The organism is Sinomonas sp. RB5 (assembly GCF_054063535.1).
In genome coordinates this window covers 54,927-167,378 of record NZ_JBSSGJ010000009.1, presented here as the reverse complement: position 1 = coordinate 167,378, position 112,452 = coordinate 54,927, and the positions used below count along the sequence as shown (strand labels likewise).

Below are 112,452 nucleotides of genomic sequence, written 5' to 3'. Positions count from 1 at the left end.
CATGGGATAGCTCCTTCGGCAGTATATTTCTAGTCTGGAGACTAGAAATATACTCCAGGCTGGACTTCGTGGCAGACTCGGTCCCATGGCGGAAGCAGTCTTGGGCCGGCGCGAGCGGCAGCGTCTGAGGATGCGGGCCCGGCTGCTGGAAGCGGCCCTGTCGCTGTTCGAGGCGCAGGGCTTCGAGTCAACAACGATCGACCAGATCGCCGAGCGCGCGGACGTCGCCCGCCAGACCGTGCTGAACCACTACCCGGCCAAGCGGGACTTCGTCCTCGCCTGGGGAGAACGGCGCAGGCAGGAGGCGGCGGCCGCCGACGTCCTGGGCGCCGGCTCGATGCGCGAGCGGCTGCACCGCCTCTACGACGTGCTGGCCGAGGTCAACGAGCGTGAACGCCAGCTGACCCGGATGCTGCGCGGGCAGATGGTCGTCCCCCAGCCCATCCCGCCAGCGCTCACTGCCGCGCTTGACGACGGCGCGGCCACCGGGGAGCTCCTCAAGGGGATCTCGGCCCAGGATGTTGCCGAGATCCTCGCCGCGGTCTACTTCGACACGCAGAACCGATGGCTCCTCGAAGAGCCCGCCGGCTTCGACCTGAAAGCGGCCCTCAGCCGCAAGCTCGACCTCATCCTCGGACAGCTCACCAGCACCTGACCCGGGAACGCACAGCAGACACCGGCGGCCTTTCGGCAAAGGTCGGGGCCGTCGCATGCCGGGGGTCCCCTCAGCTTCCAGGGTCGATGCGGTCCTAGATGTGGAGATTGTGCAGGAGGCTGAGCTTGGTCCGGGCGTGGGCCTGCATGCGGTGGAGGTTCCCATCTGGTCTACGGCGCCTGGGCCCCGGCGACATCCCGCGTTGGGACGAAGCGTAGGGTGAACCAGGTGGGTGAGCGGCGGTGGCCTTTGCGGATCGGCTGGATCGGTCTGGGAGTCGTGAGCCTCGGCATCATGGGCTTCGGCGTAGTGATCGCCATCGCGCCGATGGGCGCCGACGAGTTGCTCTACCGCGCTGACGGAGTCGCCTCGATCGGACTGGGCCTGCTCGGCGGCCTCCTCGCGGTGATCCCGTACGCCGGCGCGAGCGCTGGGCATGGATCGCGCTCTGGTTCTACCCCGTTTTCTGGACCATCCATCTGGTCTTCGAACTGCCGCCGGGCAAGGACCACATCCACCAGGTCGTCTTCATTGCCCTCTCACTGCTTGAGCTGCTCCTGCCTGTGCGGGCATTCTTCCCACGAGGCCGAACTGTCGTCCGCTGAAGGATCCTCTTGCGAGCAGTGCCCGGCAAGCGGTGCGTACCCTGCCCCCGCCAGCCCTTTGCCGCTGATTGCGCTCGCTGCCATGATGAGGCCGGCGAAGGCATAGAAGTGCAGGCAGCCGAAGACGAGCCCGCTGACGAAGACCTGGAGGACTCGGCTGCGGCCGGCCGCGGCCAAGCGGTCCATCAGGACGCCGGAAGAGGGCCTCCTCGAAGACCCCAGCAACCACAGCGGCGAGGACCGCGAGGAGCTTCAGAGGGGAGATGAGGCCGACGGCGGCCTCCACCCTCGGATTCCCCCGACGGTGATGACGATGTAGCCGGCGGCGATGAGCACAGCCCCGACGAACGCCCATACCGGGGCGACTCCCGCCAGGACCAGCCCCACACGGGCCTCTGTGCCTACCCTCAGGACGAACGCGGCCGCCAGGGTCGCTGCCCCGAGGACCACGAGCGCCCGCGCGAGACGCCGGGCCGTGGCCGAGGGCCACCAGCGCCGCCGACCGACCGCCTCGCTGAGGCGCTGGCCGCGGATCTGCCACGCTCCGCGCGCGTTGTTGGGCTCGTGACGGGTGGTCGGATGAGGTCAGCGGGTGGCGGCGGGCTCGGGCTGCGGCGGCTCCTCCGTGCCGTGTCCAGCCGAGGCTGTGCCCAGCCGAGACGATGTGAAGAGGCGCCTCTCAGGTCGAGCCCCGGCTTGAGCGCCTGCCCTAATTAGCGGCGGATCCCTAGGACAAGGGTCCTTGTTCGGCGACCAGGCCGCTGTCGAGCAGGTTGAGCAGGAACCGGCACGGCCAGGGCTTCCCGCACCGCCTGCATGGGTCGCCGATGAAGGGGCCACTGGGGCCGTGCGCGTGGACGGCCGGTTCCCAGGTATCGACGGTGAAACGCTGCCTGGTCGTTCCGTGGGTCTTGGCGCGGGCGATCTGGCGGAGGATGTCCTCGTACACCGGCATGGCACGTTCGTGGTGGGTTTCGGCGCCCATGGGATCCCCCTCGAGGCTTCCGTCCGAGTGACAGCGGCTCTTCCGCACCGTCGCCGGCGGGCACTGGCCCGCCAGTGCGGTCGTTGCCCGATTCCGCGACTGCCAAACGTGCCGCGGGAGACGGTGCTCGAGCAGCCCGCGGGCCGATTCGCCCGTGGACCCAGGCATTCCTCGCGCCGGCGGTTCGACCCAAACCGTGATGACATTCTCTCGATAATCATTTGACTAGCTTGTCGCGCAGTGGGTAGGACGGTATTGGATCCGCTGGCTCTGGCGGAGGGTGGCGGGGTCGCGGGAGTTTCGTTCATGGGGGGCTTCCGCGGACCCGCCCCACGGGATCAATCCATGCCTACCGCGTCCGTGGCAACGATCGTCCTCCTCCGGGCTTGCGACCGGACGAGGACGCCGGGGGTCTTACGCGCCTTCGAGCGCGGCCGGCGACTGCCGCCGCGCTGTCGGTTCTCAGATCGAGCCGGTCATCACGTACCGATAGGGAGGCGCCGCCTTCTCCGAGTTGAGCCGCTCTATGGCGAGATCGCCCTTGCTCCCATCCGGGTACGCCCTCACCCACTGGGCAGTCCTCCCGTCGCGGTCCTTGGCCACGGCGTCCCAGCCTGCCGCCCGGGCCCGTCGGTCGAGGTCCGCGTACACGTCCGAGGCAGGTGCCGTGGAGGTGAAGTCGACCTCGTAGCTGGCTCCGAAGGTTCCGCCGGATCCGAAGACGACCGGGTCGTTGTGCGCAGGGGTCTTCTGCTCGCCGGTCTTGGTCGAGCCGGGAGGGAGCGAGGCGAAGACCGGGTCGCTGAGCAGGTTCGCCAGCGGGTGCGCGTCTGTGCTGCTCGGATCGGGCCGCTTGGACCTGAGCGTCATGTTCTGCCCCGGAGGGTCGGTCCTGGCCGGCTGCGTGCTCTGGCCGGAGCCGCATCCCGCGAGGACGACGCACCCCACCACGAGGGCAGAGACAGCCCTCAACGCGCGGATCCCGTCGACAAGCATCATGATGAGTCCCCCCTGCATTCCGACCAGCGCTGATCGGCACTTCCAGACGGAAGTGTAGGTGCCCGGGGCCAGCGTGTTGAGAGGCGCCGAAGGAGGCGATCGGCAGGGGTCGCGGCTGCTAGGGCAACTGGTCGGCGAGGTCTTCGATGGCCCAGGCTGGTTTGGCGCTCATCGCCCTTTCTTCCCCGACGTCGGCCGGGGAGGACAGCTTCGAGGACCTTCGCTGCCCCCATGGAACCGATACCGAGCCCTCGGTAGGTAGTCGGCGGTGCACGCCGCCGGCCCGTTGCGTACAGGCACCGTAGCCGGCCCGCCGCCGTCCGCGTACCCGTGTCCGCCGGCGCCCAGTAACGCACCAGTAACGCCCCGCGAATATCGGGTAAGGGCTACTGGTGAATCACTCCGATTGCGCAGCTTAGAGTCAAGCAACGGTCTCGAAAGTCAAGAAACGGCATCGCTCCGAGCATTTCCATTCGGACATTCCGTCCATGCCCGGAGGGCCGTTGGTCCGCGCTCTAATGATCTGGGGGATCCATGGCCTCGTTCTTCGACGACATTCTCACTGGCGTCGGAATTCTCCTTTTCGCCGCCGTTTCGTTCATCGGCTGGCGGATGATCTCGTATTGGAGGAGCTTCCTGCTCCACTGGAAGAAGTACCGGCGGCTCGAGTCCGTCACCACGGAGAATCTCCGTTCCGTGGCCGTGCCCTTCGTGAAGATCCAGATCACCACCCGAGGTGCTGCCGGCAGCTTCGAGGTCATCGAGCGGGGCATCGGCAACGTGATCGCGCTCGCGGACGAGGCCCCCGAGTTCTATGGGCGGTTCCTCTCCGTGGAGGTCGTCACCGAATCCGGGCCGCAGGGGGAGCGGCTCCTGCAGGCCTTCGCCCACGCCCCCGTGGAGGTCCACGTCCTCGTGGTCCCCGCCAGCTACTGCACGCCCGCGGGGACCCAGCTGAAGGCCCGCGGGCTGCACTACGCGGTCGAGCAGCGGCGCTCCGGGTGGAACAGGAAGTCGGGCAAAACCTTCGTGGTCCATTACGACGAGGAGAGCGTGATGGCCCCGTCCGAACTGCGCAAGCTGATCGGATGCCTGGCCGAAACCGAGCGCAGGATTCTCGAAGGCCCGATCTTCTATCCGCTCGATTACCTGCAGGCGTCCGCCCTGTGCCGGTCCATGGAGGCCAATCGGCCCATTGGGTGCTACGAATGCCGTCACGTGATGGAGGCGGGAACTCCATTCCACCTCCACGGATCGAATCTGGTGATCGAGGAATCCCTCGAGAATGAAATCGGCTGGGATATCGGATGCCTGGACGGCGAGCCGTTCATCGCCGAGGACTACGTGTTCGGCATGAAGGCATTCACCCGGTACGGAGGGGACATCTTCGGGTGGCACGGCTGCGTCATGCTGGAGCAACCGCCCTTTTCAGTACGCAGTGCCTTCAAGCAGCGGTACCGCTGGGTCTTCGGAGTGCTGCAGGGCCTCGCGGACCTCAAGCGCAGCAGCCGGTTCGGGGCGCTCTCCGCGACGACGAGATTCGCCCTGCTCTGGGGCACGCGCTACCGGATCGCCTCCTTTGCCATGGGATGCGTGGTCTCGGTCCTGTCCTTCGCTGTCCTTCCGGCCTTCCTCACGAAGACGGTCGCCTCGATTTACCTCAATCAGGCCGCGCCCCTGCCCGGGCCGGCCAGCGCGTGGCTCTCCCTGGTCGGGATGATGTGGATCGGCTCGGTCTTCGTCGGAGCGTGGCACAACCTCGCCGATTCCGGCCTGGACGGGTCCACCCGGAAGACCGAGATCGCCAGGGCCGTGGTGGCTGCTCCGATCGCGGGACTGATCGAGAGCTCCGCGGCGCTGTGGGCCGTGCTGGCCTGGGCCCGCGGGACACGGCGCGTCAGCTGGGTCCCCACCCCCAAAACCCTCGAGGCGGATGCCGCCCAGACCAGGAAAGGCTAGGCCATGAGCGCAACGACCCTCGTCGATGACAGGACCGCACCAGAGGGGCACGCCTCCACCCTCGCGGCGGACGGCACCGCCCCCCGGACGGGGGCCGTGCCCCGTGCGGAGGAGCCGGCGCCCGCCGTCGCCCGAGTCCGGTTCGCTGCCCTGACGGGCCGCCTCCTGATGGTCCTCGGGGCGCTGGCGGTCGTGACGGCGTACGTCCTCCTGCCGCTGGCGGCCGCCCTCCGCGCCGGCGCCGTCCTGGGCGGCATGGCGCTGGTCCTCGCCGCGGTCATCGTCGTGGAGGCCGCACTGGCGGTCGCCCTCATCGTCCTGAAGACCCAAGCGAGGCACTAGCATGCCGCCGAGCCTGCCCGTCCGCCTCAAGCTGGCGATGGCAGCGCTCGCACTGGCCGCCGGGATCATCGCGACGGTGGCCCACGGGCAGAGCGCCCCCGCGCCGCCGCAGAGCAGCCCCCAGACCTACTTCGGCGTCCAGCTGGACAGCGCGCGCGACACGGTGGGGGGCTACGCCGCCCGGCTGGGCCAGGCGCCCGCCCTCTACGGGTTCTACATCGACTTCCCCCTCCAGCCCGCAGACAAGGCGTCCATCGACGCCCAGGCGCACGAGCTCGCCCAGCGCCGCTCGTCGCTCATGCTGACGCTCGAACCGCGGGGAGGGCTCGGTGCGGTGACGCCAGCGGCGCTGGCAGAGCTCACCCGGTCGCTCCAGGCGTGGAACGGCCTCGGGGTGCCCGTCCTCGTCCGGTTCGGGCAGGAGATGAACGGCTCCTGGTACCCGTGGGGGCAGAGGCCGGCGGAGTACATCGAGAAGTTCCGGCAGGTTGCGGCCGCCGTCCACGGCTCCGCGGGCTCCGGGACGATCTGGGCCCCCAACGAGGGCGGCGGCTACCCCTTCGAGGGAGGAGCGTACGAGGCGAAACCCGGGACCGCAGACTTCACAGCCCTGGACACCGACAAGGACGGGCGCCTCACCCAGGAGGACGACCCGTACAGCCCCTACTGGCCCGGGGACGACGCCGTGGACTGGGTGGGCCTCTCCGTCTACCACTTCGGCACCGCCTACCCGTGGGGCAAGAACACGGTGCCCGAGCCGGGCAAGCTCATCGGGAAGATCACCGGCACCTATCGGAGCGCCTCTGTGGACGAAACCGCGGTGCCAGACTTCTACAGCCTCTACGCGGACGGGCACAGCAAGCCCTTCGCCATCTGCGAGACGGGCGCCTTCTACAACCTTTCACATCCCGACGGCGCCTCGGCCCTGAGCATCAAGAAGGCCTGGTGGGACCAGCTCTTCGAGCCGCAGCTGCGGGCGCGGTTCCCCCGGCTGAGGCTGGCCGTCTGGTTCGAGTGGATCAAGCAGGAGAACCAGCCCGGCAATCCGACGGTGGACTGGGCGGCCACCGAGGACGGCGCCACCGGCCAGGCCTTCCGCAGCGCTCTGCCGAGCAGCTTCGGGATGGCACCCGTGCCGTCAGCACCGGAGGCCGCCTTCGCCCGACCGGGCCCGTAGGCGCCAGCCCGCAGCGGGTTATGGGGTCAGCGGGCGCTCCAGCCGCCGTCGGCCACGAGGGAGGTGCCGGTCATCGACGCGGCCATGGGGCTGCAGAGGAAGGCGGCCATCTCGGCAATCTCCTCGGGCTCCACGAGCCGCTTGAGCGCCGCGGAGGCGAGCATCACGCCGCTGAGGACCTCGTCCTCGGAGATGTCATGGGCCGCGGCCTGCGCCTCGATCTGCTTGTCGACCAGCGGCGTGCGGACGTAGCCGGGGTTGACGCAGTTGGAGGTGACACCGTGGGCGGCCGCTTCGAGCGCCACGACCTTGGAGAGGCCCTCGAGGCCGTGCTTGGCCGCAACGTAGGCACTCTTGAACTCCGAGGCCCGCAGCCCGTGGACCGAGGAGATGTTGATGATCCGGCCCCAGCCGCGCTCGTACATGCCCGGCAGCGCGGCCTTGATTATGCGGAACGGCGCCTCGAGCATGATCCGCAGGATGAGCGAGAACTTCTCCTCGGGGAACTCGGCGATGGGGGCGACGTGCTGGATGCCGGCGCAGTTGACCACCACGTCCGCGTCCAGGTCGACGCGCCCGAGCGCGTCCAGGTCGGAGAGATCGACGACGTGGCTCGAGCCGCCGGTGATCCCGGTGACCTCCTCGAGCGCGGGGGCGGAGATGTCCAGGGCCTTCACGTGGGCCCCGGCGCGGGCCAGGCGCAGCGCGATGGCGCGGCCGATCCCGCTGCCGGCCCCGGTGACCAGGGCTGTGCGGCCGGCCAGGTCGAGGCGGACGACGTCCGAGAAGGGGGCGGGGGTCTGTGCGGTCATGCGGGGGTCCTCGTTCTGGGTGGTGTTCACGGGCTGGGAGGTGGTCACGGGCCGGGAAGCGGTCACGCGGCCAGGTAGTCGTGCACGAGCTCGGCGCGCGGCAGGGTGAGGTCGGTCAGGATGTGGCTCGCGGAGACGATCTCCCGCACCGGCAGGTCGGCGAGCGGCGCCATGGCGTGGGCGAAGAGCTCGAGCCGCGCCGGCCCCGTCCAGGCCCCGCGGATGGTGAGGTCCTCGATCTGGGTCTGCACGAGCTCGGCGATGCGGGGCGTGCCGTCGTAGCCGGGCATGAGCTTGAGCATCAGGGTCGGGACGGCGATCTCGGCCCCGGCCTCCTCGGGGTCCATGGGCGCGTGCTTGAAGCCCATCGTGGCCGTGGCCACGCGCAGGCTGCCGTAGTCGAGGGTTCCCACGAGCGTGTCCGAGTCGGTGAACAGGCGGGGCCTGCCGAGCTTCTTCGGGTAGGCGCTGCCCTCGCGGCCGAGGGAGATCGCCGGGCCGTTGTCGAGGTACATGCTGTGGATGTAGTCCACGTCCCGGCCCTCGTGCCGCACCCGCAGGACCTGTCCCGACTCGGTGTAGTCGCCGAGCCCCGAGCTGTCCGGCATGCGGATCACCTCGAAGCGGACCAGCGGGTCCGCGACCTCGAGCGGCTCGGGCACGATCGCCCGAAGGGCCTCCGGGTCCGTGCGATAGGTGATGTTCAGGTACTCCCGGCTGACGAACCGGTAGGGGCCCTGGGGATAGGCCGGGCCGCCCAGGGGAGTGGTGGTGGAGCGGAGCACATCGTTGCTGAGCACGGAGGCATACGGCTTTCCGGCGTGCGTCCTCTGCGGATCCGGGGCGGCCCGCACGCCGTGATGCCCTCCGGTCCAATGCCGGATCGACGCTAGGCTTCCCAGACCTCGGAGTGAAATGCCGTTCCCGTCCGATTCATACAATAAGTGCATGGATCCTGGCCTGCGCGACCTGAGACTCTTCATGGCCCTGGCCGAGGAGGGGCACTTCACGCGGGCCGCCGCCCTCGAGGGTGTCAGCCAGCCGTCGCTCACCCGCGCCGTCGCCCGGATCGAGCGCTCCCTCGGGGCGCGCCTCGTGGACCGGACCACCCGCAGCGTGGCGCTCACGACGGCGGGGGACCGGCTCCGCGGCGAGCTCGCCGCGGTCCTGCCGCGCCTCGATGCGGCGCTGCGGGCGGTGAAGGAGGCGGACGTCCTCCGGCTCGGGTTCACCTGGCTGCTGCCCAGCGAGCTCGCCCGGCACCTGATCGACGGGCTCGCCGCGGCGACGGGAGCGCAGGTGCAGCTCGTGCGCCGGGACGACCGGTGGGGCGGGGTCGCGGACGGCAGCACGGACGCGGCGATCGTGTACGGCGGGACCGGGACGCTCCCGTCGCTGCGCACCGTGGAGCTGGCTACGGAGGCCCGCGTGGTCGCCGTCGCCCGCGAGCACCCCCTCGCCCGGCGGCGCCGGCTGCGGTGGGCGGAACTGCCCGCCTACCCGCTCGTGGTCAATGCCGTCAGCGGCACCGTGGGGCCGGAGATGTGGCCCGCCGGCCAGCGGCCCGAGGTGGCGGTCAGCAGCCGCAACTACGACGAGTGGATCGAGATGGTCGCGGCCGGGCGCGGCATCGGTGTCCTGCCCGCCACGGCACGCCAGCACCCCCACCCGGACGTGCGGTACATCGCCGTGGCGGACTCGCCGGAGGTCTCCCTCGAGCTCGTCCTGCCGGCCCACGGCGCGCACCCGCTCGCGCAGGCCCTCGAACGGTACGTGCGCGAGGCCGAGGACCTGGGCGGCCCGCGGGGCTGAGCCGTTCCGGAGCCGGCCGTGCACGACGGCGGCGGGTCAGTCCGCGGGGCAGCCCGCCTCGATGAGGCGCCAGGCCAGGTCGAGGGCGCGGCCGCCGTAGGCCGCGCCGTCGAGGACGGCGGCCGTGGCGTAGGCGCCGTTGAGGACGATCAGCAGATCGTCGGCGAGCCGGTCGGGCTCGGACGCCCCCGCCTCGGCTGCGAGGGAGCGGAACCAGTCCCGCACCTGCTGCTTGTGCGCCACCGCCGTCAGGTGCGCCGGGTGGCCGCCGTCGGGGAACTCGGTGTTGGTGTTCAGCATGGGGCAGCCGCGGTACCCGGCCCCCGCGGTGTCCTCGGCGAGGACCTCGAAGACCGCGAGCAGCTTGTGCCGCGGATCGGGGTGCTCGCTCGCCGCCTGTTCCATGCGCTCGAACCAGGCGTCGGCGCGGCCCTCCACGTAGGCGGTGGCGAGGGCGTCCTTCGTGGGGAACTGGCGGTAGACCGTGGCGTTGCCGACCCCGCACTCCTTCACCACCGCGTCCATCCCGACTGCCCGGATGCCCTGCCGGTAGAACAGGCGCGTGGCCACGTCGAGGATGTTGCGCCGGTTCTCCTCGGCCGTCCTGCGAGCCATCCGGGCCCACCTCGCTTTCATCTCGTCCCGCGATTCCGGCTTCCAGTTTGACAGACGGAACGATCCGTCACAATCTTGGAACGGAACGATCCGTCACATCCACGCCGAACACCTTGGAGGCTGCCATGAGCGCCCAGAACCTTGCCGGCCAGCACGTCGTCGTCATCGGCGGCACCTCGGGGATCGGCCGCGCCGTCGTCGAGCATTCCCTCGCCGCCGGCGCCCGCGTCACCGCCGCCGCCCGCACCACGGAGGGCGTGGGCCTGCCCGCCAGCGCCGCGCTCGAGGGCGTCGACCTGACCTCGGGCAGCTCGGTCGAGTCCCTCTTCGGCCGGATCGGCGCGTTCGACCACCTCGTCCTCTCGGCCGGCCCCGGCGCGATGGGCACCGTCCGCGACCTGCCCGCCGAGGCCGCCCGGCCCTACATGGACACCAAGTTCTGGGGCTACTACGAGGCCGTGCGGGCCGCCGCCGGCCGGATCGCCCCGGAAGGCTCGATCACGCTGGTCGGGGGAGCGGCGAGCCGCAAGCACGCCCCCGGCCGGCCCATGATGGCGGCCATCAACGCGGCCCTCGAGGCGTTCGGCAAGGCCAACGCCGTGGACCTCGCCCCCATCCGGGTCAACGTCATCGCCCCCGGACTGGTCGACACCCCCGCCTACGCCGGGATGCCCGCGGACATGCGCCAGGGCATGCTCGACGGCTACGCCGCCAGCGTCCCCGCGGGGCGCGCCGGCCTCCCCGAGGACGTGGCCGCGGCGGCCCTGTTCCTCATGGCCAACACGTTCGTGACCGGCGCGGTCCTTGACGTCGACGGCGGCGCGCAGGTCAGCTAGAAGCCCCCACCTTCCACAGCCCAGAAACCTCCTCCGAAGGGACACCTCATGGACATCGCAGTCCTCGGCACCGGCATCGTGGGGCGCACGCTCGCCGCGCGCTTCGCCGAGCTCGGACACACCGTCACGATCGGCACGCGCGACCCGAAGGACACGCTCGCCCGCACCGGCGAGGGCGAGTTCGGCGACTGGGCGGCGCGGAACCGCGCCGTGGGCGTCGCCACGTTCGCCGACGCCGCCGCTGCCGCCCGCCTGGTGGTCAACGCCAGCAACGGGGCGGCCTCCCTCGACGTCCTCGAGCTCGCCGGGGCGCACCAGCTCGCGGGCAAGGTCCTCATGGACGTCGCCAACCCCCTGGACTTCAGCCACGGCATGCCGCCCACCCTGTTCGTCAAGGACACCGACTCGCTCGGCGAGCAGATCCAGCGCGCCTACCCCGCGGCCCACGTGGTGAAGACCCTCAACACCGTCAACGCCTCGCTCATGGCCCACCCCGAGCAGCTCCCCGAGCCGGGCACCGTGTTCGTCGCCGGGAACGACGCCGGGGCGAAGGCCGCCGTGGCCGGCCTCCTGGCCGAGCTGGGCCACCGCGACGTGATCGACCTCGGCGACATCACCGCCGCCCGCGGCACCGAGATGATGCTCCCGGTCTGGCTCCGGCTCTGGGGCGCCCTGGGCGGCCCGGCCTTCAACTTCAAGATCGTCCGCTGAGCGTGGGAGGGGCAGAAGGGACGAGGCGCGGCGCCGCGGTCCCCTCGGTGTCAGCCCAGGACCGCGACCTCCACCGTGGCCAGGACGACTGAGGGGTCCGCGAAGAGCTCGATCTCGGTGTCCGACCCGTGGGGGAAGACGAGGTCCGTGATGGTGGCCAGGCCGCCCTGGATGAAGACCTCGAGGGAGCAGGCGTCGATGTAGACCTCGAGGTCCATCCGCTCGCCAGCCTCGAGCGGAGCGCGTTCGATGGAGGGGAAGTCCTGGTGGAAGTCCACCCGCCCCGAACCGCGGCGATCGAGCCGGATCTCACCCGCCGCAGGGTCCACGGTCAGTCGCGCGCCCTCAGCGCCGGGGCCTCCGATCCGCAGTCCGAACGATCCGGCCGCTGGGGCGGTGGCGCTGATGCTCACGCGGTGGACCTTCCCGTGGGCGGGCGTTGCGAGGGCGGCGCGTCGGCCCGATCCGGCGGCGCCGAGGACCTCCGTGGCATCGGTGGTCTGGGCTGCTGGCGGGACGATGGGGGTCTGGATGAGGCGGGGATGCCCATTGACCGTCCGCACCGTGATCTCCCGGGGAAGCGACATGGCGCTCCGCCAGACGCCTGTGGGCGTCGCGGCCGCATAGTCCCAGTTGTTCATCCAGCCCATCATGACGCGGCGGTGCGGGAGGCCGCCGAAGGAGACAGCCGCGTAGTAGTCGCGGCCCCAGTCGAGCCAGGAGCCCCGCAGTGACGGCTCGCGGGGAGGCGCCGTGGAGGGCTGCGTGGACTGTTCAGTGAAGCGCACGCCGTCGAAAGACCCAAGGAAGTACCGGGTGCCGGAGCCGCCGGCCACCCCGCCGGGATTGACGCTGACGATGAGCGCCCACACGGTGCGCTCGGGGTCGCCGTCAAGGGGCAGTTCGAACAGGTCGGGACATTCCCAGACGCTCTCAGGAGGTCCGTCTGCTGCGAAGTCGCTGAGGTACTCCCAGTGGATGAGGTCGGCCGACTTGTACAGGAGCACGCGCTGCTCTGCGGCCTCGACGGCGGCCATGACCCAGTAGGCCCCGGCAGGACCCTCGTACCAGAAGACTTTGGGGTCGCGGAAGTCTGAGGAGCCGCGGTCCAGCACCGGGTTGCCGGCGTACTTGGTCCAGGTCCGTCCTTCGTCGAGGCTGTAGGCGAGGGACTGGGCCTGGATGCCGGGGCGGGACGACTCCTTGCCGTAGGCGCTGGTGTAGACGGCGACCATGGGTGCTGCAGAGCCATCGCCGAATCCCGAGGTGTTGCGTTCGTCCACCACAGCGCTTCCGGAGAAGATGGCTTCTTCGTCGTCGCAGGGGATCGCCACGGGCTGCTCGGCCCAGGTGTGCAGGTCGGTGGAGGTTGCGTGGCCCCAGGACATGTTGCCCCAGTCCGCACCGAAGGGATTGTGCTGGTAGAAGAGGTGGTACACGCCGCGGTGGAAGATGAGGCCGTTCGGATCGTTCATCCAATTCCTGGCCGGCGTGTAGTGCAGACGCGGACGGTAGCGGTCGCGCGTGGGCGCGGAGGCGATCGAAGTCATGATGGGTCAGTTCTGTAGCAGGGTGTGCGACGGGGACACGGATCCGGCGGCCATCTCGGCGAGGAGCGGTGGCTCGGCACCGGTGCGGGAGACCGTGATGGCGGCTGCACGGGCGGCGAAGGCTCCGGCCGAGGCGAGCGCGGCGTCGCTGAGCGTGTCGAGGAGCGGGCGCCCCGGGCCGAGCAGGGCGAAGAGGAGGGCCGCCATGAAGCTGTCGCCCGCGCCTACGGTGTCCGCGACCGTGGCAGGCACCGCGGCGGCGTCGGCCGTTCCCCGCGGTGACGCCAGCAGCGAACCGGCGGCGCCGGCGGTGAGCGCGACCACCCGTGGCCCGAGCGCGGCGATGGTGCCCAGCGCCTCGCGGGCCGGGAGCCCCGGGTACAGGAAACCGGCGTCATCGTCGCTGAGCTTGACGATGTCGGCGAGGGCCGCAAGCCGCTCGAAGCGCTCCTGGGCCTCGCGCTGATCGCCGACGAGGCCGGGACGGATGTTGGGATCGAAGCTCACCGTCGCTCCGGCGGGCAGTGCCCTGACGATCTCCTCGACCCTTTGGGCGCCTGGTGCGAGGAACGCCGCCACCGACCCGATGTGGACATGGTCGGCGACGGGAAGCCGGATCTCCGCGGGGAGCGCCCAGGCGAGGTCGAACGCGTAGCGGGCGGCGCCGTCGTCCGCGATGTACGCCGAGGCAGTCGAGGTGGCGGGGGCCGACCAGGACTCGGCCAGGACTGCCACTCCGGCCCCGGCGAGGTGGTCCGCGACGGCCTGCCCACGCCGATCCGTGCCCAGCGCCGTCAGAAACGATGTCCGGACCCCGAGCCGTGCGAGGCCGAGGGCGACGTTCGCCGGCGAACCGCCGGGGTGCTCCTCGGTGCCCGACGGCGCGTGGATGATGTCGACGAGGCTCTCTCCGATGACAAGGACGTTCATCCCTTGACCCCGCTGGCGGCAATGCTGTTCACGAAGGCGCGCTGGAAGGCCACGAACAGCGCCACCACCGGGAGCGTGATGATCGAGGTGTACGCCATGACCTGGCCCCAGGAGACGTTGAGCTGGAAGAAGTACTGCACCCCGATCATCACGGGGCGGAGCTCCTCACTCTGCACCACCATGAGGGGCCACAGGTACGAGTTCCACGCCGGGAGGAACGTCAGGATGGCCACCGTGGCGATCGCCGGCCCGGAGAGCGGCATGACCACCCGGCGGTAGATCGTGAACCAGCCTGCGCCGTCCATGCGGGCCGCCTCGTCGAGTTCCTTCGGGATGGACTCGAAGTACTGGTGGAAGAGGTAGATGGAGAAGGCGTTGGCGACGAAGGGGAGGATCTGCACGCGGTAGGTGTCGAGCCAGCCGGTGGTGAGGGTGAGGTTGAATCCGTCGAGCTGGAGCCAGGGGAGCTGGTTGACCCACCACACGAGCGGCAGGGCGAGGGTTTCGAAGGGCACGATGAGCGTGGCGATGATGAGGGTGAGGATGATCGCCCTTCCGCGGACCCGCATGCGGGACAGCGCGAACGCGGCCATCGAGTTGATGAGCACCCCGAGCACCACCGTCACCACGGAGATGCCTATCGAGTTGACCAGGAAGCGCGCGGCGGGGACCCGGTCGAAGACTGCCGAGTAGTTGTCGAGCGAAAGGTGGCCCACTGGCAGGAACGCCGCGATCGAGGACAGGTCGCCGAAGATCTGCTGGTCGGGTTTGAGCGAGGACACGAACATGAACAGCAGCGGGAAGCTGAAGACGATGCCGAGGGCGATGCGGACGAGCCACCCGCCGAGGCCTGTTCCGGGTCGCAGTCCGCGGGTTGCGGGCTTGCGGAGGCGGAGTGGGGCCAGCGCGGAGCGGGCAGGGGGCTGGACGGTGGCCATGGTCAGGACTTCTCTCGGGTGAGGTAGCGCTGGACGCCGGAGACGAGGAGCACCAGGACGAAGAAGACGAGCGAGATCGCCGAGGCGTAGGACGTCTCCTGCTGCTGGAACCCGGTCTGGACGGCCTGGTAGACGATCGTGCTCGTCGATTCCAGGGGCCCGCCCTGGGTCATGACGTTGACCTGCGTGAAGAGGCTGAGCGCTTGGATCGTGATGGTGATGAGGATCAGGTTCCGGGTGGGGCGCAGGCTGGGCCAGGTGATGTACCGGAACCGCTGCCACCCGCCCACGCCGTCGATCGCCGCGGCCTCGTAGAGGTCCGCCGGGATGGTCTGCAGGCCTGAGAGCCAGATGATCATATGGAAGCCGGCGGCCTGCCAGACCGACATCAGGATGATGGCGGGCATGGCCGTGGCGGTGTTGTTGAGCCAGTCCGGGCCGTGGACCAGCCCGAAGGTGGCCCTGTCGATGATCTCGTTCAGCAGGCCGTCCTGGCGGTAGATGAAGAGCCACAGGAGCGAGACGACGACCATCGAGGTCACCACGGGCAGGAAGTACAGGGTGCGGAAGAAGTTGACGCCGCGCACCTTCACATTGACCAGGAGCGCCATCGCGAGGGCAAGGCCGGACTGCACCGGCACGACGACGACCGCGAAGTAGGCGACGTTGGCCAGCGAGTGCCAGAACGTCTCGTCCTGGAAGAGGCGCACGAAGTTGTCCAGGCCCACGAACGATGGCGCGTACGGGGCCAGGAGCCGCGCGTTCGTGAAGGCGAGCCCGAAGGCGAGCAGCGCCGGGACGAAGACGAAGACGATCAGGAGGAGGACGGCGGGCCCCAGCATGGCCCACCCGACGCGCTCCTCCCGGCGGCGGCTGCGGCCAATGCTGCGGGAGCGGGCCCTGGCGTCCTGGACCTGTCCAGGCGGGGAAGGCTTGCGGGATCCGGACCGGTGAGGGACGCGGTCGAGAAGGTGGTTGGCAGTCATGGGAGTTCCAGTCGTGACGAGTTGCGAGCAGGGAGGCCCAGGGGGGGCCGCCGTGGGCGGCGCCCCCTGGTGGTCAGCTCTTGTAGCCGTTGTTGGACTTGATGTTGTCGTTGATGTCCTTGGTGGCCTTGTCCAGCGCGGACTTGGGGTCACCGCCGGAGAGGATGTCCTGGACGGTCTTGCCGAACTCAGTCGCGATGTACGGGTAGGCCGGCGTCTCGGGGCGCATCACGGCGTAGCTCTTGGAGAACTGGCGGAAGATGCTGTCTTCCCCGCCTGGCGCGTACGCCGGATCGAGCGCCGAGGCTTCCTCGGTCGCGGGGATGGTCCCGGTGGCCTGGGCGACCTTGGCGATGTTCTCGGGCTTGAGCATGAAGGACAGGAAGTCCATCGCGGCCTGCGAGTTCTGGCAGCCAGTCGTGACGCCCCACTGCCAGGAACCGCCGCCCACCTTCGGGCCCGTGCCGAGATCCGGCGGCGGGAGCACCACAAGGTCCTTCCCGAGGGCCTTGCGCGCCTGGTCGGCAGCCCACGAGCCGGTATAGAGGATCGCGCTCTTGCCGTTGAGGAAGTCCTTCGTCGGGTCCTGGCCGCTCTTCTGTGCCATGTAGCCGCTGCTGACGAGGCCGTGGAACCACTGGGCCCACGCGACTGCCTTGTCGCCATTCAGGGCGCCATCCGCGCTCTGGTAGTCGGTGCGGTTGACGAGGTCTCCGCCGAACGACTGAAGGAACGGCGAGTAGGCGTAGGGGAGCCACTCGCCGGTGCCTCCCGTGCCGAGGTCGAGCGGGTGGTCCCACTTGCCGAGCTTCTTCAGCGAGGCGAGTGCCGCGCTGAACTCGTCCTTGGTCCAGGGCTTGTCCGTCGTCGGGACACGCACTCCGGCAGCCTTGAGGTCCGAGGCGCGGGCGAGCATCGCCAGCGAGACATCGTAGAGGCCCACCGAGTAGGTCTGCCCGCTCCACTTGCCGACGGTCGATGGCAGGTTCTTGGACAGGTCGGCGCTCAGGTTGAGCGGCTGCAGGTACTTCGACCAGGCCCAGTTGGGGACGTTGGGCTCGTCGATGTCCAGAAGGCAGGGCAGCTTGTGGGCGGCGGCGGCAGCCGTCACCGAGTTGTTGTACGAGTCCTGGGGAAATGCCTGGACCTTGATCTGGACCTTGCTCTGGCTCTTGTTGAACGCGTCGACGATCGACTGGTCGGCCGCGAGCTCGGCAGCATTGCCCGCGTTGTGGGTCCAGAGGGTGAGCGTGCCGTTGGCTCCATCGCCAGAGCCGGTGGTGCTCTTGCCGCACGCGGCCAGGCTTCCGCCGATCGCGGCCGCCGCTACACTGGCAGCGAGGAGCCGCCTGAGCGCTGTCTTCATGCGCTTTTTCCTTTTCGATTCCGTGGATGGATGGGAAGGGGAGGGATGGTTCCGACCGGGGTGCGGCTGTTGCAGCAGCCGCACCCCGACTGGGTGAACCGGCTGGGACCTAGGAAGAGGCCTCGGGGCCGGGCGAGCTCGAGTTGGGCGGGGCCACCGACCCTCGCCGGACAATCGGACATTCGAAGTCGAGATGGACCGGTTCGCCGGCCTCCTCGGGATGCTCGATCTCGTCCAGGAGACGGGTGACGGCCCAGCGTCCCATCTCGTAGTGCGGAAGGGCTACGGAGGTCAGGCCCGGCCACAGCCCGTCGGCGATGATCTCGAAGTTGTCGATGCTCACCACCGAGAGGTCCTCTGGGATCCGCAGTCCCAGCCGGGCTGCGACCTCGTAGGCGCCGAAGGCCTGCCGGTCGTGGAAGCAGAACAGCGCTGTGGGCGGTTCAGCAAGCCCGAGAAGCTTCTCGGCACCGGCCCGGCCGCCGGGCACCTCGGGGGCCTGGCGCGTCACGAGATCCGGGTCGAACCCGATCCCCGCGGCGGCGAGCGCCGCGCGGTACCCTTCGAGGCGCCCGAATGCCGCCGGGATGTCGTCGCTGTTGTTGATGAAGCCGATCCGCCGGTGGCCGGCATCGATCAGCTCCTGGACGGCGGTGCGGGCCGCGCCGACTTCGTCGGGCACGACCGAGGAGAGCGTGCCCTCGGGGTCGAAGGCATCCAGCAGCACCGCCGGAATCCCCGCCACGGCGGCGGGAACACTGGCCTCCTGGTGGTACATCTTCGCGATGACGATTCCGTCCACCTGATGCTGGAGCAGGGTGTTGACCTGCTTCTCCTCCAGCTCCGGGTTCCGGCCGCTGTCGACGAGCATGAGAAGCCATCCCCGCTCGTAGGCGGCGTCCTGGGCGCCCAGAACCAGTTCCCCTGCGAAGGGTGTGCTCGCGATCTCGTCACTGACGAAGCCCAGCAGCTGGGACCGCTGGTTGCGCAGGGCGACGGCGATCCGGTTCGGCGCATAGCCCAGGCGTGCCGCAACCTGCTGGACGTGCTCGCGGGTTTCGGGGTTCACACGGGACTGGTGCGTCTCGCTGAGCGCGTGCGAGACGGTCGTGACGGACACGCCAGCTGCCCTCGACACGTCGCGGATTCCGACCTTGGCCATCGCTTCCACCTCGCTTCCAAAACGTTTTGTATGTTGTGCATCACAGTCTGGGGCAAACCGTTTTGCATTGTCAAGAGGGATGTCGGGGCGGCAATTACATCATGAACTTGCATCCTAATTCTGGGTAAGGTTAGGTTTACCTTGCTCGGGGTGCCCGGGCGTCCGATCCCGACCCGCCGAGGTGACCCTTGCCTGCAGCTGCGCCGCCCAGCACGATGTCCGACGCCGTCGCCGCCTACCACGCTTACGTCGCCGCGCGCCTGAAGGAGCTGCGCGCGCAGGCCACGGCGCTGCGGGCCCAGATTGCGAACGCGGACCTCGGCGCCGCCAGGGCGACCTGGCTCGAGGCCCAGCAGACGTGGCAGCGGGTGGGCGCCGCCTACGGCAGCTTCGGCGACCTCGGCAACGCCATCGCCCCCAGGTCGCGAGGACTCCAGGGAGGCGCGGCGAGCCCTCAGTTCAAGGGGCTGCGGCGCATCGAATACGGCCTCTGGCACGGCCAGGGCCCCGGCGAGCTCGTGCCCGTCGTGGCGACGCTGCTGGCCGACCTCGATGCCCTCGAGGCCCACCTTCCGGAGACCGCCGTGGACCCGGCGGACATGCCGCTGCGGCTCCACGAGATCCTCGAGGACTCGGTGCGGGACCACCTTTCGGGCCTCGGGGACCAAGGCTCCGGCATGGCACTGGCCCTGACCCGAGCCGACGTCGAGGCCACCCAGGAGGTCCTCGCCACCCTCCGTGGCCTCCTCGAGCGCCTCAGGGCCGGGTACCCCGCGACCCTCGACCAGCAGCTGGTCTCCCTGGGCGCCGCGATCGACGCCACCAAGTCCGGCGGCGCCTGGACCCCCTACAGCCAGGTCCCGCTGGCGCAGCGGCAGCGGGTCAACGGCGCGATCGGCCACGCCCTCGAGTCGCTCGCCCTGGCCCCAGCGCTGTTCTCGACCGACGACTGACCCGGCATCGACGACCGAGCCGGCCACCCGCCGTCGGCCGTCCCCGCCCCTAGCGAAAGAATCACCGTGGACCTCCAACGCCGCACCTTCCTCGTCGGAGCCGGGGGAGCGGCCGCAGCCGGGATGCTCGCCTCCTGCGCCGCCCCCACAGCCGCCGCGCAGGTGCCCTCCGACACCGTGGACTTCCACGGCGACCACCAGGCCGGGATCTACCGGCCCGCCGCGCAGCAGCAGGCCTCCTGCTTCGCCGCGTTCCGCGTACTCGCTGCCGACCGGGCCGAGCTCACGGCGCTCCTGCAGCGGCTCACCGTCAAAGCGCGCCTCCTGGGCGGCGGCCACAAGGCGGCCGATACGCTCCCCGCGGTCGAGCAGACCGGCGTCGACGGGGCCCCGCCGGTCAACTCCGGTGTCATGGGGGAGGACGTCCCCGCGGCGAACTTCACCCTCACGCTCGGGCTCGCCAGCAGCCTCTTCGACAACCCGGCCTACGGGCTCGCGTCCAAGAAGCCCCGGGGCCTGACCGAGATGAAGGTCTTCCCCAACGACGCCATCGACGAGGCGTGGACCGGAGGCGACCTGATCCTCCAGCTGTGCGCCGACTCGGCGGACATGGTCCACTACGCGCTGCGGGACATCATGAAGGCCACCCGCGGGCAGCTGCAGCTGCAGTGGAAGGTCAACGGCTTCCACAGCGCGCCCCGGCCCGCCGGGGCGCCGCGCAACCTCTTCGGCTACAAGGACGGGATCGTCAACCCCGCCGAGGCCGAGCAGCTCGTCTGGGTCCGCGGCGGCACCGGGCAGCCCGCCTGGGCCGAGGGCGGCACGTTCATGGTGGTCAGGATCATCCGCATGCTCGTGGAGTTCTGGGACCGCGTGGGCCTGGGCGAACAGGACGGCATGATCGGCCGGCACCGCGCTTCGGGCGCACCCCTGGGCCAGCAGAACGAGACCGACACGCCCGACTACGCCTCCGACCCCGACGGGAAGACGATCCCCCGCGACGCCCACATCCGCCTCGCCAACCCGCGCACCCCGGAGACCGCGGGCTCCCGGATGCTGCGCCGCGGCTACAACTACGAGATGGGGATCGACCTCAACGGCAACATGCAGGCCGGCCTGATCTTCGCGAGCTTCCAACAGGACATCCAGGCCCAGTTCGAGGCCACGCAGACCCGCCTCATCGACGAGCCGATGACCGACTACATCCAGCCCTTCGGCGGCGGCTACTTCTTCGTTCCCCCGGGCGTGAAGGACGGCGACGGGTACCTCGGGGAGGGGCTCTTCGCCTGACGGCGGCCCTGCCGCGGCGCGGCGGGGGCCGTCAGGCGAGGACGGCGTCCACCAGGGGGATCAGCTCGGCAGCCGAATCGGCCGTGACATTCGCACCGGTCTTGATGGCGGTGGCACCGAGATTGCCCTTGACCCCCGTGACCGTCAGTGTGGTCTGCTTCTGCCCGCTGGGCAGCGTCTGGATGATCAGCGACCCCACCGAACGGTCCCCGTGGGTCGCCTCGGTGAGCCGCCGGACCTGGGTGATGACCGTCTGGCCGCTGATGTCCATCCTGAAGGTCGAGCACTGCCCCAGCGCGTCGGCCGACTGCTTCGTCTGGCCGGCCAGCTGCGCGGGGTCCTTGGCGGACACGGCCGTTATGACGGTCACTGTGTGGTCCGCGACGGAGATACTCTGGCCGGCCGCGTAGGTCGCCCCCTCCGGGATCTGGGCGGTGCTGTTGGCGAGCGCCGCGCAGACAGAGGGCGTGATCACGGCGGCCTTGATCGCCTGCTTCGCGACGATCATGCCCTGGTTGATCTGGGCAGCGGGGATCACCGTCAGCGCGCGGCCCTGGCTGTCCTTCAGCCCCTCGATGACCGTGGCGAGTTCCTCGTTCGTGTACGCCTTCGTAGTGGGCGTCGGTGTCGGTGTCGGGGTTGGGGTGGGCGCGGGGGCCGCGGGCGCCGACGACGCCGACGCTGATGACGGCAGGGCCGTGCTTGCGGACGTCGCGGTTGCCCCTCCGCATCCGGTGAGCGCAGCGGCAGCCGATACCAGGATCGCGACAGGCGCGAGCATTCTTTTCATGTGTTTCCCCCAATTTCTGTCGAAGAGCGGTGTTTCTGCAGAAGCTCTGTGGCTACGAGACGGTGATGGACCCGTTGGCGTAGGTGATTTTGCCGCCCTGGAAGTTCTGGGCTGTGCCGTTGGGAACGGAGTAGATGTTGCTGGTCGGGTAGCCGAGGCGGCCGTTCTCGAAGCCGAGCTGGCCGTACCGGGTGCGGATCGGTCCGGAGGACGCGTGGGCGCCCGTGGCCGGGGACCAGACGATCGCCCCGCCTTGGTACATCTGGTAGACGCCGCCGCCCTTGAGACCGCCGATCTCGTCGCTGGTGGGGTAGCCCATGATGCCGGTCTCGTAGCCGAGCTGGCTGTAGCGGGTGCGGATGGCGCCGGTGGATTCGTGGGCGCCGGTGGCGGGGGACCAGACGATGGCCCCGCCCTGGTACATCTGGTAGACACCGCCGCTCCACAGGCCGCCTGTCTCCTCGCCGGTGGGGTAGCCCATGGTCCCGTTCTCGTACCCGAGGCGGCCCCACTCGGTGCGGATTCCCCCGAGGGACGCATGCGCTCCGGTGGCGGACCAGACGATGGCTCCGCCCTGGTACAGCTGGTAGATGCCGCCGTCCTTGAGCCCTCCGGCCTCGTCGCTGGTGGGATAGCCGAGGACGCCGTTCTCGTAGCCGAGTTGGGCGTAGCGGGCGCGGATGGCGCCGGTGGAGGTGTGGGCGCCGGTGGCGGGCGACCAGACGATGGCCCCGCCCTCGTACAGCTGGTACACGCCCCCGTCCTTGAGTCCGCTGACCTCGTCGGTGGTGGGGTAGCCGAGGACGCCGCTCTCAGGGAAGCGGATGCCGCCGGACTCTGGGGTGACCGCGAGCCATTCGCTGCGGATCGCACCGCGCGAGGCAATCAGGCTCTTAGTGCCTCTGTAGAGTCCGTAGAAGACGGCGCCGCGCTGGTAGGTGCGGGACTCCCAGCCGTCGGCGGCGATGCTGACGGGGCCCGTGGAGGCGCCGAGCCCCCAGGCGGCCGCCTTCGTGTCCATGGCCTGGCCGTCGTTCGGCGGCAGGACGGTGAAGGGCACGGCCGCTTGGCTGTAGCGGCCGATGGCGTGCAGTCGGGCCGGGCCGATGGGCAGGTCCCGGGGGAGGACATCGGTGGTGTAGGTGAAGGTGCCGTCGGCACGCGCGGTGACCTCGCCGAGCACTAGGCCGTAGGCCGAGGTCTCGGCTTCGAGGTCGACGGAGATTGGCTCTCCGGCTTGGAAGCCCCTGCCTGTCACAGCGAGGGTCGAGCCGAACCCTCCCGAGGTGGGCGAGGAGCTCAGCTCGGCGGTCACGTTCAGGATCACGGTCCGTGTGAGGCTCCCGGGCGAGTTGACCGTCACCCGGTGGTGTCCTTGGTAGGCATTGGCGGGAATGGTGATGTCGGCGGCGAACGTGCCGTCCGCACGCACAGTCGGCGAGCCGACGGGGACGGTGTTCGAGGGGGTGGTGTCGAAGGTGATGGTCGCAGCTGACCCGGGGACGTAGCCGGTGCCGGTCAGGGTGACCGTCGCGCCGGCGGGCGCCCCGTACGGATCGGGCAGGGTGGAGAGGGCCAGCGTGGGTGCCGGGTAGGGCTGGCACGAGGCAGGGAGCGCGCCCTGGTAGTCCGGCACAATCGCGGGGCCGTAGAGGTAGGTGGGGTCGCCGAGGCGGACCAGCCCGGTCGCATCCGTCAGGCCCGCATCGGGGTCGCTCAGCGTGGCGGCTACGGCCAGGCCGGACAGCTGGCAGGAGTAGTCCAGGGTCCAGTCGCCGTAGGTGCGGGTGCGTGCTCCCGTTACGCCGGTGATCGGACTGCCGGCGGAGTCGTGGCACGTCGTCGCCGTGTCGCTGACCGTCGTTGTCGGCCATTGCGACAGCGGCGGCGAGGCGTACGTCGAGGCTCCGATCGTCGTGTTCACCACGCCGTTGGGGTGGTAGCTGACGGAGATGGGGACGCAGCGCGGATCCGTGTAGGTGACGGTGGCACCGAGCGTTACGTGGTACGGGATGGTTCCGGAGCCGTTGGTACTGCCGGGAGAGAGAGTGCCCGTGATGATCCACCAGCTGGGGACGGGATCGGCTGCCGAAGCCGGCGCGGCACCGCCGAGGAGTCCGGCGCCCAGAAGCGCGATTCCAGCGAGCACGGCAAAAAGTGCGCGAATGCGCGCTGACATCGTTTTCAAGAGTCCCCCAGAGCCCCAAGCCGGATCAGTGCGATAAGACCGGCTGGGTAAACGTTAGCCGCCCGAGGTCCAGCCGACAATGCCGCAAATTTCCGCTCGCGAGGTCCTTGCGCCTCGCCAGGGAACGTTAGGCTGACGCTCATCAGAGATGGGGGATCTGTGGCACGCACTCGCAGAGGCACACTCATGGAGAAGGCCAGATCCTTCCCGCGGGGGTCCTCGTCACTATGAAGCAGATGAGACTGCGCTACGCCGGAATATGCCGGCTCTGCGGCACCTCAATTCCGGCCGGCACACAGGCCGTGTACGAGAGCGAAACGAAAACAGTCCGCTGTCTGGAATGTTTAGCGCACGCGGAGAAACCCACGCGGCCGCCACCCGCCCAGTCCGGGGTTGCCGGCGCCTCGGCCCGGCGCGAGTACGAGCGCCGCAAGGCCAAGGACGAGCAGCGGCTCCGCGAGAAATGGGGGCGGCTCGGCGGCCTCGCCGTCGCCCTCTCCGACGAGCGGCAGAGCACCAAGGCCTGGGAGACCGGCGCCGTCGGCGAGGAACGCCTCGGCGCCCGGCTCGATTCCTTCGCCGGCCAGGGAATCGTTGTCCTCCACGACCGCCGCATCCCGGGCTCGAAGGCCAACATCGACCACATCGCCATCACCCCCAGCGGGATCTGGGTCATCGACGCCAAGCGCTACAAGGGCCGCCCCGAGCTCAAGGTCGAGGGCGGCTTCCTGAGGCCGCGCACCGAGACGCTCGTCGTCGGCCGCCGACACTGCACGAAGCTGGTCGACGGGGTGCTGAATCAGATCGACGTCCTGCGTCCCCACCTCCCGGACGTGGCGGTCACGGGCGCGCTCTGCTTCGTCGAGGCCGATTGGCCGCTGATCGGCGGCTTCTTTGCCACGCGCGGCGTCCATGTAGTCTCGCCCCGGCGGCTGGGCAAGCTGCTCACCCGGGAGACCGACGGGGCTATCGACGTCGCCAACGTACGCGACGTCCTCGCCGCGGTCTTCAGGCCTGCCTGAGTCCGGCCCGGCCGCGCCCCTGCGTCACTGCAGCACCTCGACGGTGCCGCGCTCTCCGTGGTCAGGCTGCAGAGATGTCGGCCAGGACCTCCTCAGGGGTGAGCTCGTGGTTGTGCGTGCCGCGGGCGTGCTCGCGGACGGCGGCCACCAGGTGGTCGAGCTGATCGGCGCCTGCGACGCGGAACTCCACCCCGCAGGGGCAGCGCCCTACGTAGCCCGACGCGGCCCCGCCGGTCGCGGCGAAGTCGATGATGGTGCAAGGCTCCTCGCCGACCACCCAGGCGTCGTGGCCGGGGGCGACAACGTGGGCGTCACCGGGGCCGAAGTCGTACTCGCGGCCGTCGTCCATGCGCACGTGGAAGCGTCCGGAGACGACGTAGCCGGTGTGGGACACCTGGCACGAGGCGGTGCCGACAGTGGGGGCGATGTCCCCGGACCAGGTCCATCCCGGCTGGAACACGGCCCGGGCGATGGTAGCGCCCTGGAGGTTCACGACTTCGAGCGTGCCGTGCTCCATGGTGTGCGTCTCATCGGGGGATTCGAGGCTCTTCGCTTCGAAGGCCGTCTGGATGCTCATCTCGGGTTCCCTTCTCGCTGATCTTCCGGTGGATGCATCCAGCGTGCGCTCAGGGATCCGCACGGGCATCGGGAGTACCACGTAGTGCTGGGCCCGGCTACGTGGTCGGTGTCGATGGGGGCTGGCCGCTGGCCAAGCGGGCGACGAGTTCGGTGCGGGATCTGGCACCAGCCTTGCGGAGGAGCGATTCGACGTGCTTCTCGACCGTCCGGGGCGAGAGGCGCAGCTGCGAGGCAATGTCCCGGTTCGGCAGCCCCAAGGAAATCAGCCGGAAGACGTCCGCCTCCCGCGGGGTCACGCCCACGTCGGCCCAGGGGTTCGGCTCGAAGGCCTCGAGGAGTTCGCCGCAGCGGCGGCTCATCCCATCGAGCCCGCGGGCCCCGAAGCGTTCCGGCGCGCCCCGGAGCCACTGGACTGGATCCCCCCAGCCGCCGGCTCGGGCGGTCGGAGCGGCGAGGAGCCGGGCGAGGTCAGCCCAGCCTTCGCAGTTGGTCCACTCCCTGTCGGCCGCTGCTGCCAACTCCTGTGCCCGGTGCGCTTCGCCGCGGCCTCCGGCCAGCACCGCCTCTGCGTAGCCGACGAGCGCGCGGTTCAGGCCGAAGGACACCACATCGAGTCGGCGCGCCTCCTGGACTGCCTCCTGGGCGCGGCGGTCCCCGCAGGCGGCGAGGACGAGGGGCCAGAGCGCCCGCATCGAGGCTGGTTCGGCGTGGGGCAGCCGGGCCAGGATCATGATCCCGTGCCCCCACGGGCCCAAGGCCTCCCGGTCTTTGCCGCTGAGGAGCAGGGCCATCCCGCGCGCACTCCACCCGAAGCCCTCCAGCATCGCATCCTGGGGCGCGGCGGCCCGCGTCAGGGCCGCGTACCTTTCGGTGGACGCAACGTCTGCCCGCATGCTCGCGCTCCCGGCGAGCATGGCGAGCGCCTTCGCACGCACCTGTGCCAGCCCGAGGGGCTCGGCGATCGAGATGGCCGAGGACGCGTGGCGGTCGCACGAGTCGAGGTCCCAGCGGCAGGTGAAGGCGGCGGAGAGCTGCAGATCCAGGACTGCGGCGGTGCTGACCGCTCCCATGTCCGCGGCGGCGCGGCGGGCCTGGAGCAGCAGATCGACGCCTGCATGGTCGAAGAGGTCGATCGTGCCGAGCTCGTGCAGGGCGCGCAGGCGCCACAGCGGAAGGTCGGCGGCGTCTGCGGTGAGCAGTGCAGCTTCGAACGCTTCGCGGGCCGCGGGCAGATCGGCCGAGCGGCGGGCGCGTCCGGGGATCTCGTAGGCGTGGCACCTGATGGCAGGTGCCACGCCGTCGGTGGCGAGCGCCCGTTCGGCGAGCGCCGTCGCGGCCCCGTAGTCGCCTGATGACATCGCGAGGTCGGCCTCGAGCACCGCCGCCCACGCTCCGTGGTCCAGCACGGCCTCGAGGCCGCCCGGATCACGGGCTGCCAGATCGAGGTGATAACGGGCCATCTGCCAGCGGGAGGACGCTACGCCGGCCTGGGCCAGGCGAAGATGAGCCTCCACCCGGAGGTGTGAGGCCTGCGGATCCGTACTGAGTCGGGCGAGGAGGCGGCCGCCTGCCCGAGCGGCTTCGTCGACCCGTCCCGCCAGGGCCAGGGACTCCACGAGATCCAGCTCCGCCCTGGTCCCCGCTGCAGACCCGTCAAGTAGTTCGGCGGCGCGCTGCAGCGCTGCGGCGGCGGTGGACAGCGCTCCCCAGGCGAGTGATTCCCGCCCGGATTCTGCGAGCAGCCTCCCTGCCCGATGGCGGTCGCCGGCCCGCAGCGCCAGCTCCGTGGCCAGCTCGCGACGGCCCTGCCTGGGCCTTTCCGCGCGGTCCAGGGCAGCCAGGGCGGCCCTTGCCAGTTCCCGCTGGCGGGACGGGATGACCCGATCCAGGACGGCTTCGCGGGTGAGGGCGTGGCGGAATGCCATCGACTGGCCCTCCACCGTCATGAGCATGCTGCCCACCGCTGCTTCGAGCGCGCGGACCACTGCGGCCTCGGGCTGGCACGTCATCGCCGGGAGCAGATCCCAGTCGAAGTGGCGCCCGAGGACGGCGGCGGCCTCGACGACCTCTCGCTCGGTCCGGGCGAGCTCGGCGAGGCGGCCCTCGACCGTGGCGGCGAATCCGGCGGGCACGCCCGGTGAGGCGAGGAGGTCCTCGACCAGGAGTGGGATCCCCTCTGACGTCTCCTGTACCCTCGTCGTCGTCTCGGGATCGGCATCGGGGCGACACGCCCGGACCATCTCGGCACACTCGTCCCCGCTCAGGCGCTCCAGCGCCAGGGACACCACGTCCGCGCTGCCCCGCAGCCTTCCAGCCAGCTCCAGCGCGGCCGAGGCCGGGCTGTCCCTCATGGTCAGCACCAGCAGGAGCCGCTGACCCCTGAGATTGCCGGCCAGGTACTCCACGACGGACACGGTCTCGGGGTCCGCCCAATGGAGGTCTTCCAGGACCAGGACAAGGCCCGGGCCGCCGACCCGCTCCACGACCCGCAGCAGCGCCTCGGCGCGAAGATCCGGCGGCACCTCCACGCGCGGTGGGGAGGCGCGCGGGGGCGTCGGCAGCAGCGGCCGCAGCAGCGCGAGCCACGGCCCCAGGGAGCTGTCATCGGGCAGGGGCACCAGACGCGACAATTGCGTGAGTGCTTCGGCAAGGGGGCGGTAGGGAGACGAACCGGATCCCGGCACAGCACGCCCGGTTGCGGTCGACACACCTAGATCCGCGGCCCAGCCGACCGCTTCCCGGACCAGCCGGGACTTTCCGACGCCCGGCTCACCGCGCAGCACCGCACACCGTCCGTCGCCCCGCAGCGCTCCTTCCAGCGCATCTCGGAGCGCGTCCAGCTCGGCCCGGCGGCCGATCACTACAGGGCACCGCGGCTGCCTCACTCCACCAGTGTCGCCACGGGGCTACGGGCGGACAAGCCGCTCGCCCTTCCGCTCCGGGCCGCGCCCCTGCCTCACTGCAGCACCTCGACGGTGCCGCGCTCGCCGTCGACGCGGAGGCGGTCGCCGTCGTGAATCAGCATGGTCGCGTTGCCGGTGCCGACCACGGCGGGGATGCCGAGCTCGCGTGCCACGATCGAGGCGTGCGAGAGCGGCGCGCCCAGGTCCGTCACGACGGCGGCGGCCCGCGGGAACATCGGGGTCCAGCCCACGTTGGTCAGCGTAGTCACGAGGATCTCGCCGGCTCGCAGCCGCGCGCCGTCCTCCGGGCGCGCAATCACCCGGGCGGTGCCCTCCACCACCCCGGGGGCGCCCGGGAAGCCGGTGATGCCCTCCTCGACGGGGACGGTGGCACCGCGGGCGTCGTAGAGGTCGGTGCGCCGCTCCGGGCTCGCGGCCCAGCGCACCGGGTCGAACCGGCCCACGATGAGCCTCGGATAGGGCGGCAGGGCGGCGTACCGCTCATAGGCGGCGCGCCGCGCAGGCACCCTGGCGAGCGCGGCGGCGTTCCCATCGAGCACGTCGAGGAGTTCCTCGAGGTAGAGGTGCCAGAGGTCGTCGCCGCGGCCCGTGAGCTCGCCGGCCCGCAGCACAAACTCGCGCACCACCCAGAACGTGCGCACCGACTCCGAGCGGGTGGCCTCGCGGTCGCGGACAATCCCGTTCCAGCGGCGCACCTGCTCGCGCAGCGCGGCCTCCCGGCGCGGGTAGCGCGCGGCGAAGCGCTGCCACGCCGCGTCCCGGGCCTGCCGCTGGCGGGCGAGCAGGGCGTCCGTGCTGAGCTGGAGGTCGTGGAGGCCAGCGAGCTGGGCGTCGATCCAGCCGGGGTCCTCGCCCGGCCGCGGCGCCGAGAGCTCGCACTCGTGCGGGCCGCGGTGCCCATACTCCCGGGCGAACTCGTCTCGTCCGATCTCGCCGCGGGCCAGCCGCGTCAGGCCGACCAGCAGGCCGAGGCTGGCCAGCCCGCCGTCGGCATTGACCCCGGTCAGCATCGCCTCGGCGTCCGTGCTGCCCATGAGCTTGCGCAGCCGCTCCCGCGTGTAGAGCAGCGTCCCGCCACCCTGCCGGCCCGCGGCCTCGAGCATCCGGGCTGCCGTGACGAAGAGCGGCCCGATCTCCTCCCGGTACAGGGCGGCCAGCTCGGCGGCCGTGCCGGAGGCGACGATGCGGGCGCGCAGGTCGGTACAGCGGCCGCGCGACTCGGCCAGGAACGGGCGCATCTGGACGAGGTTGGCGCGGGCCCGGCGCCGCACCCGGATCGCCCCGGGCACCATGCGCTTCAAGGTGGGCCAGTCGAGGACCTTCACGGTCGGCACGTCGAGGCCCTCCGGGATGCGCCCGAACACGTTGGCGACCGTGCTGGCCCAGCCCTTCACGTGCAGGGCCTTTACCATGGAGTAGATGGGGGTCAGGTTGAGGTAGAACCGGCCGCCGATGTTGCCCACGAGGTCGAAGCCGGGGATGGCCGAGGCGGACATGGCCTCGTGGATGAAGAGCTTCACGAAGGACCAGGTGATCGGGGTCATGACGTCCGGGATCGCCTCCCCGAGATTCCCGCAGGTCCACAGGTACTCGCCCTTGGCAGTGTCGTTCCATTCCCCGAGCGCCGGGCCGAGCACGGTGATGGGCCGGGCCTGGACGATCGCGAACTGCCCCGCGCGGCGCACCCACTCGACGTCCATCGGCACCCCGTAGAGGTCCCGCACCCGCGCCCCGAGCGCGGCCAGCTCGAGCGCCTGCGGGGGAGAGAGGACGGCCTCGCGGCGCCGCTCCGCCGGCACGGGCCGCTCCTCGGTCCCGTGCGCGGAGCGCACGGTCATGACGGCCTTGTCGCCGATCGTGGCGTCCGCCACGGCGCCGCGGCGGACGACGACGCTGTCCGGGATGACCTGGCCTCCGACCACCGACTCGCCCAGCCCCCACGAGGCGTTGATGAGGGTCTCCTCCTCGCTGCCGGTCACGGGGTCCGCGGTGAACAGCACCCCGGACGCGTCCGCGTCGACGAGCTCCTGCACCACGACGGCCAGCGCCACCGCGTCGTGGGGCACCCCGTGCTGGTCGCGGTAGGCCACGGCGCGAGGGTTCCACAGCGAGGCCCAGCACTTCCGCACGGCCGCGAGCAGGGCCCCGCCGCGGACGTTGAGGTAGGAGTCCTGCTGCCCGGCGAAGGACATCCCGGGCAGGTCCTCGGCCGTGGCCGAGGAGCGCACCGCGACCGGGACGTCCTCGCCGAGGCTGCCGTAGGCGGCCCGGATCTCCTCGGCGAGCCCGGCTGGCAGCGGGTGTTCGGCGAACAGCGCCGCCGTGCGGTGCGGGTCGCCGGGGTCGATCTGGTCGCGGAAGCCCGCGACGAACGCCCGGTAGGCCGCCGTGGTCACGCAGAACCCGCTGGGCACCGGGAGCCCGGCGCGGGCCATCCGGGCCAGCGAGGCGCCCTTGCCGCCGGCCGTCTCCAGATCGGCCGTCGGGTCGTCGAGAGGCAGGACCAGGTCCACCGGTGCGCCTACGAGGGCTCGAAGCCGATCAGCCAGTGGAGGCCGAACCGGTCCACAACCTGCCCGTCCGAGGCGCCCCACGGACGCTCCTCCAGCGCCTCGACCACGCAGCCGCCCTCGGCCAGGCCGTCGAACCAGGCCCGCAGCGTCGGCTCGTCCGCCGTCCCCAGGAGCGAGAGCATGAGGCCCTCCGTCCGCACGCCCGGGACCCCGGCGTCGGCGTCGGCACCGCACAGGTGGACGACGCCGGTCAGCTCGCCGTGGGCGATCGCCTCGCCCGGCTCGTCGGTGCGGCCGAACTGGGCGCGCGTGTAGAGGGCGAGGTCGCCGCCGAAGACGCCGTGGTAGAAGCCGAGGGCCTCGCGGGCGTTGCCGGGGAACAGGACGTAGGGCACGGGAGCGGCTGACATACGCCACAGGCTAGGCCCCGTGCGGCCGGCGGGACAGCCCCGGCGCGGCGAGGCGCCGCCGTCGTCTGCGGGAACGCGGCGGCCGCCGGGTCGGATGCCCCCCGGTAACGCCCGGGCAACGTGCCGTCGGATTCACTCGTGACCACCACCGCGGGGGCCCAGGAGGGAAGGACAGCCCATGGGACCGCTCAGCGCGCTGGACCTGGTGGAGGGCCCCGTGCCGACGGTGGCCGTCTTGCTCGCGATCCCGGCCGGTGTCTTCCTCCTGGCACGCAGATGGCGCCGAGGGGCGCTGGTCCCGCTGCTGGCTGCCCTCCTCGCGGGAGGCACGGCGTGGGCCGTGGGGCAGTGGACGGTCGCCTCGGGCCTGAGCACGCATCCGCTGCCCCTGCCGGTGCTGGCCTGGATTGCCGCAGCGGCGTGTGCCCTCATCCTCGCGGGCGCTGGGCTCCGCGGCGGGCGTTGGCCCCGTCGCGTTCTGGCTCCCGTTGCGGCAACCCTCGTCCTGGCCGCTGCGTCCCTCCAGGTCAACGCGTACTACGGCTTCTACCGCACCCTCGGAGACGTCACCGGGGCCAGCACTGCGGATATCGCCCCGCTGACGAACGCCTCCCACGAGGGCGAGTCTGCGTCGAGCCCACCCTTGGCCTTGGCCCGATGGGCGCCGCCGCCGGACATGCCCGAGCACGGCCGGGTCAAGTCCGCGCACATCCGGGGCATGGTCTCGGGCTTCACCGCCCGGAGGGCCTACATCTACCTGCCCCCCGCGCACAGCGTCCCGCGGCACCCGGTGCTGCCCGTGCTCGTGCTCATCTCGGGCCAGCCCGGCTCGCCGTCCGACTGGCTCACGGCCGGCCGCCTCCAGCCCGTGCTCGACGCCTTCGCGGCGGCCCACCGGGGACTGGCCCCCATCACGGTCGTGGTCGACGCCAACGGCACGGCTACCGCCAACACCATGTGCATGGACTCGCGGATCGCCCGCGCCGACACCTACCTCGCCACGGATGTCCCGGCGTGGATCGCCGCCAATCTGGACGCCACCACCGACCATGAACGCTGGGCGATCGGGGGCTTCTCCTTCGGCGGCACCTGCGCCATCCAGATGGCCACCCTCCATCCGGGCACCTATTCCAATGCCCTCGATTTCAGCGGTGAGGCCGAACCCGCCCTCGGCCCCAGCCGGGCCGCGACTATCCAGGAGTCCTTCGCCGGGGATACCGCTGCTTTCGACGCCCGCACGCCCCTCCACCAGCTCAAGAAGCGCCACTACCACCACAGCTGGGCCTATTTCGCTGCAGGCGCCGAGGACTCCGAGTTCACCGCCTGCATGCACAGGGTCGCCACCGCGGCCACCGGTGCCGGAATGACCGTCCAGGCCGAGAGCATTCCGGCGGTGGGCCACTCGTGGCGGGTGGCTTCCGCCGCCTTGGGGCCGGCCTTGGACTGGCTCAGCCGCCGGCTCGCGCTCGCCCCTTGAGGTCCGGCTAAGAGCCCACCGGCGCGGCGGCATGCTCGAGCAGCAGCCGCGCCACCTGGTCCGCGTCCCGGTACATGAGCGAGTGCGGGGCGCCCGGGATCACGGCGGTGCGCGCGTGCGGCGCCGCGCGCTCGAGCGCCCGCGACCACGAGGGCGGAGAGGTGGGGTCCTTCTCGCCGGCGATGAGCAGGAGGTCCGCCTCGACGTGGCTGATGCGCTCCTCCATGCGGTGGGCCATCATCTCGCCGAGGGTGAGGGCCCACCAGCGCGGACCGCACAGGGCGTAGTCCCTGGCGAGGATCGCCTTGAGGCCCCACGGCTCGATGAGCCCGTCCTGGAAGAGGCGGAGCGCCTGGCGGGGCACCGTGCGCTCGCGCTCGTTGACGGTGGGGGCCAGGAGCGCGGCCTTGCGTACGTCTGGCCGCTGGAGCGCCATCTCCACGACTACCTGGGTGCCCATCGAGTGCCCCACGAGCATGGGGCTCTCGCCGCACATGCGCTCGAGGACCCGCCAGGTGGCCCGGGCGAACTCGCCCATCGACAGGGGGCGCTTGGGCTCGAGCTTCTTGCCGTGGCCGGGCAGCTCGATGACGTGGACCCGGCCGGCGGCGGAGAGCCGCTCGGCGAGCGGGCGGAAGTAGGCGGCGGAGGCGCCGATCCCGTGGACCAGGACGAACTCGCCGGGGCCCTTGCCCGCGCCGCGGATGCGGAAGGCGCCGGGGCCGGCGAATTCGAACAGCTCGCCGAACGGCTTGGGCACGGGCGCTCCTTCCGGGTCAGGGCCCGGTCATAGTACCCGTCGCAGCTGGGGGAGTCCCCCAGCCTGGGCCCGGGGCGGCGGATCACTCCCGGCGGGCGGCCCTCACCGCGGGAGGCGTGGCGCCCTGGAGGACCCAACGGTTGCCGTCGGGGTCGACCAGGTGTGCGAACTGCACGCCGCCCATGTCCTGGACCTCGCTGACCTCAGCGCCGCGGCGGAGGAGCTCCGCGCGGACCGCCGCGAGGTCCGGCACCACGAGCTGCAGTCCTTCGAGGCTGCCGGGGACCATGCCGGTCATGCCCGTGCCGATGACGATCGAGGCCGCGGAGCCGGGCGGTGTCAGCTGCACGACCCGCATGCCCGGGATGTGCTCCACATCGTGGTCGAGGACGAAGCCGAGCTTCTCGACGTAGAACGCCTTGGACCGCTCGACGTCCGCGACCGGCACCTGCACCACTTCGAGACGCATCTCCATAGTGCAACGGTATCCTCACCGGTCCTCGGACGGCCTCTCGCCCGCCGCCGGCACCTCGAAGCGGTACCCACGCCCGGCCTCGGTGATGAGGTGGCGGGGGTGGGCCGGGTCGGTCTCAAGCTTGCGGCGCAGCTGGCCCATGTAGACGCGCAGGTACTGCGTCTCCTCCGTGTAGGCCGGCCCCCAGACCGTCTGGAGCAGCTGCCGCTGGGTGACGAGCCGGCCCCGGTGGGCCACGAGCATCTGCAGGACGCCCCACTCGCGCGGGGTGAGGTGCACGCGCTCGCCGGCCCGGGTCACGGTCGCCGCACCGAGGTCGATCACGAGGTCGCCGGCGTCCACCACCCCGGCGGGGGAGGGGTGGGCGGAGCGACGCTCGACGGCGCGCAGCCGGGCGAGCAGCTCGTCGAGCCCGAACGGCTTGGTCACGTAGTCGTCCGCCCCGGCGTCCAGCGCCTCCACCTTGTCCGCGGAGCCATGCCGGGCGGAGAGGACCACGATCGGCATGTCGGACCACCCCCGGATCCCGCGGATCACCTCGGCCCCGTCGAGGTCCGGAAGGCCCAGGTCCAGCACGAGTACGTCCGGCGGTCGCGAGGCGGCCAGGCGCAGGGCCTCGGTCCCGTTCGCCGCGACCGTCACGCTGTAGCCCTCGGCGCGCAGGTTGATCTGCAGGGCGCGCAGCAGCTGCGGCTCGTCGTCGACCACGAGCACCCTCTTCACCTCAGTCCCCTTCCTCGTCGTGCGGCCCCGCGTAGAGGGGCATACGGATCACCATCGTCAGCCCGCCGCCCGGGGTCGGCTCCGCGGCGAGCACCCCGCCCATCGCCTCGACGAAGCCCTTCGCGACCGCGAGCCCCAGGCCGATCCCTGGCCCCTTCCCCTCGTCGCCGAGCCGCTGGAACGGCTGGAACATGGCCATGACGCGCTCGGGGGGCACGCCGGTGCCGTGGTCCACCACGCGCAGCTCGCTCACCGGGCGGTCCCCGATGCCGGGGGCGAGCAGACCCCCCGCCGTCGCGACTACCACGATGTCGCTGCCCGGGGCGTACTTGAGGGCGTTCTCCACCACGTTCGCCAGCGCCCGCTCGAGGAGGCCGCGGTCGGCATCGATTGCGGGGAGGTTCGGCGCAAGGTCCACCCGCACCGCCCCGGCCGGGAACTCCGCCAGCACCTCCGCCACGACCTCCCGCCAGGCGACCGGCTCGTGGAGCACGGACAAGGCCTCGCTGTCGATCCGGGACATGTCCAGCAGGTTCGCCACGAGGCTGTCGAGACGGCCGGCGTAGGAGCCGATGGCGGCGAGCATCTCCGCGCGCTCCTCGGCGCTCATCGCGGCGGACTGCCGCTCGAGGGCCGTCACGGCGAGGCGGATGCCCGCGAGCGGGGTGCGCAGGTCATGCGAGACGGCCCGCAGGATCGAGGTTCGGATCCGGTTGGCCTCGCCGAGCCGGACCGTCTCGCGCAGGCTCGTGGCGAGCTCTTGGCGCTCGAGCAGGGCCGCCAGGTGCGCCTCGAACGCGGCCAGCAGGCGCCGCTCGCCGCCGCTGAGCGGCCGGCCGCGCCACGCGAGGGTGAGCCCGGGGCCGATCCGGTCCGCCCCGTCCGCGCCGTCCGGGTCTGGCGGGGCACCCGGGCCGGCATCCGCGCGGACCGTCCACCCGCCGTCGTCCGCCGCCAGCAGGCTCACCGACGCGAGCTGGAACTCGTGCCGCAGCTGCTCGAGGAAGTCCGCCGGGCCCTGGTCCCGGGCCAGCGAGCCGCGGGCGAGCTCGGTGAGCGTGCCCGCCTCCGCCCGCGCCACGGCGGCGTCCCGGGAGCGGCGCGAGGAGACCCCAACCACCAGGGAGAACGCGACGGCAACCGCGAGGAATACGGCCAGGGCGAAGAAGTTCTGCGGGTCGGCGATCGTGAGGTTCCCCACCGGCGGGGTGACGAAGTAGTTGAGCAGGAGGGAGTCGAAGACCGCGGCGACCACCGCCGGCCACAGCCCCCCGATGAACGCCACAAGAACGACCGCGCACAGGTGCGCGAGCGCCTGCGTGGTGAGGTTGATCTCGGGGAACGGTGCGAGCGCCGCGGTCATCGCGATCGGCACGGCGAACGCGAGCACGTACCCGGCGACCGTGCGCGGACGCCCCAGCAACGGGGTCAGCCTGCGCCGGGGCGCCCGCCCGGCGAGGGAGTGGGTGACCATGTGCACGTCGATCTCGCCGGAGTCGCGCACGACGGCGGCCCCCACCCCGCCGCGGCCGAGGAGCTGCTGGAGGCGGGTGTGGCGCGAGACGCCCACCACGATCTGGGTCGCGTTGACGCTGCGGGCGAAGTCGAGCAGGCTCGCGGCGATGTCGTCCCCCGCGAGCTGTTGGAAGCTGCCGCCCAGGCCCTCCACGAGGCTCCGCTGGGCGGCCAGGTCCTGCTCGGATCCCTCCGCGAGGCCGTCCGGGGTGCGCACGTGGACGGCGAGGAGGTCGCCTCCGCTCACCCGCGAAAGGATCCGGGCCGCGCGGCGGATGAGCGCCTCGCCCTCCGGACCGCCGGTGAGGGCGACGACGACCCTCTCCCGGGCAGGCCACGTGTCCTCGATGTGGTGCCGCTCGCGGTAGGCCGCCAGGCCCTCCTCGACGCGGTCGGCGAGCCAGATGAGGGCGATCTCCCGCAGGGCCGCGAGGTTGCCGAGGCGGAAGTAGTTGGCCAGGGCGGCGTCGATCTTGTCCGAGGCGTAGACGAGGCCCGAGCCGAGCCGCTGGCGCAGCAGCTCGGGCGGGATGTCCACGAGCTCGATCTGGTCCGCGGCCCGCACGATCGCGTCCGGGATGACCTCCTGCTGCCGGGTGCCCGTGATCGACTCGACCACATCGTTGAGCGAGGCCAGGTGCTGGACGTTGACGGTGGTGAGGACGTCGATCCCCGCCGCGAGGAGCTCGTCCACGTCCTCCCACCGCTTCGCGTGCCGGCTGCCCGGGGCGTTGGTGTGGGCGTACTCGTCCACGAGGACGGTGTGCGGGGCCCGCTCGAGGACGGCGTCCACGTCCATCTCCGGCAGGCTCGTGCCCCGGTACTCGACGCTCCGCAGCGGCACCTGCTCGAGCCCCGCGGTGAGCGCCGCCGTCTGCTCCCGGCCGTGGTCCATGACGACCCCGACCACCACGTCGGTGCCGGCGGCGGCGAGGCGGTGGGCCTCCTCGAGCATCGCGTACGTCTTCCCGACCCCGGGCGCCGCGCCGAGGAAGATGCGGAGGCTGCCGCGGTCCATGCTCCCGATTCTTCTATGTCTTCCGGCCCGACCGCAGCATCCTCGCGCGCTACGTGAGCCGCGCGGCGAGGGCGAGGTTGAGCGTGGTGGTGTTCACGGCCGGCTGGCCGAGCAGCCCGAGGGCCGGGGTGGTGGTGGCTTCCGCGATGAGCTGCTGCACCGCAGCGGTGCTGAGCCCGGTGGCGCGCACCACGCGGGGGAGCTGCAGCTGGGCGTAGGCCGGGGAGATGTCCGGGTCCAGTCCGCTCGCCGAGGCGGTGACGGCGTCGAGCGGGACGGCCGACGCCGGCACCCCCTCCCGCGCCGCAACCGCGGCACGGGCCTGGGCTGCTGCCTTCGCCAGGGCCGGATCGGAGGGGCCGAGGTTCGAGGCGCCGGAGGCCGCCGGGTCCCACTTCACCGCGGAGGGCCGCGGGAAGAAGAGCCGGCTCTCCTTCTCGGGCACGGCCTGGGCGAGGAGCGCCGAGGCGGCCGGCTGGCCTCCGAGCCGGGCGATCGAGCCGTTGGCCTGGGCCGGTGCCACCGCCTGGCCGGCGCCGACCACCGCGAGCGGGTAGAGCACGCCGAGCAGCACCGTGGCCACAGCCAGGAACCGGAAGGACGTGCCGAGCTGTCTGAGGTAGGCGTTCACCTGGGTCCTCCTAGTGCAGCCCCGGCACGACGGCCAGGAGCAGGTCGATGATCTTGATGCCGATGAAGGGGGCGATGATGCCGCCCACGCCGTAGACGAGCAGGTTCCGGCGCAGGGCCTGCTGGGCGCTCACCGCCCGGTAGCGCACCCCGCGCAGGGCGAGCGGCACGAGCAGCACAATGATGACCGCGTTGAAGACGACCGCGGCGAGGATGGCGCTCTTCGGGCTGGCCAGGCCCATGATGTTCAGCACGCCCAGCCCGGGGAATGCTGCCACGAACAGGGCCGGGATGATCGCGAAGTACTTCGCGACGTCATTGGCCACCGAGAAGGTGGTCAGCGATCCGCGGGTGATGAGCAGCTGCTTGCCGATCGCCACGACGTCGATGAGCTTGGTCGGGTCCGAGTCGAGGTCCACCATGTTGGCGGCCTCCTTGGCCGCCTGGGTCCCGGAGTTCATCGCGACGCCCACGTCCGCGGCCGCGAGGGCCGGCGCGTCGTTGGTGCCGTCGCCGGTCATGGCCACGAGCTGGCCGGCCTTCTGCTCGGCCCTGATGCGGGTGAGCTTGTCCTCGGGCGTGGCCTCCGCCAGATAGTCGTCCACGCCGGCCTCCCGGGCGATCGCGGCGGCGGTGAGCCGGTTGTCGCCGGTGATCATGACGGTCCGGATGCCCATCCGGCGCAGGGCGGCGAAGCGGTCGGCGATGCCGGGCTTGACCACGTCGGCGAGGTGGACGGTGCCCAGCACACGGGGCCGCCCGCCGTCGTCCATCGCCACCACGAGCGGGGTGCCGCCGCCGCCCGCGATCGAATCGACGTCGTCGCGCACCCCGGGCGGCAGGTCGCCGCCGAGCTCGCGGACCCAGCGCGCCACCGCGGAGGCGGCGCCCTTGCGGTAGCGGCGGGGGCCGTCGTCGAGGCCGCTCATGCGGGTCATGGCCGTGAACTCCACGGCGATCACCTGGCCGCCGCGCCGGTGGTGGAGCTCGTCAAGGGTCGGGCCGGCTGCGCCGCGCTCGGCGGCGAGGTCCACGATCGAGCGGCCCTCCGGGGTCTCGTCCGCGAGGGAGGACAGCCGCGCGGCCTCGATGAACTCTCCCACGGGCACGCCCGGGGCGGGGAGGAAGTCCACGGCGCGGCGGTTGCCGAAGGTGATGGTGCCGGTCTTGTCCAGCAGGAGCGTGGTGATGTCCCCGGCGGTCTCCACGGCTCGGCCGCTCGTGGCGAGCACATTGTGCCGGACCAGCCGGTCCATCCCCGCGATGCCGATGGCGGGCACGAGCGCGCCGATCGTGGTGGGGATCAGGCACACGAGCAGGGCCACGAGGACCACGGGGGAGGGGACCGCGCCGGCGAGGTTGGCGAACGGCACGAGGGCTACGGTGACGACGAGGAACACGATGGTCAGGGCGACCAGGAGCACGTGGAGGGCGATCTCGTTCGGGGTCTTCTGCCGCTCGGCGCCCTCGACGAGGGCGATCATGCGGTCGATGAACGTCTGCCCGGGGTCCGCGGTGATCCGGACGACGATGCGGTCCGAGATGACCTTGGTCCCGCCCGTCACCGCCGAGCGGTCGCCGCCGGACTCGCGGATCACCGGGGCGGACTCGCCCGTGATCGCGGACTCGTCGACCATCGCGAGGCCCTCGGTGATCTCCCCGTCGGAGGGGATCACGTCCCCTGCCTCGCAGACCACGAGGTCTCCCTTGCGCAGGTCCGGGGCGGGGACGGCCTTTTCGGCCGGGCCACGGAGCCGGCGGGCGATGAGCCCCTCGCGTCCGGTGCGCAGGCTGTCCGCCTGGGCCTTGCCGCGGCCCTCGGCGAGGGCCTCGGAGAAGTTCGCGAACAGCACCGTCAGCAGCAGCCAGAGCGTGACAACGATGCTGAACACAGTGTCGGGGCTCGCCTGGACGATCTGCACCACGCAGGCGGCGGCGGAGGCCACGGTGCCGATGAGCACCGTGAACATGACCGGCGAGTGGCGCATCTCCCGCGGGTCCAGTTTGGTGAAGGACTCGGGGACCGCGGCGAGGATGAGGCGCCGGTCGAACGCCCTGCGGCGCTTGTAGGCGTGCCCGGACAGCTCCGTGACGCGCGCTGAGGGGGTGTGGACCGGGGTCTGGGTAGTGGTCATCGGATGGTTCCCTCTGCGATGGGTCCCAGCGCCAGGGCCGGGAAGTAGTTCAGGGCCGTGAACAGGACGGTGACGGTGCCCAGCAGGCCCGCGAAGAGCGGCCCGTAGGTGGCCAGCGTCCCGGGCGAGGGCGGGATCGGCTCCTGCCTGGCGAAGGACCCGGCCAGGGCGAGGACCAGGACCATGGGCAGCACACGCCCGACCCACATGGCCACGTCCATGAGCGTGGAGAAGAGCGGGTCCGAGGCATTCAGGCCGGCGAAGGTCGAGCCGTTGTTGTTCGCCCCCGAGGTGAAGGCGTAGAGCAGCTCGCTGAACTGGTGCGGGCCCTGGGCAGGGGCGGCGGCCACCACGGAGGGGACGAGGACCGCGGCGCCGGTGAGCACGAGCACGATGACCGGGGTCACCAGCAGGTACAGGGCCGCGAGGGTCATGTGCCGGGCCTGGACCTTCTTGCCCAGGTACTCCGGCGTGCGGCCCACCATGAGGCCGCCGAGGAAGACCGCGACGACGGCCAGGACGAGCATGCCGTACAGGCCCGAGCCGACCCCGCCCGGTGCGACCTCGCCGAGCATCATGTCGAACATCGCCATGCCGCCGGCCAGGGGCGGGAGCGAGTCGTGTGCGGCGTCCACCGCGCCGGTCGAAGTCAGGGTCGTGGCGGTGGCGAAGATCCCGCTCGCGGCCGGCCCGAAGCGCTGCTCCAGGCCCTCCCCGAGGGTCGGCCAGGCGGCCACGGCCCAGGCCATGAGCCCCGTCGCGAGGAGCCACAGCGAGCCCATGACCGTCAGGACAGTGTAGCCCTGCCTCCGGCTCCCGATCAGGCGCCCGAAGGTGTACGGGAGCGAGAACGGGATCGCGAGGAGCAGGAAGACCTCGAAGACGTTCGTGAACGCGGTGGGGTTCTCGAAGGGATGGGCCGAGTTCGCGTTGAAGTAGCCGCCCCCGTTGGTGCCGAGTTCCTTGATGGCCTCCTGGCTCGCCACGGGTCCGGCCGGGATGGTCTGTGCCGTGCCGGTGAGCGTGTTGTGCACCTCGGTGGGCCAGAAGTCCTGGACCACGCCGGCGACGACGAGCACGAGGGCGGCGCCCACCGCGAGGGGTAACAGGACCCGGACCGTGATCCGCGTCAGGTCCACCCAGAAGTTCCCGAGCGAATCGGCACCCTTCCGGACGAAGCCGCGCACGAGCGCGAAGGCCACGGCGATCCCTGCCGCCGCCGAGACGAAGTTCTGCACGGCGAGGAAGGCCATCTGCACCACGGGCCCGAGGGTGGACTCCGGAGCGTAGGCCTGCCAGTTCGTGTTCGTGACGAAGGAGACTGCGGTGTTCATCGCGACCCACGGGTCCACGCCGGCCAGCTGGGCACCGGAGAGCAGCGGCTGGAGGCGCTCGGCGGCGTAGAGCAGGGCCACGCCGGCCGCCGAGAAGGCCACGACGCTGCGCGCGTAGGCCCTCCATGTCTGCTCGCTCTCCGGGGCGACCCCGGAGGCCCGGTAGATCCACCGCTCGAGCCGGAGGTGGCGCGGGCTGTCCGCGACCGCGGCGAGGTAGGCGCCCAGAGGCCGGTGCACCGCAGCGAGCGCGACAGCCAGGACCGCCACCAGGGTGAGGAAGGTCAGGATGCTGAACTGCACCGCCTACCTCCCGCCCGGCCGGAACAGCTGGTCCAGGAGGTAGACGCACAGGCCCAGGGCCAGCAGGCCCAGCAGCGTCCACGAGACGATGGCGCCGCTCACGTCCTGTCCACCAGCTTCGCGAGCGCGGACACGGACCACGCCATGAGGCCCGCGAGCACCAGAAAGATCGCCACGACGGCCAGATCGGCCATGACAATGCCCCTTCCGCAGGCCGCACCTTGCGGCCTTGCGGCACCAGTGAAACCCCGCGCCCAAGGCCCGGAAGGGGTCCTTGACCCTTTCCTGACGCCTTCTGCCCGGTTCTTTGCGGGCCCTTTACAGCGGGTCGGCACCCGCGGAAGCTACTCGGGGATGGTGGACCAGATGACCTTCGTCCCATGGCCCGGGCTGCTCTCGATGCTGCTGGTCCCGCCCAGGGAAGCTGCCCTGCGCCGGATGTTGGCCAGCCCGCTGGTCCGGTCCGGGCTGGTGAATCCCTGCCCGTCGTCCTCGACGACCACCCTCACCCCGGCCTCGGCCACCGTGATGGCCACGGTCACGTGGTCTGCGCCGGAGTGCTTCGCGGCGTTGCTCACCGCTTCGGTCACCACCGCGAGGATCTGGCGGGCAATGGGGGAGGGGAGGCTGCCCATGCGGCCTTCGACATTGACTGTCGGGGTGATTGAGCTGTCCCGCAGGGGTTCGTGGACGGCCTTGAACAGCGCCTGGCCCAGGTCTTCCCGGCCGCTGTGCTGGGCCTGGAGCGAGTAGATGGTGGAGCGGAGCTCGCGGATGCTGTCGTCGAGCTCCTCGGTCAGCCTGTCGATGCGGGCCTCGGCGGCGGCCCCGGTGGTGAAGTGGCGAAGGCTCTGCACGCTCAGGCCGGCCGCGAAGAGACGCTGGATGACCAGATCGTGCAGGTCCTGCGCGATCCGGTCGCGGTCTACGGAGAGCAGGGCCTCTTCGCGCTGCCGGTGGGCGACGTTGAGCTCGAGGGCCAGCCCCACGTGGGAGCCGAAGGCGGCCCCGTAGTCATGGTCCGCCTGGGAGAAGGCCCTCCCGCCGGCCTGGTGAGCCAGCAGCAGCAGCATGTTGTCCTCGGCGGGGCGGTGGCCCAGCGGGATCGCCAGAACCTGCCCGAGCTTTTCCGCGGCCCCCGGGCCGAAGACCTCCTCGGGGTCGCGCAGCACGGCTGGACGGGACTCCTCGGCCGCGTTACGCAGGGTCTCGGAGAGGCGGAGGCCCTCGCCGGAGGTCAGTGCCACGGCGCCGACGGCGGCCCTGACCCTGAGCGCCCCGTCCTCGGAGTGGGCGATGACGGCGAGGAGGCAGTCGGAGGCCGCCAGAGCGTGCTCGGCGACGAGGGCGAGGTCGTCCGTGGAGGTGGGGGAGTTCTCCATGATGAGGGATTCGGAGGTCTCGATGCCGGCCTCGAGCCAGTGCTGGCTCCGGCGGCTCTCCTCGTAGAGGCGGGCGTTCTGGATCGCCACGCCGGCGGCGGCGGCCAGGGTGGAGGCCAGCTCCTCGTCCTCGGCCGTGAAGGCCTCCCCGTCCGCCTTCTCAATGAGGTAGAGGTTCCCGAAGGCAGTGTCCCGGACCCGGATCGGGACGCCGAGGAAGTGCAGTGGCGGCTCGTCCTCGGGCGTGCCGTCGGCGAGCGGGTGCTGCCCCAGGTCCCTGAGCCGGTCGGGCTGGGCGTCCCCCACGGGCTCGTTGAGGGCACCGTGCCCGATCAGGCGGGCGGCGTCCTCGTCCGGGCCCACCGTGATGAAGTCGCTGAGCACGCCCCTGTCGTCGATCACGCCGATGGCCGCCGAGCGTGCCCCCACGATGTCCGCCGCGGACTCCGCCACGCTCTCGAGCACGGACGGCAGGCTGAGGTCCTCGGTCATCGACACGATCGCGCCCATGAGGTTGTTCATATGGCCCTGGACGCGCAGCAGCTCCTGGGCCCGCTCGACGAAGTCACTGAGCAGCTCTTGGGCCTTCCGAGGCCACCGGTGCGGCATGGACGCGTCCTCCTCGACACGGGATACATCGGTCCGGGCACGCTGCTCGACCCCCGCGGCCTGGATCAGTCGAACGCGAGGCCGCTTTCTGATTCTGTTCGAGTCCCTTCGGAGAAGCAATCACTCGTCATAATTATGCGGCCGGCCCGCCCCGCCCGCGCCGCGTCAGGCGCGCTTGGCGGGCTCGATCTGGTCCACCGCCGCGCGGATGCCCTCGAGGAAGCCGATCACCGTCTCCGCCTCGTCCTCGCTGAGGGCGCCGGCGGCGGCGATCATCCGCTCGTGCATGGCCCCGAGGGTCTTGCGGACCTCCTCGTCCGAGCCTGGGGTGGGGCGGAGCACGAGGGCCCGGCGGTCCGTGGGATGGGGCTCGCGGCGGACGTGGCCGCTGCGGACCAGCCGGTCAATGAGGCTCGTCATCGACGCGGAGGTGATGCCCAGGCGCACGGCAAGATCCTTGGGACTGAGCTGCTGCCCGCGGGAGTCCGCCTCGAGGAGGTAGCGGAGCGCCAGGAGGTCGGTCTCGCCCATGGACATCGAGTCCCGGGTGCGCCGGCGCATCGCCGACTCGGCGGCCTTGTAGTCGCGCAGCGCGTTGAGCACGCGGACCGCGCGCGTCTTCTGCGCGGTGTCCTGCTGGTACCAATAGCCCGCTGCATGGCGCGTCTGCATCCCCACCCTCCCGAGATAGCTAGATCATCTAGCAATCCATCATAGCGTCATTAACTCTTTCCCCCTGCGACTCGACTTCACCCTTCTGCTCGTATATAACTAGCTAGGCTAGCTACTAATACGAAGGTCTAGCTTTAAGGAGAGGCGCATGCTGCTCGATCCCCTCGCTCCCGCCGAGCCGGCGGCCACCCCGTCCGGCGCACCCACCCACTGCCAGGAGCCCATGCGGCTCGCCGCGTCCGCCGGCACCTCCGACCCCTCGGGGGAGGGCGCACCGCTGGACTGGCGCTGCCGCTGCGGCTTCCGCCTCGACGCCGGCCTCATTCCGCTGCCGTTCCCCGGATCGCACGACGGCGGGCTGGTGGCCTCGTGAACCCGGCTCACCTCGCGCTCGAGCACCTCGCGGTCGCCGACGCCGTCGCCGCCCGCCACCGCTACCCGGGCCACGACCCCGAGGACCTCCGGCAGGTGGCCCGGATGGGGCTCGTCATGGCTGCCAACCGCTACGAGGAGAGCCACGGCAGCGGGTTCGCCGCCTACGCCGTGCCCACCATCACCGGCGTGATCAAGCACCACATCCGCGACACCTCCTGGGCGGTACGGCCCCCGCGCCAGGTGCAGGAGCTGCGGCTCGAGGTCAACGCCGCCCGCCGCCGGCTCTCCCAGGAGCTCGGCCACGAGCCCACCGACGCCGAACTGGCCCGCGAGACGGGCACCAGCGCCGAGCGGGTCGCCGAGGCCCAGACCGCCAATGCTGCCCTCTCCGCGGTGCCCATCCAGCCGGTGGACCCGGACGACGGCCAGCCCGCCCACGCCTGGTCAGTGCTCTCCACGGTCGAGGAGGGCTACGAGCAGGTCGAGACGCGCGAGGTGCTCCGGAGCCTGCTCGCGGGCCTCGCGGCCCAGGAGCAGCGCCTCCTCGTGCTGCGCTTCGTGGACGAGATGAGCCAGAGCGAGATCGCCACGGTGATCGGGGTCAGCCAGATGCAGGTCTCCCGGCTCCTGCGCCGGGTCCTGGACCGCGTGCGGCGCCGGGCCGCCGAGGAGGCCTTCCGCGAGGCCATCGCCTGAAGATGTGTCACACGCGCCGCCCCCGGATAAAGGTCGCCTAGACTCGCGGGGGATGCCCCCACCCGGCCCCAAGAGGGCCGCACAGCAAGGAGCTTGCACCATGGAGAAGGACATCTGGCCGGGTACGGCCTACCCCCTCGGCGCCACGTTCGACGGCACCGGCACGAACTTCGCGATCTTCAGCGAGGCTGCCGAGAAGGTCGAGCTGTGCCTCTTCGACGAGGAGCGCAACGAGCAGCGCTTCGAGCTGACCGAGGTGGACGGGTTCGTGTGGCACTGCTACCTGCCGCACGTCCAGCCCGGCCAGCTGTACGGCTACCGCGTCCACGGCGGCTACGACCCCGGCACCGGGCAGCGCTGCAACCCCAACAAGCTGCTCCTTGACCCGTACGCCAAGGCCGTCATGGGCCAGCCGGACTGGGCCCAGCCGCTGTTCTCCTACAACTTCGGCGACCCGAACAGCCGCAACGATGAGGACTCCGCGCCGCACATGATGCTCGGCGTGGTCACGAGCCCCTTCTTCGACTGGCAGGGTGACTCCCAGCTGCGCGTGCCGTACCACCGCACCGTGGTCTACGAGGCGCACGTGAAGGGGCTCACCGAGCAGCATCCCGAGGTTCCCGAGGAGCTGCGGGGAACCTACGCAGGCGTGGCCCACCCCGCCGTCGTCAATCACCTCACCAAGCTCGGGGTGACCGCCATCGAGCTCATGCCCGTGCACCAGTTCGTGGACGATTCCACGCTGCAGGACAAGGGCCTGCACAACTACTGGGGCTACAACACCATCGGCTTCTTCGCCCCGCACGCCGGGTACGCCTCGAGCGGGGACACCGGCCAGCAGGTGCAGGAGTTCAAGGCCATGGTGCGCACCCTGCACCGCGCCGGCATCGAGGTGATCCTCGACGTGGTCTACAACCACACCGCCGAGGGCAACCACCTGGGCCCCACCCTGTCCTTCCGCGGCATCGACAACGGCGCGTACTACCGCCTGGTCGAGGACGACCTGCAGTACTACATGGACTACACGGGTACGGGCAACTCCCTCAACGTCCGCCACCCCCACTCGCTGCAGCTCATCATGGACTCGCTGCGGTACTGGGTCACCGAGATGCACGTAGACGGCTTCCGGTTCGACCTCGCCGCGACCCTGGCCCGCGAGTTCTACGACGTGGACAAGCTCTCCACCTTCTTCGAGCTCATCCAGCAGGACCCGGTGGTCTCCCAGGTCAAGCTCATCGCCGAGCCCTGGGATGTGGGCCCCGGCGGCTACCAGGTGGGCAACTTCCCGCCGCAGTGGACGGAGTGGAACGGCAAGTACCGCGACACCGTCCGCGACTTCTGGCGTGGAGAACCCTCCACCCTGGGCGAGTTCGCCTCCCGTCTCACCGGCTCCGCGGACCTGTACGAGAACAGCGGCCGGCGGCCCGTGGCCTCGGTCAACTTCGTCACGGCGCACGATGGCTTCACCCTGCGCGACCTCGTCTCCTACAACGAGAAGCACAACGAGGCCAACGGCGAGGACAACAACGACGGCGAGAGCCACAACCGCTCCTGGAACTGCGGGGCCGAGGGCCCCACGGACGACCCGGCCGTGCTCGAGATGCGTGCCCGCCAGCAGCGCAACTTCATCGCCACGCTCCTGCTCTCCCAGGGCGTGCCCATGATCGCCCACGGCGACGAACTGGGCCGCACGCAGCAGGGCAACAACAACGTCTACTGCCAGGACAACGAGCTCTCCTGGATCGACTGGGCCAACGCGGACAACCCGCTCGTGGAGTTCACGGCCGCCGTGACCCGGCTGCGCGCCGAGCACCCGACGTTCCGCCGCAGCCGCTTCTTCGACGGCCGGCCGGTGCGCCGCGGCGAGGGGCAGCCGCTGCCGGACATCGAGTGGCTCGGGACCGAGGGCCTGCCCATGGTCCCCGAGGACTGGGACGAGGCCCTGGGTCGCAGTGTGGGCGTGTTCCTCAACGGGCACGGCATCCACGGACAGGACATGTACGGCCAGTCCATCGCGGACGCGCACTTCCTGCTGTACTTCAACGCCGACGACTCCGACGTGGACTTCTGCCTCCCCGGGCAGGAGTACGCGCCCGGGTGGGACGTGATGCTGGACACCTCGGGCCAGTCCGCGGGGGAGCAGGAGATCAAGGCGGAGGAGATCCTCACCGTGCCCGCCAAGAGCCTCGCCGTCCTGCGGGCCCACGAGAACCACGAGGAGGAAGTGGACCACTCCGTGGCGGCGTCCCTGGCCGCCCAGGCCGGCTCCGCCACCACGAACCAGCCGTCCATCAGCACCGCCGGCCAGTAGCCCCGGCCACGCGAAGGAGTCCCGTGAAGATCCCCGCCTCGACCTACCGCCTCCAGATCCGCCCCGAGTTCACGCTGGACGACGCCGCGCGGCTCGTGCCGTACCTGGCCTCCCTCGGCGTGGACTGGCTCTACCTCTCCCCGCTGCTGGAGTCGGTGGGCGCCTCCGAGCACGGCTACGACGTCTCGGACCCCTCCCGGGTGGACCGGGAGCGGGGCGGGCGCGAGGCGCTCGAGCGGGTCGCGGCCGCAGCGCACGGGGCGGGGATGGGGATCCTCGTGGACATCGTGCCGAACCACCTCGGCGTCGAGGTCCCCGAGGAGACCCCCTGGTGGTGGGACCTGCTCCGCGAGGGCCGCGGCTCCCGCTACGCCGAGGCCTTCGATGTGGACTGGGACGCCGGGGACGGGAAGGTGCTCCTGCCCGTCCTCGGCTCGGCCGAGGACCTCGGCCTGCTCAAGGTCGAGGGCGAGCGGCTCTGGTACTACGAGCACTCCTACCCGCTCGCTCCGGGCACCTACGCCGACGGCGATTCGGCGGAGGCCGTGCACGAGCGCCAGCACTACCGGCTCGTCCCGTGGCGCGAGGCGGACGACCGCCTGAACTACCGCCGCTTCTTCGCCGTGAACACCCTCGCCGGCGTGCGCGTCGAGGTGCCGTGGGTGTTCGAGGAGAGCCACGCCGAGGTGCGCCGCTGGCTGGAGGCCGGGCTCGTGGACGGGCTCCGAATCGACCACCCGGACGGGCTCCGCGACCCGGCCGCGTACCTCGAGCGGCTCCGCGAGCTCTCGGGCGGGGCCTACACGCTCGTGGAGAAGATCCTCGAGCCGGGGGAGGCGCTGCCCGCGGACTTCCCGTGCGAGGGCACCACCGGCTACGACGCCCTCGGGCTCGTGGACCGCGTCCTCGTGGACCCGGCGGGGGAGGAGCCGCTCACGGCCCTCGACACCGGCCTGCGGGGGGAGGCCGCGGACTATGCGGAGATGATCCACGGGACCAAGCGCTGGATGGCTGATGGACTCCTGCACGCCGAGATCCTCCGCCTGGCCCGACTCGCGGCCGCGCCGGCGGTCGGAGGCGGCGTCGGGGGGAGCGAAGCCGAGTCGGAGTCCCTCGACGTCCTCGCCGACGCCCTCGCCGAGATCGCCGCGCACTTCCCGGTCTACCGCACCTACTTCAGGGACATGACCCCTCAGCACGGGGACGTGACCCCTCAGCAGGGGGGCGGGGAGCACGACGCCGCCGTCCTCGCCGAGGCGTGCCGCGCCGCCGCCGCGCAGCGCCCCGAACTCGCCGGGACGATCGGGGCCCTCGAGCCCCGGCTCGCGGACCCGTCCGAGGAGCTGTGCCGACGGTTCCAGCAGACCACCGGCATGATCATGGCCAAGGCCGTGGAGGACACCGCCTTCTACCGCTACAGCCGGCTCGGCACCCTCACCGAGGTCGGCGGGGACCCCACGGCCTTCGCCCTGGCCCCCGCCGCATTCCACGCCGAGCTCGCCGAGCGGGAGCGCCACCTCGGGCACTCCATGACCACGCTCACCACGCACGACACCAAGCGCAGCGAGGACACCCGCGCCCGCATCACCGTGCTCGCCGAGCTCGCCGACGAGTGGGCGCAGGTGCTCCCGCGGCTGCTCGAGGCCGCGCCGCTCGAGGACGGGCCGCTCGCGAACCTGCTGTGGCAGGCCATCCTGGGCGCCTGGCCGGCCGAGGAGGACCGCCTCGTCCAGTACGCCGAGAAGGCCGCCCGCGAGGCCGGGGTGCACACCCTCTGGACCGACCCGGACGAGGCCTTCGAGGACGCCGTCCGCCGCCTCGTGCACGCCGCCGTGGACCCGGCCAGCGGGGCGCACACGGCCATCTCCGCCTACGCCGAGCGCGTCGCCCCGTTCGGGGCCTCCAACGCCCTCTCCGCCAAGCTGATCCAACTCGCCATGCCCGGCGTCCCGGACGTCTACCAGGGCACCGAGTTCTGGGACCGGTCCCTGTGCGACCCGGACAACCGGCGCACCGTGGACTTCGCCGCCCGCGCCGAGGCCCTCGCCGCGCTCGACGCCGGCATGCCCGTGCTCGGCCCGCTCGCCGAGGAGGCCAAGCTCCTCGTCGTCTCGCGCACCCTGCGGCTGCGCCGCGACCGGCCCGAGCTCTTCGCCGGCTACGCCCCGGTCGAGGCGGAGGGCCCCGCCGCGGAGCACCTCGTGGGCTTCCGGCGCGGAGAGCGGGGCGTGACGGCGCTCGCGACCCGTCTCCCGGCCGGCCTCGAGCGCGACGGCGGCTGGGGCACCACCACGGTCCGGCTCGCCCGGGCGGCCCGGGACGCGTTCACCGGCCGGTCCTTCGGACCCGGCGACGTACTGGTGGGCGAGGTGCTGGGCACGCTGCCGGTGGCACTGCTCGTCCCCGAGGAGGAGGACCACCATGCCTGAGCACCGCCGCGACGCAGCAGAGCAGTCGGCCCCCGGCTCGGTCTGGGCGCCCATCCCGTCCCGGGTCGAGCTGGTCCTGGGCGGCGAGCGGCTGCCCCTGGAGGATGCAGGCGGCGGGTGGTGGGCGCCGTCGTCCGCCGAGGCCTCGACGGTGGCCTCCGCGCTCGCCGCGGGGGAGCGCTACGGCTACGTCCTCGACGGCGAGGGGCCCTTCCCGGACCCGCGCTCGCGCCGCCAGCCCGAGGGCGTCCACGAGCTCTCCGCCGGGTTCGACCCGTCCCGGCACGCGTGGGGCGATGACGGCTGGACCGGACGCCAGCTCGCCGGCTCCGTGGTCTACGAGCTGCATCTGGGCACGTTCACCCCGGAGGGGACGCTCGACGCCGCGGCCGCCCGCCTGCCCTACCTGGCCGAGCTGGGCGTCGGGTTCGTGGAGCCCCTGCCGGTCAACGCGTTCAACGGCCCCTACAACTGGGGCTACGACGGCGTGCTCTGGTACGCCGTCCAGGAGCAGTACGGCGGCCCCGAGGCCTACCAGCGCTTCGTCGACGCCGCGCACGCGGCCGGGATCGGCGTGATCCAGGACGTGGTCTACAACCACCTGGGCCCCAGCGGGAACTACCTGCCCAAGTTCGGCCCGTACATGCTCTCCGGCGCCGCCACCGGGTGGGGCGACGCGGTCAACCTCGACGGGCCCGGCTCGGACGAGGTCCGCGCGTTCATCCTCGGCAACGCCCGGATGTGGCTCGAGGACTACCGCGTGGACGGGCTCCGGCTCGACGCCGTGCACGCCTTCCAGGACCACCGCGCCCTGACCCTCCTCGAGGAGCTCGAGGACCTCGCCGAGGCAGTGGGCCGGGAGACCGGGCGCCGCAAGGTCCTCGTGGCCGAGTCGGACCTCAACGACCCGCGCCTGGTCAACCCGCGCCGCGCCGGTGGCTACGGGCTCGGCGGCCAGTGGGACGACGACGTGCACCACGCCCTCCACGTGGCCCTCACCGGCGAGGCGGACGGCTACTACGAGGACTTCGCCGACCCGGACGCCCTCGCCAAGGTCCTCCTCGGCGGCTTCTACCACGACGGCAGCTACTCGAGCTTCCGCGGCCGGCACCACGGCAGGCCGCTCGACCCCGACCTCGTGCATCCCTCCCAGCTCGTGGTCTGCACCCAGAACCACGACCAGGTGGGCAACCGCGCCGTGGGGGACAGGCCAACCGCCGCCCTCGGATGGGACGCCAAGGCGGTCGAGGCCGTGCTCGCACTCACCACCCCCTTCACCCCCATGCTCTTCATGGGCCAGGAGTACGGGGCCACCACCCCGTGGCAGTTCTTCACCTCCCACCCCGAGCCGGAGCTCGCCGAGGCCACCGCGAAGGGCCGGCTCTCCGAATTCGAGCGGATGGGCTGGGACCCCGCCCAGGTGCCGGACCCGCAGGATCCCGCCACCCGGGAGCGGTCCGTGCTGGACTGGTCCGAGGCGCAGACGCACGACGGCGCCCGCCTCCTTGCGCTCTACCGGCGCCTCATCGAGGTGCGCGCCGAGCTGCCCGGGCTGTGGTCCGGCCGGCTCGACGAGACCGAGGTGATCGCCGGCGGCGGAGGGGCCCCCGGCGAGGACGGCGGACCGCGCTGGATCTCGTGGCGCCGGCCCGGCGCGATCGTGTGCGTCGGGTTCGGGCCCGGCCCGGTGGACGTGCCGCTGCCGGAGGGCTTCGCCGGCGCCGCGGCCGTGGCCACCGATCCCGGGTGCGCCGTGGTGGGCACCGCCTCCGGCGACGCCGTGCGCCTGCCGGGCCTCGCCGCCGTCGTCCTCTCGGTCTGAAGCCGTTCCCTGGGGAGGTCAGTGGGTAAGTACCCCTGCACACAGTCCACTGACCTTCAGGAGGAACGGCCATGATCACACGCGAAGACCTCGAGGGGCTCAAGCGCGGCAGCGGGGACGTCATCGGGCAGGACGGCGAGAAGATCGGACGGCTCAGCGGGCTCTACGTCGACGACGACACCGAAGACCCCGCGTGGGTCACGGTCAAGACAGGCCTGTTCGGCCTGAAGGAGTCGTTCGTCCCCTTGCGGCAGGCGACCATGCGCGGGAGCGATCTCGTGGTCCGGTGCACCAAGGACCAGGTCAAGGACGCTCCGCGGATCGACCCCGAGGGCCATCTCGACCCCGGCGAGGAGGACCGCCTCTACCGGCACTACGGTGTCCCGGGCTCGCAGGGCCCGGCCGTGGGCTCCCAAGGCCTGAGGGTGATGACCGCGGACGAGAACCTCGACCCGATCAAGGGGGACACCGGCTCGGTCTTCGACGAGGGCGGCTCGGCCTACGGCGCGGGCAGCGGGTCCGCAGGCCTCGCGGGCACTGACGACGAGTCGTCCGAGGGCGCCAGCGAGGTGCCGGAGGGCCGGGCCGCCCCCGGGGCCGAGCGGCAGGGCAACGTCGGCCCGAAGGAGACCAGCGACATTCCCGGGGTCCACGACAAGCGGAGGGCCTGACAGCGCTTTTCTCCTGTGATTGTTTGCCGCCCCGCCCCAGTGGCTATCAAGCGGAGTATCGCGGCCGCTGAGACGCCGCGGGTCCTCAAGAAGCGGGGGCGCTCCAGAATGCACATTCCAATGGCCTGAAGGAGAACCACCATGGTCACACGCGAGAACATCGAGACTCTCGGACGCGGCGGCGGAGACGTCATCGGACAGGACGGGGAGAAGATCGGCGGGATCGGCGAGCTCTACGTCGACGACGAGACCAACCAGCCCACGTGGGTCACGGTCAAGACCGGACTCTTCGGCACGAGGGAGTCCTTCGTTCCCCTCGACGGTGCGGACGTGCGGGGCGACGACCTCGTGGTCCCGTACACGAAGGACCAGGTGAAGGACGCGCCGCACGTCGATCCCGACGGGCATCTCGAGCCCGGCGAGGAGGACCGGCTGTACAAGCACTACGGGCGCTCCAACGGCGCAGCCCAGGGCGTCCGGGACACCGCGGGCACGCAGACCGGCTCGGTCTACGGCGAGGGCGGCGCGGCCTACGGCGGCACCGGCGAATCGGCGGGCCTGGCAGGCACCGACACGGAGCGGACCGAGAACGCCAGTGAGGTCTCCGGCACCGGCACCGTGGGCCGCGACACCTCGGGGCCCGCCACGGACGATGCGATGACCCGCTCCGAGGAGCGGCTCAACGTGGGCACCGAGCGGCAGGAAGTCGGCCGCGCCCGGCTCCGCAAGTACGTCACCACGGAGAACGTCACCAAGACCGTCCCGGTCCAGCGGGAAGAGGTGCGCGTGGAGCGCGAGCCGATCACGGACGAGAACCGGGGCGCCGCCATGGACGGTCCCGACCTCTCGGAGGAAGAGCACGAGGTGACCCTCCACGAGGAGCGCCCCGTGGTCGACAAGGAGACCGTGCCCGTCGAGCGGGTCCGCCTCGGCACCGAGACCCGCACCGGCGAGGAGACCGTGAACGAGGAGGTCGCCAAGGAGCACATCGAGACCGATGGCTTCGACGAGGGCCGCAGGCCCTGACCTCGGCTGACCTGGAAGGGCGCGGGGAGGATGGACACCGTCCTCCCCGCGCCCTTTCGCTTGTGCCCGGCGTGGGAATTCCCAGGCCGTGGGCCGCTCAGGCCTGCGGGGAGGCTCCGGCGAGGATCCCGTCCGCTACCGCCTTGCCGAGCGACTGGGTGGACCCGTCGCCGCCGAGGTCCGGGGTCAGCACCTCGCGCGGGCCGCCCGCCAGGACCTTCTCGAAGGCGCGCTGGATCCCGGCGGCGGCCTCGCGCTCGCCGAGGTGCTCGAGCATCAGGGCAGCGCTCCAGATCTGGCCGACGGGGTTGGCGATGCCCCTTCCCGCGATGTCCGGGGCGGAGCCGTGCACGGGCTCGAACAGGCTCGGGAAGCGGCGCTCGGGATTGATGTTGGCGCTCGGAGCGATCCCGATGGTTCCGGTGCAGGCCGGGCCGAGGTCGGAGAGGATGTCCCCGAAGAGGTTGCTGCCCACGACTACGTCGAACCAGTCCGGGTGGAGGACGAAGTTGGCGGCCAGGATGTCGATGTGGAACTTGTCCACGTCGACCTCCGGGTACCGGCGGGCCATCTCCTCGACGCGCTCGTCCCAGTAGGGCATGGTGATGGAGATGCCGTTGCTCTTCGTGGCGGAGGTCAGGTGCCTGCGCGGTCGGCGCTGGGCCAGCTCGAACGCGTACGTGAGGACGCGGTCCACCCCGGTGCGCGTCATCACGGTCTCCTGGATGACCGTCTCGCGGTCGGTGCCCTCGAACATCTTCCCGCCGATGCTCGAGTATTCTCCTTCGGTGTTCTCCCGGACCACGTAGAAGTCGACGTCCCCCGGGGAGCGGCCGGCGAGCGGGCTCTTCATTCCTTCGAGCAGCTTGACCGGCCGGAGGTTGACGTACTGGTCGAAGTGCCGGCGGAACTGGATGAGGCTGCCCCAGAGCGACACATGGTCCGGCACGACCTCGGGCCAGCCGACGGCTCCGAAGAAGATCGCGTCGTAGGCGCTCAGCTGCTCGAACCAGCCGTCGGGGAGCATCGTGCCGTGCTTGAGGTAGTAGTCCGCACTCGCGTAGTCGAACTCCGTGGTCCTCAGCTCGAAGCCGTAGGCCTCGGCGGCGGCCTCCAGCGCGCGCACGCCCTCGGGCACCACCTCCTGCCCGATGCCGTCACCTGCGATGACCGCGATGCGATGGGTCCTGGTCATAATCGGTCCTTCTCCGCTGTGGATGGCGCTTCAGTCACCGCTAGCGTAGGAGAAGAAGCTCCAGACGAGGGCAGAGGCCGGCCGCAGCGCGTCAGGTGCCGAAGATGAAGGCCTCCGCGTGCGCCACCGCCTTGTGGAACGAGTCGTTGCGCAGGGCCACCGCGTCCTTGCTCGCCGCGGTGCCGTTGGCCACGGCCTCGATGTAGCTCGACAGGCCCGGGGGCCGCAGCACCCAGATGCCCCCGGAGGGAGGCAGATAGAACACGGCGAACGAGCGCGCCGTGGGATCGTCCTCCCACACCGGCACGACGGCGACCGCCGCTCCCGTGTCCACGTTGATCCACTGGGCGCGCGGCCGTGGCTGCTCGTTCTCGAACACGCTGGGGTCCAGGAACGGGGCCGTCCCCTCGCCCCACTTCTCCTCGAACCTCTCGTGGAACACGGGGAACAGCGTGGTGTCGTAGCGGCGCCAGCCGCTGCTCTGCTCTGGGCTCACGGCCCCTCCTTCACAGGCGATGGATCAACGGGCTCCGGCTCAGCGGAACCAGCGGAAGAGGAACCACAGGAGGTCCTCCTCCCTCAGCGGCTCGTCCATCGGCGTCCTGGGAGCGAGCCACACGGGGCGGCGCGGCGGCGGTTGGGCCCACAGGGCGGTCTCGGCGCGCGCCAGCGCGGCGTCGTAGGCGGCCCGGCGGTCGTCGCGGCCGAGCACTGCGTACGCGTCCATCACCTCCTTGAGCCGTTCGCGGTCACTGTCGGAGCCGGTCCCGCACCCGTCCGGGCCAACGCCGTCGGGATGCAGTTCGCGGACGAGCCGCCGGTACGCCGCGCGGATCTCCTCCCGGCTCGCCGTCCGGTCCACTCCGAGCACCTCGTAGAAGTCCCTCGCGCGCATGGCAGCCTCCGCACGGTGGAGGCCGCGGGCCCCGGCCGGGCTGCCTGCCCGGCCGGGGCGGCGGTCCCTCAGGCCGCGATCTCCCTCTTCGACGACTTTGTGGAGACCGCGATCTTGCGCGGCTTCGCCTCCTCAGCCACGGGGATGCGCAGCGTCAGCACGCCGTCGGCGTAGCTCGCGGTGACCTTCCCGGTGTCCAGGGCGTCGCCGAGGATCAGCTCGCGGCCGAACGTGCCGGACGGGCGCTCCGCCGCGACCACCTCCGCGCCGTCCGGCCGGTGCGACTTCCGCTCTGCGCGGACCGCGAGGACGTTGCGCTCGACGTCGACGTCGATCGTCTCCGGGTCCACGCCCGGCAGGTCGAATTCCACCACGAACTCGCCGTCCTCGCGCCAGGCCTCCATGGGCATGGTCGTGGGCCTGGATGCGGTACCGAAGACCTGCTCCGTCAGGCGGTCGAGCTCACGGAATGGATCGGTTCGCATCAGCATCTCTGCCACCTCCAGATGTTCGATATCGGATTGCCAAAGACTTCCTCTGTAGGGCGATCACCCTTGGATCTGCCTCTACAGACACAGATATAGTATTTCGGAAGGAAGAGATCAAGGGGTTGTCGGAAGGAAAGCGGCATGGCACGCGAGCGGCGCTCCTCGGAGGGCGTGTACGCGATCTCGGTGGCGGCCGAGCTCTCCGGCATGGCCCTCTCGAGCCTGCGCCTGTACGAGCGCAAGGGCCTGCTGACGCCCTCCCGCACCGACGGCGGCACGCGCCGCTACAGCGAGGACGACGTCGAGCGGCTGGGCCGGATCGCCGACCTCGTCGAGGCGGGCCTCACCATCGAGGGCATCCGGCTCGTGCTCGAGCTCGAGGACGAGAACGCGCGGCTGCGGCGGGAGCTGGACAGCCTCCGGTCCGCAGCTCGACGTGGCAGGCCCGACTGAGTGCACACCCCACCAACCATCTGAAAGTCACCTCCTGAAGGTCAAAGTCCTGACAATTACCCCCAGGAGGTGACTCCCAGAAGGTGCCCTTCAGAAGGACTCGCAGAAGGTGACTCCCAGATGGGGTGAGCGCGGGCGCACGAGGCGGGCGGCCGGCGTCGTCCCCCCAAAAAATCTGAAAGTCACCTCCTGAAGGTCAAAGTCCTGACAATGACCTACAGGAGGTGACTCTCAGAAGGTGCCCTTCAGAAGGACTCGCAGAAGGTGACCCCCAGATGGGGTGAGCGCGGGCGCACGAGGCGGGCGGCCGGCGTCGTCCGCCCCCCAAAAATCTGAAAGTCACCTCCTGAAGGTCAATGTCGTCACAAAGACCTACAGGAGGTGACTCCCAGAAGATGCCCTTCAGAAGGTGACTCTCAGGAGGTGACCTTCAGAAGGGGAGGGGCGGGGGGTCAGGCCCGGCGCTTGGCGAGCGCCCCCCAGATGAGCAGGACGATGAGCGATCCGACGATCGCGGTCACCCAGGTCCGGATCTCGAAGAAGCTGCCCAGCGTGTTGCCGCCGAAGATCAGCCCCCCAATCCAGCCCCCGAGGATGGCACCGACGACGCCGAGCAGAAGGGTCACCAGCCAGCCGCCGCCCTGCCTGCCCGGCAGGATGGCCTTGGCGATGGCCCCAGCGATGAGTCCGAGGATGAGGAACCCGAAAAATCCCATGTCAACTCCCTAGATGGTGCGAGCATGATCGGTTTTTCCGCTTGCGGTGGAAGCCAAGCTGCCTCTGTAGTAGCACGCCAGCCGCGCCGGGTCACGGCGCGCGGCACTCCGTTGCCGCATCTTTACCGGGGAACGGTTCGGTAACGTTGGACCCCAGACAACGCAGAGGATGAGGGGGCCCCGTGGAGGCGCTGATCGTGAATCCCGTCAAGCAGGGCGCGGAGGCGGTCGTGGAGTCCTTCCGTGCCCGCTGCGCCGCGCGCGGGGCGGAACCGCTCGTGCTCGAGACCACCGTCGAGGACCCGGGGGCGGGGATGGCCCGGGAGGCCCTCGACAAGGGCGCGCAGCTCGTGGTGGTGGCCGGCGGGGACGGCACCGTGCGCGCCGCCGCAGGGGCGCTCGCCGGCACCGGGACGCCGCTCGGGGTGGTCCCGCTCGGCACTGGGAACCTGCTGGCCCGCAACCTCGGGCTGCCGATCGACGACCCCGAGCGCGCCCTGGACACCGCCATGGGCGGCGCGGAGCGGCGCATCGACGTGGCCTGGGCCAAGATGGACGACGGCGACGAGCTCGCCTTCGTGGTCATGGCCGGCCTCGGCCTCGACGCGACCGTCATGGCCAACACCGACGACGACCTCAAGGCCAAGGCCGGCTGGTTCGCCTACGTGGTCTCGGCCGCGCAGAACATCGTGGGCGAGTCCCACCGCATCCGGGTCGACGTGGACGGCCAGCTCGCGATGGACCGGCGCCAGCGCGGGGTCATGGTCGGCAACTGCGGCCGCATCCAGGGCAACGTCGAGGTCTTCCCCGGGGCCAAGGTGGACGACGGCATCCTCAACGTCCTCGCCGTGGCCCCCAGCGGCTTCCGCGGCTGGTTCCGCGTGGTGGGGGCGCTCCTGAGCAGGTTCCGCCGCCACTCCCCGCCCGACCTCGGGCACTTCGAGGGCAAGCGCGTCCGGCTCGCCAGCGCGCACCCGCACGACATCCAGCTCGACGGCGACCACCTCGGCCAGGGCAGGGTGTTCACCGCGCGCGTCGACCAGGGGGCCCTCACGGTGCGGGCGCCGCAGGGGGCCTAACCGGCCCGGGCGCACCGGCCACGCCGGGAGCGCGCGGTGCGCCCCCGGCGTCGTGCGCCGGTCTACGGAAGGGGGCTCAGCCGAGCTTCTTGCCGATCGAGACCCCCATCGAGGTCTTCAGGCCCGAGGAGGCCGCGCTCGTCCCGGAGCCCTTCGCCGCCGGCGCCGGGCTGTGCTTGCGGCCCAGGAGGAAGTACGCGATCGGGCCGATCGTGTTGATGAAGCTCGCCGCGGCCCACGCCGCCTTCGGGCCGTTGACCTGGTCCTTCGGCCGCTTCGCGAGGTCCCGCAGCGCCGCGCCCTGGAGCGCGAACTGCACGAGGGCGCCCAGGACGACGCCGAAGCGCTGGCCGCCGCTGAGCTCTGACCACTTCTTGTTCTTCTTGCGTCCCATTCCGCCAGTCTAGGGACCGGGCAGCGGGCGGGGGAGTGCCACGCGGATAGGATGAGCCGAGCAGCGGAGCCCGTGGACCGGCTCCGCCGGTCTACGCGATGAGGAGTACCGTGCCAGAGAAGAAGATCCGAGTAGCCATCGTGGGCGTGGGCAACTGCGCAGCCTCCCTCGTCCAGGGGGTGCACTACTACCGCGACGCCGACCCGGCGGACACCGTCCCCGGCCTCATGCACGTCGAGTTCGGCGACTACCACGTCAGCGACCTCGAGTTCGTCGCGGCGTTCGACGTGGACGGCAAGAAGGTCGGGTTCGACCTCGCCGACGCGATCGGCGCGAGCGAGAACAACACCATCAAGATCGCCGACGTCCCCCCGACCGGCGTGACGGTCCAGCGCGGCCACACGCTCGACGGCCTCGGCAAGTACTACCTCGAAACGATCGAGGAGTCCCACGAGGAGCCGGTCGACGTGGTCGCCGCCCTGCGCGAGGCGCAGGTCGACGTCATGGTCTGCTACCTCCCCGTGGGCTCGGAGAAGGCCGCGAAGTTCTACGCCCAGTGCGCCATCGACGCGGGCGTGGCCTTCGTCAACGCCCTGCCCGTCTTCATCGCCGGCACCCCCGAGTGGGCCGAGAAGTTCCGCGCGGCCGGCGTGCCGATCGTGGGCGACGACATCAAGAGCCAGATCGGCGCCACGATCACCCACCGCGTCCTCGCCAAGCTGTTCGAGGACCGCGGCGTCACCGTGGACCGCACCTACCAGCTCAACGTGGGCGGCAACATGGACTTCAAGAACATGCTCGAGCGCGAGCGGCTCCAGTCCAAGAAGATCTCCAAGACCCAGGCCGTGACCTCCAACGTCGAGGCCGAGCTCGCCGAGCGCGACGTCCACATCGGCCCGTCCGACTACGTCCAGTGGCTCGACGACCGCAAGTGGGCGTTCGTCCGCCTCGAGGGCCGCAACTTCGGCGACGCGCCCGTCTCGCTCGAGTACAAGCTCGAAGTGTGGGACTCGCCCAACTCCGCCGGCGTGATCATCGACGCCGTCCGCGCGGCGAAGATCGCCCTCGACCGGGGCATCGGCGGCCCGCTCACCTCCCCGAGCGCCTACTTCATGAAGTCCCCGCCGGTGCAGAAGGCCGACGACGTGGCCCGCGCCGACGTCGAGGCGTTCATCCGCGGCGAGCTCGAGCGCTAGGCGGCGCGCCCGGGGCGGATGCCTCGGGCGAGTGGCACCCGAGGCGGGCGGACGACGCCGGGCAGGCACCCGGCGTCGTCCGCCCGCCTCTAGTCGTGGTCGGGTGAGGGCGGCGCGAGGCGGCTCGGCCCGGACATGGTCGGCCCGTAGTGCAGGATTGAGCGGCTCGTCTGCGCGAGCGCCACGAGGCGCAGCACGAGCTGGCGGTTCATGTGCATCCCGACGGCCGCGCGGGAGACGAGGTCCTCGAGGTCCCCGGCGCCGTCCACATCCGCAACGTCCGCGGCGGCGATGAGGTCCGCGGCCTCCGCGTAGGCGCTGAGCACGCGCTCCGACACCGGCGCGCCCAGACGCTCCATGGCCTCGAGATGGTCGTCCAGCGCCGCCCGCGCCGCCGTCGGGACGTCCGGCCAGCCGCGCTCGCGGACCACCCTGCTGGCTGCTTCGGTGCGTCCCGGTTGCGGCGTGCCCAGCCCCAGGACCACGGACCGGAGGGCCTTCATCACCTCGATGCGGTCCTCGCCGCCCTCGATGAGGTCCACGATGGCCCGCACTGTCGCCACGCTGAGCCCGAGGCCCTTGCGGAGCACCCGGATCGTGCCGAGCCGGCGCACGTGCGGGTCGCCGTAGTCGGCCAGCGTGGCGTTGACGGCCCTCCCGGCGGGCAGGAGGCCCTCGCGGAGGTAGAACTTGATGGTCGCGGCCGGGGTCCCGGTCCGCGCGGCAAGCTCACCCAGCTTCATGGGGCCTCCTTCCTCCAGGGCGGGAACATTGGATAGCGGGGTGCCTTCACACTCTCTTGGTGGCGCGAATAGACATATCCCCACTATTTTTAGAAATTGAGCCCGCCGGGCCGAGGGAGCGTTGTATGGACTTCGTGGGGGGCGCTCCCTCGGACCCGGGGGCTCGTGCTCATTGGCAGCATTTTTCGGATTTTACATGTAAAATAGGTCCCGCATGGGAATCACAGCGTCATGGGGGGCGAAGTGGACAACGCGATGTGGCGGATCCTGTCGAGGCAGATCGCAGGAATCGAGGATCCGAGGCAGCTGGACGACAACGAGTTCGCGGCCCTGCTCGGCCGGCTCGAGGCGTTCGTGGAGGAGTGCGGCCGGGTGCCCGAGCGCACCGCGAAGGAGCCCGACGAGGCGCGCCTCGGCCTGTGGATCGAGGCCCAGCGGCGGGCGGACCACGGCGGCGTGCTGTGCCCTGAACGCCGCGTCCGGCTCGAGGGCCTCCTCGGCCCGCGGTGGTTCTCGCGGAGCTGACCGCGCTTTCGGGCGGGCGCCGCTCGGGCGGGCCCCGCTCGGGGCCCGTCAGAAGAGGCCGGTGACCTGGCCCTCGCCGTCGAGGTCCATGCGCAGCGCGGCCGGCTGCTTCGGCAGACCCGGCATGGTCATGAGCGAGCCAGTGACGGCGACGATGAACCCGGCGCCCGTGCGCGGCCACAGCTCGCGCACGTGCACCGTGAAGCCCTCCGGCGCGCCGAGCAGCGACGGGTCGTCGGAGAACGAGTACTGCGTCTTGGCCATGCACACCGGCAGGCTGTCCCAACCGTTCTCGTGGATCTGCTGCAGCGTCCGCCGCGCCTGGTCGGAGAACTCGACGCCGGCGCCGCGGTAGACCTCGCGCACCACCGTGCCGATCTTCTCCTCGACGCCCATCTCGAGCGGATAGAGGTGCCTGAGCGTCCCCGGCGCCTCGAGCACGGCGAGCACCTCCCGCGCGAGGTCGTCGCCGCCGTCGCCCCCGCCGCCGCGGCCCCACACGTCCGCCACCGCGACGCGGACGCCGCCCCCGCGGCACAGGCGCACGACGGCGTCGAGCTCCTCGGGCGCGTCCGTCCCGAACCGATTGACCGCCACCACGGGCTCGAGGCCGAACTTCCGCACGTTCTCCACATGCCGGGCGAGGTTCACGAAGCCGCGCGCGAGCGCCTCCACGTTGGGTTCGGTGAGCGCGTCCTTGCGCACGCCGCCGTGCATCTTGAGAGCCCGCACGGTCGCGACCACCACGACCGCGGAGGGCGCCACGTCCGCGTAGCGGGCCTTGATGTCCATGAACTTCTCGGCCCCGAGGTCCGCCCCGAACCCGGCCTCGGTGACCACCACGTCGGCGAGGCGGCGCGCCGTCGTGGTCGCGAGGGCCGAGTTGCAGCCGTGGGCGATGTTCGCGAACGGGCCGCCGTGGACCAGGGCCGGGGTGCCGGCGATGGTCTGGACGAGGTTGGGCTTGATCGCATCCTTGAGGAGCATGGCCATCACCCCGGCGGCGCCGAGGTCCGCGACCGTGAGGGGCCTGCGGCCGTAGGTGTAGCCGAACGTGATGCGGCCCAGGCGCTCCTTGAGATCCGCCGCCGAGGAGGCGAGGCAGAACACTGCCATGACCTCGGAGGCCACGGTGATGTCGAACCCGGCCTCGCGCGGCACGCCTTGGGCCGGGCCGCCGAGGCCGATCACGATGCTGCGCAGGGCGCGGTCGTTCATGTCCATGACGCGCTTGAACGTGACGCGGCGCGGGTCGATGTCCAGGGCGTTGCCCTGGAAGATGTGATTGTCGATCAGGGCGCACAGGGCGTTGTTCGCGGCCGTGATGGCGTGGAAGTCGCCGGTGAAGTGGAGGTTGATGTCCTCCATGGGCAGCACCTGGGACAGGCCGCCGCCCGTCGCGCCGCCCTTCATGCCGAGGATGGGGCCGAGGCTCGGCTCGCGGATGGCGATCATGGTCCGCTTCCCCGCGCGGGCGAGGGCGTCCGCGAGGCCGACCGTGAGGGTCGACTTGCCCTCGCCGGCCGGGGTGGGGGAGATCGCCGTGACGAGCACGACCTGTCCGTGGCGGTCCTCGGCGCCCAGCCGGGAGAGGTCGATCTTGGCCTTGTACCGCCCGTAGAGCTCGAGCGCGTCCTCCGGGATCCCCGCCGCTGCGGCGATCTCGACGATGGGCCTGAGCGTCGCGGCCCGGGCGATCTCGAGGTCCGAGCGGACGAGGGCGCCCGTGGCGCTCGAGTCCGGGCTGGCGCTGGGCGACGGTGCCGTGGCGGTCATGGCGCCACCCTACCCGCGAACCGCCGAGGTGGGGCGGCGGGCGCGCGAGGTCACCCCGCGGTGCGTGAGGTCGCCCCTCGGGTGCCGTAGCCGGGTGGGAGGCACGACGGCGGGTGGAGCCTCCGGTGCCGGATGTCGCGAAGGCGGCCACGCGCCGTCGTCCGCGTGCCCGCTCCTCCGGGCGACGCCGCGGTCAGGGGAGGCGGAGGCCCGCCAGTTCGTGGAGCGCCGCGCGGTAGGCGGCGCGGGTGCCCTCGGCGGTCTGCTCCCAGCCGAAGCGCTCGGCGTAGATCGAGGCCGCGCGGCCGAGGTCGCCGCGGGTCTCCGGGTCGTCGTGCAGCTGCTCGAGGACCGCCGCCCACGCCGACGGCTCATGGCCGTCCACGAGGAAGCCCGTCCGGCCGTCGCACACGGCCTGGGTCAGCCCGCCCACCCGTGCCGCGACCACTGGCGTCCCGCAGGCCTGCGCCTCCAGCGCCACGAGCCCGAACGACTCTGAGAAGCTCGGCATCGCCACCGCGTCCGCTGACCGGAACCACTCGGCCAGTTCCTCCGCGGGCACGGGCGGGAGGCGGTGGACCACGCCGCGCAGGCCCTCGCTCTGCGCGAGCAGGTCGAGATCGAGCCCCGCCGAGCCGCTCGGGGCACCGATGATGGAGACGCGCAGGGGGATGTCCGGTCGGCGGCGCCGGAGCTCCGCCGCCGCCGCGACGAGGACCTGCGGGCCCTTGAGCCGCTGGATCCTGCCGGCGAAGAGCACATGGAACTCCTCGGCGCCGACCCCGCGGGCGCTGCGGGACCGGCCCCGGAACGCCGGGCGGAACACGCCCAGGTCCACCCCGGGGGAGACCACGTCGATGCGGTCGTCGTCCACGTCGTAGTGGCGGACCAGCTCGTCCCGCTCGGCCGAGGTGTTGGCCGTGAAGCGGGCCGCCTCGTCCGCCAGCCGCTGCTCGCCGCGCTCGCGGTTGCTCGGCTCGGGCACGTCGCCGGCGGCCAGGTGCTGGTTCTTCACCCGGGCCATCGTGTGCATCGTGTGCACGAGCGGAACTCCCAGGGCGCCCGCCACCTCGAGGCCCGCGAGGCCCGAGACCCAGTAGTGGCTGTGCACGATCCGCGGACGCGGCTGCCCGGCGCCCGCCGCGTCCATGATCCTCGCGAGCATCGCCGCGGCGAACTCCTCCACGAGCGGGGGCATCTGCTCCTTGGCCAGGCGGCGCTGCGGCCCCGCGGCCAGATGGTGCACACGCGCGCCCGGAGCGAGGTCCACCGTGGCCGGCTGGCCCGGGGCAGTGGCCCGGGTGTAGATGTCCACCCCCACGCCGCCGGCGGCCAGGGAGCGCGCGAGCTGGGCGACATAGACGTTCATCCCGCCCGCGTCCCCAGCGCCCGGCTGCTCCAGGGGGGACGTGTGGAGGGAGATCATCGCCACGCGGTCACGGTGCTGCACGTCCCCTAGGCTACGTGGCCCCGGACGGGACGCCCGAGCCGGCCGGGCGGCGTCGTGCGCCCCGAGTAGACTCGGGTGGTGACCTCCGAGCCGACCACTGCCCCTTCCGCCATGCCCAGCACCCGCCTCCCGGAGCGCGCCGCCGTGATCGACCTCGACGCGATCCGCCACAACGTGGGGGTGGTCCGCAAGGTCGCGGAGCCGGCCCGGGTCATGGCCGTGGTGAAGGCGGACGGGTACGGGCACGGGGCCGTTCCGGTGGCCCGCGCCGCCCTCGAGGCCGGCGCCTCGTGGCTCGGCGTCGCGCACATCAGCGAGGCGCTGGCCCTCCGCGCGGCGGGCATCGACGCGCCGATCCTGGCCTGGCTGCACACCCCGGACTCCAACTTCTCCGCCGCCGTCGCGGCCGGGATCGACCTGGGCTGCTCGGGCTGGGAGCTCGAGGCGATCGTGGCCGCGGCCCGCGAGCAGGAGCGCCCCGCGCGCGTGCACCTCAAGATCGACACGGGCCTGGGCCGCAACGGCGTCACGGCGGACCGGTGGGAGGCCGTGGTCGGGGAGGCCGTCGAGTACCAGGACGAGGGCCTGCTGCGCGTGGCCGGCGTGTTCAGCCACCTCGCCGTGGCCGACGAGCCCGAGCGCCCCGAGACCGACGCGCAGCTGGACGCGTTCCGTGAGGCCGTGGCCCTCGCCGAGGACGCCGGCTGCGACCTCGACGTCCGCCACATCGCCAACTCGCCCGCCATCTTCTCGCGGCCGGACGCCCACTTCGACCTCGTGCGCGCGGGCATCTCGATCTACGGGCTCTCCCCGTTCGCCGAGCAGACTTCCGCGGACCTGCACCTGCGCCCGGCCATGACCCTGCGCGCCACGCTCTCCCAGGCCAAGCGCGTCCCCGCGGACCAGGGCGTGAGCTACGGGCTCACCTACCGCACCGCCTCCGCCGGCGCGCTCGGGCTCGTCCCCCTCGGCTATGCCGACGGCGTCCCGCGCACCTCCGACCGCGGCCCGGTCCGGATCGCCGGGCGCACCTACCCCGTGGCCGGCCGCGTGGCGATGGACCAGATCGTGGTGGACCTCGGCGCCTCCGCGGACCCGGCCGAGCTCGCCGGCGCGGAGGCCGTCCTGTTCGGGTCCGGCGCCGACGGCGGCCCCACTGCCGACGACTGGGCGCGGGCCACCGGCACCATCAACTACGAGATCGTCACGCGCATCAGCCAGCGCGTCCCGCGGGTCTACGTGGGGGAGGGCGCATGAGCGGCGCCCCGGAGTGGGAGGCCGCGTTCGCGCCGGCCTCCGCGGAGGAGACCCAGGCCCTCGGCGCGGCGCTCGGTGGGGTGCTCGGGGCGGGCGACCTCGTGGTCCTCACCGGCGAGCTCGGTGCCGGGAAGACCACCTTCACCCAGGGGCTCGGCGAGGGCCTCGGCGTCCGGCCCGGCATCATCTCCCCGACCTTCGTGCTGGTCCGGATCCACCCGAACCTGATCCACGGCCCCCGCCCGGGCGGCCCGGACCTCGTCCACGTGGACGCCTACCGGCTCAGCGGCCACGGCGAGATCACCGACCTGGACCTCGAGAACTGGGCCGACTCCGCCGTCACGGTGGTCGAGTGGGGCCGCGGGCTCGTCGAGGACCTCTCCGACAGCCGCCTCGACATCGAGCTGCGCCGGCCGCACGCCGCGCCCCCCGCCGCTGGCGCTCCGGATGGCGCGCCCACCCTCGACTTCGACACCGAGGACGACGACGAGCCCCGCCTCGTCCTGATCCGCGCCTATGGCCCCCGCTGGGCGCAGCACCCCGGCGTGCACTGGGCCGCCGTCGAGCGCGTGGATCCCGCAGCGCTCGATGCCGCCGCGACCCACACCCCGGAGGAGGACCGGTGATCATCCTCGCCATCGACACCTCCGCGGTCGCCTCGGCCGCGCTGATCCGCTGCCACGAGCCCCTCGTCCCCGAGGCCGCGGGCGCCGCGGTGCTCGCCTCCTTCGCCACGGAGGACACCCGCTCCCACGCCGAGGTCCTCGCCCCCGGCATCCGGGCCCTCCTGGCCGAGCAGGAGCTCGCGGGCGCGGACATCGCCCGCATCGTCGTCGGCGTCGGGCCGGGCCCCTTCACGGGCCTGCGCTCCGGCATCGCGACGGCGCGCGCGCTCGCCTTCGCCTGGGATGTGCCCCTGGACGGGGTCATGAGCCTCGATGCGCTGGCCTGGGACGTCGTGGAGTCCGGAGCCCCGGCGGACGGGTTCACCGTGGCCATCGACGCCCGCCGGCGCGAGCTGTACTGGGCCCAGTACGCCGCCGACGGCACCCTGGTGGACGGCCCGCACGTGACCGCGCCGCAGCAGTTGCCCAGCCTCCCCGCGTACGGCGCGGGCGCAGGCCTCTACCGGTGGCAGCTCGAGGACGCCGGGGCGAGCGTTGACGAGGCGTTCGCGCAGGCGCAGCCTGCAGCGGCCTCGCTCGGGCTCGTCGCGGCCGCCCGCCTCGGCGCCGGCGCGCCCCTGCTGGACACCACGCCGCTGTACCTGCGCGACTCCGATGCCCAGGTCCCGGGCCCCCGGAAGCGCGCCCTGTGAACGGCGAGGTGCCCGCCCGGCTGCCGGCCGGCGTCGTGCTCCGCGACATGACGGAGGCGGACGTGTCCGCGGTCCACGCCCTCGAGCGCGCCCTGTTCCCCGTCGACGCATGGCCCGAGCAGATGTTCCGCGACGAGCTCAGCCAGCCGGAGACCCGCCGCTACTACGTCGCCGAGGAGTCCGCGCCGGAGGGGGCCCGGATCGTCGCGTACGCCGGGGTGATGTGCGTCCAGCCGATCGCCGACGTCCAGACCATCGCCGTGGTGCCCGAGCGGGAGGGCCGCGGCATCGGCTCCGCCGTCCTGGCCGAGCTCATCGCGGAGGCCCGGCGCCGCGGCGCCGAGGACGTGCTGCTGGAGGTCCGCGCGGACAACCCCCGCGCGCAGGCCCTCTACCGCCGCTTCGGCTTCAACCAGATCCACATGCGCCGGCGCTACTACCGCGACGGTGCCGACGCGCTCATCATGCAGCTGCCGCTGCGGGCCGGCGGACCGGCCGCACCCGCGGGAGAGGAGAGCGAATGAACCGCCAGGAGCCGCTCGTCCTGGGCATCGAGTCCTCGTGCGACGAGACCGGGGTGGGGATCGTGCGCGGCACCACGCTGCTGGCCAACACCGTCTCCTCCTCCATGGACGAGCACGTCCGGTTCGGCGGCGTGATCCCCGAGATCGCCTCCCGCGCCCACCTCGACGCCCTCGTCCCCACCCTGCGCGAGGCCCTCCACACCGCCGGCGTGACCCTCGAGGAGATCGACGCGCTCGCCGTCACCACCGGCCCCGGCCTCGCCGGCGCGCTCATGGTGGGGGTGTGCGGCGCGAAGGCGCTCGCGGTCGCCACGGGCAAGCCCCTCTACGCCGTGAACCATCTCGTGGCCCACGTGGGCGTCGGCCTGCTCGACGACGGCGTCTACGAGGGCGAGCTGCCGCCGCACCTGGGCGCCCTGCTCGTCTCGGGCGGCCACACCGAGGTGCTGCGGGTGCGGAACATCGCCGGCGACGTGGAGCTCCTGGGCTCCACGATCGACGACGCCGCCGGCGAGGCCTACGACAAGGTCGCACGGCTGCTGGGCCTCGGGTACCCGGGCGGCCCGGTGATCGACAGACTCGCGCGCGAGGGCAACCGCAAGGCCATCCGCTTCCCGCGCGGGCTCACGCAGCCCAAGTACATGGGCACGGCCGAGGAGCCCGGCCCCCACCGCTACGACTGGTCGTTCTCCGGGCTCAAGACCGCGGTGGCGCGGTGCGTCGAGCAGTTCGAGGCCGCTGGGGAGCCGGTGCCGGTCGCGGACATCGCGGCCTCGTTCCAGGAGGCCGTGGTGGACGTCATCACCTCCAAGGCGATCCTGGCCTGCCGCGAGCAGGGGATCCAGAATCTGCTGCTCGGTGGGGGCGTGGCCGCCAACTCACGGCTGCGCGAGCTCACCCGGCAGCGGTGCGAGGAGGCCGGGATCTCCCTGGCCGTGCCCCGGTTCTCGCTGTGCACGGACAACGGCGCCATGGTCGCTGCCCTCGCCGCCCGCGTGATCATGGACGGCGGGGAGCCCAGCGGGCTCGAGGTCGCGCCCGAGTCGTCGCTGCCGGTCACCACGGTCGTCGCCCGGTAGGCGGCGGCCCGCGGCCGAGTGGGCATATCGACACACCTCAGCGCCGAAACGGCCCTCCGGAGGCCCCGTCGGACCGCGAGTTGTGTCGAAATGCCCGCGGCCCGTTGTCCACATAGCACTGACGGCAGCCGGGGCCCTCTCGTGATCCGGGCCATGCTGTGCCCATGAGCGGACCTTTGGAAGTGCTGGCAGCGGCCGGCGGCAGCGCGCCCTTCGACGAACTGCGACGCAGCTGTGGCCGGCGTGCCCTCGAACGCGCCGTCGAGGACGGAGAAGTCGTCCGGGCCGGCCACGGCGCCTACGCTCTGGCCTCGGTCGCGGCCTCTCACCGGCTCTCACTCGAGTGCGGGGCCGTGCTCTACGGCCGGTCGGCGGCGCTCGCCCACGGCATGGGGGTGCTGCACCGGCCGCGGCACGTGGAGCTTGCGGTGGCCCGGGGCATCAAGGTCCGCCCCCGTCCCGGTGCCACGATCGTCACCCGCCTCCTGCCGCCTCAGGATCTCTGGCACGTGGGCATGGTGACCGCGACGTCCCCCACCCGCACGGTGCTCGACTGCGCGGCCGCCCTGCCCTTCGCCGAAGCCCTTGCCATTGCCGACTCCGCGCTCCGGCGCGGGCTCGTCACCCCGGAGGGGCTGGAGGCCGCGGCCGCGACGTGGACCGGGCGGAACCGGTCGGCTCAGCGGTTGGTCCTGGAGCACATGGACGCCAGGGCCGCGAACCCCTTCGAATCCGGGCTCCGGGCGGCGTGCCTCGAGGCAGGTGTGGTCCTCCGGCCGCAGATGCGGATCATGACCGCGGGCGGGCCCTACGTGGTGGACCTCGGCAGTGAGGACACCCCCGTGGTCACCGAGGCGGACAGCTTCGAGTGGCACGGGGGCCGCGAGGACCTGCACCGTGACTGCACGCGGTACAACGAACTGGTGCGGGCCGGACGGGTCGTCCTGCGGTTCTCGTGGGAGCACATCATGGGGCACCGGAGGTGGGTCGGCGCGGTCGTGGCGGACGTGACCCGGGCATATCGACACAGGTCAGCCCGGAAGCGGGCCGGAACGGGGCCGTTCGCCGCGTGAGTTGTGTCGAAATGCCCGCTACCGCCGTGCGCGCCAGGCCAGCAGCCCCTCGACGAGCGCGTACACGGCCGCCGCAGCGGCGACCCACAGCGCCGCCTGCCCGTGCGAGGTCGCCGCGAGCACCACGGCCACGATCACGAGCAGGAAGACGATCCGCAGGGCGGAGCGCCGCTGGGGGCGGGTGCTCACGCGTAGCCCTCGCGCATCAGCCGGGCCTCCTCGAGCACCACGGCGCGCAGGTCCCCGCCGTGGGCCTCGGCCACCCGGCGCTGACGCTGGTAGCCGGCGCCGCGGGTGATGATGCCCTCGATGCCGCGCAGTTCCTTGGCGCAGCCCAGGTCCTCGGCAATAGGCGCGAGCCGGTCGAGCGTCTCGGCGAGGTGCTCCGTGACGAGCCGCTCGTTGCCCTCGGCGTCGAGGATGATGATCGCGTCGAGGCCGTAGCGCGCAGCGCGCCACTTGTTCTCCTGCACGTGCCACGGCGGCATCGTGGGGATCTGCTCGCCGGCGTCCAGCGAGCGGGACGCCTCCTCGACGAGGCACTGGGTGAGCGCCCCGATGGCGCCGATCTCCTCGAGCGTGGAGAGCCCGTCGCAGACGCGCATCTCGATCGTGCCCAGGCGCGGCACCGGTCGGATGTCCCACCGGATCTCGCTGATGAGGTCGATCACGCCCGTCTTGAGCATGTCGTCGACATAGTGCTCGAACCCGGCCCAGTCCGGGAACTGGAACGGCAGCCCCGCGGTGGGCAGCTGCTGGAACATGAGCGCCCGCTGCGACGCGTACCCGGTGTCCTCCCCGCTCCAGAAGGGACTCGAGGCGGAGAGCGCCTGGAAGTGGGGGAAGTAGTTCACGAGGGCGTCGAGGACGGGCATGGCCTTGTCCCGCCGGTCCAGGCCCACGTGCACGTGCACCCCGTAGATCACCATCTGGCGCCCCCACCACTGGGTGCGGTCGATCAGCTTGGCGTAGCGTTCCTTGTCCGTCACCGGCTGGAGCCGCGGCTGGCTGAAGGGGTGGCTGCCGGCGGAGAACAGTTCGACCCCGACCCGGTCCGTGATGCTCCTCACCGCCGCGAGCGACTCGCCCAGGTCCGCCACAGCGTCCCCGACCGTGCTGTGCACGCCGGTCACGAGCTCGACCGTGTTGAGCAGGAGCTCCTGGTGGATGCGGGGCGTGTCGCCGAACAGCTCGGGGCGCTCGGCGGTCAGACGCTCGAGGATCTGGGGCGCCAGGGAGACCAGTTCGCCGCCGTGCTTGTCCACGAGGGCCATCTCCCATTCGAGTCCGATCGTGGACTGCTCGGACGGCGCGAAGTCGATCTCCAGTGTGGAACCCCCGGGGGTGAGGCCGGCGGCGCCGGCTGGCTGTGCACGAGTGGTCCCAAGTCTACGGGTCCTCAGGCCCGGGCGAGGATGGCCCCCATCCTTGCCGCGTCGGGCAGGCAGCCGTATCCGAGCCCGCGGCCGGGCCCCAGGCGCGCGGCGATGAAGGCCTCGGCCACGGCCGGCTCGCCGTCGAGCAGGAGGGTGGCCTGGAGGGCGAGCGCGAGCGTCTCGGCGAGGCGCCGCGCCCAGGCCTGCGCCTCGCCGGGCTCGCGGGCGGCGTCGGCCATGAGCGCGAGGGCCTGCTCGAGGTGGGCGTCCAGGGCCGGGTGGGCGCCGCGGTGGAGCTCGAGTTCCTCGGCGAGTGCCTCCGCGGAGTCGGGCTCGCGCTCGAGGGCGCGCAGCACGTCGAGCGCCACGACGTTGCCGGATCCCTCCCAGATCGCCATGACCGGCTGCTCCCGGTACCGCATGGCCAGCGGGAAGTCCTCGGTGTACCCGTTGCCGCCCAGGCACTCGAGGGCCTCGGCCGCGTGGCCCGGCCCGCGCTTGCACACCCAGTACTTGCCGAGGGCGGTCGCGATCCGCGCGAACGCCCGCTCGCGCCGTGCGCGCTCCGATGCTGCGGGGCTCGGGACGGACGACGGCGCGTCCCCCGCGGCGGCGGCCGATCCCGCCGGCGGCGACCACACGGCGTCGTCCGCGGCCGCGAGCCGCAGCCCGAGCGCCACCGCCGCCTCGTACTCGAGGGCGAGGTCGGCGAGGACCGCGGCCATGGCGGGCTGGTCCACGAGGCGGCGCCCGAACGCTCGCCGGTGCCGCGCGTGCCAGAGCGCCTCGGCGACGGCCTGCCGCATGCCCGCCGCCGTGCCGAGGATGCAGTCGAGGCGGGTCTCGTGGACCATGCCGAGGATGGTCCGGACCCCGCGTCCGGGCTCGCCGATCCGCCATCCGAGGGTGTCCTCGAAGTCGACCTCGGCGGAGGCGTTGGCCCGGTTGCCGAGCTTCGACTTCAGGCGCACGAGCCGGAACGGGTTCCGCGCGCCGTCCTCCAGCACCCGCGGGACGAGGAAGCAGGAGAGGCCATCCGGCTCCCGCGCGAGCACGAGGAAGGCATCGCTCATGGGGGCCGAGCAGAACCACTTCGCCCCGGTCAGCAGGGCGGCGCCGTCGCCGGCGTCGCGCGCCGAGGTGGCGATGGAGCGCACGTCCGAGCCGCCCTGCCGCTCCGTCATCGCCATCCCCACGAGCGCTCCCGGCTTGCGGGCGGACGGGAGGAGGCGGGGCTCGTAGCCGTCGCCGTAGAGGCGGGGGAGCCAGAGGCGGGCGACGTCGGGCTGCCGCGACAGGGCGGGGACGGCGGCGTGGGTCATCGAGACCGGGCAGGCGTGGCCGGGCTCGACCTGGGCGAACAGCATGAACGCGGCGGCCCGGGCCACGTGGGCGCCGGGCCTCGGGTCCGCCCACGCCGCGGTGTCGGCGCCGTGCGCGACCGCCGCGGCGAGCACGTGGTGGTAGGCGGGGTGGTACTCGACCTCGTCGCGGCGCCCGCCGTACCGGTCGAGGGCGTGCAGCAGGGGCGGGTGCACGTTGGCCAGCCGCGCGTTCTCGGCGAACTGCTCGGACCCGACCAGCCGCCCCACCGCAGCGAGCTCTCCCGAGGCCCAGCTCGCGCCGAACCGGCGGACGCCGTCGACCAGGGCTGCGTTGGCGGAGAACTCGTCGATCCCGGCCCGCGGGGGCGCCTGGTTGGCGGCGTCCGCGGCCCCCTCGGTGTGCTCCATGCTCCCATTGCACACCGGGGAATGCGGCAGGGCCAGACTCTGTTATTGCAAACGGCTCTCATCAACCAGTGGAAGGAGCATCATGAAGGTCCGCAACTCGCTGCGTGCGCTGAAGAAGGTCCCGGGGGCGCAGGTGGTGCGCCGCCGGGGCAGGACGTTCGTCATCAACAAGAGGAGCCCGCGGCTCTCGGCGCGCCAGGGCTAGCAGGCCCGCGCGCGTGGGGTCGGCGCGGCACTAGCCTTGTGCCGTGCCGATCCTCAACAAAGACATGACGCTGTGCATCTCCCTCTCGGCCCGGCCGAGCAACAACGGGACGCGATTCCACAACTACCTCTACGACGCGCTCGGGCTGAACTGGATCTACAAGGCGTTCGCGCCGACCGACCTCGCCCAGGCCATCGCGGGGGTGCGCGGGCTCGGGATCCGGGGCTGCGCGGTCTCGATGCCGTACAAGGAGGACGTGATCGCGCTCGTGGACCGGATGGACCCGTCCGCGGCGGCGATCGACTCGGTCAACACCATCGTCAACGACTCCGGCGTGCTCACCGCCTACAACACCGACTACACCGCGATCGCCCAGCTCATTGCGCGCAACGCGCTGGACCCCGCGTGGTCCGTCCTGCTGCGCGGCTCCGGCGGCATGGCCAAGGCGACCGCCGCGGCGTTCCGCGACGCGGGCTTCACGGACGTGACGATCGTGGCCCGCAACGAGTCCGCGGGCCGCGGGCTGGCCGAGCTGTACGGCTTCGCCTGGGCCCCGGAGCTGGGGGACCGCACCGCGGACGTCCTGGTCAACGTGACCCCCCTCGGGATGGCGGGCGGCCCGGATGCCGAATCGCTGTCCTTCCCGGTCTCGGCGGTCGACGCCGCGCGCGTCGTCTTCGACGTCGTGGCCCTCCCGGCGGAGACGCCGCTCATCAAGGCCGGCCGCGCCGCGGGGAAGACCGTCATCTCCGGTGCCGAGGTCATGACGATCCAGGCGCTCGAGCAGTTCGTCCTCTACACGGGCATGCGCCCGACCGACGAGCAGGTGCGCGCCGCGGAGGAGTTCATGCGCGCCCAGTGACGCCTCGCCCCGGGGTCAGGTCTTGATGGACCCGGGGTCAGGTCTTGATGGACCCGGGGTCAGGTTTGGGCGGACGCGGGGTCAGGTTTGGGCGGACGCGGGGTCAGGTTCGGACGTGACCTCGGGGCGGGTGAGAGGTGACCTCGGGGTGGGTGAGAGGTGACCCCGGGTTGGGTGAGGCGTGACCCCGGGTCGGGTGAGACGTGACCCCGGGTTGGGTGAGGCGTGACCCCGGGTCAGGCGGGCTCGACCACGGCGGCCACGCGGTCGTCGCCGATGCGCGTGAGCACGAGCGTGGCCTTGCCGGTGGCACCCTTGCGCTGGCCCGCGAGGAGCACCCTGCGCAGTTCCTCGGGCGTGACGGCGGCGCCCCGCTTCTTGATGTCGAGCACGCCGATGCCCTCCTCGCGCACCCACGCCCGCAGTGCCTTGACGTTGTAGGGCCGCACCTCGAGCACGCGGTATGCCTTGGCGAACGGCGTCTGCACGAGCTGGGGCGCGCAGATGTAGGCGATGTGCGGGTCCACGAGCGTGCCGCCCAGGCGCTCGGCGAGCTCGGCCACCAGCCCGGCCCGGATCACGGCGCCGTCGGGCTCGTAGAGGAAGCCCTCGAGCGGGCCGATCCGCGGCTCGGCCCCGGCGCCGAAGTCGGTCTCGGCCACGAGCTCCGCCGCGCCGTCGCTCGCCAGCACGAGGGCGGCCCTGCGCACGGTGGGCCGCTTGAGCGCGTTGAAGTACAGGGCGACCTCGGCGACGTCACCCTGCACCGAGACCCACTGGGCCTCGCAGCCCGCGGGCACCGACTCGTGGGGCAGGCCCGGGCCCAGCTTCACGCCCACGGGCAGTCCGCGGCGGGCGAGCCCCTCGACGAAGCTCAGCGGCGGCGAGAACTCCTCTGGGTCCCACAGGCGGGTGGTGCCGGAGGCCGACGTCGAACGCCGGGCGGGGTCGAGCCAGACCCCGTCCACCCCGGCGAGGTCCACCGACTGGGCGTCGGCGTGCACGACCCGGGCCTGCGGGAACGGCATGAGGTTCATCGTGGCGCACGCGGCGGTGGTCTCGTCGAGCTCCACCGCGGTGACCTCGAGGTCGAGGGACGCCATGGCCATGGCATCCGCGCCGAGCCCGCATCCGAGGTCCGCGACACGCCGGACGCCGGCGTCGACGAACCGCCGGGCGTGGCGGGCCGCGACGGAGAGCCGGGTGGCCTGCTCGAGGCCGGCCCGAGTGAAGAGCATGCTGGAGGCGAACCCGCCGAACTTGGCGGCGGCGCGGGCGCGGAGCCGGGACTGGGAGAGGACCGCCGAGACGAGCTCGGGGGAGTGCCCCGCCTTGCGGAGCCGGCCGCTGATCGCGAGGGCGTCCTCCTCGCGGTAGGGGCCGAGCGAGTTGAGCAGTGCCCAGCCCTCGGGTGTCAGCAGAGGGGCCAGCTGGTCCGGGGCATGTCGGTCGTCGGGCATGCCATCCAGCGTAGTGCGCTCCGCGCCCGCAGCTCATTGGATAGGCTGGTGGGCATGGAGACCAGCCCCAGCGTCGATCCCGTTCCAGCTCGACCGGAGGGGGCGGGCCTCCTCACCCGGCTCCGGCCGTACGCCCGGCCCGTGCTCATCGCGGGCATCGTCATCACAGTGGTCGCCGCCGTGCTGCTCGTCGTGGTGATGGCCCTGGATGCCTTCAACGCCACCGTCTACTCGGTGGGCGGCAAGAACATCAGCGACGCCACGGACGAGGCGCGGTCGCTGCGGGACCAGTTCCTCGGCGCCAAGATCGGGGCAATCGTCGCCCTCGTCGTGGGCGGCGTCGCGCTCGTGGTCTCGGTCGCCGTCATGTACGCCACGCGCGGCCTCGACGCCGACGACGACGGCGACGACCTCGGTTACGACGAGCTCGCGGGCGAATAGGCCCCCGGTGCCGGACCCCTCGGGTGCACCCGCCAACGCCCCGGTTCCCGGCCCCTTCCCGACACCCAGTTGGCACTCGCCTTGACCGAGTGCCAGCGTGCTCACTAGAGTCGCCAGTAGCACTCGGCCGTGCCGAGTGCTAACCCTGTCAGGCACGCTCCCGGCACCCGCGACGACGGTTGCTTGCCCGGCTCACCATCCGTGACCCGTTGATGTAAAGGAGAGATCCGTGTCGGTCTCCATCAAGCCCCTCGAGGATCGCATTGTCGTCAAGCCGCTCGAGGCCGAGCAGACCACCGCGTCCGGCCTCGTGATCCCGGACACCGCGAAGGAGAAGCCGCAGGAGGGCGAGGTCGTCGCCGTCGGCCCCGGCCGCGTCGATGACAACGGCAACCGCGTGCCCGTGGACGTCACCGTCGGCGACGTCGTCCTCTACTCCAAGTACGGCGGCACCGAGGTCAAGACGGGCGGCGCCGAGTACCTCGTGCTCTCGGCCCGCGACGTCCTGGCGATCGTCGTCAAGTAACGCTCCCGCGCTGCGCCCCGGCCGTTTCACTGCGGCCGGGGTGTCGTGCTTGATCCAGACACTTGATCCAGACACAGGAGTAGCGAATGGCTAAGCAGCTCGCATTCAGCGACGCCGCGCGCAAGGCCCTCGAGACGGGCGTCGACAAGCTCGCCGACACCGTCAAGGTCACCCTCGGCCCGCGCGGCCGCAACGTGGTCCTCGACAAGAAGTGGGGCGCGCCCACGATCACGAACGACGGCGTGACGATCGCCCGCGAGGTCGAGCTCGACGACCCGTACGAGAACCTCGGCGCCCAGCTCGCCAAGGAGGTCGCCACCAAGACCAACGACGTCGCCGGCGACGGCACGACGACGGCGACCGTCCTCGCCCAGGCCCTCGTCAAGGAGGGCCTGCGCAACGTGACCGCCGGTGCGGCGCCCGGCGAGGTCAAGCGCGGCATCGAGGTGGCGGTCGAGGCCGTCGCCGCCCGCCTGAAGGAGAACGCCCGCGAGGTCTCGGGCCGCGACGTGGCGAACGTCGCGGCGATCTCCGCCCAGTCCGACGAGATCGGCGAGCTTCTGGCCGAAGCCTTCGACAAGGTGGGCCAGGACGGCGTCATCACCATCGAGGAAGCCTCGACCACCCAGACCGAGCTCGTGCTCACCGAGGGCATGCAGTTCGACAAGGGCTACCTCTCGCCGTACTTCGTCACGGACGCGGAGCGCCAGGAGGCCGTCCTCGAGGACGCGCTCATCCTCATCCACCAGGGCAAGATCTCCTCGCTGCAGGACTTCCTGCCGCTCCTCGAGAAGGTCCTCTCCGCCTCGAAGCCGCTGTTCGTCATCGCCGAGGACGTGGACGGCGAGGCCCTCTCGACGCTGATCGTCAACCGCCTCCGCGGCACCCTGAGCGTCGTGGCCGTCAAGGCCCCGGGCTTCGGCGACCGCCGCAAGGCCATGCTCCAGGACATCGCGACCCTCACCGGCGCGCAGGTCGTCTCCCCGGAGGTCGGCCTCTCCCTGGACCAGGTCGGCCTCGAGCAGCTCGGCACCGCGCGCCGCATCACCGTCACGAAGGACAACACGACCATCGTCGACGGCGCCGGCACGGCCGAGGATGTGCAGGCCCGCGTCGCGCAGCTGCGCGCCGAGCTGGACCGCACCGACTCGGACTGGGACCGCGAGAAGCTCCAGGAACGCCTCGCCAAGCTCGCCGGCGGCATCGGCGTGATCAAGGTCGGCGCGGCCACCGAGGTCGAGCTCAAGGAGAAGAAGCACCGCATCGAGGACGCCGTGTCCTCGACCCGCGCAGCCCTCGAGGAGGGCATCGTGGCCGGCGGCGGCTCCGCCCTCGTGCACGCGGTCCGCGCCCTCGACGAGGACGCCGACGTCAAGGCCCTCGACGGCGACGCCGCGGTGGGCGTCTCGATCGTGCGCCGCGCGCTCGTCCAGCCGCTGCGCTGGATCGCCCAGAACGCCGGGCACGACGGCTACGTCGTCGCCGCCCGCGTGGCCGAGGCCGAGGTGAACCACGGCTTCAACGCCAAGACGGGCGAGTACGAGGACCTCCTCGCGGCCGGCATCATCGACCCGGTCAAGGTGACCCGCTCCGCGCTGCGGAATGCCGCCTCGATCGCGGCCCTCGTCCTGACCACGGAGACCCTCGTGGCGGACAAGCCGGCCGAGGCCGAGGACGCCCACGGGGGCCACAGCCACTGAGGCTGGCCCTCCCGCTCAGGCGAGCACGACGGCGGCCGCGCCCCTCCCGCACGAGGGGCGCGGCCGCCGTCGTCCGTCCGGCAGGGCCCCGCGTGCCGGGGTGCTTTGCATAGGGAGGGGCAACGCCGCTCACAGGGAACGCACAGGTGGGCGGGGCGCAATGGAGGGGCAGGAAAATCGGCTGACGTGAAGGAGAGTGGGGCTGGCGTGGTGGCCGAAGGACACAGGCAAGCGAGTGGGGGGCGTGTCTTCCGACCGGAGATCCAGGGCCTGAGGGCGGTCGCCGTGGCGCTGGTGGTGCTCTACCACGTGTGGCTCGGGCGCGTCTCCGGCGGGGTCGACGTGTTCCTCATGGTCTCCGCGTTCCTCATGACCGGCCAGTTCGTGGCCCGGCACCGCCGCGGCGAGCGCACCCACCTGCTCCGGCACTGGCTGCACGTCTTCCGGCGTCTTCTTCCCGCCGCCGCCGTGACGATCGCCGGAACCGTGATCGCCGCCGTCATCTTCCTCCCCGCCACGCGGTGGGGGGACGTGCTCCGGGAGGGCGCGGCGTCCCTCGGCTATGTGGAGAACTGGCTCCTGCAGAGCGACGCCGTGGACTACTACGCCCAGGACCACTCGCTCGCGAGTCCCTTCCAGCACTTCTGGTCGCTCTCGATCCAGGGGCAGATCTTCATCCTCTTCCCGCTGGTCTTCGTGGCGCTCGGAGCCTTCGCACGACGCCGGGGCCTCGCCTACGAGAAGGTCCTCACCGTGGGCTTCGCGGCGGTCTTCGCCGCCTCGTTCGCGTTCTCGGTCTGGTTCACCGCCGCGGACCAGGTGCAGGCGTACTTCTCCCTGCCGGCCCGCATCTGGGAGTTCGCGCTCGGCAGCCTCCTCGCGCTCGCGATCGACCGCGTGCGCATCGGGCAGGGCGCGGCGCTCGTGATGGGCTGGGGCGGCGTGGCCTCGATCGTGGCCTGCGGGCTTGTGCTCGACGTCCAGGGGCTCTTCCCCGGCGCGATCGCGCTGTGGCCCACGCTCTCGGCGGCGGCGGTGATCCTCGCTGCCCAGCACGGCGGCCGCTTCGGCGTCCACCAGGTCCTCGCCTCGAAGCCGCTGCGGAAGCTCGGGGACATCTCCTACGGCCTCTACCTGTGGCACTGGCCCGTGCTCGTGATCGCCCTCACCTGGCGCCAGCGTGGGGAAGCCGGCTGGCTCCTCGGCACCCTGGCCATCCTCGTCTCGGTGCTGCTCGCCTGGGCGACGATCCGCTTCGTCGACACCCCGTGGCGGGCATGGCGGTGGCCGGAGCTGCGCCTGCGCAACGGGTTCGCCGGGGTGGCCGCGTGCGTGCTCGTCGGCGTCGCGCCGATCGCCGCGGTGCAGGGCAGCGTGCAGACCACCACCTCGCAGGTCGAGGCCCGTGCCGCCGTCGACAACCCGGGAGCCAAGGCCCTCGACCCGGACTACGACGACAAGGCCTCCTCCACGGCGAGCCTCATACCGGTGGCCCAGAAGGTGCCCACCGACTGGTACGGGCTGCCCAAGAAGTGCTCGAGCGACCTCAAGGTCCCCGACTCCCTCGCCTCCGTCTGCGGGATGAACGCGGTCGCGGCGAGCGAGGCCAAGACCATCGTGGTGGTCGGCGACTCGCACTCCGAGCAGTGGATGGCCGCCCTCGAGCCGGTGGCCGAGCAGCGCGGGGAGCGCGTCGTCTCCCTGCTGAAGGGCGGCTGCATCTATGCGCCCACCACCAAGTCCGGCAACCCCGACTGCGACGCGTTCAACGCCTCCGTGGCCGCCTACCTCACGGCGAACCCGCCCGGGACCGTGTTCATGGTCGGCACCGTGGCTGCGGCGTCCTCGCCCGCGGAGACGCTCTCGCCGGGACTCGACGCCGTCGTCGCCGCGCTGACGGCGAAGGGCTCCACCGTGGTAGCGGTCCGCGACAACCCGCGCTTCACGTTCAACATGGCCGACTGCGTGGCGCGCAACGGCGCCTCGTCGCCCAAGTGCAGCGCCCCACAGTCGTCCCTGCTGGCCCCCAAGAACCCGCTCGCCGACTTCGCGGCCGCGCACCGTCAGCACTTCGTGCAGATCGACATGACCGACCTGCTCTGCCCGGGCGGCGTGTGCCACGGGGTCATCGGCAACACGTACGTCTACCTCGACGACAACCACGTCACGAGGACCTATTCGGCGTCGATGGCGACCATCCTCGGGCAGCGTCTTTCAGCGGCTGGCCTTACGTGATGAGTGGCGGCCTCGTCTAGACTGGGAGCTTCCGCCCCAGCCCTGAGGAGGCCCTCGACGTGACGCCGGCGCGCCCTGAGACCCTGGACCCGGTCCGTCAGCCGGAGCGGCCCACGGGCACCGCGCGGTCGGCGAGGCGCGGGTTCCGGCCCGAAATCCAGGGGCTGAGGGCCGTCGCGCTCGGCCTCGTGGTCGCGTACCACGTCTGGCTCGGACGGGTCTCCGGGGGCGTGGACGTGTTCCTGCTCGTCTCGGCCTTCCTCATGACCGGGCAGTTCCTCGACCGGCACCGACGCGGCGTGCGGGTGGGGCTCGTGAAGCGGTGGATCCACACCTTCCGCCGCCTCCTGCCCCCTGCCGTGGCGACCATCATCGGCACGGTGGTGGCCGTGCTCGCGTTCCTGCCGCCCACGCGGCTCGGTCCCGTCCTCGAGCAGGCCTGGGCGTCGCTGGGGTATGTCGAGAACTTCGTCCTGCAGCGGGACGCCGTGGACTACTACGCCGGGGACCACGCCCTCGCGAGCCCGTTCCAGCACTTCTGGTCGCTCTCGATCCAGGGGCAGGTCTTCATCGTCTTCCCGGTGATCTTCGTGGCGGTCTCTGCCCTGTGCCGGGCCCGCGCGCTGGACTACTGGGGCGTGCTCCTGAAGGTGTTCGGGGCGATCTTCCTCTGCTCGCTCGCGTACTCCGTCTACTTCACCGCCGTGTCCCAGTCCGAGGCCTATTTCGACACGTTCGCCCGCCTGTGGGAGTTCGCCCTCGGGGCCCTCGTGGCACTGGTCGCGCAGCGCGTCGACCTGCCGGCGCGCGTGGCGGCGATCGCCGGCTGGATCGGCCTCGCCGGGATCGTCACCTGCGGGCTCATCCTGCGGGTGGACGGCATGTTCCCCGGCGCCGCGGCCCTGTGGCCCACGCTCTCGGCCTCCGCCGTGATCCTCGCCGCCGACTCCGGCGGCCGGTGGGGCGTCCACCGGCTGCTGGACACTCCGCCGCTGCGCAAGCTCGGCGACATCTCCTACAGCCTCTACCTGTGGCACTGGCCGGTCCTCGTCATCGCCCTCGCCGTCTCCGGCAAGGAGCGGATGGGCTGGCTCTCCGGCAGCGCGGCGATCGCCGGCTCGGTGGTCCTGGCATACCTGACCACGCGCTTCATCGACCGCCCGTGGCGCGCCTGGGCGTGGCCCGAGAAGAACCGACGGCGGGGACTCATCTCGCTCGCCGCGTGCGGCGCGGCCGTCGCGGTCCTCGTGGGCAGCGTCCAGACCTCCCTCGACGCGGCGAACCACCGCGCCCTCGCCAACGCCTCGCGGGACAACCCGGGCGCCGCCGTGCTGGTGCCCGGCTACAACGGCCACCCCGATCCGAAGGCCGAGATCCTGCCCGCCGCGGACAAGCTCCCGTCGGACTGGGCGGCCCTGCCGAACCCGTGCGACGACGACCTCGGCCTCTCCGACGCGCTCCGTGACCACGGCTGCACCCAGGTCGGCGCCACGGGCGCGTCCAAGACGGTGCTCGTGGTGGGGAACTCGCACGCCCAGCAGTGGCTCGGCGCCCTCGCCCCGATCGCCCAGCAGCGCAACTGGCGCCTCTACCAGCTCCTCAAGGGCGGCTGCCAGTTCCAGCCCCCGCGCCGGGACGACGGGGACGAGTGCGACCAGTTCAACCGCGCCGTGGTCCAGCAGATCGCGGCCCACAAGCCGGACGCCGTGGTGCTCGTCGGCACGGCGGCCGCGCCGTCGAGCCCCCAGGAGACCACCACGCCGGGCCTGGAGGACCTCCTGAAGACCTTCCAGGCCGAGGACGTCAACGTCATCGCACTGCGCGACAACCCGCGCTTCACCTTCAACATGGCCGACTGCGTGGCCGGCTCGGATCCGGACTCCTGCCGCGTGCCCGTCTCCCAGGCGCTTGCCGCCGAGGACCCGCTCGCACCGCTCGCGAAGACCTACACGAAGGGCTTCCACCCGATCGACATGACCGACATGCTCTGCCCCCAGGGCCAGTGCGGGGGCGTGATCGGGAACGTGTACGTGTACCTGGACGACAACCACATCAGCGCGACCTACGCCGCCTCGATGTCCTCGATCCTGGACCAGCGCATCTCCCGCGCGACCGGCTGGTCCTAGGCCGCGGTCCGGCCGCGGTCCGGCGCGGTCCGGGTGTGGCATTCCTCACCCGGCCCGCCCCGCGGAATACCCGCTGGGGCGGGGGAAGTTTAGGATAGAACCCACCGCAGCAGACCAGTCCCGTAAGCACTGGCTGGTCATCAGCGCACCCCTGCAATGCCCACCCGGCACACGGCCAAGGAGCACTCATGACCACGCCCACCCCAGCCCACGATCCGTTCGGCTTCCTCGGCCTGACGTATGACGACGTCCTGCTCCTGCCCGGCCCCACGGACGTCATCCCGTCCGAGGCGGACACCTCGACGCGGCTGACCCGGCGCATCCGCCTCGGCATGCCGATCCTCTCCGCCGCCATGGACACCGTCACGGAGTCGCGCATGGCCATCAGCCTGGCCCGGCAGGGCGGCATCGGCATCCTGCACCGCAACCTCTCGATCCAGGACCAGGCGGACCAGGTGGACCAGGTCAAGCGCAGCGAGTCCGGGATGATCACCCGCCCCGTCACCGTGGGCCCCGAGGCGACCCTGCGGGAGCTCGACGACCTCTGCGCGCACTACCGCGTCTCGGGCCTGCCGGTGGTCGATGCGAACCGCAAGCTGCTCGGCATCATCACCAACCGCGACACCCGCTTCATCCCGCAGGACCAGTTCGCGACCCGCAAGGTCCACGAGGTCATGACCCCGATGCCGCTCGTGACCGCGCGGGTGGGCGTGGGCCGCGACGAGGTGATCGGCCTCCTCGGCAAGCACCGCATCGAGAAGCTCCCGCTCGTGGACGAGATGGGCATCCTGCAGGGCCTCATCACCGTCAAGGACTTCGAGAAGGCGGACCAGTACCCGAACGCCACCAAGGACGAGGCCGGCCGCCTCCGCGTCGGCGCGGCCGTCGGCTTCTTCGGTGACGGCTACGAGCGCGCCATGGCCCTCGTCGAGGCCGGCGTGGACGTCCTCGTCGTGGACACGGCCAACGGCCACTCCCAGGGCGTGCTCGACATGATCGCCCGGCTCAAGAAGGACCCGGCCGCCGCGCACGTGGACATCATTGGCGGCCAGGCCGCCACGCGCGAGGGCGCCCAGGCGCTCGTCGACGCGGGCGCGGACGCGATCAAGGTCGGCGTCGGCCCGGGCTCGATCTGCACCACCCGCGTCGTCGCGGGCGTCGGCGTGCCCCAGATCACCGCGATCTACGAGTCCTCGAAGGCCGCGCTCCCCGCCGGAGTCCCGCTCATCGCCGACGGCGGCCTGCAGCACTCGGGCGACATCGGCAAGGCGATCGTCGCCGGCGCCGACTCGGTCATGCTCGGCTCCCTCCTGGCCGGCACCGCCGAGGCCCCCGGAGACCTCGTGTTCATGAACGGCAAGCAGTTCAAGGCCTACCGCGGCATGGGCTCGCTCGGCGCGATGCAGACGCGTGGGAAGAACACCTCCTACTCGAAGGACCGCTACTTCCAGGCGGACGTGCCCAGCGACGAGAAGCTCATCCCCGAGGGCATCGAGGGCCAGGTCCCCTACCGCGGCCCGCTCTCGGCCGTGGCCCACCAGCTCATCGGCGGCCTGCGCCAGACCATGTTCTACGTCGGCGCCCACACCATCGACGAGCTCAAGGCCAAGGGCAAGTTCGTCCGCATCACCTCGGCGGGCCTCAAGGAGAGCCACCCGCACGACATCATGATGACCGTCGAGGCGCCCAACTACCGCCGGTAGCCCACCCGGCGCCCGAGCCGACCGCAGACGACGGCGGCCCTCCCCGCGCGAGGGGAGGGCCGCCGTCGTGCGTCGCGGTCCCGTCCGGCCCGCTGGCGGCTTCGGGGGACCGGCCGCCCCAGTCCAGTAGGCTTGGAGCCGTGACTTACGAGATCGAAATCGGCCGTGGCAAGCGCGGACGCCGTGCCTACTCCCTCGATGACATCGCGATCGTGGCGAACCGCCGGACCCGTGACCCCGAGGACGTCTCGGTCTCGTGGCAGATCGACGCCTACCAGTTCGAGATGCCCGTCATCGCCGCCCCGATGGACTCGGTGATGTCCCCGTCCTCGGCCATCACGCTCGGCCGGCTCGGCGGCCTCGGCGTCCTGGACCTCGAAGGCCTCTGGACCCGCTACGAGGACCCGCAGGCGGTCCTGGCGGAGATCGCCGGCCTCGAGGGGGAGCCCTCCAGCCCGGCGGTCACCCGCCGGCTGCAGGAGCTCTACGCCGTGCCCGTCCAGCCCGAGCTGATCACCGCGCGCCTCGCCGAGATCCGCGAGTCCGGCGTGACCGTGGCCGGGTCGCTGACACCGTCCGGCACGCTCGAGCACTACAAGACGGTCCTCGCCGCCGGCGTGGACCTCTTCGTGATCCGCGGCACCACGGTCTCCGCCGAGCACGTCTCCAAGAACCAGGAGCCGCTCAACCTCAAGAAGTTCATCTACGAGCTCGACGTGCCCGTGATCGTCGGCGGCGCCGCCGGCTACACGCCCGCGCTGCACCTCATGCGCACCGGCGCCGCCGGCGTGCTCGTCGGCTTCGGGGGAGGTGCGACGACGACCACCCGCCGCGCGCTCGGCATCCACTCTCCGCTGGCCTCGGCGATCAGCGACGTCGCCGCCGCGCGCCGCGACTACATGGACGAGTCCGGCGGCCGCTACGTGCACGTGATCGCCGACGGCGGCATGGGCACCTCGGGCGACATCGTCAAGGCCATCGCGATGGGTGCGGACGCCGTCATGCTCGGCTCGGCCCTCGCCCGCGCCGAGGAGGCCCCCGGCCGCGGCTGGCACTGGGGAGCCGAGGCGCATCACCCCGAGACGCCGCGCGGCGAGCGCGTCAACGTCGGCACGGTCGGCCCCATGGAGGAGGTCCTCTTCGGCCCGGGCCACCACGCCGACGGCACGAGCAACCTGATCGGGATGCTGCGCCGCTCCATGGCCACGTCGGGCTACTCGGACCTGAAGGAATTCCAGCGCGTCGACGTCGTCGTCGCGCCCCAGCGGTGAGGCCCGGGCGTGTCCGCGCGGTGCCTGCTCCGCCCCTGACGATCCGCCGCGGGCGCGCCTAGACTCGGAACCAGGCAGGTTCCGCAGAGGCGCCCTGGCGGCAGGGCTGCCTCGTCGAGGCGAAGGGGCACACGATGACCGCACAGCTCAGCCCGGAGTACCGGGAAGCCTCCCTCTCCCGGCTCAGGGAGTCCACCCAGCCCGGCCGCGAGCTCGACATCCTCGTGGTCGGCGGCGGGGTGGTCGGCGCCGGCTCGGCGCTTGACGCGGCGACGCGCGGGCTCGAGGTCGGGATCGTCGAGACCCGGGACTGGGCCTCCGGGACCTCCTCCCGCTCCTCGAAGCTCATCCACGGCGGCCTGCGGTACCTCGAGATGCTGGACTTCCGCCTGGTCCAGGAGGCCCTGCAGGAGCGGGGCCTCCTGCTCCAGCGGATCGCACCCCACCTCGTGCATCCGGTGCCGTTCCTGTACCCGCTCACCCGGCGCTTCTGGGAGCGGCCCTACGTGGGCACGGGCATGGTCCTCTACGACACGCTGGGGCTCACCCGCCACGGCACCGGGCTGCCCATCCACAAGCACCTGTTCCGGCGCGGCACGCTCCGCGCCGCGCCGAGCCTGCGCGAGGACGCCATGATCGGCTCCGTCCGCTACTACGACGCGCAGGTCGACGACGCCCGCATGGTCGCCGGGCTCGTGCGGACCGCGGCGCAGTACGGCGCGCACGCGGCCAACCGGGTGGCGGTCGTGGACTTCCTGCGCGAGGGCGAGCGCGTGGTCGGGGCGCGGATGCGGGACCACGAGACCGGCTCGGAATTCGAGGTGCGCGCCAAGCAGGTCATCAACGCCACCGGGGTATGGACGGACGAGACCCAGGGGATGGTCACCGACCGGGGTCAGCTCAAGGTGCGCGCCTCCAAGGGCGTCCATCTCGTGGTGCCCCGGGACCGGTTCCAGTCCACGGTCGGGCTCATCCTGCGCACCGAGAAGTCGGTCCTGTTCGTCATCCCGTGGGGGCGGCACTGGATCATCGGCACCACGGACACCGACTGGAAGCTCGAGAAGGCCCATCCGGCCGCGTCCAGCAGCGACATCGACTACATCCTCGAGCACGTCAACCGGGTCCTGAAGCGGCCCCTGACGAGGGAGGACGTCGAGGGCGTCTACGCCGGGCTCAGGCCGCTGCTGGCCGGTGAGAGCGAGTCCACGACCAAGCTCAGCCGGGAACACGTCGTCGCCCATCCTGTCCCGGGCCTCGTGGTCGTGGCGGGCGGGAAGTACACGACGTACCGGGTCATGGCCAAGGACGCGGTGGACGAGGCAACCCGCGCCATGGACGAGCGCATCGCTCCCTCCTGCACCGACAGGGTCCCGCTCGTGGGGGCCGAGGGGTACCGGGCAGTCTGGAACCGGCGGCACCGCCTGGCCGACAGGTCTGGCGTCCACGTGGCCCGGGTCGAGCACCTCCTGCGCCGCTTCGGCTCGCTCACGGAGGAGGTCCTCGCGCTCGTCAAGGAGCGGCCCGAGCTCGCAGAGCCGCTGCCGGGCGCCGACGACTACCTCCGTGCGGAGGCCGTGTACGCCACCACCCACGAGGGCGCCCGGCACGTCGAGGACGTCCTGACCCGCCGCACCCGCATCTCCATCGAGGCGTGGGACCGCGGCGTGTCCGCGGCGCCCGTCGTCGCGGACCTCATGGCCCCGATCCTCGGCTGGAGCCAGACCCAGCGCGACAACGAGGTGGCGCACTACCTCGCCCGCGTCGAGGCCGAGCGGCTGAGCCAGCAGCAGCCGGACGACGAGTCCGCGGAGGCCGCGCGGATGGGTGCCGAAGACATCGTCCCGGTAAAGTAACGGGCATGCCCCTGCCCGGTTCCTTCGACCGCTACGACGCCCAGCTGACCACCCCGGGCCTGGTGATCCTGGAGATGGTTGCCGACGGCCGGGCGGACGCCACCCGCCAGCTCGCCACCCGCCTCGCCGCCGAGGACCGGATCGACGACCTCGAAGGGTTCCTCGCGGACGTCGCGGCGCGCGAGCACCAGCTCGCCACCGGCCTGCCCGGCGGGATCGGCCTGCCCCACGCCCGCAGCGAACACGTCCGGCAGCCCTCGATCGCGGTGGGCATCACCAAGTACGGGCACGCCCTCGACTTCGGGGCGATGGACGGGCCCGCCTACGTGGTCCTGCTGATCGCGACGCCGGCCGCCTCCTTCTCCGAGCACCTCGAGGTCCTCGCCACGATGGCCCGCTCGCTGTCCAAGGAGGGCTTCCGCGACTCGCTGCGCCGCGCCAACGATCCCGACATCATCGCCGAGCTCGTCAACTCCGCGCTCCTCTTCGCCGATCCCTGAGCGCGCCCGCCCCGGGCGGCCCGGGGGCGTTTACGTTTTCTACAGCTTGTCGGAGTACCGTTAACGGGTGCTCCGAACTGCCCTCAAGCCCCAGTGGATCGCGGCGCTCGTGGGAGCGCTTGTGGTGTCCTGGGTGTTCGTGCTCCTGAGCCAGTGGCAGTTCTCCCGCTCCGTCTCGGAGGCGCCCCCCGCGCCGCGCGCCATCGAGGAGGTCAAGCCGCTCACCGGCGTCCTGCGCCCCGGCGAGGTCTTCCCGGCCCCCGCCGCCGACCAGATGGTCACGGTCCGCGGCTCGTACGATCCGCGCCGGCAGGTGCTCGTGCGGGACCGGCTGCAGAACGGGCAGAAGGGCTGGTGGGTCGTCACCGCCTTCACGGTCGACGGCGCGCCCGCCGTCGGCGGCGAGCACGGCGCCGTGGTGCCTGTGGCCCGCGGATGGATCGCCTCGCCGCAGGACGCGGCCCCGCCGCCGTCGGGCCAGCTGACCCTCACCGGGCGGCTCGAGCCGTCCGAGGCGCCCCAGGCGGCGCAGGACGTGGCGCCCGGCCAGATCGCCACCCTCTCGGTGGCCCAGCTCATCAACGTCTGGGACGTGCCCAGCTACACGGGGTTCGTCGGCGTCACCAAGGAGGTCACGCCGTCGGGCGCCGCCGCGGCCGCGTCCCCTGGCCTCCAGCCGCTGAGCATCGAGGCACAGCCGATCGAGCAGCCCGTGAACTGGCTGAACATCTTCTACGCCGTCGAGTGGGTCGTCTTCGCCGGCTTCTCCATCTTCCTGTGGTGGAGGCTCGTGCGGGACGACTACGAGCGCACCCAGGACGCCCTCGCCGATGCCGCGGCCGCCGAAGCCGCCGGTGGCGGGGCCGACACTGCTGAGAAGTCCACCCCGGGCGCCGAGAAGGCGCCCTCCGAGACCGGAGGAAACCCGTGATTGACCCCAAGCCCGCTCTGGGCCGCGCTGCCGGGCAGCGGAGGTTCGGAGGCACCGTCGCGCAGATCCGCTCTGCCCTGAAGTTCTACCGTGTCGCGGCGTACATCACCGGCACCATGCTCCTGCTGCTGTGCGCCGAGATGATCGCCCGCTACGCCTTCGGCCAGTTCCTCTACGCCGGCGGCTCGGACGCCTTCACGGGCAAGCCGTTCGGCTTCGGCTTCGCCGATGCCGACCCCGCAGGAGTGGTGGGCGGCGCGAACCTCTCCATCACCATCCTGATCGTCCACGGGTGGATGTACGTGATCTACCTCATCTCGAACTTCCGCCTGTGGTCGCTCATGCGGTGGCCCTTCCCGCGGTTCATCCTCATGGCCCTCGGCGGTGTGGTGCCCTTCCTGAGCTTCATCGTCGAGCGCCGCATGCATGCCGAGGCCGAGCGCGACCTCGAGTCGCACCCCGACGCCGGCCAGCGCTACTGACGGGGCCGCCACGGGCTCTCCCGGGGAGTGAGGCGGACGCCACACGGCCCCGGGAACCGGCGCCGTGGTCCGGTACCCTTGATGGGTGACTACAGCTTCCCAGACCTCGGCGGAGGAGCACGGCGTCCAGACCGCCCACAGGCCGGTGCTGGTGGTGGACTACGGGGCACAGTACGCGCAGCTGATCGCGCGCCGCGTCCGCGAGGCGAACGTGTACTCGGAGATCGTCCCGCACACCTTCACCACCGAGCAGATCCTGGCCAAGAATCCCGCCGCCATCATCCTCTCCGGCGGCCCCTCGAGCGTGTACGCCGACGGTGCGCCGAGCGTCGGAGCAGACCTGTTCGAGGCCGGGGTGCCGGCGTTCGGCATCTGCTACGGCTTCCAGGCCATGGCCAACGCGCTCGGGGGGGTCGTGGCCCGCACCGGCCTGCGTGAGTACGGGGCCACGGTGACCACCTCGGTCGGCGAGCCGCACTCGCTCCTGAGCGGGGTGCCCGCGACCCAGAACACGTGGATGAGCCACGGTGACTCCGTCCAGAGCGCGCCCGAGGGCTTCGAGGTCCTCGCGACCACGGCCGGAGCGCCGGTGGCGGCGTTCGTCAACGCCGAGAAGGCCCTCGGCGGCGTCCAGTGGCACCCCGAGGTCAAGCACTCGGACTTCGGCCAGAAGGTCCTCGAGAACTTCCTGTTCGAGGTGGCCGGGCTCGAGCCCAACTGGACCACGGGCAACATCGTCGAGGAGCAGGTCGAGCGGATCCGCGCCCAGGTCGGCGATGCCCGCGTCATCTGCGGGCTCTCCGGCGGCGTCGACTCCGCCGTGGCCGCCGCGCTCGTCCAGCGCGCGGTGGGCGACCAGCTCACGTGCGTGTTCGTGGACCACGGCCTCCTCCGCGAGGGCGAGGCCGAGCAGGTCGAGCGCGACTTCGTCGCCGCGACTGGCGTCAAGCTCTACGTCGCCAACGAGCAGGAGCGCTTCCTCAGCGCGCTCGCCGGGGTCACCGACCCCGAGCAGAAGCGCAAGATCATCGGCCGCGAGTTCATCCGGGCGTTCGAGGAGGCCGAGCGGGCCATCATCGAGGAGGCGCAGGCTGCCGGCGAGCAGATCAAGTTCCTCGTCCAGGGCACGCTCTACCCGGACGTCGTCGAGTCGGGCGGGGGCGAGGGCGCGGCCAACATCAAGAGCCACCACAACGTGGGCGGCCTCCCCGAGGACCTCCGCTTCGAGCTCGTCGAGCCGCTGCGCACCCTCTTCAAGGACGAGGTCCGCGCGGTCGGCCGGCAGCTCGGCCTCCCCGAGGAGATCGTCGGCCGCCAGCCGTTCCCCGGTCCCGGCCTCGGCATCCGCATCGTCGGCGAGGTCACCGCGGAGCGCCTCGAGCTGCTGCGCAAGGCCGACGCCATCGGCCGCGCCGAGCTGACCGCGGCCGGACTCGACGACGAGGTGTGGCAGATGCCCGTCGTGCTCCTCGCCGACGTGCGCAGCGTGGGCGTCCAGGGCGACGGCCGCACCTACGGCCACCCGATCGTGCTGCGGCCGGTCTCGAGCGAGGACGCCATGACGGCCGACTGGTCGCGACTGCCGTTCGACCTGCTCGCCAGGATCTCCAACCGCATCACCAACGAGGTCGACGGCGTCAACCGCGTGGTGCTCGACGTCACGAGCAAGCCCCCGGGCACCATCGAGTGGGAGTAGGCGGCCCCGCTGCCTCCTGCGTGTCTCCGGCCGGTGCCCCTGCGGGGTACCGGCCGGCGCCGATTTGGGCTCCCACAGCGTTGCACCCATGGGTGAGCCCCTTGACAGGCTAACCTCGAAGCTATGCCGAGATGGTCCACAGGCAAACGAGCCAGCGCCCTTGCAACGGCTGCCGACGAGCGCGAAGAGAGCGAAGACGTGCCCGAGACGACGTCCCCCGAGGAGGAGGCGCGTCTTGAGGCGTGGCTCTCCGCGCTGCCCGGCGTCACCGGACCGGACACGATGCTCGGGTACTACCCGGGGACCGACGGCAGCATCGACCTGACCCGCGCCCACGCCTCCGGCCTCGCGCAGCTCCTCGCCGGCCGCCGCACCCGCCTCTCGACGCTCCTGCGGGAGCGCCACGACTACACCCGGGCCGCCCGCGCGGCCCGCAACCTGCGGGCGAAGTCCCACGAGCTCGCGAACGAGCGCGGCGTCGACGCCGGCCATCTCGCCGCCGGGCTCGCCACGTGGACGTCCGCCGTCGGCGGCAAGCCGCGGCGCGTGAGCGCGCCGGTGCTGCTCGCGGCAGTGGCGCTCACCGTCCGTCCCGAGCAGGACGACTTCGAGCTCAAGCTCACGGAGCAGGCCCGGATCAATCCGGCCCTCGTCCGGCACCTGCGCTCGATCCACCGGATCGACGTCGACGCGCCCGCCATCGAGAAGCTCGCCTACAGCACAGCCCGGCTCGACCCCCAGCCGGTCCTGGACCGCATCCGCACCCTCATCGCCCCCATCGCGGGCGCACAGGTGGAGTCCCGGCTCCTCGTCTCGACGTTCGCGGACCTGGAGGAGTCCCTCGAGGACCCCTCCATCAGCGCCGCGCACCCTGTCCTCGCCGCCCTGGCCTCCACCTCGGGATCGGTGCACCCCGCTCCGGAACCGCTCGACGACTCGCGCTTCAAGACCCTCGACGAGCGCGACCCCGAGGAGGAGTTCCTCGTCCTCGATGCGGACGTGGACCAGCAGCTCGTCATCGATGCCGTGCGGGCGGGCGACTCGCTCGTGGTCGAGGCCCCGCCGGGCACCGGCCAGACGCAGACCGCCGTGAACGCGCTCGCGACCCTCGTCGAATCGGGCCGCTCCGTCCTGGTCATCGCCGAGCGGCGCGCGAGCCTCGCTGAGCTGCACCGCCGCTGCGACGAGCTCGGACTCGGCTCCCTGGCACTGCAGCTGGGCGCCACGGTGACTCCGGGCCAGCTGCGGCAGCAGGTGGTCCGCTCGATCGTCCGCAACGAGAAGTCGCAGGAGCCCCGGCTCCAGGGCGTGTACCGGGTCCTGCGGGAGCGCCGTCACCAGCTCATGGACCACGTGGCCTCCCTCCACAACGTGAGGGAGCGCTGGGGCTGCTCCCCGTACGAGGCGATGCAGTCCCTCGCCGCCCTCACCTCGCTCCATCCCGCCCCGTCCACCACCGTGCGGCTCAAGCGCAGTGTGCTGGACAGCATCAGGGACCGCGCGGGCCTCAGCGAGCGGCTCCGCCGGGCGGCCGAGCTGGGCAGCTTCAGCCGCGCCGCGGCCGAGAGCCCCTGGCACGGGGCGCGGCTCGTCACCCGGCGCGAGACCGAAGAGGCCCGCGAGCTGGCCGCCCGGCTGGCCACCGAGGTCCCCGCGCTCGAGGAGCGCATGAACGCCGTGGCCGAGCACGCCGCCATCCGCCTCGAGCGGACAGTGGGCGGTTGGGGGCGCCAGCTCGAGCTCCTCGTCGCCGTGCGGGAGAGCCTGGACAAGTTCACGCCCGACATCTTCGACCGCCCCGTCATGGACCTCATCGCCGCGACCGCCCCGGCCGCATGGCGGCGCGAGCGGGGCATCGAGGTCACCGCGCTGCAGCGTTCGCGCCTGCGCAGGGTTGCCAAGGAATACGTGCGCCCAGGAGTGCACCTTGCGGACCTCCACAGCTCGCTCGTGCTGGTCCAGTCCCAGCGCGAGGCCTGGTCCGCCTGCGCCGTGTCGCAGCGGCACCCCTCGGTTCCCTCGGGCCTCGCTGAGCTCCGCGAGGCGTACGTGGCGGCCGAGCGGGGACTGCGGCGCCTCGGGGCCATCGTGGCGCCCACCAAGCTCGGGGGACGCCTGCTCGAGACGGACATCGCCGAGCTGCGGACCCGTCTGGACGCGCTGGCGGAGGACTCCCCGATTCTGCGCTCCCTCCCGGAGCGGACGCTGCTCGAGGACGAGCTCCGCGAGCACGGGCTCACGGACCTCCTGGCCGACCTCACCGAGCGCGAGGCCGCGCCCGCCGTCGTCACCGCCGAGCTCGAGCTCGCGTGGTGGCAGTCCGTCCTCGAGGCCATGATCAGCGGCGACGACTACCTCGCGATGTCCGACGGCGAGCAGCTGCGCCGGGCCGAATCCGAGTTCGCCAGGGCGGACCGCGCGCACATCGCCAGCGGTGCTGCGAGGCTGCGCTGGCGGCTTGCCCGGGAGTGGGCCGAAGCCATCGAGCGCCACCCCCGGGAAGCGGAGTCGCTGCGGGCAATCCTCAAGGACGGCCGGATCAGCCTGACCGCCCTCGAGCGCCAGTCGCCGCGGCTCATCCGGCCGCTCGTGCCGGTGTGGATGTGCAGCCCCTACGCGCTCGCCGCCGCCCTGCCGCGGGACCGCCGGTTCGACGCCGTCCTCCTGCTCGACGCCGACTCGATGCCGCTGCGGGCGGCCCTGCCCGGCATCGGCCGCGGTCAGCAGATCATCGCCTTCGGCGACCCGCAGGTGGCCAACCCGCGCCCCTTCTCGGTCTCGGTCGAGCAGCAGGTCGGACAGCCGCTCGCCCCCTCGGTGGACAGCGCCCTGACCGCGCTGTCCCGCGTCCTGCCCTCCGTGCGCCTGCGGACCACGTACCGGTCCGTGGACGAGGACCTGGACCTCCAGCTGAGCCGGCGCTTCTACTCCGGGCGCCTCCGGCGGCTCCCCGACGGGCCGAGCGTGACCGGACTGGACCGGCCGTTCCTGCTCGAGTACCTGCCGGACGGCACGGGGCTGCCGAGCGGGGAGGACGGCGGGGTCGAGTCGGTCGCCGCCGAGGTCAACAGGGTGGTCGACCTGGTATTCGACCACGCGCGGCACCGCCCGGGCGTCTCCCTTGCCGTGGTGACCGCCAGCGCCCACCACGCCGCCCGCGTCGGAGAGGCGATCCGGCTCCAGATGGCCAACCATCCGGATCTCGTCGCCTTCTTCAGCGGCGGCGCCGAGCCGTTCCGCGTGGTGCACATCGACCGGGCCGGAGGCCTGGTCCGAGACCACGTCATCTTCTCGCTCGGGTTCGGCCGGACGCCGCACGGGCGCGCCATGCACCACTTCGGCCCGCTGAGCGAGCCCGGCGGCCGGCGGCGCTTCGCCCTCGCGATGAGCCGGGCCAGGCACAGCCTGCACGTGCTCAGCTGCTTCCAGCCGTCCGAGCTCGACGTGACGCGTCTGAGCGAAGGGGCCTCGGACTTCTACGAGCTGCTGGACCGCGAGCTCGGAGGCAACACCCAGCTCGGCACTCCGGCCACCCGCGCCGCGGCCAGCGCCGAAGCGCTGGGGGCCGACCCCCTCGTCACGGACCTGGGGGACCGCCTGAGCTCCCGCGGCGCCCGCGTCTGGCACCACTACGACGGTGCGGTGGACATGGCGGCCGCCATCGACCCCGTGCTGACCATCGGCCGCGAGGACCACGAGACGAGCGTCCCGGTGGCCGTCGAATCCGACGGCACCGCCCGGTACCGCTCCATGAGCGTGCGCGAGCGCACGCGCCAGCGGCCAGAGCTCCTCGGACGCCTCGGGTGGAAGCACTTCACGCTGTGGACCATCGAAGTCTTCACGGATCCCAGCGGCTGCGCCGAGATGATCGCCGGGGAGCTGGGCCTGGCCACGGACGCCGATGAGAACGGCACAGCCGGATTCCTCGACGGGGCCTGGGGCGGCGGCCACGACGGGCGCCACCGCCCCGCCGCGTCCGCGCAGGCCTGGGAGGCCGACGGGAGGACCCGCAGCCAGCGGGAGAGCGAGGGGACCACGGCCATGACCGAGCGTGACGAGGCCCAGGGCCCCGATCGGCGGGACCGGGCAGGCAGCGCGGACGGCGCGGACGGGGGCCGCGGAAGCGAGGGCCCGGCCGGTGCCGGGCCGGACGCTTCCGGCGCCGCAGCCGCGGGTCCGGAAGGCTTCGGGTCGTGGTTCGCCGACCGCGACGCGGCCGATGCTGAGGACCCGTCGGCGGGGGAGGCCGGGGCCGCTGGCGGCGCCGACGCCTACGCTGACAGCGGTGACTCCGACGCCAACGGCGGGAGCACCGACGAGGCGGGGCCGCAGGACGGCGACACCTCCGCTGAGGCGGACAGGGACGAGGCGGAGGCCGCCGCCGGCGAGCCCACCGAGACCGGCGAGCTCCGCCGCCCCCGCGGGTCCCGCCGCGTGACCGTTCCCGGCACGGGGCCCGCCGAGGCGGACGAGCCGGAGTCCGCGGCCGTCCAGCGGCCCTACGAGCCGGTGACGCGTCGGAGCGCCGAGCGTGCGCGCGAGCGGTGGCTCAAGGAGCAGCGGCCTCCCCACTGGGGCTGAGCGGCTGGCGGGCGCGACCCGCATCAGCGGGGCCCGGCCTCGACGAGGGTGAAGAACACCTTCCCGCGGGCCGACGCACCCGCGAGCCGGAGTGCCTGGTCCGGGCGCGCGGCGACGACAAGGAGTCCCTCGGCATCCTGCGAACCGAGCCACGGGGCGGCCCCGCCTGCCCCGCCAGGTCCGCCGGCCCAGAGGACGGGAATCTGGGCGGCGAGCGTCGTGCCCGCTCCGGGCCCACCGCCGGCGTCCGTGCTGAGCACGACGTCGATGAGCTGGCCCGGCCGCAGGAGCTGGAGCGAGGCCGGATCGGCCACCCGGACTGGGACCGCGGCCGTATCCGGGGCTGATCCCGCAAGGAGCCCCGGCCCCACGAGGCCGGCGTCGGTGATGGCCTCGCCACTGCGCACGGGGCCTGCAAGGCGCTGCCCCACGAGCCGGGAGGGATCCGAGGAGGCGCCCCGCGGCACCGCGTCGGCAGGGAGCCTGGCCACGCGCACGTCGCCTGACGCGACGGTGGCCCCGCCGGCGAGGTCCCGGGCCGCAACGGCCACGGGAGCCATCGCGGCCGAAGGCGGCGTGAGCTCGTGCACGGCGGCCCCCGCCGCCACGCAGAAGAGCGCCGCCGCGAGGGTGCGGCGGCGCCGGTCGAGGAAGCGGCGAAGGGGGCTGCGCGGGGCGGACGCCCAGGGGCGCACCGGGGCGGGCTGGCGCTTCGGCGCCGGGCTGCGTGTCATGACGCCACGCTAGGGCGGCGGCGCAGACGACGGGTCGGGGAACGCGTCTATGTGGACGACGCGCCCGGCGCGCAGCCGGGGGAGGGGAAGAAGGTCAGTTGGCTGCGGCCGCGGGAGCCGGCTTGGTGTCCTTCGGAGCAGATTCCTTGGCCGGGGAGGCGGCCGGGGCGCTGCTGGAGCTGCCGCCCCGGGAGTCGGTGCGGTAGAAGCCAGAGCCCTTGAAGACGACGCCGACGGTGTTGAACTTCTTGCGCAGGGTCCCGCCGCACTCGGGGCAGACCGTGAGCGAGGCGTCGCTGAACGACTGCACCGTCTCGAAGGCGTGGTCGCAGTCTTTGCAGGCGTAGGCGTAAGTAGGCACAGGAACTCCTTCTGGACAGGGCAGAGGCCGCAGCACCGTCGTCCGGCGGCGTCCCGGCACTGGGACGTCGGTCCGGTTGGCAGTCGCGGGCCTCGAGTGCTAATTCTAACAGGCTGCCGCGTGCGCCTATTCCGTGGTCTGGCCGGCGCCGCCGAGATCGACGATCCCGCCGGGAGTGAGGGCCGCGTCGACGCGCCGGTCCAGCGCATCGGCCGGGACTTCGCCCGAGGCGAGCACCTCGCCGTCGTACACCACCGCCGCGGTGGGGAGCCGGGCACCGAGCGCCGCCGCGAGGGCGAGGAAGCGGTCGTAGTAGCCCCCGCCCTGGCCGAGCCGGCGCCCCTCGCTGTCCAGGGCCGTGGCCGGCAGGACGATCCCCGCGACGGGGGGACGGTCGGGGCCGCCGGCGAGGACCTGCTCGGCCGGCACCACGGTGCCCACCGGCTCCTGCACGGGGGCGTAGCGGCTCCGCGCGAACTCGATGCCCGGGTGCCATTCGGTCCAGCCGAGCTGCCGCTCGGGGAGGCAGATCGGGAGCATGATGCGGAAGCCCGCCTCGTGCAGGTCCCTGACGAGGCCCGCGGTGGGCGGCTCCACGCCGACGCCGAGATAGGCGGTCAGGACGGCCCCCGGGGCCACGGTCCGTCGGGCCCAGGCGAGGCCGTGCCCCGCGATGAGGGGAGCCGCGGCGGCGACCTCGGCGGGTGCGAGGGCGCGGCGCGCCGACCAGATCCGGGCGCGCAGGGACGACTTGAGCTCGGCGGTGTCCATGGCGCGACTCTATCCGTGCATGTCCCGTACTCGTATAGAGTGTGGCTCGTGTCTACCTCCAGAGCTGTCAGGAAAGCCGTCATCCCTGTCGCTGGTCTCGGGACTCGGTTCCTGCCGGTGACCAAGGCCATGCCCAAGGAGATGCTCCCCGTCGTCGACAAGCCCGCGATCCAGTACGTGGTCGAGGAGGCGGTGTCGGTGGGCCTCGAGGACATCCTGATGATCACGGGCCGCAACAAGCGCGCGCTCGAGGACCACTTCGACCGCGTCCCGTCGCTCGAGTCCGCGCTCGAGGCGAAGGGCGACCGCAAGAAGCTCGCAGCGATCCAGGAGTCCAACAACCTCGGCGACATCCACTACGTCCGCCAGGGCGACCCGAAGGGCCTCGGGCACGCCGTGCTGTGCGCCGAGCGCCACGTCGGCAACGAGCCCTTTGCCGTGCTCCTCGGCGACGACCTCATCGACGAGCGGGACGAGCTCCTCGGCGAGATGATCCGGGTCCAGCAGGCCACCGGCGGCTCCGTCGTGGCGCTCATGGAGGTCCCCCGCGAGACGATCTCCTCCTATGGCTGCGCCGACGTCACCGAGGTGGAGGGCGAGAGCTACGTCCAGGTCCACGGGCTCGTCGAGAAGCCCGCGCCCGAGGATGCGCCGTCCAACCTCGCCATCATCGGCCGCTACGTGCTCCACCCCGCCGTCTTCGACGTGCTGCGCAGCACCGAGCCCGGCCGGGGCGACGAGATCCAGCTCACCGACGCCCTGCAGACGCTGGCGCGCCGCGAGGGCGAGGGCGGCGGGGTATACGGTGTGGTCTTCCGCGGCCGCCGCTACGACACCGGGGACAAGCTCTCCTACCTCAAAGCCGTCGTGACCCTCGCCTGCGACCGCGACGAGTTCGGCGCAGACCTGCGCTCGTGGCTCGCGGACTTCGTGGCCGAGGGCGCGGACGCGGCGTCGGCCCGCGGCTGACCCGGAGTATGTCGGCATCGGGCCTCTGGCCCGTCACCCTGCGCGCCGGGGACCTCGCTCTCCGGCCGCTGCGGATGGGGGACCGCGCGGAGTGGATGGCCGTGCGGTCCCGGAACAGGGCGTGGCTCGCCCCCTGGGAGGCCTCGAACCCCCAGCCGGGCGGCACTCTGCCCACCTTCCGGGACATGGTGCGGTCCCTCACGCGGCAGGCCAGGGAGGGGACGGCGCTGCCCTTCGTCATCACCCTCGACGATCCCCGCCTCCGCAGGGCGCCCATTGTCGGGCAGCTGACGGTGTCCTCGATCGTGTGGGGCTCGGCGCTCATGGCCACGCTCGGCTACTGGGTGGACCGCGAGCACGCCGGCCGCGGAATCGCGCCGACGGCAGTCGCGCTCGTGACTGACCACTGCTTCGGCGAGATGGGCCTGCACCGCATGGAGATCAACATCCGCCCCGAGAACGCCCCGAGCCTCCGCGTGGTCGAGAAGCTCGGATTCCGGCACGAGGGCCTGCGCCCCCGCTACCTGCACATCAACGGGGCCTGGGCGGACCATGAGTCCTTCGCCCTCACCGCCGAGGAGATCCCCGAAGGCGGCCTGCTCGGCCGGTGGCTCGCCTCGCGACGCTGAGCCGGCGGACGACGGCGGCTCCGGACGGAGCCGGCCCGCGCCTTCCCGCTGAGGTTCTCGCGACACACCGGCGCTAATACGGGCAGCGCCCCGGCGATCCTCCTACCGTTCTGAGTATGGATTTCGCCCTCAGCAGCTCGACGGTGCTCGGCGCTGCCGTGCTCGTGTGGCTGCTGTGGGTCGCCCCGTACTTCCTCCGCCGCCGCGCCGCCGAGCAGCCTGCCGGCGAGGCGGCCCTGCTCATGGAGTCCATGGAGCCGCTCCGACGCGAGGCCGCGCCGTCCAGCTCCTCGGGGACCGGCGGCTCCCTGGCCGCCCCCCGCGCCGAGGGCCGCCTGCCCGGCGGTGCGCCGAAGCCCCGCCTGCGCGTCCGCTGGGGACGGCTCGCCGTGGCCCTCACGGGCCTCTGCGCCCTCGTGGCGGCCGTGGTCACCCTCGTCCTCATGATCGTGGGCGTCCCTGCCTGGGTCCCGCTGGCCTGCCTGGCCGCCGCCGTCGGCTCCGTCGCCCTGCTCCGTTCCCTCGCCGTGCGCGACCGGAAGCGGCGGCTGGACCGTGCCTTCGGTGCCGCGATGGGCGCCCCCGCGCCGAGGCCCGCAGCGCCTGCGCGGACGGTGACGCCGAGCGAGGTCTTCGATGCCGGGCGGGAGCCCGTACCCGCTCCGCGCCCCGTGAGCCGAGAGGAACTCAGGGCGATCGCGCTCGACGTCGCGAAGGCGTCCCAGGCCAGCGCGGAGGAGGCGGCGCGGGCCAGCGGCGAGCAGGCCCCGGGCTGGGAGCCCGTGGAGGTGCCCCGGCCCGCCTATCTCGACGCCGCGAAGGCCGAGCGGCCTGAGCCCGCTCCGATCCAGACTGCGGCCGAGCCCAGGCCGGAGGGCCTTCCCCTCAAGCCCGCGGCGGAGGGCCCCGAGCCCGGGTCCGCGCCCGGCGTCCCGGCCCTTGGCACGGCCAAGACGGCCGCGCGTGGGGGAGCCCTGGGGAACCTCGACGAGGTCCTCCAGCGCCGCCGTGCCTAGCCCGTCAGCACAGCGGCCGGGAGCGGGCCGGCGCCCCGTTCCGATTTGGATTTTGGCGGCCGCGCCAGTAACGTAGTTCCCGCACCGAGGGGTCTTAGCTCAGTTGGTAGAGCGCTTCGTTCGCATCGAAGAGGTCAGGGGTTCAAATCCCCTAGGCTCCACGTTGTCCCTCATCAGAGGGCACTTTCAGGGTCCCAGCCATACCGGCTGGGACCCTGTCTGTGTTCTGGGGCGGCCCAGCGTCAGCCCTCTCAGGCCGGCCGGCTCCCGGGCCCCGGGCCGGCCTCAGGGCCGCTGCCCGGCGCGGCCGGGTTGGGCGGCGGCTGCGGCGGCTGCTCGGCCCCGTACGGCGGCGGCTGGACACCGTACGGATACTGCGGCGGCTGCTGGACACCGTACGGATACTGCGGCGGCTGCTCCCCGGGGCCCTGGGGCGGCTGCTGGAACCCGTACGGCGGCTGTTGGGCGTCGGCACGGCGCTTGAGGTAGCCGCTGCCGGGATACCGGTCGAAGCGCTGGCCCAGCGGGTTCTCCCGCTGGACGAGCATCACGATCAGCGCGATCCAGCCCAGCACGGGAACGAGGACGAGCAGCAGGAGCCAGGCGGACAGGTTCGCGTCGTGCAGCCGGCGCGCCGCGACCGCGAGGCCCGGCACCACGGTGGCGAAGAACCACAGGCCGCCGAGCGGGCTGGCACCCGTCGACTGGCCGTTGACCACGGTGGGGCTGATCGCATTCAGGATCCCGGACGCGATCGCCGAGGCAAGGGCCCACCACCAGTATTCGCTGCGGCTTGCGCGTCCGCTGAAGACCGCATACTTCTGGAAGACGCGCTTGACGGCCTCGACCGGGGGAGCGCCGTAGTAGGGGAGTTCGAGCGGGGGGACTGCGCCGCCTGCCGTGTACGGGGGCTGCTGGATGGTCATCGAACCGTTCCTTCCGCCGGAGGGGCGATGGATGGTGGGCGATGCCACCATGCTAGGAACGGCCGGGAGAGCCGCGGAAGGGTAGGAAGGCCCGGGCGTCAGCCGAGCAGGCCCAGCCCGCGCACCGCGTCCCGCTCCGCCTCGAGCTCGGCCACGGACGCGTCGATGCGGGCCCGGGAGAAGGCCGGGATGTCGAGGCCCTGCACGATCGCGAACCGGCCGTCCTCGCTGCGCACGGGGAACGAGCTCACGAGTCCCTCGGGTACCCCGTAGGAGCCGTCCGAGGCGACGCCGGCGGAGGTCCACCGGCCCGGCGTCCCGTGCACCCAGTCCCGCACGTGGTCGACCGCGGCGCTGGCCGCGGACGCCGCGGAGGACGCGCCGCGGACGTCGATGACCTCGGCCCCGCGCCGCGCCACGCGCGGGATGAACTCGGATTCGAGCCAGTCCTGCTCCACGAGCGTCGGCACGGGCTGGCCGCCCGCGGTCGCGTGGGTGACGTCGGGGTACTGGGTCGCCGAGTGGTTGCCCCAGATGGACACTCCGTCCACGTCCGAGGTCCGGCAGCCGAGCTTGGCGGCGAGCTGGGCCACGGCCCGGTTGTGGTCGAGCCGCGTCATGGCGGTGAAGCGCTCACGGGGCACATCCGGGGCACTCGTCGCGGCGATGAGCGCGTTGGTGTTCGCCGGATTGCCGACGACGAGGACGCGCACCCCGCTCGCCGCGTGGTCGTTGATGGCCCGTCCCTGGGGCCCGAAGATGCCGGCGTTCGCCTCGAGGAGGTCGGAGCGCTCCATGCCCGCCGTGCGGGGCCTGGAGCCCACGAGCAGGGCGACGTCGGCGCCGTCGAACGCCTCTGCCGGCCGGTCGGTGACGTCGACCGAGACGAGGGGGCCGAACGCGCAGTCGGCGAGCTCGAGGGCCGTGCCCTCCGCGGCCCGCACCGCCGCGGGAACCTCGAGGAGCCTGAGCCGGATCGGCACGTCCTCGCCGAGCATGGCGCCGCTCGCGATCCGGAAGAGCAGCGCATAGCCGATCTGGCCTGCGGCTCCGGTGACAGTGACGGTGACAGGCTGCTGGTCGGTCATCCGGCCAGCCTAGCTGCCCCAGCGGAGCCGCGGGAGCCCGCCGTCGGCCGTCTCGTGGAGGGGGAGCGGTCGGGGCAGCGGGCCGGGGTCCTTGGCCGCGAGGAGCACGAGCGGGACGTCGGCGGCATGGAGCGCCTCCGCCAGGGCGAGGAACGCCGCCGCGTCCGCTGAGGCTGCGGTGCGCAGGACGGGCACGCCGTCGACCACCCACACGGCGTGCCGCGGCGCGAGCTCGGCCCAGCTCACGCCCGCGGTCCCCGCGCGGCACACCTCCCCGAAGCCGAGCCACAGCAGCTCCGCGTCCGCGGCGCGGGCGTGGAGGACGCCGCCGGGCGCGTCGAGGTCCACCCCCTCCCCGGGCGGGGCGAAGAGGCCGAGCGCCCCGAGCTGCTCCTCGGTGCCCGGCACGAGCACGCGGCCCGCCTCCCACCCCGGGCCGCCGGCGACCGCGCTGCCTCGGCTCACAGCCACTGCTTCCACTTGAAGACCAGCCACAGCATGAAGCCGGCCACCACCATGAGGACGAGCGCATACGGGTAGCCGAGGTCCCACTCGAGCTCGGGCATCGTCTTGAAGTTCATGCCGTAGATGCCGGTGACGAGGGCCGGGGCGAAGAAGATCGCCGCCCACGAGGAGATCCGCTTGACCTGCTCGTTCTGGGCGAGGCTCGTCTCGTTCTGCCGGTTGGCCGTGAGGGTGCCGTCGAGCACGAGCGCGTTCTGCAGGAGGTCCCGGAACGCGTCGACGCGGGAGACGATCTGCTCGAGGTGGTCATGGACGTCCCGCAGGCTGCGCTGGAGCTCGATCTCCACCTTGTACTTCCCGAAGCCTCCCTCGAGGTTCTCCACCATCCGCTTGAGGGGGTGGACGGCCCGCTGGAACTGGATGACCTCGCGCGTGAGCTCGTAGATGCGCCGCGAGACGGCGGCGTCGTTGGCGAAGAGCTGGTCCTCGATCTCGTCGATGTCGTTCTCGAGGCCGGCGACGACCGGCTTGTAGTCGTCCACGACCCGGTCGAGCAGGGCATACAGCACCGCCTCGGGCCCGTGCCGCAGGAGGCCGGGATCGGCCTCGAGGCGCTTCCTGACCAGGCCCACGCCGGCGGTCTCGGCATGCCGGATCGTGACCACATAGTTCGGGCCGGTGAAGACGTGCAGCTCGCCGAACTCGACCGTCTCCGTCTCGTCGATGTACCGCGCGGGGCGCAGCACGGTGAAGAGCATCTCGTCGTAGCGCTCCATCTTGGGCCGCTGGTGGGCGTTGATGGCGTCCTCGACGGCCAGGTCATGGAGGTGGAACTCGTGGGCCACCTCGGCCATTTCCTCGGCGGAGGGGCGGTAGAGGCCGATCCACGCCATGCTGCCGCCGGTCGCCTCCAGCGTCTCGAAGGTCTGCTCGAGCGATTCGGGGTGGGCCGCCCTGCGGCCGTCGACGTAGACGGCGTTGTCGATGATGGTCACCGGTCCATTATCGAAGGCCCGGCGTCCGACGCCGGTGCTGCCGCCGCCTCCGCGGCGCGCCGCGTGCGGTCCACGGCGCGCCGCAGGAGCGAATCGGCGCGGTACGCGATGTGGGCGTGGAGCGCGAGGACCGTCTCGGAGCGGATGACCCCCCTGATGCGCAGCACCTGGCGCAGGGAGGCCTGGAGCTCGTGGGTGTCACCGGCGACGAGACGGCACCAGATGTCTCCGCGGCCCGAGATCTCGTAGGCCTCGAGCACGGTGGGGATGCGGCGCAGGCCTGCCACGACGGAGTCGAGCTCGCGGTGCACCACCTCGAGGGTGATGAAGGCGACGACGTCGTAGCCGAGCGCCTCGAGGTCCACGTCGCGCCCGGTGCCGCGGAGCACCTCGGCCCGCTCGAGGCGGCGCAGGCGGCTCTGCACCGTGTTGCGGGCCACGCCGACCCGCGTTGCGAGCTCGGCGATCTGGGCCCGCGGGTCCTCGACGAGGGCCAGGACGAGTCGGAGATCGGTGGCGTCCAGTGCGCTCATTGATCACTCCAGGGTCAGCAGCGGAACAGGTTTTGATCATGGAGGCCAATTGATGCCCGTCCGGATGATCGTCATGGGCCATTGTCCCCGATCGTGTAGCCATGACCCTGATTGCCGAGCTGCGCATGCGGGCGCCTGCGGCCCGCACCGGCTGGGATGCCACGCGCGGCATCCGCCTCGTGCTGTCCGGATCGGTGCTCTTCCTGCTCCTGATCGGCGCGAACCTCGCGACCCCTCTGTACGCGGGCCTGCAGCGGCGCCTCGGGTACGGCAGCCTCGGCACCTCGGTTGCGTTCGCGAGCTATGTCGTGGCCCTCGTCGCGGTGCTCGTGAGCGCGGGCCACTGGTCCGACTACCTGGGGCGCCGCGCGGCCATGGTCCTCGCCGTCCTGGTGGGGATCGCGGGCAGCGCCGTGTTCGCGTCCGCGGGCTCGCTCGCCCAGCTCTGCGCCGGCCGCGCGCTGCAGGGCATGGCAGTGGGCCTGGCCACCGGGGCGTGCGCAGCCGCTCTGCGGGAACTGCTCCCGCACCGGCCCGAATGGGCCTCGCGGTTCACGCTGCTCGCCTCCTCGGGCGGGGTCGCGCTGGGGCCGCTCCTCGGCGGCGCCCTGGCCCTCGCCCCGGGTGGGACCGCGGTCCCGTTCCTCGTCCACGCCGCCGCCCTCGCGGCGCTGCTCGTCCCGCTCGTGCTCGTGCGGGCCAGGCCCGCCCCGCAGCTGCCCGCAGGGGGCAGGCCCGGCCGGGTGCTCGCCCCGCGCAGCCTCCGCGGCGCCGTCCCGGCGCCGCCCGCGCGCGGCTCGTTCTGGGTCGCCGCCGCGACGGGCTTCCTCAGCTTCGCCGTGTTCGGCTACCAGCTCGCCCTCTCGCCGGGCGTCTTCGCCCGCGCGCTCGGGGCCGGGTCCCCGCCGCTGCTCGGCGCGCTCGCCGGGCTGTCCCTCGCCTCCTCGGCGGTGAGCCAGGTGCTCGCGCCAGCCGGCCGGCGCCGTGCGCGCGGCGATGGCCCGCTCGGGCTCGCGGTGCTCGCCGCCTCCCTTGCCGCCCTCGCGTGGGGCACCGCGGCGGAGAGCCCCGCCGTCCTCATCATCGCGAGCATCGCGGCCGGTGTGGGGCAGGGCGCGGCGTTCCGGGCCGGGTTCGACGCCGTCGCGGCGTCGGTGCCCGCCGCGGCGCACGCCCGGACCGTGAGCCTGCTCTACGTCGTGACCTACCTCGGGAGCGCCGTTCCGGTGGTGGGCCTCGGCGCACTGGTGGGGGCCGTGGGCCTGGGCCCGGCCGCGGTCGGCTTCCTCGGCGCGTGCGCCGCCGCGGCGGCCGTGCTCGCCGTCCTCGCCGGGAGGCCGACGGTGCAGGGCCGCTGACCCGCGGGCTGCCGTGCTCGCCTCTGTCTGCAAAGAATTGATTGCAAAGATTTGCTTGCAAAGACTCCTTTGCGAACCTATCCTCGAAGCGTGGAGACCACCCCAGGAGCCGGCACCCCCGAGCCCAAGCGCACCGTCGACGTCGCCTCGCTCAAGGCGCTCGCGCATCCGCTGAGGGTGCAGATCCTCGACACCATCTCGCGGCTGGGCCCGCAGACCTCAGGGACCCTCGCCGAGATCCTCGGCGAGTCCACGGGCGCCACGAGCTACCACCTCCGCCAGCTCGCCAGGCACGACTTCCTGCGCGAGGTCGAGGGGCGGGGCTCCGGGCGCGAGCGGTGGTGGGACCGTCCCAAGGGCAGCCTCCAGATCGTCACGCGCGAGCTCGCCGACAATCCCGCGACGAGCGAGGCCGCCCACCTCGTGAGCCGCGAGTTCGAGCACCATCGGGCTGCCGCCCTGGCCGACTTCATGGAGCACGGCTGGCTCGAGGAGCCCTCCGAGTGGTCGGACTCCGCCATGGTCAGCACCAGCAACGTCCGCCTCACCGCCGCGCAGCTGGCCGAGGTCTCGGCCAAGCTCGAGGCCTACGCCGCGGAGCTGCTCGCTCCGTACCGCGGACAGGGCGCCGCGGCGGGCGTCCGCCCCGTCCAGATCCACATCAACGCCTTCCCCCTGGCCGTCGGCAGGCCTGCTGCCGCAGCCCCGCGCACATCCTCTGAGGAGAAGCCATGAGCACCGCCGCCATCGCCCGTCCGGCATCCCGTCGCGACCGCCGCACCCCGGCAGAGGAGCTCGCGCTCCGGCTCGGGGAGGCCCTCGTTGCCTGGGCGGAGCGTCCCCGGGACCGTGGGGTCGACGTCGAGCGCCTCGCCCGGGCGGAGGACCGGCGCGCCGACGCGCGCTTCGCCGAGCCGCTCGGCCTCCACCACTGGCTGCGCTAGCGTCGGGCCAGAGGGCTCAGTCCGGAAGCGGTCCGCGCCCGGGGATCTGCTCGAACACGAGCGTCGTCTCGGTGTGCCCCACCACCGGATCGGTCGTCAGGTGGTCCAGGACCCAGTCACGCAGCTCTTCGGTGCTGCCGACGGCGATGTGCAGCAGGTAGTCCACCGCGCCGGAGGTGTGGAACGTCGCGAGCACTCCCGGCAGCTGCGGCACCCGGGAGGTGAACGCGTCGATCTGGTCGCGATCGTGCGCTCGCAGGCGCACCGAGATGAGCGCCTGGACGCTCCGGCCCACCGCCGAAAGGTCCACCTTGGCCTCGTACCCCGTGATGATGCCCCGCTCGGAGAGCGAGCGGGTGCGCATGAGCGCCGTCGACGGGGCGATCCCGACCATCTCGGCAAGCTGCTTGTTGGTGATCCGGGCGTCATCGACGAGGGCCGCGAGGATCCTGCGGTCCACCTCGTCGAGGGGCTCGCCGCCCGGAGGATGATGGCCGGCGGCGGACTGCGGTCGGCCGGGACTCGGCGTGGTCACGGGTTTCCTCCTCGGTTGGGGCGTGCCCATGATATGTGAGGGGAGCTCAGCGGTCGGCGCGGTGCACCGCCCACGAGGCGAGCGCCGTAGTGAGCGCCACTCCTGTGACGCCGAGCACGAGCGCGGCCCAGCCGCCCGCATGGAAGACGAGCCCCCCGGCCCAGCCCAGCAGGCTCGAGCCGCCGTAGTAGCCGAGGTTGTACAGGGAGGCCGCCTGGGCCCTTCCCGCGGGGGCGAGTGCCCCGGTCCAGCCCGAGGCGATCCCGTGGGCGGCGAAGAAGCCGGCCGTGAACACGAGCAGGCCGGCCAGGACTGCCGGCAGCCAGTCCGCGGCCATCACGGCGGCGCCCGCCGCCATGGCCACGGTGCTCGCGGTCATCACGGCACGGCGGCCGTAGCGCTCGCTCAGGCGCGCGGCGAAGCCCGAGCTGAACGTGCCCGAGAGGTAGGCGACGAACACCAGGCTCGCGAGGCTCGCCGGGAGCCAGAACGGCGCGGCCTCGAGGCGGAAGCCCAGGTAGTTGTACACCGCCACGAAGGAGCCCATGAGCAGGAACGCCTGCGTGTACAGCATGAGCAGGCGCAGGCTGCGCAGCTGTGCAGCGAGCGTCCGGAGCACCGCGGCCGCGGCCGCGCCGATCCCGCCCGGGGTCCGCGGCGCGGGGGAGAAGCCCCGGGCCCGCGGAGCGAGGACGATGAACGCCACCGCCGCCGCCGCGCCGAGCACGGAGACGGCGATGATCCCCAGCCGCCACCCGAGAACGTCCGCGAGCGGGCCGGCGACGAGGCGCCCGGCGAGGCCGCCCACCGTGGTGCCCGCGATGTAGGTGCCCGCGGCCACCGCGGCGTGGGCCCTGCTGACCTCTTCGCTCAGGTACGCGATCGCGATCGCGGGCACGGAGCCGAGGGCCGCGCCCTCCAGGAAGCGCAGGGCGAGGAGCGCCTCGAAGCTCGGGGCGAGCGGCCCGGCGAGCCCGAGCACGGTCGCGGCGAGGATGCCCCCGCGCATGGCTCCGACCCGTCCGATCCGGTCGGCCACGAAGGACCACGGCAGGACGGCCACCGCGAGGCCCATCGTCGCGAGTGAGACCGTGAGCGCGGCCCGGGCGGGGTCGATGCCCAGCTCTGCGGCGAGGCGGGGGAGCAGGGCCTGGGGCGAGTAGAGCTGGGCGAAGGTCGCCACCCCGGCGAACGCGAGCGCCAGGATGAGCCGCCGGTAGCCGCGGCTGCCCTTCGGGTGGCCTTGCCAACGGGCCGCTGCTGGTGCTGTGCCGGGGCCTGCGCTCATGCCTTCCACCCTAGGAAGGCACGGATGCATGCGTCCAATACACTTGTCGACCAAACGCATGGCGCAAACGCATAGGTGGTGTGGCATGACCCAGGCAGCCAGGCCCTCGGCCCCGCTCCACGGCGAGCTCGCGAGGCTCCTGCCGCTCCTTCCAGTCCTCGACGCGGTCGGGCAGACCCGCCACGTCACCGCCGCGGCGGAGCTCCTTGGCGTGCCGCAGCCCACGGTGAGCCGGGCGCTGGCCCGGGCGGCCGGCGTCGTCGGCGCCGAGCTGGTGCGGAAGGAGGGCCGCGGGATCAGGCTCACCCCGGCGGCGGAGCAGCTCCTGCCGGCGGTGCGCACGGCCCTCGAGGAACTCCAGCGCGGGCTCGACGCGCTCCACGAGCGCGCGCACCAGGCCCGCGGGCTGGTGCGGCTCAGCTTCCAGATGACCTTCGGGGAATCGGCCGTGCCGGTGTTCGTCAGCGGCTTCCGGGCGGATCACCCGGACGTCCGCTTCGAGCTCATCCAGGGCTCCCGCCAGCACTGCCTCGACACCCTCGCCGACGGCCGGGTGGACCTTGCGATCGTCTCCCCGCGGCCGGAGCCCACACGGGACCTCGACAGCGCCACCCTCTATGTCCAGGGCGTGCGGCTCGCGGTCCCTGCCGGGCACCGGCTCGCGGGGAGGGCGTCCGTGCGGCTCGCCGAGGTCGCCGACGAGCCGTTCGTCGCGCTCGAGCGCGGGTTCGGCATGCGCAGCATCCTCGACCGGCTCGGACGCGACGCGGGCTTCCGGCCGGACATCGCGTTCTCGGGCCAGGACTCCCGCACGCTGCTCGGGCTCGTCTCGGCGGGCCTGGGCGTGGCGCTCGTGCCTCCCTCGAGCGCGGGGCACGGCGCGGTGTACGGCTCGACGCGCCACGGCGAGGCGTTGGGCTGGGCCGAGCTGGCCCTCGAGGACGAGGGCGCCTTCCGCGAGATCGGGCTCGTCTGGCCGCGGATCGTCGGGGAGCCGCCGCAGGTGCGCCTCTTCCGCGAGCACGTGCTCGCGCTCGACGCCGGCCTGCTCGCCGATGCGTTCGGCCGCTAGACCCTCCGCGCGAGGCGGCGCCCGAGGCGCTCAGTGGCCGAACGTCTCCGGGTCCGCGGCCTCGGGTCCGCGGCCGTCGAGCCCATCCAGCGCCGTGAGCTCCTCGCCGGTGAGGTCGAACCCGAACACGTCGAGGTTCGCCGCGAGCCGCTCGGGGTGGGCCGACTTCGGGATCGCCACGAGCCCGTGCTGGGTGTGCCAGCGCAGCACCGCCTGGGCCGGGGTGACCCCGTGCGCCCGGGCAGCGGAGACCACGGCCTCCTCGGCGAGCAGCTCCTGCCCGCGCCCGATCGGGGTGTAGGACTCGGTGACCGTGCCGTGGCCGAGGTTGAACGCGCGTGCCTCGTGCTTGACCCAGTACGGGCTGATCTGCAGCTGGTCGACGTCCGGGGCGACCCCGGTCGCATCGATGAGGCGCTGCAGATGCCGGGGGAAGAAGTTGGACGTCCCGATTGAGCGCACCTTCCCCTCGGCCCTCAGCCTGATCAGGCCCTCCCAGGCCTGCACATAGGTGTCCTGGTCCGGGTTGGGCCAGTGGATGAGGAACAGGTCCAGGTAGTCGACGCCGAGTTTGCGGACGGCGTTCTCCCACGCGGTGCGCACGCCGTCCACGCTGTGCCACTCGCGGTTGAACTTGGTGGTGATGAACACGTCCCGGCGGTCGAGCCCGGAGCGGCGGATGCCCTCGCCGACCCCGGCCTCGTTGCCGTAGTTCTCCGCAGTGTCGATGTGGCGGTAGCCGAGCTCGAGCGCCGTTGCGACGACCTCGGCGGCCTGGGCGTCGTCGAGGGGCCAGGTGCCGAGGCCGATCTGCGGGATGGAGTGTCCCGACGGAAGCGTGATGAGCGGTGCCGTATCCATGGCCCCAGCCTAGGACCGCGCCCCCGGATGGGGGCAGAGGCCGGTCAGCGCGCGAAGCGCGCCACCACGTCGGCGGCCGGTTCGTCGCGTGCCCCGCGCCAGCCGGTCCCGGCCCACAGGCTCGTCCGTTCGGGGCTGCCGGCCCGGACTGAGGCCGCCTTCATCGGCGCGGTGAGGTAGTGGAGCACCGGGTACGCCGCGGGCGCGTCGGCGAACCTGCGCATGAACCCGTTCTCGAGGCCGCGCGCCCACTTCCCCGAGAAGGAGCGGGTGAGCGCCGTGCGGGCGAACTCCGGGTCCGCCAGCGCGGCGCGGTGCACCGCATTGGTCCCCGCCTCCGGAGTGCGCAGGAACGCGGTCCCGAGCTGGACGGCGGCTGCTCCGGTGTCCCGGGCCGCGGCGGCCGCCTCGGGCGTGCCGATCCCGCCGGCGGCGACCACCGGCAGCTGCGCCCCGGCCGAGGAGAGGGCGGCGCGGACGGCGGCGACGAGCTCCGGGAGCGTGCCCGCGAACGCCGGCAGGCCGAGGAAGGATCCCGAATGGCCGCCCGCGTCCGGGTGCTGGACGACGAGGGCATCCACACCGAGCTCGGCGGCGGCCAGCGCCTCGTCGGGGCCCGTGACGGTCTGGAGGGTGAACGCCCCCGCAGCCCGGAGGGCCGTCACGGCGCTGCGGGCCGGCAGCGCGAACGTGAACGAGACTGCTGCCGGGACCCGCCCGAGGAGGAGATCGAGCTTGGCCGGGTACCCGTCGTCGTCCGTCCAGCGCGGCTCCGGCACGTCTGCCCCCACGGCGGCCGCCTCGGGCAGGAGCCGCTCGCGGAAGGCGAGCACCGCCTCCCGGTCCGCCTCCGCGGGAGAAGGGACGAAGAGGTTGACGCCGAACGGCCGCCCGCCGTCCATCGCGTCGAGCTGGGCGGCGAGCGCCTCGGGCGCCTTGTAGCCGCCCGCGAGGAACCCGAGGCCGCCGGCGGCGCCGACCGCCGCGGCCAGCTCGGGCCGGCTCGGGCCGCCCGCCATCGGCGCGGCGACCACGCCGCCTCCGAACAGGTCCACCGGCAGCGTCGCATCCATGCGCCCACCCTACGCGCTCAGTAGGCTGGGCAGGTGAGCATCCAGACCCCCTCGGGCGGCCCCATGGTCGGCCTCGACATCGGCGGCACCAAGACCCGCGGCATCAAGGTCGTCGACGGAGAGGTCGTGGCCGATCTCGAGGTCGGCAGCGCCAACGTCCAGAACGTGAGCCGCGAGACCGCAGCAGCCAACCTCGCCGAACTCTTCGCGCGGCTCGACGCCGCGGACGCCGCCCTTGTCTTCGCCGGGGCGGGCGGCATCGACACCGCCGCCGACGCCGAGGCGCTCGCCTCGCTGATCCGCCCGCATGTGCCGGCCGCGAGGGTCGAGGTCGTCCACGACTCGCGCCTCCTGCTCGCCGCCGGAGGGGCGCAGACCGGGGTGGCGGTGATCGCGGGAACCGGTTCGGCGGCCTGGGGGACCAACACCGCCGGCGAGGAGGCCCGGGCCGGCGGCTGGGGCTACCTCCTCGGCGACGAGGGCAGCGGGTACTGGCTCGGCCGCGAGGCCGTCCGCTACAGCCTCCACCGCATGAACCTCGGCCTCGAGCCGGACGCCCTCACCCTCGGCCTCCTGGCCGCCACCGGGCTCACCGAGCCCGGGGAGCTCATCGCCCACTTCCACTCGCCCGAGACGGGCAGGCGCTACTGGGCGCAGCAGTCGCGCGTGGTGACGCAGGCCGCCGACGCCGGGCACGCCGGCGCCCGCTTCCTGATCGACCAGGCCGCCCACGACCTCGCCCGGATGGCGGCCCAGGTGGCCCGCCAGCTCGGGATCGACGGGCCCGTGATCCTGGGCAGCGGGCTGGGCATGAACGTGCCGCGGCTGCAGGAGGGGTTCCGCACCGCGCTCGCCGAGCAGGGCATCGACGATGTACGGGTCCTGGACCGGGACCCCATCTTCGGCACGATCGAGCTCGCCGCCGCATCGGCAGGGGCAGACCGGCCAGCGCAATCCTGAGGGCGCGCGGTTCCGCGCTGGTAGGCTCCCCTCAGCACGCCGAGACAGACTGTCAGCGACCATCGAGGTGTACGTGTCCGATCCCATGATCGAGTTCCACGAGGTGAGCAAGGTCTACGGCGGCCTCACGGCCGTGGACCGCCTCGAGCTGAGCGTGCCCCGGGGACAGATCACCGTGTTCGTCGGCCCGTCCGGCTGCGGGAAGACGACCTCGCTGCGCATGGTCAACCGCATGGTCGAGCCCTCCTCCGGGACCATCACCGTGGACGGCCGCGACGTCGCCTCGCAGCCCGCGCCGCTCCTGCGCCGGTCCATGGGCTATGTCATGCAGGCGGCCGGCCTCATGCCCCACCGCACGGTCGAGGACAACATCGCCACCGTCCCCCGGCTCAACGGAGTCTCCCGCTCCGCCGCGCGCGCCCGCGCGCGCGAGCTGCTCGACGTCGTCGGGCTCCCGCAGAACCTGGGCGGCCGGTACCCCGCGCAGCTCTCGGGCGGCCAGCAGCAGCGCGTGGGCGTGGCCCGGGCGCTCGCCGCCGACCCGCCCGTGCTGCTCATGG

The 112,452-nt window shown here is 72.1% G+C and carries 106 protein-coding genes and 1 tRNA gene (2 of these 107 running past the window's edge); 53 read left to right on the top strand and 54 right to left on the bottom strand.

Annotated features, from left to right (window positions below):
* Positions 1-3, bottom strand: partial view of an SDR family oxidoreductase gene (locus tag ACVWWH_RS12475; RefSeq protein WP_457316789.1) — the 5' end (the start) only. Its footprint begins 741 nt before the window's first position; only the first 3 of its 744 coding nucleotides appear in the window; it begins with the start codon at positions 1-3; the stop codon falls past the left edge of the window.
* A gap of 82 nt (positions 4-85) precedes the next feature.
* Between ACVWWH_RS12475 and ACVWWH_RS12470 the strand changes: the two genes are divergently transcribed.
* Entirely contained in the window at positions 86-655 is a 570-nt protein-coding gene (locus ACVWWH_RS12470) for a TetR/AcrR family transcriptional regulator (protein ID WP_084249543.1), read from the top strand.
* Positions 656-1,194: 539 nt separating this feature from the next.
* Here the strand turns inward: ACVWWH_RS12470 and ACVWWH_RS12465 are convergent.
* From ACVWWH_RS12465 to ACVWWH_RS12455, 3 genes are all read right to left on the bottom strand, one after another.
* Positions 1,195-1,446: a hypothetical protein gene (locus tag ACVWWH_RS12465; protein WP_457316788.1), complete on the bottom strand. Its 252-nt coding sequence runs from the start codon at positions 1,444-1,446 to the stop codon at positions 1,195-1,197.
* 541 nt (positions 1,447-1,987) lie between these two features.
* Complete coding sequence (locus tag ACVWWH_RS12460) at positions 1,988-2,245, bottom strand: hypothetical protein (RefSeq protein WP_457316787.1); 258 nt, start codon at positions 2,243-2,245, stop codon at positions 1,988-1,990.
* Between the two features lie 462 nt (positions 2,246-2,707).
* On the bottom strand, positions 2,708-3,244 hold the full coding sequence (locus ACVWWH_RS12455) for a hypothetical protein (protein ID WP_457316786.1): 537 nt from the start codon (positions 3,242-3,244) through the stop codon (positions 2,708-2,710).
* A gap of 612 nt (positions 3,245-3,856) precedes the next feature.
* Between ACVWWH_RS12455 and ACVWWH_RS12450 the strand changes: the two genes are divergently transcribed.
* From ACVWWH_RS12450 to ACVWWH_RS12440, 3 genes are read left to right on the top strand one after another with little or no spacing between them, the layout of a single operon-like run.
* Positions 3,857-5,203: a glycosyltransferase family 2 protein gene (locus tag ACVWWH_RS12450; protein WP_457316785.1), complete on the top strand. Its 1,347-nt coding sequence runs from the start codon at positions 3,857-3,859 to the stop codon at positions 5,201-5,203.
* A 3-nt stretch (positions 5,204-5,206) separates the two neighbouring features.
* Positions 5,207-5,545: a hypothetical protein gene (locus ACVWWH_RS12445; RefSeq protein WP_066499235.1), complete on the top strand. Its 339-nt coding sequence runs from the start codon at positions 5,207-5,209 to the stop codon at positions 5,543-5,545.
* Between the two features lies 1 nt (position 5,546).
* Complete coding sequence (locus ACVWWH_RS12440) at positions 5,547-6,722, top strand: glycoside hydrolase family 26 protein (protein WP_066499233.1); 1,176 nt, start codon at positions 5,547-5,549, stop codon at positions 6,720-6,722.
* 26 nt (positions 6,723-6,748) lie between these two features.
* On the opposite strand, the gene ACVWWH_RS12435 is transcribed toward ACVWWH_RS12440, so the two are convergent.
* Positions 6,749-7,534, bottom strand: coding sequence for a 3-hydroxybutyrate dehydrogenase (locus ACVWWH_RS12435; RefSeq protein WP_457316784.1), 786 nt, complete (start codon positions 7,532-7,534; stop codon positions 6,749-6,751).
* A gap of 62 nt (positions 7,535-7,596) precedes the next feature.
* Positions 7,597-8,334 (bottom strand): acetoacetate decarboxylase, encoded by a 738-nt coding sequence (locus ACVWWH_RS12430; RefSeq protein ID WP_457316783.1) that lies wholly within the window; start codon positions 8,332-8,334, stop codon positions 7,597-7,599.
* Positions 8,335-8,482: 148 nt separating this feature from the next.
* Between ACVWWH_RS12430 and ACVWWH_RS12425 the strand changes: the two genes are divergently transcribed.
* On the top strand, positions 8,483-9,346 hold the full coding sequence (locus ACVWWH_RS12425; RefSeq protein WP_066499232.1) for a LysR family transcriptional regulator: 864 nt from the start codon (positions 8,483-8,485) through the stop codon (positions 9,344-9,346).
* 36 nt (positions 9,347-9,382) lie between these two features.
* Here ACVWWH_RS12425 and ACVWWH_RS12420 read toward each other — a convergent pair whose 3' ends face one another.
* The gene (locus ACVWWH_RS12420; protein ID WP_457316782.1) at positions 9,383-9,961 is read right to left on the bottom strand and encodes a TetR/AcrR family transcriptional regulator; all 579 of its coding nucleotides are present in this window, start codon (positions 9,959-9,961) and stop codon (positions 9,383-9,385) included.
* A 125-nt stretch (positions 9,962-10,086) separates the two neighbouring features.
* Between ACVWWH_RS12420 and ACVWWH_RS12415 the strand changes: the two genes are divergently transcribed.
* On the top strand, positions 10,087-10,797 hold the full coding sequence (locus ACVWWH_RS12415; RefSeq protein ID WP_066499228.1) for an SDR family oxidoreductase: 711 nt from the start codon (positions 10,087-10,089) through the stop codon (positions 10,795-10,797).
* Between the two features lie 48 nt (positions 10,798-10,845).
* On the top strand, positions 10,846-11,508 hold the full coding sequence (locus ACVWWH_RS12410) for an NADPH-dependent F420 reductase (RefSeq protein WP_066499226.1): 663 nt from the start codon (positions 10,846-10,848) through the stop codon (positions 11,506-11,508).
* Between the two features lie 50 nt (positions 11,509-11,558).
* Here the strand turns inward: ACVWWH_RS12410 and ACVWWH_RS12405 are convergent, their stop codons facing one another.
* The 6 genes from ACVWWH_RS12405 to ACVWWH_RS12380 form a co-directional block, all read right to left on the bottom strand.
* Positions 11,559-13,058 carry a glycoside hydrolase family 32 protein gene (locus ACVWWH_RS12405; RefSeq protein WP_457316781.1) on the bottom strand — a complete coding sequence of 500 codons (1,500 nt, stop codon included), beginning with the start codon at positions 13,056-13,058 and terminating at the stop codon, positions 11,559-11,561.
* A gap of 6 nt (positions 13,059-13,064) precedes the next feature.
* Positions 13,065-13,988 carry a PfkB family carbohydrate kinase gene (locus ACVWWH_RS12400; RefSeq protein WP_457316780.1) on the bottom strand — a complete coding sequence of 308 codons (924 nt, stop codon included), beginning with the start codon at positions 13,986-13,988 and terminating at the stop codon, positions 13,065-13,067.
* Positions 13,985-14,776, bottom strand: a complete 792-nt coding sequence (locus ACVWWH_RS12395) for a carbohydrate ABC transporter permease (protein ID WP_457316800.1) — start codon at positions 14,774-14,776, stop codon at positions 13,985-13,987. The genes ACVWWH_RS12400 and ACVWWH_RS12395 overlap by 4 nt, the downstream gene beginning before the upstream one ends.
* Positions 14,777-14,928: 152 nt before the next feature.
* Positions 14,929-15,912, bottom strand: a complete 984-nt coding sequence (locus ACVWWH_RS12390; RefSeq protein ID WP_084249540.1) for a carbohydrate ABC transporter permease — start codon at positions 15,910-15,912, stop codon at positions 14,929-14,931.
* A gap of 73 nt (positions 15,913-15,985) precedes the next feature.
* Positions 15,986-17,278 (bottom strand): sugar ABC transporter substrate-binding protein, encoded by a 1,293-nt coding sequence (locus ACVWWH_RS12385; protein ID WP_457316779.1) that lies wholly within the window; start codon positions 17,276-17,278, stop codon positions 15,986-15,988.
* A gap of 109 nt (positions 17,279-17,387) precedes the next feature.
* A complete protein-coding gene (locus ACVWWH_RS12380) occupies positions 17,388-18,440 on the bottom strand; it encodes a LacI family DNA-binding transcriptional regulator (protein ID WP_457316778.1) in 1,053 nt (350 codons plus the stop codon).
* 188 nt (positions 18,441-18,628) lie between these two features.
* Here ACVWWH_RS12380 and ACVWWH_RS12375 point away from each other — a divergent pair, with 188 nt between their 5' ends.
* Together ACVWWH_RS12375 and ACVWWH_RS12370 are read left to right on the top strand one after the other, a co-directional pair.
* Complete coding sequence (locus ACVWWH_RS12375; RefSeq protein WP_457316777.1) at positions 18,629-19,393, top strand: EfeM/EfeO family lipoprotein; 765 nt, start codon at positions 18,629-18,631, stop codon at positions 19,391-19,393.
* A 66-nt stretch (positions 19,394-19,459) separates the two neighbouring features.
* On the top strand, positions 19,460-20,683 hold the full coding sequence (locus tag ACVWWH_RS12370) for a Dyp-type peroxidase (RefSeq protein ID WP_457316776.1): 1,224 nt from the start codon (positions 19,460-19,462) through the stop codon (positions 20,681-20,683).
* A gap of 31 nt (positions 20,684-20,714) precedes the next feature.
* On the opposite strand, the gene ACVWWH_RS12365 is transcribed toward ACVWWH_RS12370, so the two are convergent.
* Together ACVWWH_RS12365 and ACVWWH_RS12360 are read right to left on the bottom strand one after the other, a co-directional pair.
* On the bottom strand, positions 20,715-21,464 hold the full coding sequence (locus ACVWWH_RS12365) for a hypothetical protein (RefSeq protein ID WP_457316775.1): 750 nt from the start codon (positions 21,462-21,464) through the stop codon (positions 20,715-20,717).
* A 61-nt stretch (positions 21,465-21,525) separates the two neighbouring features.
* Positions 21,526-23,622, bottom strand: coding sequence for an LGFP repeat-containing protein (locus tag ACVWWH_RS12360; RefSeq protein ID WP_457316774.1), 2,097 nt, complete (start codon positions 23,620-23,622; stop codon positions 21,526-21,528).
* A gap of 341 nt (positions 23,623-23,963) precedes the next feature.
* Here ACVWWH_RS12360 and ACVWWH_RS12355 point away from each other — a divergent pair, with 341 nt between their 5' ends.
* Positions 23,964-24,683: a nuclease-related domain-containing protein gene (locus ACVWWH_RS12355; RefSeq protein ID WP_457316773.1), complete on the top strand. Its 720-nt coding sequence runs from the start codon at positions 23,964-23,966 to the stop codon at positions 24,681-24,683.
* A gap of 61 nt (positions 24,684-24,744) precedes the next feature.
* Here ACVWWH_RS12355 and ACVWWH_RS12350 read toward each other — a convergent pair whose 3' ends face one another.
* From ACVWWH_RS12350 to ACVWWH_RS12335, 4 genes are all read right to left on the bottom strand, one after another.
* A complete protein-coding gene (locus tag ACVWWH_RS12350) occupies positions 24,745-25,260 on the bottom strand; it encodes a cupin domain-containing protein (protein ID WP_218030551.1) in 516 nt (171 codons plus the stop codon).
* A 97-nt stretch (positions 25,261-25,357) separates the two neighbouring features.
* Entirely contained in the window at positions 25,358-28,123 is a 2,766-nt protein-coding gene (locus tag ACVWWH_RS12345; RefSeq protein WP_457316799.1) for an ATP-binding protein, read from the bottom strand.
* 95 nt (positions 28,124-28,218) lie between these two features.
* Positions 28,219-30,699 carry a PEP/pyruvate-binding domain-containing protein gene (locus ACVWWH_RS12340; protein WP_457316772.1) on the bottom strand — a complete coding sequence of 827 codons (2,481 nt, stop codon included), beginning with the start codon at positions 30,697-30,699 and terminating at the stop codon, positions 28,219-28,221.
* An 8-nt stretch (positions 30,700-30,707) separates the two neighbouring features.
* Entirely contained in the window at positions 30,708-31,109 is a 402-nt protein-coding gene (locus ACVWWH_RS12335; RefSeq protein WP_457316771.1) for a VOC family protein, read from the bottom strand.
* 178 nt (positions 31,110-31,287) lie between these two features.
* Here ACVWWH_RS12335 and ACVWWH_RS12330 point away from each other — a divergent pair, with 178 nt between their 5' ends.
* Positions 31,288-32,586, top strand: coding sequence for an alpha/beta hydrolase (locus tag ACVWWH_RS12330; RefSeq protein ID WP_066499202.1), 1,299 nt, complete (start codon positions 31,288-31,290; stop codon positions 32,584-32,586).
* 7 nt (positions 32,587-32,593) lie between these two features.
* Here the strand turns inward: ACVWWH_RS12330 and ACVWWH_RS12325 are convergent, their stop codons facing one another.
* From ACVWWH_RS12325 to ACVWWH_RS12280, 10 genes are all read right to left on the bottom strand, one after another.
* Positions 32,594-33,346: an alpha/beta fold hydrolase gene (locus ACVWWH_RS12325; RefSeq protein ID WP_066499200.1), complete on the bottom strand. Its 753-nt coding sequence runs from the start codon at positions 33,344-33,346 to the stop codon at positions 32,594-32,596.
* 82 nt (positions 33,347-33,428) lie between these two features.
* Entirely contained in the window at positions 33,429-33,821 is a 393-nt protein-coding gene (locus tag ACVWWH_RS12320; protein ID WP_066499196.1) for a VOC family protein, read from the bottom strand.
* A gap of 15 nt (positions 33,822-33,836) precedes the next feature.
* Complete coding sequence (locus ACVWWH_RS12315) at positions 33,837-34,544, bottom strand: response regulator (RefSeq protein WP_457316770.1); 708 nt, start codon at positions 34,542-34,544, stop codon at positions 33,837-33,839.
* A 1-nt stretch (position 34,545) separates the two neighbouring features.
* Entirely contained in the window at positions 34,546-37,077 is a 2,532-nt protein-coding gene (locus ACVWWH_RS12310; protein ID WP_457316769.1) for a DUF4118 domain-containing protein, read from the bottom strand.
* Positions 37,078-37,126: 49 nt separating this feature from the next.
* Complete coding sequence (gene kdpC, locus ACVWWH_RS12305) at positions 37,127-37,708, bottom strand: K(+)-transporting ATPase subunit C (RefSeq protein ID WP_066499191.1); 582 nt, start codon at positions 37,706-37,708, stop codon at positions 37,127-37,129.
* A 10-nt stretch (positions 37,709-37,718) separates the two neighbouring features.
* The gene (gene kdpB / locus ACVWWH_RS12300; RefSeq protein WP_457316768.1) at positions 37,719-39,842 is read right to left on the bottom strand and encodes a potassium-transporting ATPase subunit KdpB; all 2,124 of its coding nucleotides are present in this window, start codon (positions 39,840-39,842) and stop codon (positions 37,719-37,721) included.
* Entirely contained in the window at positions 39,839-41,479 is a 1,641-nt protein-coding gene (gene kdpA, locus ACVWWH_RS12295) for a potassium-transporting ATPase subunit KdpA (protein ID WP_457316767.1), read from the bottom strand. The genes kdpB and kdpA overlap by 4 nt, the downstream gene beginning before the upstream one ends.
* A 3-nt stretch (positions 41,480-41,482) precedes the next feature.
* The gene (locus ACVWWH_RS12290; RefSeq protein ID WP_457316766.1) at positions 41,483-41,581 is read right to left on the bottom strand and encodes a potassium-transporting ATPase subunit F; all 99 of its coding nucleotides are present in this window, start codon (positions 41,579-41,581) and stop codon (positions 41,483-41,485) included.
* Between the two features lie 242 nt (positions 41,582-41,823).
* The gene (locus tag ACVWWH_RS12285) at positions 41,824-43,470 is read right to left on the bottom strand and encodes a GAF domain-containing protein (RefSeq protein ID WP_457316765.1); all 1,647 of its coding nucleotides are present in this window, start codon (positions 43,468-43,470) and stop codon (positions 41,824-41,826) included.
* 165 nt (positions 43,471-43,635) lie between these two features.
* Complete coding sequence (locus tag ACVWWH_RS12280) at positions 43,636-44,142, bottom strand: MarR family winged helix-turn-helix transcriptional regulator (RefSeq protein ID WP_457316764.1); 507 nt, start codon at positions 44,140-44,142, stop codon at positions 43,636-43,638.
* Positions 44,143-44,290: 148 nt separating this feature from the next.
* Between ACVWWH_RS12280 and ACVWWH_RS12275 the strand changes: the two genes are divergently transcribed.
* The 7 genes from ACVWWH_RS12275 (at position 44,291) to ACVWWH_RS12245 (ending at position 53,472) form a co-directional block, all read left to right on the top strand.
* Positions 44,291-44,515 carry a hypothetical protein gene (locus tag ACVWWH_RS12275; RefSeq protein ID WP_457316763.1) on the top strand — a complete coding sequence of 75 codons (225 nt, stop codon included), beginning with the start codon at positions 44,291-44,293 and terminating at the stop codon, positions 44,513-44,515.
* Positions 44,512-45,213, top strand: coding sequence for a sigma-70 family RNA polymerase sigma factor (locus ACVWWH_RS12270; protein ID WP_457316762.1), 702 nt, complete (start codon positions 44,512-44,514; stop codon positions 45,211-45,213). Before ACVWWH_RS12275 ends, ACVWWH_RS12270 begins: the two co-directional genes overlap by 4 nt.
* 100 nt (positions 45,214-45,313) lie before the next feature.
* The gene (glgX, locus tag ACVWWH_RS12265; protein ID WP_066499185.1) at positions 45,314-47,524 is read left to right on the top strand and encodes a glycogen debranching protein GlgX; all 2,211 of its coding nucleotides are present in this window, start codon (positions 45,314-45,316) and stop codon (positions 47,522-47,524) included.
* A 23-nt stretch (positions 47,525-47,547) separates the two neighbouring features.
* The gene (gene treY, locus ACVWWH_RS12260; protein WP_457316761.1) at positions 47,548-49,953 is read left to right on the top strand and encodes a malto-oligosyltrehalose synthase; all 2,406 of its coding nucleotides are present in this window, start codon (positions 47,548-47,550) and stop codon (positions 49,951-49,953) included.
* Positions 49,946-51,775, top strand: coding sequence for a malto-oligosyltrehalose trehalohydrolase (treZ, locus tag ACVWWH_RS12255; RefSeq protein ID WP_457316760.1), 1,830 nt, complete (start codon positions 49,946-49,948; stop codon positions 51,773-51,775). Before treY ends, treZ begins: the two co-directional genes overlap by 8 nt.
* A 71-nt stretch (positions 51,776-51,846) precedes the next feature.
* Positions 51,847-52,446 carry a PRC-barrel domain-containing protein gene (locus ACVWWH_RS12250; protein WP_457316759.1) on the top strand — a complete coding sequence of 200 codons (600 nt, stop codon included), beginning with the start codon at positions 51,847-51,849 and terminating at the stop codon, positions 52,444-52,446.
* A 141-nt stretch (positions 52,447-52,587) separates the two neighbouring features.
* Positions 52,588-53,472, top strand: a complete 885-nt coding sequence (locus ACVWWH_RS12245; RefSeq protein WP_457316758.1) for a DUF2382 domain-containing protein — start codon at positions 52,588-52,590, stop codon at positions 53,470-53,472.
* A gap of 97 nt (positions 53,473-53,569) precedes the next feature.
* On the opposite strand, the gene ACVWWH_RS12240 is transcribed toward ACVWWH_RS12245, so the two are convergent.
* The 4 genes from ACVWWH_RS12240 to ACVWWH_RS12225 form a co-directional block, all read right to left on the bottom strand.
* Positions 53,570-54,667, bottom strand: coding sequence for a tartrate dehydrogenase (locus ACVWWH_RS12240; RefSeq protein WP_457316757.1), 1,098 nt, complete (start codon positions 54,665-54,667; stop codon positions 53,570-53,572).
* Positions 54,668-54,758: 91 nt separating this feature from the next.
* On the bottom strand, positions 54,759-55,163 hold the full coding sequence (locus tag ACVWWH_RS12235; RefSeq protein ID WP_457316756.1) for a hypothetical protein: 405 nt from the start codon (positions 55,161-55,163) through the stop codon (positions 54,759-54,761).
* Positions 55,164-55,202: 39 nt separating this feature from the next.
* The gene (locus ACVWWH_RS12230) at positions 55,203-55,562 is read right to left on the bottom strand and encodes a J domain-containing protein (RefSeq protein WP_457316755.1); all 360 of its coding nucleotides are present in this window, start codon (positions 55,560-55,562) and stop codon (positions 55,203-55,205) included.
* Positions 55,563-55,630: 68 nt separating this feature from the next.
* Positions 55,631-56,053 (bottom strand): Hsp20/alpha crystallin family protein, encoded by a 423-nt coding sequence (locus ACVWWH_RS12225; protein WP_066499169.1) that lies wholly within the window; start codon positions 56,051-56,053, stop codon positions 55,631-55,633.
* Positions 56,054-56,191: 138 nt separating this feature from the next.
* Here ACVWWH_RS12225 and ACVWWH_RS12220 point away from each other — a divergent pair, with 138 nt between their 5' ends.
* Positions 56,192-56,503: a MerR family transcriptional regulator gene (locus tag ACVWWH_RS12220; RefSeq protein WP_066499168.1), complete on the top strand. Its 312-nt coding sequence runs from the start codon at positions 56,192-56,194 to the stop codon at positions 56,501-56,503.
* Between the two features lie 452 nt (positions 56,504-56,955).
* On the opposite strand, the gene ACVWWH_RS12215 is transcribed toward ACVWWH_RS12220, so the two are convergent.
* Positions 56,956-57,219, bottom strand: a complete 264-nt coding sequence (locus ACVWWH_RS12215) for a GlsB/YeaQ/YmgE family stress response membrane protein (RefSeq protein WP_066499166.1) — start codon at positions 57,217-57,219, stop codon at positions 56,956-56,958.
* A gap of 182 nt (positions 57,220-57,401) precedes the next feature.
* Here ACVWWH_RS12215 and ACVWWH_RS12210 point away from each other — a divergent pair, with 182 nt between their 5' ends.
* Entirely contained in the window at positions 57,402-58,298 is an 897-nt protein-coding gene (locus ACVWWH_RS12210) for a diacylglycerol/lipid kinase family protein (protein WP_457316754.1), read from the top strand.
* A gap of 76 nt (positions 58,299-58,374) precedes the next feature.
* Here ACVWWH_RS12210 and ACVWWH_RS12205 read toward each other — a convergent pair whose 3' ends face one another.
* Positions 58,375-58,692, bottom strand: coding sequence for a PLD nuclease N-terminal domain-containing protein (locus ACVWWH_RS12205; protein ID WP_084249534.1), 318 nt, complete (start codon positions 58,690-58,692; stop codon positions 58,375-58,377).
* 110 nt (positions 58,693-58,802) lie between these two features.
* Here ACVWWH_RS12205 and ACVWWH_RS12200 point away from each other — a divergent pair, with 110 nt between their 5' ends.
* Positions 58,803-59,888 (top strand): inositol-3-phosphate synthase, encoded by a 1,086-nt coding sequence (locus tag ACVWWH_RS12200; RefSeq protein WP_457316753.1) that lies wholly within the window; start codon positions 58,803-58,805, stop codon positions 59,886-59,888.
* Positions 59,889-59,977: 89 nt separating this feature from the next.
* Here the strand turns inward: ACVWWH_RS12200 and ACVWWH_RS12195 are convergent, their stop codons facing one another.
* A complete protein-coding gene (locus ACVWWH_RS12195; protein WP_457316752.1) occupies positions 59,978-60,631 on the bottom strand; it encodes a MerR family transcriptional regulator in 654 nt (217 codons plus the stop codon).
* Positions 60,632-60,862: 231 nt separating this feature from the next.
* Between ACVWWH_RS12195 and ACVWWH_RS12190 the strand changes: the two genes are divergently transcribed.
* The gene (locus tag ACVWWH_RS12190; RefSeq protein WP_457316751.1) at positions 60,863-61,156 is read left to right on the top strand and encodes a helicase associated domain-containing protein; all 294 of its coding nucleotides are present in this window, start codon (positions 60,863-60,865) and stop codon (positions 61,154-61,156) included.
* 48 nt (positions 61,157-61,204) lie between these two features.
* On the opposite strand, the gene ACVWWH_RS12185 is transcribed toward ACVWWH_RS12190, so the two are convergent.
* Together ACVWWH_RS12185 and mshA are read right to left on the bottom strand one after the other, a co-directional pair.
* The gene (locus ACVWWH_RS12185) at positions 61,205-62,932 is read right to left on the bottom strand and encodes a formate--tetrahydrofolate ligase (protein ID WP_457316750.1); all 1,728 of its coding nucleotides are present in this window, start codon (positions 62,930-62,932) and stop codon (positions 61,205-61,207) included.
* Between the two features lie 193 nt (positions 62,933-63,125).
* Entirely contained in the window at positions 63,126-64,358 is a 1,233-nt protein-coding gene (gene mshA / locus ACVWWH_RS12180; protein WP_457316798.1) for a D-inositol-3-phosphate glycosyltransferase, read from the bottom strand.
* A 135-nt stretch (positions 64,359-64,493) separates the two neighbouring features.
* On the opposite strand from mshA, the gene alr reads away from it, so the two are divergent.
* From alr to ACVWWH_RS12150, 6 genes are all read left to right on the top strand, one after another.
* Positions 64,494-65,639 carry an alanine racemase gene (gene alr, locus ACVWWH_RS12175; protein WP_457316797.1) on the top strand — a complete coding sequence of 382 codons (1,146 nt, stop codon included), beginning with the start codon at positions 64,494-64,496 and terminating at the stop codon, positions 65,637-65,639.
* Positions 65,636-66,265 (top strand): tRNA (adenosine(37)-N6)-threonylcarbamoyltransferase complex ATPase subunit type 1 TsaE, encoded by a 630-nt coding sequence (gene tsaE, locus ACVWWH_RS12170; protein WP_457316749.1) that lies wholly within the window; start codon positions 65,636-65,638, stop codon positions 66,263-66,265. The genes alr and tsaE overlap by 4 nt, the downstream gene beginning before the upstream one ends.
* Positions 66,262-66,957: a tRNA (adenosine(37)-N6)-threonylcarbamoyltransferase complex dimerization subunit type 1 TsaB gene (gene tsaB, locus ACVWWH_RS12165; protein ID WP_066499155.1), complete on the top strand. Its 696-nt coding sequence runs from the start codon at positions 66,262-66,264 to the stop codon at positions 66,955-66,957. Before tsaE ends, tsaB begins: the two co-directional genes overlap by 4 nt.
* 47 nt (positions 66,958-67,004) lie before the next feature.
* Positions 67,005-67,481: a ribosomal protein S18-alanine N-acetyltransferase gene (rimI, locus tag ACVWWH_RS12160; RefSeq protein WP_457316796.1), complete on the top strand. Its 477-nt coding sequence runs from the start codon at positions 67,005-67,007 to the stop codon at positions 67,479-67,481.
* Entirely contained in the window at positions 67,478-68,560 is a 1,083-nt protein-coding gene (gene tsaD, locus ACVWWH_RS12155) for a tRNA (adenosine(37)-N6)-threonylcarbamoyltransferase complex transferase subunit TsaD (RefSeq protein WP_457316748.1), read from the top strand. The genes rimI and tsaD overlap by 4 nt, the downstream gene beginning before the upstream one ends.
* Before the next feature lie 164 nt (positions 68,561-68,724).
* Positions 68,725-69,633 (top strand): type IV toxin-antitoxin system AbiEi family antitoxin domain-containing protein, encoded by a 909-nt coding sequence (locus ACVWWH_RS12150; protein WP_457316747.1) that lies wholly within the window; start codon positions 68,725-68,727, stop codon positions 69,631-69,633.
* An 18-nt stretch (positions 69,634-69,651) separates the two neighbouring features.
* Here ACVWWH_RS12150 and ACVWWH_RS12145 read toward each other — a convergent pair whose 3' ends face one another.
* From ACVWWH_RS12145 to ACVWWH_RS12135, 3 genes are all read right to left on the bottom strand, one after another.
* Positions 69,652-69,822, bottom strand: a complete 171-nt coding sequence (locus ACVWWH_RS12145; protein WP_447419444.1) for a hypothetical protein — start codon at positions 69,820-69,822, stop codon at positions 69,652-69,654.
* Positions 69,819-70,961, bottom strand: a complete 1,143-nt coding sequence (locus tag ACVWWH_RS12140) for a glutamate--cysteine ligase (RefSeq protein WP_447421812.1) — start codon at positions 70,959-70,961, stop codon at positions 69,819-69,821. The genes ACVWWH_RS12145 and ACVWWH_RS12140 overlap by 4 nt, the downstream gene beginning before the upstream one ends.
* 71 nt (positions 70,962-71,032) lie before the next feature.
* Positions 71,033-72,742: an acyl-CoA dehydrogenase family protein gene (locus ACVWWH_RS12135; RefSeq protein ID WP_457316746.1), complete on the bottom strand. Its 1,710-nt coding sequence runs from the start codon at positions 72,740-72,742 to the stop codon at positions 71,033-71,035.
* 82 nt (positions 72,743-72,824) lie between these two features.
* On the opposite strand from ACVWWH_RS12135, the gene ACVWWH_RS12130 reads away from it, so the two are divergent.
* Both ACVWWH_RS12130 and ACVWWH_RS12125 read left to right on the top strand, forming a co-directional pair.
* A complete protein-coding gene (locus ACVWWH_RS12130) occupies positions 72,825-72,947 on the top strand; it encodes a ribosomal protein bL36 (protein WP_066499146.1) in 123 nt (40 codons plus the stop codon).
* Positions 72,948-72,990: 43 nt separating this feature from the next.
* Entirely contained in the window at positions 72,991-73,809 is an 819-nt protein-coding gene (locus tag ACVWWH_RS12125; protein ID WP_457316745.1) for a shikimate 5-dehydrogenase, read from the top strand.
* A 236-nt stretch (positions 73,810-74,045) separates the two neighbouring features.
* Here ACVWWH_RS12125 and ACVWWH_RS12120 read toward each other — a convergent pair whose 3' ends face one another.
* On the bottom strand, positions 74,046-75,269 hold the full coding sequence (locus ACVWWH_RS12120) for a THUMP-like domain-containing protein (protein WP_457316744.1): 1,224 nt from the start codon (positions 75,267-75,269) through the stop codon (positions 74,046-74,048).
* A 54-nt stretch (positions 75,270-75,323) separates the two neighbouring features.
* On the opposite strand from ACVWWH_RS12120, the gene ACVWWH_RS12115 reads away from it, so the two are divergent.
* The 13 genes from ACVWWH_RS12115 (at position 75,324) to ACVWWH_RS12055 (ending at position 95,314) form a co-directional block, all read left to right on the top strand.
* The gene (locus ACVWWH_RS12115; protein ID WP_066502576.1) at positions 75,324-75,710 is read left to right on the top strand and encodes a hypothetical protein; all 387 of its coding nucleotides are present in this window, start codon (positions 75,324-75,326) and stop codon (positions 75,708-75,710) included.
* A 229-nt stretch (positions 75,711-75,939) separates the two neighbouring features.
* Positions 75,940-76,236, top strand: a complete 297-nt coding sequence (gene groES / locus ACVWWH_RS12110) for a co-chaperone GroES (RefSeq protein WP_066499141.1) — start codon at positions 75,940-75,942, stop codon at positions 76,234-76,236.
* 86 nt (positions 76,237-76,322) lie between these two features.
* Positions 76,323-77,936, top strand: a complete 1,614-nt coding sequence (groL, locus tag ACVWWH_RS12105; RefSeq protein ID WP_457316743.1) for a chaperonin GroEL — start codon at positions 76,323-76,325, stop codon at positions 77,934-77,936.
* A 186-nt stretch (positions 77,937-78,122) separates the two neighbouring features.
* Positions 78,123-80,171: an acyltransferase family protein gene (locus ACVWWH_RS12100; RefSeq protein ID WP_457316742.1), complete on the top strand. Its 2,049-nt coding sequence runs from the start codon at positions 78,123-78,125 to the stop codon at positions 80,169-80,171.
* Between the two features lie 59 nt (positions 80,172-80,230).
* Positions 80,231-82,297 carry an acyltransferase family protein gene (locus ACVWWH_RS12095; RefSeq protein WP_457316741.1) on the top strand — a complete coding sequence of 689 codons (2,067 nt, stop codon included), beginning with the start codon at positions 80,231-80,233 and terminating at the stop codon, positions 82,295-82,297.
* 188 nt (positions 82,298-82,485) lie between these two features.
* Entirely contained in the window at positions 82,486-84,000 is a 1,515-nt protein-coding gene (gene guaB / locus ACVWWH_RS12090; RefSeq protein ID WP_066499126.1) for an IMP dehydrogenase, read from the top strand.
* A 140-nt stretch (positions 84,001-84,140) separates the two neighbouring features.
* Positions 84,141-85,271 carry a GuaB3 family IMP dehydrogenase-related protein gene (locus ACVWWH_RS12085; RefSeq protein ID WP_066499124.1) on the top strand — a complete coding sequence of 377 codons (1,131 nt, stop codon included), beginning with the start codon at positions 84,141-84,143 and terminating at the stop codon, positions 85,269-85,271.
* Positions 85,272-85,405: 134 nt separating this feature from the next.
* A complete protein-coding gene (locus tag ACVWWH_RS12080) occupies positions 85,406-87,124 on the top strand; it encodes a glycerol-3-phosphate dehydrogenase/oxidase (RefSeq protein WP_457316740.1) in 1,719 nt (572 codons plus the stop codon).
* Between the two features lie 5 nt (positions 87,125-87,129).
* Entirely contained in the window at positions 87,130-87,624 is a 495-nt protein-coding gene (locus tag ACVWWH_RS12075; RefSeq protein ID WP_066499120.1) for a PTS sugar transporter subunit IIA, read from the top strand.
* 67 nt (positions 87,625-87,691) lie between these two features.
* The gene (locus ACVWWH_RS12070) at positions 87,692-88,555 is read left to right on the top strand and encodes an SURF1 family protein (protein ID WP_457316739.1); all 864 of its coding nucleotides are present in this window, start codon (positions 87,692-87,694) and stop codon (positions 88,553-88,555) included.
* On the top strand, positions 88,552-89,037 hold the full coding sequence (locus tag ACVWWH_RS12065) for a DUF3817 domain-containing protein (RefSeq protein ID WP_447419430.1): 486 nt from the start codon (positions 88,552-88,554) through the stop codon (positions 89,035-89,037). Before ACVWWH_RS12070 ends, ACVWWH_RS12065 begins: the two co-directional genes overlap by 4 nt.
* 145 nt (positions 89,038-89,182) lie before the next feature.
* Entirely contained in the window at positions 89,183-90,733 is a 1,551-nt protein-coding gene (gene guaA / locus ACVWWH_RS12060; protein WP_066499114.1) for a glutamine-hydrolyzing GMP synthase, read from the top strand.
* A 123-nt stretch (positions 90,734-90,856) separates the two neighbouring features.
* Positions 90,857-95,314, top strand: a complete 4,458-nt coding sequence (locus tag ACVWWH_RS12055) for a DUF4011 domain-containing protein (protein ID WP_457316738.1) — start codon at positions 90,857-90,859, stop codon at positions 95,312-95,314.
* 23 nt (positions 95,315-95,337) lie between these two features.
* Here the strand turns inward: ACVWWH_RS12055 and cpaB are convergent, their stop codons facing one another.
* The 3 genes from cpaB to ACVWWH_RS12040 form a co-directional block, all read right to left on the bottom strand.
* On the bottom strand, positions 95,338-96,048 hold the full coding sequence (gene cpaB, locus ACVWWH_RS12050; RefSeq protein ID WP_457316737.1) for a Flp pilus assembly protein CpaB: 711 nt from the start codon (positions 96,046-96,048) through the stop codon (positions 95,338-95,340).
* Positions 96,049-96,142: 94 nt separating this feature from the next.
* The gene (locus tag ACVWWH_RS12045; protein WP_066499112.1) at positions 96,143-96,409 is read right to left on the bottom strand and encodes an FmdB family zinc ribbon protein; all 267 of its coding nucleotides are present in this window, start codon (positions 96,407-96,409) and stop codon (positions 96,143-96,145) included.
* 126 nt (positions 96,410-96,535) lie between these two features.
* Positions 96,536-97,180 (bottom strand): 5-formyltetrahydrofolate cyclo-ligase, encoded by a 645-nt coding sequence (locus tag ACVWWH_RS12040; protein WP_457316736.1) that lies wholly within the window; start codon positions 97,178-97,180, stop codon positions 96,536-96,538.
* Between the two features lie 48 nt (positions 97,181-97,228).
* Between ACVWWH_RS12040 and galU the strand changes: the two genes are divergently transcribed.
* From galU to ACVWWH_RS12020, 4 genes are all read left to right on the top strand, one after another.
* Positions 97,229-98,149 carry a UTP--glucose-1-phosphate uridylyltransferase GalU gene (gene galU, locus ACVWWH_RS12035; protein WP_307115513.1) on the top strand — a complete coding sequence of 307 codons (921 nt, stop codon included), beginning with the start codon at positions 97,229-97,231 and terminating at the stop codon, positions 98,147-98,149.
* An 8-nt stretch (positions 98,150-98,157) separates the two neighbouring features.
* The gene (locus tag ACVWWH_RS12030; protein WP_066499106.1) at positions 98,158-98,778 is read left to right on the top strand and encodes a GNAT family N-acetyltransferase; all 621 of its coding nucleotides are present in this window, start codon (positions 98,158-98,160) and stop codon (positions 98,776-98,778) included.
* A gap of 116 nt (positions 98,779-98,894) precedes the next feature.
* Positions 98,895-99,794: a hypothetical protein gene (locus ACVWWH_RS12025; RefSeq protein WP_457316735.1), complete on the top strand. Its 900-nt coding sequence runs from the start codon at positions 98,895-98,897 to the stop codon at positions 99,792-99,794.
* A gap of 88 nt (positions 99,795-99,882) precedes the next feature.
* Positions 99,883-99,955: transfer RNA gene (locus ACVWWH_RS12020), tRNA-Ala, on the top strand.
* Between the two features lie 90 nt (positions 99,956-100,045).
* Here the strand turns inward: ACVWWH_RS12020 and ACVWWH_RS12015 are convergent.
* The 5 genes from ACVWWH_RS12015 to ACVWWH_RS11995 all read right to left on the bottom strand — a co-directional run bounded on the left by ACVWWH_RS12015 (position 100,046) and on the right by ACVWWH_RS11995 (position 103,801).
* Positions 100,046-100,720, bottom strand: a complete 675-nt coding sequence (locus tag ACVWWH_RS12015) for a DUF805 domain-containing protein (protein ID WP_457316734.1) — start codon at positions 100,718-100,720, stop codon at positions 100,046-100,048.
* A 98-nt stretch (positions 100,721-100,818) separates the two neighbouring features.
* The gene (locus tag ACVWWH_RS12010) at positions 100,819-101,808 is read right to left on the bottom strand and encodes a malate dehydrogenase (protein ID WP_457316733.1); all 990 of its coding nucleotides are present in this window, start codon (positions 101,806-101,808) and stop codon (positions 100,819-100,821) included.
* 9 nt (positions 101,809-101,817) lie between these two features.
* Entirely contained in the window at positions 101,818-102,273 is a 456-nt protein-coding gene (zapE, locus tag ACVWWH_RS12005; RefSeq protein WP_457316732.1) for an AFG1/ZapE family ATPase, read from the bottom strand.
* Positions 102,270-103,268, bottom strand: a complete 999-nt coding sequence (corA, locus tag ACVWWH_RS12000; protein ID WP_066499084.1) for a magnesium/cobalt transporter CorA — start codon at positions 103,266-103,268, stop codon at positions 102,270-102,272. The genes zapE and corA overlap by 4 nt, the downstream gene beginning before the upstream one ends.
* The gene (locus tag ACVWWH_RS11995; protein ID WP_066499083.1) at positions 103,265-103,801 is read right to left on the bottom strand and encodes an Lrp/AsnC family transcriptional regulator; all 537 of its coding nucleotides are present in this window, start codon (positions 103,799-103,801) and stop codon (positions 103,265-103,267) included. Before ACVWWH_RS11995 ends, corA begins: the two co-directional genes overlap by 4 nt.
* Before the next feature lie 101 nt (positions 103,802-103,902).
* On the opposite strand from ACVWWH_RS11995, the gene ACVWWH_RS11990 reads away from it, so the two are divergent.
* From ACVWWH_RS11990 to ACVWWH_RS11980, 3 genes are all read left to right on the top strand, one after another.
* The gene (locus tag ACVWWH_RS11990; RefSeq protein WP_457316731.1) at positions 103,903-105,159 is read left to right on the top strand and encodes an MFS transporter; all 1,257 of its coding nucleotides are present in this window, start codon (positions 103,903-103,905) and stop codon (positions 105,157-105,159) included.
* A 90-nt stretch (positions 105,160-105,249) separates the two neighbouring features.
* Positions 105,250-105,894 (top strand): ArsR/SmtB family transcription factor, encoded by a 645-nt coding sequence (locus ACVWWH_RS11985; protein ID WP_457316730.1) that lies wholly within the window; start codon positions 105,250-105,252, stop codon positions 105,892-105,894.
* Positions 105,891-106,103 carry a hypothetical protein gene (locus ACVWWH_RS11980; RefSeq protein ID WP_457316729.1) on the top strand — a complete coding sequence of 71 codons (213 nt, stop codon included), beginning with the start codon at positions 105,891-105,893 and terminating at the stop codon, positions 106,101-106,103. Before ACVWWH_RS11985 ends, ACVWWH_RS11980 begins: the two co-directional genes overlap by 4 nt.
* Before the next feature lie 16 nt (positions 106,104-106,119).
* On the opposite strand, the gene ACVWWH_RS11975 is transcribed toward ACVWWH_RS11980, so the two are convergent.
* Together ACVWWH_RS11975 and ACVWWH_RS11970 are read right to left on the bottom strand one after the other, a co-directional pair.
* Positions 106,120-106,638, bottom strand: coding sequence for an Lrp/AsnC family transcriptional regulator (locus tag ACVWWH_RS11975; protein WP_447419416.1), 519 nt, complete (start codon positions 106,636-106,638; stop codon positions 106,120-106,122).
* 46 nt (positions 106,639-106,684) lie between these two features.
* Positions 106,685-107,926 (bottom strand): MFS transporter, encoded by a 1,242-nt coding sequence (locus tag ACVWWH_RS11970; RefSeq protein WP_457316728.1) that lies wholly within the window; start codon positions 107,924-107,926, stop codon positions 106,685-106,687.
* Positions 107,927-108,011: 85 nt separating this feature from the next.
* On the opposite strand from ACVWWH_RS11970, the gene ACVWWH_RS11965 reads away from it, so the two are divergent.
* Positions 108,012-108,998, top strand: coding sequence for a LysR substrate-binding domain-containing protein (locus ACVWWH_RS11965; protein ID WP_066499070.1), 987 nt, complete (start codon positions 108,012-108,014; stop codon positions 108,996-108,998).
* A gap of 30 nt (positions 108,999-109,028) precedes the next feature.
* Here ACVWWH_RS11965 and ACVWWH_RS11960 read toward each other — a convergent pair whose 3' ends face one another.
* Both ACVWWH_RS11960 and ACVWWH_RS11955 read right to left on the bottom strand, forming a co-directional pair.
* Positions 109,029-109,859, bottom strand: a complete 831-nt coding sequence (locus ACVWWH_RS11960) for an aldo/keto reductase (RefSeq protein WP_457316727.1) — start codon at positions 109,857-109,859, stop codon at positions 109,029-109,031.
* Between the two features lie 44 nt (positions 109,860-109,903).
* A complete protein-coding gene (locus tag ACVWWH_RS11955; RefSeq protein WP_457316726.1) occupies positions 109,904-110,932 on the bottom strand; it encodes a nitronate monooxygenase in 1,029 nt (342 codons plus the stop codon).
* A gap of 63 nt (positions 110,933-110,995) precedes the next feature.
* Here ACVWWH_RS11955 and ACVWWH_RS11950 point away from each other — a divergent pair, with 63 nt between their 5' ends.
* Positions 110,996-111,892 carry an N-acetylglucosamine kinase gene (locus tag ACVWWH_RS11950; protein ID WP_457316795.1) on the top strand — a complete coding sequence of 299 codons (897 nt, stop codon included), beginning with the start codon at positions 110,996-110,998 and terminating at the stop codon, positions 111,890-111,892.
* 73 nt (positions 111,893-111,965) lie between these two features.
* Positions 111,966-112,452: the start of an ABC transporter ATP-binding protein gene (locus tag ACVWWH_RS11945; protein WP_276508581.1), read on the top strand. The gene runs 626 nt beyond the window's last position; the window shows 487 of its 1,113 coding nt (coding positions 1-487); it begins with the start codon at positions 111,966-111,968; its stop codon lies beyond the right edge, outside the window.

Bases quoted from the DNA above. Each gene is read 5' to 3' on its own strand.
- ACVWWH_RS12380 (WP_457316778.1), bottom strand. From the start codon at position 18,440: ATGGCCAAGGTCGGAATCCGCGACGTGTCGAGGGCAGCTGGCGTGTCC.
- ACVWWH_RS11990 (WP_457316731.1), top strand. From the start codon at position 103,903: ATGACCCTGATTGCCGAGCTGCGCATGCGGGCGCCTGCGGCCCGCACC.
- ACVWWH_RS12410 (WP_066499226.1), top strand. From the start codon at position 10,846: ATGGACATCGCAGTCCTCGGCACCGGCATCGTGGGGCGCACGCTCGCC.
- ACVWWH_RS12195 (WP_457316752.1), bottom strand. From the start codon at position 60,631: ATGAAGCTGGGTGAGCTTGCCGCGCGGACCGGGACCCCGGCCGCGACC.
- ACVWWH_RS12285 (WP_457316765.1), bottom strand. From the start codon at position 43,470: ATGCCGCACCGGTGGCCTCGGAAGGCCCAAGAGCTGCTCAGTGACTTC.
- ACVWWH_RS12075 (WP_066499120.1), top strand. From the start codon at position 87,130: ATGCCCCTGCCCGGTTCCTTCGACCGCTACGACGCCCAGCTGACCACC.
- ACVWWH_RS12130 (WP_066499146.1), top strand. From the start codon at position 72,825: ATGAAGGTCCGCAACTCGCTGCGTGCGCTGAAGAAGGTCCCGGGGGCG.
- ACVWWH_RS12150 (WP_457316747.1), top strand. From the start codon at position 68,725: ATGAGCGGACCTTTGGAAGTGCTGGCAGCGGCCGGCGGCAGCGCGCCC.
- ACVWWH_RS12420 (WP_457316782.1), bottom strand. From the start codon at position 9,961: ATGGCTCGCAGGACGGCCGAGGAGAACCGGCGCAACATCCTCGACGTG.
- ACVWWH_RS12395 (WP_457316800.1), bottom strand. From the start codon at position 14,776: ATGTTCGTGTCCTCGCTCAAACCCGACCAGCAGATCTTCGGCGACCTG.
- ACVWWH_RS12245 (WP_457316758.1), top strand. From the start codon at position 52,588: ATGGTCACACGCGAGAACATCGAGACTCTCGGACGCGGCGGCGGAGAC.
- ACVWWH_RS12455 (WP_457316786.1), bottom strand. From the start codon at position 3,244: ATGATGCTTGTCGACGGGATCCGCGCGTTGAGGGCTGTCTCTGCCCTC.
- ACVWWH_RS12415 (WP_066499228.1), top strand. From the start codon at position 10,087: ATGAGCGCCCAGAACCTTGCCGGCCAGCACGTCGTCGTCATCGGCGGC.
- rimI (WP_457316796.1), top strand. From the start codon at position 67,005: ATGACGGAGGCGGACGTGTCCGCGGTCCACGCCCTCGAGCGCGCCCTG.
- ACVWWH_RS12450 (WP_457316785.1), top strand. From the start codon at position 3,857: ATGATCTCGTATTGGAGGAGCTTCCTGCTCCACTGGAAGAAGTACCGG.
- ACVWWH_RS12015 (WP_457316734.1), bottom strand. From the start codon at position 100,720: ATGACCATCCAGCAGCCCCCGTACACGGCAGGCGGCGCAGTCCCCCCG.
- ACVWWH_RS11980 (WP_457316729.1), top strand. From the start codon at position 105,891: ATGAGCACCGCCGCCATCGCCCGTCCGGCATCCCGTCGCGACCGCCGC.
- ACVWWH_RS12190 (WP_457316751.1), top strand. From the start codon at position 60,863: ATGGGGGGCGAAGTGGACAACGCGATGTGGCGGATCCTGTCGAGGCAG.
- ACVWWH_RS12030 (WP_066499106.1), top strand. From the start codon at position 98,158: ATGTCGGCATCGGGCCTCTGGCCCGTCACCCTGCGCGCCGGGGACCTC.
- ACVWWH_RS12205 (WP_084249534.1), bottom strand. From the start codon at position 58,692: ATGGGACGCAAGAAGAACAAGAAGTGGTCAGAGCTCAGCGGCGGCCAG.
- ACVWWH_RS12440 (WP_066499233.1), top strand. From the start codon at position 5,547: ATGCCGCCGAGCCTGCCCGTCCGCCTCAAGCTGGCGATGGCAGCGCTC.
- ACVWWH_RS12215 (WP_066499166.1), bottom strand. From the start codon at position 57,219: ATGGGATTTTTCGGGTTCCTCATCCTCGGACTCATCGCTGGGGCCATC.
- ACVWWH_RS11970 (WP_457316728.1), bottom strand. From the start codon at position 107,926: ATGAGCGCAGGCCCCGGCACAGCACCAGCAGCGGCCCGTTGGCAAGGC.
- ACVWWH_RS12400 (WP_457316780.1), bottom strand. From the start codon at position 13,988: ATGAACGTCCTTGTCATCGGAGAGAGCCTCGTCGACATCATCCACGCG.
- tsaD (WP_457316748.1), top strand. From the start codon at position 67,478: ATGAACCGCCAGGAGCCGCTCGTCCTGGGCATCGAGTCCTCGTGCGAC.
- ACVWWH_RS12465 (WP_457316788.1), bottom strand. From the start codon at position 1,446: ATGGACCGCTTGGCCGCGGCCGGCCGCAGCCGAGTCCTCCAGGTCTTC.
- ACVWWH_RS12240 (WP_457316757.1), bottom strand. From the start codon at position 54,667: ATGACCAGGACCCATCGCATCGCGGTCATCGCAGGTGACGGCATCGGG.
- ACVWWH_RS12470 (WP_084249543.1), top strand. From the start codon at position 86: ATGGCGGAAGCAGTCTTGGGCCGGCGCGAGCGGCAGCGTCTGAGGATG.
- tsaE (WP_457316749.1), top strand. From the start codon at position 65,636: ATGAGCGGCGCCCCGGAGTGGGAGGCCGCGTTCGCGCCGGCCTCCGCG.
- treZ (WP_457316760.1), top strand. From the start codon at position 49,946: ATGCCTGAGCACCGCCGCGACGCAGCAGAGCAGTCGGCCCCCGGCTCG.
- ACVWWH_RS11950 (WP_457316795.1), top strand. From the start codon at position 110,996: ATGGTCGGCCTCGACATCGGCGGCACCAAGACCCGCGGCATCAAGGTC.
- ACVWWH_RS12320 (WP_066499196.1), bottom strand. From the start codon at position 33,821: ATGGAGATGCGTCTCGAAGTGGTGCAGGTGCCGGTCGCGGACGTCGAG.
- ACVWWH_RS12010 (WP_457316733.1), bottom strand. From the start codon at position 101,808: ATGACCGACCAGCAGCCTGTCACCGTCACTGTCACCGGAGCCGCAGGC.
- ACVWWH_RS12275 (WP_457316763.1), top strand. From the start codon at position 44,291: ATGCTGCTCGATCCCCTCGCTCCCGCCGAGCCGGCGGCCACCCCGTCC.
- ACVWWH_RS12025 (WP_457316735.1), top strand. From the start codon at position 98,895: ATGGATTTCGCCCTCAGCAGCTCGACGGTGCTCGGCGCTGCCGTGCTC.
- ACVWWH_RS12435 (WP_457316784.1), bottom strand. From the start codon at position 7,534: ATGACCGCACAGACCCCCGCCCCCTTCTCGGACGTCGTCCGCCTCGAC.
- ACVWWH_RS12250 (WP_457316759.1), top strand. From the start codon at position 51,847: ATGATCACACGCGAAGACCTCGAGGGGCTCAAGCGCGGCAGCGGGGAC.
- ACVWWH_RS12230 (WP_457316755.1), bottom strand. From the start codon at position 55,562: ATGCGCGCGAGGGACTTCTACGAGGTGCTCGGAGTGGACCGGACGGCG.
- ACVWWH_RS12460 (WP_457316787.1), bottom strand. From the start codon at position 2,245: ATGGGCGCCGAAACCCACCACGAACGTGCCATGCCGGTGTACGAGGAC.
- ACVWWH_RS12405 (WP_457316781.1), bottom strand. From the start codon at position 13,058: ATGACTTCGATCGCCTCCGCGCCCACGCGCGACCGCTACCGTCCGCGT.
- ACVWWH_RS11965 (WP_066499070.1), top strand. From the start codon at position 108,012: ATGACCCAGGCAGCCAGGCCCTCGGCCCCGCTCCACGGCGAGCTCGCG.
- ACVWWH_RS12040 (WP_457316736.1), bottom strand. From the start codon at position 97,180: ATGGACACCGCCGAGCTCAAGTCGTCCCTGCGCGCCCGGATCTGGTCG.
- ACVWWH_RS12390 (WP_084249540.1), bottom strand. From the start codon at position 15,912: ATGACTGCCAACCACCTTCTCGACCGCGTCCCTCACCGGTCCGGATCC.
- ACVWWH_RS12335 (WP_457316771.1), bottom strand. From the start codon at position 31,109: ATGTCAGCCGCTCCCGTGCCCTACGTCCTGTTCCCCGGCAACGCCCGC.
- ACVWWH_RS12350 (WP_218030551.1), bottom strand. From the start codon at position 25,260: ATGAGCATCCAGACGGCCTTCGAAGCGAAGAGCCTCGAATCCCCCGAT.
- ACVWWH_RS12135 (WP_457316746.1), bottom strand. From the start codon at position 72,742: ATGGAGCACACCGAGGGGGCCGCGGACGCCGCCAACCAGGCGCCCCCG.
- ACVWWH_RS12225 (WP_066499169.1), bottom strand. From the start codon at position 56,053: ATGCTGATGCGAACCGATCCATTCCGTGAGCTCGACCGCCTGACGGAG.
- ACVWWH_RS12185 (WP_457316750.1), bottom strand. From the start codon at position 62,932: ATGACCGCCACGGCACCGTCGCCCAGCGCCAGCCCGGACTCGAGCGCC.
- alr (WP_457316797.1), top strand. From the start codon at position 64,494: ATGCCCAGCACCCGCCTCCCGGAGCGCGCCGCCGTGATCGACCTCGAC.
- ACVWWH_RS12425 (WP_066499232.1), top strand. From the start codon at position 8,483: ATGGATCCTGGCCTGCGCGACCTGAGACTCTTCATGGCCCTGGCCGAG.
- glgX (WP_066499185.1), top strand. From the start codon at position 45,314: ATGGAGAAGGACATCTGGCCGGGTACGGCCTACCCCCTCGGCGCCACG.
- ACVWWH_RS12120 (WP_457316744.1), bottom strand. From the start codon at position 75,269: ATGCCCGACGACCGACATGCCCCGGACCAGCTGGCCCCTCTGCTGACA.
- ACVWWH_RS11995 (WP_066499083.1), bottom strand. From the start codon at position 103,801: ATGAGCGCACTGGACGCCACCGATCTCCGACTCGTCCTGGCCCTCGTC.
- guaB (WP_066499126.1), top strand. From the start codon at position 82,486: ATGACCACGCCCACCCCAGCCCACGATCCGTTCGGCTTCCTCGGCCTG.
- mshA (WP_457316798.1), bottom strand. From the start codon at position 64,358: ATGATCTCCCTCCACACGTCCCCCCTGGAGCAGCCGGGCGCTGGGGAC.
- ACVWWH_RS12385 (WP_457316779.1), bottom strand. From the start codon at position 17,278: ATGAAGACAGCGCTCAGGCGGCTCCTCGCTGCCAGTGTAGCGGCGGCC.
- ACVWWH_RS12330 (WP_066499202.1), top strand. From the start codon at position 31,288: ATGGGACCGCTCAGCGCGCTGGACCTGGTGGAGGGCCCCGTGCCGACG.
- kdpB (WP_457316768.1), bottom strand. From the start codon at position 39,842: ATGACCACTACCCAGACCCCGGTCCACACCCCCTCAGCGCGCGTCACG.
- ACVWWH_RS11960 (WP_457316727.1), bottom strand. From the start codon at position 109,859: ATGGATACGGCACCGCTCATCACGCTTCCGTCGGGACACTCCATCCCG.
- ACVWWH_RS12310 (WP_457316769.1), bottom strand. From the start codon at position 37,077: ATGGACCGCGGCAGCCTCCGCATCTTCCTCGGCGCGGCGCCCGGGGTC.
- ACVWWH_RS12445 (WP_066499235.1), top strand. From the start codon at position 5,207: ATGAGCGCAACGACCCTCGTCGATGACAGGACCGCACCAGAGGGGCAC.
- ACVWWH_RS11955 (WP_457316726.1), bottom strand. From the start codon at position 110,932: ATGGATGCGACGCTGCCGGTGGACCTGTTCGGAGGCGGCGTGGTCGCC.
- ACVWWH_RS12080 (WP_457316740.1), top strand. From the start codon at position 85,406: ATGACCGCACAGCTCAGCCCGGAGTACCGGGAAGCCTCCCTCTCCCGG.
- ACVWWH_RS12220 (WP_066499168.1), top strand. From the start codon at position 56,192: ATGGCACGCGAGCGGCGCTCCTCGGAGGGCGTGTACGCGATCTCGGTG.
- groL (WP_457316743.1), top strand. From the start codon at position 76,323: ATGGCTAAGCAGCTCGCATTCAGCGACGCCGCGCGCAAGGCCCTCGAG.
- cpaB (WP_457316737.1), bottom strand. From the start codon at position 96,048: ATGACACGCAGCCCGGCGCCGAAGCGCCAGCCCGCCCCGGTGCGCCCC.
- ACVWWH_RS12365 (WP_457316775.1), bottom strand. From the start codon at position 21,464: ATGCTCGCGCCTGTCGCGATCCTGGTATCGGCTGCCGCTGCGCTCACC.
- ACVWWH_RS12055 (WP_457316738.1), top strand. From the start codon at position 90,857: ATGCCGAGATGGTCCACAGGCAAACGAGCCAGCGCCCTTGCAACGGCT.
- ACVWWH_RS12115 (WP_066502576.1), top strand. From the start codon at position 75,324: ATGGAGACCAGCCCCAGCGTCGATCCCGTTCCAGCTCGACCGGAGGGG.
- ACVWWH_RS12280 (WP_457316764.1), bottom strand. From the start codon at position 44,142: ATGCAGACGCGCCATGCAGCGGGCTATTGGTACCAGCAGGACACCGCG.